The 115,343-nt window shown below is 37.2% G+C and carries 78 protein-coding genes (1 of these 78 running past the window's edge); 37 read left to right on the top strand and 41 right to left on the bottom strand.

What is annotated here, in order from left to right; translation table 11 throughout:
- A protein-coding gene (locus tag WC644_08275; protein MFA5011942.1) for a response regulator crosses the window boundary here: on the top strand, nucleotides 1-887 show its 3' portion. 613 nt of this gene lie to the left of the window's left edge; only the last 887 of its 1,500 coding nucleotides appear in the window; its start codon lies off the left edge, out of view; it ends in the stop codon at nucleotides 885-887.
- 72 nt (nucleotides 888-959) lie between these two features.
- Here the strand turns inward: WC644_08275 and WC644_08270 are convergent, their stop codons facing one another.
- From WC644_08270 to WC644_08245, 6 genes are all read right to left on the bottom strand, one after another.
- Nucleotides 960-2,279: a YCF48-related protein gene (locus WC644_08270; GenBank protein MFA5011941.1), complete on the bottom strand. Its 1,320-nt coding sequence runs from the start codon at nucleotides 2,277-2,279 to the stop codon at nucleotides 960-962.
- A 408-nt stretch (nucleotides 2,280-2,687) separates the two neighbouring features.
- Complete coding sequence (locus WC644_08265; GenBank protein ID MFA5011940.1) at nucleotides 2,688-3,893, bottom strand: HAMP domain-containing sensor histidine kinase; 1,206 nt, start codon at nucleotides 3,891-3,893, stop codon at nucleotides 2,688-2,690.
- The gene (locus WC644_08260) at nucleotides 3,890-4,933 is read right to left on the bottom strand and encodes a cobalamin-dependent protein (protein MFA5011939.1); all 1,044 of its coding nucleotides are present in this window, start codon (nucleotides 4,931-4,933) and stop codon (nucleotides 3,890-3,892) included. The genes WC644_08265 and WC644_08260 overlap by 4 nt, the downstream gene beginning before the upstream one ends.
- A gap of 214 nt (nucleotides 4,934-5,147) precedes the next feature.
- The gene (locus WC644_08255) at nucleotides 5,148-6,524 is read right to left on the bottom strand and encodes an MFS transporter (GenBank protein MFA5011938.1); all 1,377 of its coding nucleotides are present in this window, start codon (nucleotides 6,522-6,524) and stop codon (nucleotides 5,148-5,150) included.
- A gap of 3 nt (nucleotides 6,525-6,527) precedes the next feature.
- A complete protein-coding gene (locus WC644_08250) occupies nucleotides 6,528-7,217 on the bottom strand; it encodes an outer membrane beta-barrel protein (GenBank protein ID MFA5011937.1) in 690 nt (229 codons plus the stop codon).
- A 106-nt stretch (nucleotides 7,218-7,323) separates the two neighbouring features.
- Nucleotides 7,324-9,741: a TonB-dependent receptor gene (locus tag WC644_08245; GenBank protein MFA5011936.1), complete on the bottom strand. Its 2,418-nt coding sequence runs from the start codon at nucleotides 9,739-9,741 to the stop codon at nucleotides 7,324-7,326.
- A 432-nt stretch (nucleotides 9,742-10,173) separates the two neighbouring features.
- Between WC644_08245 and WC644_08240 the strand changes: the two genes are divergently transcribed.
- Entirely contained in the window at nucleotides 10,174-11,601 is a 1,428-nt protein-coding gene (locus WC644_08240; protein MFA5011935.1) for an MFS transporter, read from the top strand.
- Between the two features lie 21 nt (nucleotides 11,602-11,622).
- Here WC644_08240 and WC644_08235 read toward each other — a convergent pair whose 3' ends face one another.
- Both WC644_08235 and WC644_08230 read right to left on the bottom strand, forming a co-directional pair.
- Nucleotides 11,623-13,149: a peptide MFS transporter gene (locus WC644_08235; protein ID MFA5011934.1), complete on the bottom strand. Its 1,527-nt coding sequence runs from the start codon at nucleotides 13,147-13,149 to the stop codon at nucleotides 11,623-11,625.
- A 23-nt stretch (nucleotides 13,150-13,172) separates the two neighbouring features.
- Nucleotides 13,173-14,546, bottom strand: a complete 1,374-nt coding sequence (locus WC644_08230; protein MFA5011933.1) for an MFS transporter — start codon at nucleotides 14,544-14,546, stop codon at nucleotides 13,173-13,175.
- A gap of 189 nt (nucleotides 14,547-14,735) precedes the next feature.
- Between WC644_08230 and WC644_08225 the strand changes: the two genes are divergently transcribed.
- The 6 genes from WC644_08225 to WC644_08200 all read left to right on the top strand — a co-directional run bounded on the left by WC644_08225 (nucleotide 14,736) and on the right by WC644_08200 (nucleotide 19,413).
- A complete protein-coding gene (locus WC644_08225; GenBank protein MFA5011932.1) occupies nucleotides 14,736-15,434 on the top strand; it encodes a YggS family pyridoxal phosphate-dependent enzyme in 699 nt (232 codons plus the stop codon).
- Between the two features lie 25 nt (nucleotides 15,435-15,459).
- Nucleotides 15,460-16,077, top strand: coding sequence for a DivIVA domain-containing protein (locus tag WC644_08220; GenBank protein ID MFA5011931.1), 618 nt, complete (start codon nucleotides 15,460-15,462; stop codon nucleotides 16,075-16,077).
- A 3-nt stretch (nucleotides 16,078-16,080) separates the two neighbouring features.
- On the top strand, nucleotides 16,081-16,878 hold the full coding sequence (locus WC644_08215) for a purine-nucleoside phosphorylase (protein MFA5011930.1): 798 nt from the start codon (nucleotides 16,081-16,083) through the stop codon (nucleotides 16,876-16,878).
- A 5-nt stretch (nucleotides 16,879-16,883) separates the two neighbouring features.
- The gene (locus WC644_08210) at nucleotides 16,884-17,726 is read left to right on the top strand and encodes a purine-nucleoside phosphorylase (GenBank protein ID MFA5011929.1); all 843 of its coding nucleotides are present in this window, start codon (nucleotides 16,884-16,886) and stop codon (nucleotides 17,724-17,726) included.
- 132 nt (nucleotides 17,727-17,858) lie between these two features.
- Complete coding sequence (locus tag WC644_08205) at nucleotides 17,859-18,902, top strand: L,D-transpeptidase (protein ID MFA5011928.1); 1,044 nt, start codon at nucleotides 17,859-17,861, stop codon at nucleotides 18,900-18,902.
- Nucleotides 18,903-18,957: 55 nt separating this feature from the next.
- Nucleotides 18,958-19,413: a DUF3996 domain-containing protein gene (locus WC644_08200; protein MFA5011927.1), complete on the top strand. Its 456-nt coding sequence runs from the start codon at nucleotides 18,958-18,960 to the stop codon at nucleotides 19,411-19,413.
- A 48-nt stretch (nucleotides 19,414-19,461) separates the two neighbouring features.
- Here the strand turns inward: WC644_08200 and WC644_08195 are convergent, their stop codons facing one another.
- From WC644_08195 to WC644_08150, 10 genes are all read right to left on the bottom strand, one after another.
- A complete protein-coding gene (locus WC644_08195) occupies nucleotides 19,462-21,735 on the bottom strand; it encodes a hypothetical protein (protein ID MFA5011926.1) in 2,274 nt (757 codons plus the stop codon).
- A 47-nt stretch (nucleotides 21,736-21,782) separates the two neighbouring features.
- Nucleotides 21,783-22,286 carry a hypothetical protein gene (locus WC644_08190; GenBank protein ID MFA5011925.1) on the bottom strand — a complete coding sequence of 168 codons (504 nt, stop codon included), beginning with the start codon at nucleotides 22,284-22,286 and terminating at the stop codon, nucleotides 21,783-21,785.
- A 12-nt stretch (nucleotides 22,287-22,298) separates the two neighbouring features.
- Nucleotides 22,299-22,511, bottom strand: a complete 213-nt coding sequence (locus tag WC644_08185; protein MFA5011924.1) for a hypothetical protein — start codon at nucleotides 22,509-22,511, stop codon at nucleotides 22,299-22,301.
- A 241-nt stretch (nucleotides 22,512-22,752) separates the two neighbouring features.
- The gene (locus WC644_08180; protein ID MFA5011923.1) at nucleotides 22,753-23,331 is read right to left on the bottom strand and encodes a hypothetical protein; all 579 of its coding nucleotides are present in this window, start codon (nucleotides 23,329-23,331) and stop codon (nucleotides 22,753-22,755) included.
- Nucleotides 23,328-24,080: a class I SAM-dependent methyltransferase gene (locus WC644_08175; protein ID MFA5011922.1), complete on the bottom strand. Its 753-nt coding sequence runs from the start codon at nucleotides 24,078-24,080 to the stop codon at nucleotides 23,328-23,330. The genes WC644_08180 and WC644_08175 overlap by 4 nt, the downstream gene beginning before the upstream one ends.
- Nucleotides 24,077-24,688 carry a recombination mediator RecR gene (recR, locus tag WC644_08170; protein ID MFA5011921.1) on the bottom strand — a complete coding sequence of 204 codons (612 nt, stop codon included), beginning with the start codon at nucleotides 24,686-24,688 and terminating at the stop codon, nucleotides 24,077-24,079. Before recR ends, WC644_08175 begins: the two co-directional genes overlap by 4 nt.
- Nucleotide 24,689: 1 nt before the next feature.
- Nucleotides 24,690-25,022, bottom strand: coding sequence for a YbaB/EbfC family nucleoid-associated protein (locus WC644_08165; GenBank protein MFA5011920.1), 333 nt, complete (start codon nucleotides 25,020-25,022; stop codon nucleotides 24,690-24,692).
- 34 nt (nucleotides 25,023-25,056) lie between these two features.
- The gene (locus WC644_08160; GenBank protein MFA5011919.1) at nucleotides 25,057-25,854 is read right to left on the bottom strand and encodes a ribonuclease H-like domain-containing protein; all 798 of its coding nucleotides are present in this window, start codon (nucleotides 25,852-25,854) and stop codon (nucleotides 25,057-25,059) included.
- A 2-nt stretch (nucleotides 25,855-25,856) separates the two neighbouring features.
- Nucleotides 25,857-26,573, bottom strand: coding sequence for a bacillithiol biosynthesis deacetylase BshB1 (gene bshB1, locus WC644_08155; protein ID MFA5011918.1), 717 nt, complete (start codon nucleotides 26,571-26,573; stop codon nucleotides 25,857-25,859).
- A gap of 127 nt (nucleotides 26,574-26,700) precedes the next feature.
- A complete protein-coding gene (locus WC644_08150; protein ID MFA5011917.1) occupies nucleotides 26,701-27,369 on the bottom strand; it encodes a SagB/ThcOx family dehydrogenase in 669 nt (222 codons plus the stop codon).
- Between the two features lie 229 nt (nucleotides 27,370-27,598).
- On the opposite strand from WC644_08150, the gene WC644_08145 reads away from it, so the two are divergent.
- From WC644_08145 to WC644_08115, 7 genes are all read left to right on the top strand, one after another.
- A complete protein-coding gene (locus WC644_08145) occupies nucleotides 27,599-28,270 on the top strand; it encodes a SprT family zinc-dependent metalloprotease (GenBank protein ID MFA5011916.1) in 672 nt (223 codons plus the stop codon).
- Nucleotides 28,245-28,862 (top strand): hypothetical protein, encoded by a 618-nt coding sequence (locus tag WC644_08140; GenBank protein ID MFA5011915.1) that lies wholly within the window; start codon nucleotides 28,245-28,247, stop codon nucleotides 28,860-28,862. The genes WC644_08145 and WC644_08140 overlap by 26 nt, the downstream gene beginning before the upstream one ends.
- Nucleotides 28,863-29,369: 507 nt before the next feature.
- Nucleotides 29,370-30,413 (top strand): T9SS type A sorting domain-containing protein, encoded by a 1,044-nt coding sequence (locus WC644_08135; protein MFA5011914.1) that lies wholly within the window; start codon nucleotides 29,370-29,372, stop codon nucleotides 30,411-30,413.
- Nucleotides 30,414-30,563: 150 nt separating this feature from the next.
- On the top strand, nucleotides 30,564-31,016 hold the full coding sequence (locus WC644_08130) for an HIT family protein (protein ID MFA5011913.1): 453 nt from the start codon (nucleotides 30,564-30,566) through the stop codon (nucleotides 31,014-31,016).
- A gap of 15 nt (nucleotides 31,017-31,031) precedes the next feature.
- Nucleotides 31,032-33,701: a leucine--tRNA ligase gene (gene leuS, locus WC644_08125; protein ID MFA5011912.1), complete on the top strand. Its 2,670-nt coding sequence runs from the start codon at nucleotides 31,032-31,034 to the stop codon at nucleotides 33,699-33,701.
- A 42-nt stretch (nucleotides 33,702-33,743) separates the two neighbouring features.
- Nucleotides 33,744-34,964, top strand: a complete 1,221-nt coding sequence (locus WC644_08120; protein ID MFA5011911.1) for an MFS transporter — start codon at nucleotides 33,744-33,746, stop codon at nucleotides 34,962-34,964.
- Nucleotides 34,927-35,229 (top strand): DUF971 domain-containing protein, encoded by a 303-nt coding sequence (locus tag WC644_08115; protein ID MFA5011910.1) that lies wholly within the window; start codon nucleotides 34,927-34,929, stop codon nucleotides 35,227-35,229. The genes WC644_08120 and WC644_08115 overlap by 38 nt, the downstream gene beginning before the upstream one ends.
- A 240-nt stretch (nucleotides 35,230-35,469) precedes the next feature.
- On the opposite strand, the gene WC644_08110 is transcribed toward WC644_08115, so the two are convergent.
- Both WC644_08110 and uvrA read right to left on the bottom strand, forming a co-directional pair.
- Complete coding sequence (locus WC644_08110; protein MFA5011909.1) at nucleotides 35,470-35,688, bottom strand: hypothetical protein; 219 nt, start codon at nucleotides 35,686-35,688, stop codon at nucleotides 35,470-35,472.
- Entirely contained in the window at nucleotides 35,685-38,552 is a 2,868-nt protein-coding gene (uvrA, locus tag WC644_08105; protein ID MFA5011908.1) for an excinuclease ABC subunit UvrA, read from the bottom strand. The genes WC644_08110 and uvrA overlap by 4 nt, the downstream gene beginning before the upstream one ends.
- A gap of 446 nt (nucleotides 38,553-38,998) precedes the next feature.
- Here uvrA and WC644_08100 point away from each other — a divergent pair, with 446 nt between their 5' ends.
- From WC644_08100 to WC644_08075, 6 genes are all read left to right on the top strand, one after another.
- Complete coding sequence (locus WC644_08100) at nucleotides 38,999-41,389, top strand: M14 family zinc carboxypeptidase (GenBank protein ID MFA5011907.1); 2,391 nt, start codon at nucleotides 38,999-39,001, stop codon at nucleotides 41,387-41,389.
- Nucleotides 41,390-41,502: 113 nt separating this feature from the next.
- Entirely contained in the window at nucleotides 41,503-43,536 is a 2,034-nt protein-coding gene (locus WC644_08095) for an ATP-binding protein (protein MFA5011906.1), read from the top strand.
- Nucleotides 43,533-44,909 (top strand): sigma-54 dependent transcriptional regulator, encoded by a 1,377-nt coding sequence (locus WC644_08090; protein ID MFA5011905.1) that lies wholly within the window; start codon nucleotides 43,533-43,535, stop codon nucleotides 44,907-44,909. Before WC644_08095 ends, WC644_08090 begins: the two co-directional genes overlap by 4 nt.
- Nucleotides 44,910-44,937: 28 nt before the next feature.
- Complete coding sequence (locus WC644_08085; protein MFA5011904.1) at nucleotides 44,938-45,279, top strand: hypothetical protein; 342 nt, start codon at nucleotides 44,938-44,940, stop codon at nucleotides 45,277-45,279.
- Nucleotides 45,280-45,339: 60 nt separating this feature from the next.
- Complete coding sequence (locus WC644_08080) at nucleotides 45,340-46,059, top strand: hypothetical protein (GenBank protein ID MFA5011903.1); 720 nt, start codon at nucleotides 45,340-45,342, stop codon at nucleotides 46,057-46,059.
- A 378-nt stretch (nucleotides 46,060-46,437) separates the two neighbouring features.
- Entirely contained in the window at nucleotides 46,438-47,031 is a 594-nt protein-coding gene (locus WC644_08075) for a TetR/AcrR family transcriptional regulator (GenBank protein ID MFA5011902.1), read from the top strand.
- Between the two features lie 19 nt (nucleotides 47,032-47,050).
- Here the strand turns inward: WC644_08075 and WC644_08070 are convergent, their stop codons facing one another.
- The 3 genes from WC644_08070 to WC644_08060 form a co-directional block, all read right to left on the bottom strand.
- Nucleotides 47,051-49,396: a DUF5916 domain-containing protein gene (locus tag WC644_08070; protein MFA5011901.1), complete on the bottom strand. Its 2,346-nt coding sequence runs from the start codon at nucleotides 49,394-49,396 to the stop codon at nucleotides 47,051-47,053.
- Nucleotides 49,397-49,495: 99 nt separating this feature from the next.
- Complete coding sequence (gene prfA / locus WC644_08065; GenBank protein MFA5011900.1) at nucleotides 49,496-50,563, bottom strand: peptide chain release factor 1; 1,068 nt, start codon at nucleotides 50,561-50,563, stop codon at nucleotides 49,496-49,498.
- A 105-nt stretch (nucleotides 50,564-50,668) separates the two neighbouring features.
- On the bottom strand, nucleotides 50,669-51,316 hold the full coding sequence (locus WC644_08060; GenBank protein ID MFA5011899.1) for a hypothetical protein: 648 nt from the start codon (nucleotides 51,314-51,316) through the stop codon (nucleotides 50,669-50,671).
- A 55-nt stretch (nucleotides 51,317-51,371) separates the two neighbouring features.
- Here WC644_08060 and WC644_08055 point away from each other — a divergent pair, with 55 nt between their 5' ends.
- From WC644_08055 to WC644_08015, 9 genes are all read left to right on the top strand, one after another.
- Nucleotides 51,372-51,959, top strand: coding sequence for an RNA methyltransferase (locus WC644_08055; protein ID MFA5011898.1), 588 nt, complete (start codon nucleotides 51,372-51,374; stop codon nucleotides 51,957-51,959).
- A 7-nt stretch (nucleotides 51,960-51,966) separates the two neighbouring features.
- Entirely contained in the window at nucleotides 51,967-52,782 is an 816-nt protein-coding gene (gene kdsA, locus WC644_08050; GenBank protein MFA5011897.1) for a 3-deoxy-8-phosphooctulonate synthase, read from the top strand.
- 465 nt (nucleotides 52,783-53,247) lie between these two features.
- A complete protein-coding gene (locus WC644_08045; GenBank protein ID MFA5011896.1) occupies nucleotides 53,248-53,403 on the top strand; it encodes a hypothetical protein in 156 nt (51 codons plus the stop codon).
- Nucleotides 53,404-53,415: 12 nt separating this feature from the next.
- Entirely contained in the window at nucleotides 53,416-55,836 is a 2,421-nt protein-coding gene (locus tag WC644_08040) for a hypothetical protein (protein MFA5011895.1), read from the top strand.
- Nucleotides 55,837-55,893: 57 nt separating this feature from the next.
- Nucleotides 55,894-57,219 (top strand): diphosphate--fructose-6-phosphate 1-phosphotransferase, encoded by a 1,326-nt coding sequence (gene pfp, locus WC644_08035; protein MFA5011894.1) that lies wholly within the window; start codon nucleotides 55,894-55,896, stop codon nucleotides 57,217-57,219.
- A gap of 69 nt (nucleotides 57,220-57,288) precedes the next feature.
- Nucleotides 57,289-58,320 (top strand): ATP-dependent 6-phosphofructokinase, encoded by a 1,032-nt coding sequence (locus WC644_08030; protein ID MFA5011893.1) that lies wholly within the window; start codon nucleotides 57,289-57,291, stop codon nucleotides 58,318-58,320.
- Between the two features lie 226 nt (nucleotides 58,321-58,546).
- Entirely contained in the window at nucleotides 58,547-60,634 is a 2,088-nt protein-coding gene (locus WC644_08025) for a T9SS type A sorting domain-containing protein (protein MFA5011892.1), read from the top strand.
- A gap of 92 nt (nucleotides 60,635-60,726) precedes the next feature.
- On the top strand, nucleotides 60,727-61,995 hold the full coding sequence (locus tag WC644_08020; GenBank protein MFA5011891.1) for a YCF48-related protein: 1,269 nt from the start codon (nucleotides 60,727-60,729) through the stop codon (nucleotides 61,993-61,995).
- A gap of 147 nt (nucleotides 61,996-62,142) precedes the next feature.
- Nucleotides 62,143-63,573 (top strand): amino acid permease, encoded by a 1,431-nt coding sequence (locus WC644_08015; GenBank protein MFA5011890.1) that lies wholly within the window; start codon nucleotides 62,143-62,145, stop codon nucleotides 63,571-63,573.
- A gap of 64 nt (nucleotides 63,574-63,637) precedes the next feature.
- On the opposite strand, the gene WC644_08010 is transcribed toward WC644_08015, so the two are convergent.
- Nucleotides 63,638-64,927, bottom strand: coding sequence for a metallophosphoesterase (locus tag WC644_08010; GenBank protein ID MFA5011889.1), 1,290 nt, complete (start codon nucleotides 64,925-64,927; stop codon nucleotides 63,638-63,640).
- Nucleotides 64,928-65,026: 99 nt separating this feature from the next.
- Nucleotides 65,027-65,383 carry a hypothetical protein gene (locus WC644_08005; GenBank protein ID MFA5011888.1) on the bottom strand — a complete coding sequence of 119 codons (357 nt, stop codon included), beginning with the start codon at nucleotides 65,381-65,383 and terminating at the stop codon, nucleotides 65,027-65,029.
- A gap of 291 nt (nucleotides 65,384-65,674) precedes the next feature.
- Between WC644_08005 and WC644_08000 the strand changes: the two genes are divergently transcribed.
- Nucleotides 65,675-67,771, top strand: coding sequence for a M28 family peptidase (locus WC644_08000; GenBank protein MFA5011887.1), 2,097 nt, complete (start codon nucleotides 65,675-65,677; stop codon nucleotides 67,769-67,771).
- Nucleotides 67,772-67,863: 92 nt separating this feature from the next.
- Here the strand turns inward: WC644_08000 and WC644_07995 are convergent, their stop codons facing one another.
- From WC644_07995 to WC644_07935, 13 genes are all read right to left on the bottom strand, one after another.
- Nucleotides 67,864-68,724: a hypothetical protein gene (locus WC644_07995; GenBank protein ID MFA5011886.1), complete on the bottom strand. Its 861-nt coding sequence runs from the start codon at nucleotides 68,722-68,724 to the stop codon at nucleotides 67,864-67,866.
- A gap of 314 nt (nucleotides 68,725-69,038) precedes the next feature.
- The gene (locus tag WC644_07990) at nucleotides 69,039-72,257 is read right to left on the bottom strand and encodes an endonuclease (GenBank protein MFA5011885.1); all 3,219 of its coding nucleotides are present in this window, start codon (nucleotides 72,255-72,257) and stop codon (nucleotides 69,039-69,041) included.
- A gap of 452 nt (nucleotides 72,258-72,709) precedes the next feature.
- Nucleotides 72,710-73,198, bottom strand: coding sequence for a S24/S26 family peptidase (locus WC644_07985; GenBank protein MFA5011884.1), 489 nt, complete (start codon nucleotides 73,196-73,198; stop codon nucleotides 72,710-72,712).
- Nucleotides 73,195-74,064, bottom strand: coding sequence for a hypothetical protein (locus WC644_07980; GenBank protein MFA5011883.1), 870 nt, complete (start codon nucleotides 74,062-74,064; stop codon nucleotides 73,195-73,197). The genes WC644_07985 and WC644_07980 overlap by 4 nt, the downstream gene beginning before the upstream one ends.
- On the bottom strand, nucleotides 74,048-75,115 hold the full coding sequence (locus tag WC644_07975) for a radical SAM protein (protein ID MFA5011882.1): 1,068 nt from the start codon (nucleotides 75,113-75,115) through the stop codon (nucleotides 74,048-74,050). Before WC644_07975 ends, WC644_07980 begins: the two co-directional genes overlap by 17 nt.
- The gene (locus WC644_07970; GenBank protein ID MFA5011881.1) at nucleotides 75,112-75,378 is read right to left on the bottom strand and encodes a PqqD family protein; all 267 of its coding nucleotides are present in this window, start codon (nucleotides 75,376-75,378) and stop codon (nucleotides 75,112-75,114) included. Before WC644_07970 ends, WC644_07975 begins: the two co-directional genes overlap by 4 nt.
- Nucleotides 75,379-75,631: 253 nt before the next feature.
- Nucleotides 75,632-77,344, bottom strand: coding sequence for an ABC transporter ATP-binding protein (locus tag WC644_07965; GenBank protein MFA5011880.1), 1,713 nt, complete (start codon nucleotides 77,342-77,344; stop codon nucleotides 75,632-75,634).
- 169 nt (nucleotides 77,345-77,513) lie between these two features.
- The gene (locus WC644_07960) at nucleotides 77,514-78,587 is read right to left on the bottom strand and encodes a radical SAM protein (GenBank protein MFA5011879.1); all 1,074 of its coding nucleotides are present in this window, start codon (nucleotides 78,585-78,587) and stop codon (nucleotides 77,514-77,516) included.
- Nucleotides 78,584-78,850: a PqqD family protein gene (locus tag WC644_07955; protein ID MFA5011878.1), complete on the bottom strand. Its 267-nt coding sequence runs from the start codon at nucleotides 78,848-78,850 to the stop codon at nucleotides 78,584-78,586. The genes WC644_07960 and WC644_07955 overlap by 4 nt, the downstream gene beginning before the upstream one ends.
- A gap of 15 nt (nucleotides 78,851-78,865) precedes the next feature.
- The gene (locus WC644_07950) at nucleotides 78,866-79,036 is read right to left on the bottom strand and encodes a hypothetical protein (protein MFA5011877.1); all 171 of its coding nucleotides are present in this window, start codon (nucleotides 79,034-79,036) and stop codon (nucleotides 78,866-78,868) included.
- 34 nt (nucleotides 79,037-79,070) lie between these two features.
- On the bottom strand, nucleotides 79,071-80,240 hold the full coding sequence (locus WC644_07945; GenBank protein ID MFA5011876.1) for a T9SS type A sorting domain-containing protein: 1,170 nt from the start codon (nucleotides 80,238-80,240) through the stop codon (nucleotides 79,071-79,073).
- Nucleotides 80,241-80,379: 139 nt separating this feature from the next.
- Nucleotides 80,380-80,520 (bottom strand): hypothetical protein, encoded by a 141-nt coding sequence (locus WC644_07940; protein MFA5011875.1) that lies wholly within the window; start codon nucleotides 80,518-80,520, stop codon nucleotides 80,380-80,382.
- On the bottom strand, nucleotides 80,517-85,286 hold the full coding sequence (locus WC644_07935) for a kelch repeat-containing protein (GenBank protein ID MFA5011874.1): 4,770 nt from the start codon (nucleotides 85,284-85,286) through the stop codon (nucleotides 80,517-80,519). The genes WC644_07940 and WC644_07935 overlap by 4 nt, the downstream gene beginning before the upstream one ends.
- A gap of 714 nt (nucleotides 85,287-86,000) precedes the next feature.
- Here WC644_07935 and WC644_07930 point away from each other — a divergent pair.
- The 3 genes from WC644_07930 (at nucleotide 86,001) to WC644_07920 (ending at nucleotide 94,440) form a co-directional block, all read left to right on the top strand.
- Nucleotides 86,001-92,909: a kelch repeat-containing protein gene (locus WC644_07930; protein ID MFA5011873.1), complete on the top strand. Its 6,909-nt coding sequence runs from the start codon at nucleotides 86,001-86,003 to the stop codon at nucleotides 92,907-92,909.
- Between the two features lie 72 nt (nucleotides 92,910-92,981).
- Nucleotides 92,982-94,130, top strand: a complete 1,149-nt coding sequence (locus WC644_07925; GenBank protein ID MFA5011872.1) for a T9SS type A sorting domain-containing protein — start codon at nucleotides 92,982-92,984, stop codon at nucleotides 94,128-94,130.
- A 151-nt stretch (nucleotides 94,131-94,281) separates the two neighbouring features.
- Nucleotides 94,282-94,440: a hypothetical protein gene (locus WC644_07920; protein MFA5011871.1), complete on the top strand. Its 159-nt coding sequence runs from the start codon at nucleotides 94,282-94,284 to the stop codon at nucleotides 94,438-94,440.
- Between the two features lie 318 nt (nucleotides 94,441-94,758).
- Here the strand turns inward: WC644_07920 and WC644_07915 are convergent, their stop codons facing one another.
- The 3 genes from WC644_07915 to WC644_07905 form a co-directional block, all read right to left on the bottom strand.
- A complete protein-coding gene (locus WC644_07915) occupies nucleotides 94,759-99,189 on the bottom strand; it encodes a kelch repeat-containing protein (protein MFA5011870.1) in 4,431 nt (1,476 codons plus the stop codon).
- A gap of 720 nt (nucleotides 99,190-99,909) precedes the next feature.
- Complete coding sequence (locus tag WC644_07910) at nucleotides 99,910-103,020, bottom strand: T9SS type A sorting domain-containing protein (GenBank protein ID MFA5011869.1); 3,111 nt, start codon at nucleotides 103,018-103,020, stop codon at nucleotides 99,910-99,912.
- Nucleotides 103,021-103,410: 390 nt separating this feature from the next.
- Nucleotides 103,411-104,826, bottom strand: a complete 1,416-nt coding sequence (locus WC644_07905) for an Ig-like domain-containing protein (protein ID MFA5011868.1) — start codon at nucleotides 104,824-104,826, stop codon at nucleotides 103,411-103,413.
- 594 nt (nucleotides 104,827-105,420) lie between these two features.
- On the opposite strand from WC644_07905, the gene WC644_07900 reads away from it, so the two are divergent.
- The 3 genes from WC644_07900 to WC644_07890 all read left to right on the top strand — a co-directional run.
- Complete coding sequence (locus WC644_07900; GenBank protein ID MFA5011867.1) at nucleotides 105,421-106,119, top strand: hypothetical protein; 699 nt, start codon at nucleotides 105,421-105,423, stop codon at nucleotides 106,117-106,119.
- A gap of 45 nt (nucleotides 106,120-106,164) precedes the next feature.
- Nucleotides 106,165-114,246: an FG-GAP-like repeat-containing protein gene (locus WC644_07895; GenBank protein MFA5011866.1), complete on the top strand. Its 8,082-nt coding sequence runs from the start codon at nucleotides 106,165-106,167 to the stop codon at nucleotides 114,244-114,246.
- A 45-nt stretch (nucleotides 114,247-114,291) separates the two neighbouring features.
- Nucleotides 114,292-115,343 (top strand): hypothetical protein (locus WC644_07890; GenBank protein MFA5011865.1); only part of this gene is annotated, 1,052 nt, incomplete at its 3' end.

Raw genomic sequence — 115,343 nt, 5'->3', positions numbered from 1 at the left:
CGCCAAAGATTGAGGAACCGATAAAATCGTTACTTGATTCGGAAGTATTTGAGAACAAGACGAGAAGCGCAGAAGTAGAGCTGAAACCGGACAGAGAGCTTGTGGTGGAGATAAAATGCTCGCCAGTCCCGCATCCAGACGGATCGCTTGCCGGCGTGGTTACGGTTATCAGAAACATAACCGAGATGAAGAAAGTTGAATATATTAAGTCACAGTTTGTGTCCATGGTTGCGCATGAGCTTAAGACACCGATGGCGGCTGTGCTTGGATTTTTAAATATAATACTCGATCCATCGTTACAGACATCACCAGAACAGCAGAAGGATTACCTTGGACGTTCGAAGAACAGGCTGCAGGGCTTGCTTGAGATGGTGAACGACTTGCTTGACATATCCCGCATGGAAATGAAGACAAAGCAAAGGGAGTTAAAGCTGCTTAACATAGGCGAACTCGTAAAGAGCACGACTGACTTTCTTGAGCTTGAGACTAAAAAACGCGGCATAGAGGTGAAGACGAAGTTTCACGATAACCTTCCCGGAATACTTGCTGACAACAATGAAATCACGAGACTGTTTACGAATATCATCGGCAACTCTGTGAAGTACAACAAAGAAAACGGATCGATTGATATTGAGGTATCTAAATCGGGTAATTTCATAGTTACACGTATTTCGGACACCGGTATCGGAATGAAGCCGGAGGAGAAAGCAAAGTTATTCTCGGAATTCTACAGGATAAAGAACGAGCATACACGCAGCATAAGCGGAACAGGGCTTGGACTTTCGATAGTGAAGAGAATCACAGAATCTTATTCGGGCAAGGTAGAAGTTGAGTCGGAATACGGCAAGGGTTCGACGTTCACTGTGTATCTGCCTTATACGAAGTAATAAAGAATAATAAAATTCAAAACCCCCCGCAGGAAAACTACGGGGGGTTTTTTAGTTATAAACAGATTGAAATCACTTCAATAGTATCATCTGCTTTGATTGTATAAAATTTCCAGACTGCATTCTGTAGAAATAGACGCCGCTTGATTGTTTAGTTCCGTTCCATTCGGTCTTGTATCTGCCTGTCTGAAGTCTTTCATTTACAAGAATATCAATTTCTTTTCCGTAAATATCAAACACAGAAATCTTCACGTCAGCTGTTTGAACAACATCAAACTCAATAGAAGTTGAAGGATTAAACGGATTGGGATAATTCTGCGACAACGAATAAGATGAAGGGATTTCAGTTGATAAATTATTAACATGAACACCGCCATTAGTCGTGTGGCAAATACCTCCATAATCTGAAGTAAGGCCGCCATTATTTGCGTCAAAAAAATTAATACTAAAAATAGAATAAGTCAAAGGAATTTGCTGCCAACTCCAAGAAGTACCTCCATTGTTAGTATAAAGAACATAAGGATTTTGAGTGCCGTCTGCTTTGGTTCCAATCCAACCTGTATTTGCATTTATAAAGAACACAGCCTTATTGTTATTAGCAGGTCCCATTCCAAAAATCGGAACATTCTGCCAAGTATTTCCGCCATTTGTCGTTTGTCTAACTAAACCGTTTCTTCCTACAATCCATCCGTTATTAGCATCTGAAAAAGACATCATATTATAAGCAACCTGCACATTGCTTCCCCATTGGCGTATCCAATTCAAACCGCCGTTTGTAGTTTTGATAATAGTATCAGCAGTAGTAATTTGATCACCTGCAGGGAAAATCCAACCGGTATTAGTATTTAGAAAATAAGGCAATCCGCCGATAGGAGGTGATAAAACAAACCAGTTAGAACCACCATTTGTTGATTTGTAAACACCGCCTCCGGTGTAATTTGTGTTAAACAGAAGCATCCATCCTGTATTTGCATCAACAAACTGAATATACATACCAGCATCATGAACGGGGATTGAAAGTTTTGTCCAGCTATTCCCGCCGTTAGTTGTTTTATATGCAACTGCTCCGTTCCATTGATTAAAATTACCTTTTGTACGGACAATCCAGCCTGTTGACGGATTAATAAAAGAAATACTTTGAGCCGGATCGCTCCAAGAGAATAAAGTATCAACCGGTTCCGGATTCACGACAGTCCAGTTATTTCCGCCGTTGGTCGTATGAAGCAACTTGCCGTTTCCGGCAGATATCCAGCCCTCAGAAGCGCTCACAAACTGAATCTTACCTAAGATTTCATTTCCAAGGGGGCTCGTTTGCTGAATCCAGCTTGACTGTGCGGATAAAGTCACAGTAAATAATAGAGATATCAGAATAATGATGATTGATTTTTTCATGATAGTTTCTTTCATAATGAATTATATAAAATGTTATTATAAATATATGGGAAATAATAGTTTTCTGAATTATACTTGAGTATGATATAATTTCGAAATAACAGAAAAAACCAAATAGTTTTCCAAGGGAAAATTATGTTTAATTGATTACCGTGAAAATCACGGAAATATAAAAACCTATATAATTTGTTCTGACAATAGGTCTCATGTATATCAGAACATTAATAATAATCATTAAAAATTCCAAATTTAAACAGCTTTTATCAATGTATTTATTATTGCTCAACTTAACTTAATAAAAGTTTATGATACCAACGATTCACAATTTATTATACTTATATTGGAAAAATTTGTTTCCGACCGGATTAGAAAAAACTGTTGCAACAAAAGATTATGTCGGCTATAGTTTTAGGTTTTTTGTTTTAAGTTAATGCTAATAAGAGGCAATGACACGAAGAAAGTGGTCCCCTTCCCCTGTCGACTTTCAACCCAAACTTTACCTTTATGTGCTTCCACAATATTCTTTACAATATTTAAGCCCAGACCTGTACCTTTTTCGCCGGATGTACCGGTACTCGATATTTTCGAAAATGGTTTAAACAGGTTATCCATGTTTTGAGGTGGGATTCCGATTCCTTTGTCCGAAACAGAAAACACAGCATAATCCTTGTTAGTTTTAAGTTGAATTTCAATGCTTGAATTTGGGAATGAAAACTTAATCGCATTACCAATCAAATTATTAAGAACCTGAACTATTTTATCTTTGTCAATCGATAAATAAACATCCTCATCGGGTTTTTCGAGTATAAGTTCAATGTTTTTTTTTCCCGATATTATTCTGTTCAGGTTTAAATTTTCCGTTAACAGTTCCGAGAGATTTGATTTTGTGAGTTTTAGATTAACCTTTCCCGACTCGAAAGAGGAAAAGACAAGAAGGTCGTTTATAAGTGTAAGCATGGACTGACTGGACTTGTATATATTCTGCAGGAATAGGATATTGTCCTCAGTCAAATTACTTCTATCGCCTTCGAGCATTAAATCAGAAAATCCGAGAATTACAGCAATTGGATTTCTCAGGTCATGAGCAGCCATACCAATAAGCCTGTTCTTGTAAGCGATTAATTCATTAAGCTCTGAATTCTTCTTTGCCAGTTCTCTTTGAGTATTTATCAGGTCATTATTAAGTCTTGTTATTTCATTTAGCTGAATAACTTCCCTATCATTATTCTTCAAAGCATTAATTTCTTTAGTAAGAGAACGTATTTTGTTAACATGCTCATTATTTATAATCAGCAGTTCATTATACAAATGAAACAAATAAGAATTATTATCCGAAACAATGACAAAATAACCTTCATCCAATTTAATTCCGGAAAACAAATAGGGTAAAAAATGATTGCTGAAACCGCACTTTATTTCGTAAGAGATTACAGAATTCTCAGAATCAAGTTTATTGAAAAAATCATCGCTTTCATAAGGATTCTCAAGACTAAAAAAACCGCTGAAAGATTTACTTACTGGTTCTAACGAGTGAGTAATTAAATCATTTTTATATACGTGCTTTAATATCTTAGCCTCGTCGAATAAAGCAGTGATACCTTTGCCTTTAATCATTTCAAATTTTTAAATAATTCACGAGCTCTATTTACTGCTGATTGTGCGTCGGATGCAAAGCAATCCGCTCCTACTTTTTTCCATAACTCTTTATCCTTATTAAAAGGATACCCCCCAACCATTATTTTAACTCCGTTTTGTTCCGTACTGCCTTTTATTGAGTTAATAATAGTGATGGCAGAATCAAGATTTGTCGGTATAGTAGTTGAGACAGCAACAAGGTCAGGATTCATTTCTTTTACTGCATTTATAAGGTCTTTCACAGGTGTATTCGCTCCATAAAAATACGTATCCCAACCTTCCATCTCAAAAAAATCAGAAACCATTCTTATTCCGATTTCGTGCAGTTCGCCTGAAACAGATGTGGCAATCATCTTTTTGCCTATTCGTTCATGCTCAAATATCAGCGGATAGAGCTGCGACATAACGAGCTGAGTAACTGCTGTACAATAATGCTCCTGAGCAACTGAGATTATATTCTGCTGCCACAACCTGCCAACTTCCTTTTGAGTAACTTCAAAAACATAGAGGTAAATATCCTTCAACTTTGATTTGTCATCACCAACTTCGTTAAGTATTAATCTACTTGCTTCGCTCCTTTCGTTTCTTAACAGCCTGTTAAGATACTCAGCTGCAAGATTATCATATTTTGATTCAGGTTTTATAAAAGATGGGACCTCGTCCGGCAAGTCATCAAGACTCTTTAAAGCAGAATCTATGTATGAATTTATTTTTGATGCTGCTTCTATTTCAAAATATTCGCTGTTAACCTTTTTAATCAACTCAAGATTTTCCTCAAGCATATTATCAGGAAGTTTTATGGATTTAAAAAATACCTTTGCCCAGGCAATGTAATCAGAGAAAATCTGAGGATTTTCGAGTGTAACAGAAGTCAATAAATAATTCAGGTGGTATTTATTATCCTGAATTGTATGTTCTCTTCCTTTTGCACCGTACTTGAAGTATAGAGGATTACCGTCATATTGTATAGCGGTTAACTTTTCCGCAAGTGTATCAATACTATTCCTGAGTACTTCCATGACTAATAAATTTGGTTAACGTCAATGTATTAATTCTTAAGAAAACAAAAAATAGTATTTTATGTACACTTAATTATGAAGGTAAATCATATTTAAAGAAATATATCCCGATGAGGTATGAGTGCTATATTATTTAAACAGCATGGGCTCTCGAAGAACCGGTAAAGAAAATGAACTTCAAGTACATTAGTAATATTGAACGTATGCCGTATTCTTAACTATGCATTTTGCCTCTTGTGAGCGAGGCAAAAATTCCGAGGAAGCAAAGGAAAGCAAAGAGAGCGAAAGCTATTTTTATACTTAGAATTAGCTGGGTATGGTTTTCGGGTTTAATTTCTGCTTTTCCCATAAGCACAGACAATATGACAATAACAATAGCCATGCTCAGCATTTGACCTGTGGTACGCATAAAAGACAATATTGCTGAAGCGGTTCCATAATCTTTCTTTTCAACAGAGCTCATTATGGCGTTTGAATTCGGAGAAGAGAAAAGTGCGAAGCCGACTCCGAGTACTGCGAGGTTTAATATTATATATACTAATGATGTATCGCTTGTCACAAAACACAAAAGTCCGAGGCAAACAGAAATCAGCAGCATTCCGGCAGAAGATACGTAGCGAGGTTCTACCCTGTCCGATATTCTTCCAGATATGGGCGAAAAGAATGCCATTAGTACAGGCTGTGCAATAAGAACTGTACCAGCCTGCTGAGGAGACATAACTTTTATATTCTGCAGATACAGACTAAGTAAAAAACTAATTCCTGCGGTTGCGCTGTAGTTAATTAGTGCTGCAGTATTAGAAAAGGTAAACACTCTATTGTTCCTGAATATATTCAACTCAAGAACCGGGTGTTCAGCTTTTTCAGAATAAATTTTATAATATAATAACATCCCCAATCCGAAAGCTGCTGCAATAAAACCCGATACATTTGGTATGAATGATATTCCAAGCATAAGAGAAATTATAGCTGTTACGAATACGGCGGATCCCTTTATATCAAACTTTTCTCCTTCTGCAACTTTCCATTCCTGATTTAAAAAGAAAAGCATCATAAAATAAACAATCATTGAAACAACGAAACTGAAATAAAATATGTACCTCCATCCGAATTGTTGAGTGATGATACCGCCGATAAAAGGTCCAGTGGAAAGACCGGTATAAATCGAAGCGGTTAAAACTCCGAGAACTTTTCCTCTTTTTTTTGGCGGATAAATAGAAACAATTATTGAGAATGCATTAACGAAAATAAACGAAAGTCCGATTCCTTGAACAGCTCTTAAGATTAACAGCATTTCTGCGGATACCGAAAATCCTGAGACAAGGCAGCTTAGAGCAAATAACAATACACCGGCTTTAAAAAACTTTGTTCTTCCATAAATATCAGAAAGTTTTCCTACCGGTATCAGTGAGGCAGCATTCGCGAGTGTGTATGATGTTGCAATCCATCCGAGAAGAACAGCACTTGATGAAAACTCTAATGAAATAGAAGGCAAAGCAACATTAATTGCAGAGCCCATAAATGACGTTGTGAATGATGCAATTACCGATATTGCAAGAATTAAATATGGAGAGTTCTTAAGCTTATACAACTTTTAGAACCTGTATGTTATACCCGCTCGTGTTGTAAGATACATCCCAGTGCTTATACCTGCAACATTAACGGGTGCCAGAGTATCTTTGGTTATTGTGTAATCTTTTACAAAATCTGATTTAACAAAATTATACTTTACGACGACATCGACAGATAGTCTTGGAGATACTTCGAAAAAAGTACCAACACCAAGCGATAATCCGAATCCGGTTTGTGTTTCTTTAACAAATGAATTCGAAGTTATTTGAGAACCCGTTATAATTATGCTGCCGCCGAGTCTTTTATCAAAGTTAGTTATGTATGCACCAAGCTCTGCAGTTCCATAAGGAACAATAGTCTGTGTAATCTTATCAAATTTGTACCTGATTCCTGCCGTGATGGGAATAATTGAAGACGTCCATACATCGTTCATTGTTGTGGTCGGACTCAATTGTGCCAAATCATCGTTAAGGTTTTCATTCCTGAACGTAAATTTACTGAAGCCTGTCGTGAGTAGTAATTCTATCTCGGGAGTTAAGACATATCCTACGTTGAACTCACCCGAGAAATCAGGTTTATACACATTTGCGAGTTCTGTAACAGGGATACTGTATCCTGCATTAATTCCTAAACTTACTTTATACTTATGCTGAGAGTATCCTGATACAGCAAATACCGCAATAACTGTTATGATTAAAAATAGCTTTTTCATTTTCTATTTATAGTTTTATTTTCACAATTTTGTTTAAAGATAAAATAAACTATAATAAATTATTTTTGAAGTCCAAATAGTTCAGTAGTTCTATGGTTTAACAATCTTAAAAATCAAGTTTCAGTTTTGCATAAAAATTAATTCCCGGTTCGATTACAATCAATCCTCTGTTTGAGGATAAATGATTTCTGAATTCTTTATCGAAAATATTTTCAACTCCCGCAAAGAGCTGCAAACCATAATAGCTTATCTTTATCGGAGAGGAACTCACGCCGATATTGAAAACACCATAACCGGGCGTATTCAGCTCACCTGCGGCTGTATAATCCTGCTTATCATAAAGTATTGTGTTAATATCAAAATTAACATAATTCTTCAGAGAGAACTTAATACCAGCCTTGCAGTTCAAAGGCGGTATTAACGGCAGGTTTGTATTATTCTCAGTATCCTCTCCTCTAACGTATGAAAGGTTTCCGTAAAACACAAACGACCTATAAAAGTTGTACATGACTTCAAATTCGTATCCGTAGAGTCTTGCCTTACCAATATTAGTTTTTATAAACGCGGGTCTATTGTCATAAATACCTGGGACCTCAGCGACAAGATCTTCAAACGAATTAAAGAAAACGTTTCCGGTGAAGGTAACTTTATCCCTCCAGACTCTGAAACCAAGGTCGGCAAAATATCCTTTTTCAGGAGCAAGTTCAGGATTACCGACTCTTATCGTGCTTCCAAGGTCTATGTACTGATACCTCTCTTCAAGCGAGGGTGAGCGGAATGAACGCGAAATATTTAAAGTTACATCGTAATTTTTTGTGATTGAATATATAGCACCTACATTGGCGCTCCATGATACATCGTCGACTTCATTTGGATTCCATACGATTTTCTGTCCTGTGGGTGAATAATTTAACACTCCGTTTGTAATATCATAAGCCGGCTGTTTTGCCAAAGAATTAGTGACCTTTATTTGATCTACTCTTCCTCCTATGCTTATTTTCAGTTTGTCGTTTAAAGCTTTTATTTCGTCCTGAACATAAGCGCCTAAACTTCTGTAATCAGCGTCAGGGATTGGTTTCTCTCCGATTGTCTTCAGAATTGTACTCGTTATGTTACCCGAAGTAGTATCATAATTTTCAATCCTCTGATTTCTTTCGCGTTTAGAATCGAGAGCTCTCATCCATATATCAATGCCCGTAATTAGATAATTGTACTTCCCTATCTGCCAGTCAGCTTTGAACTGCAAACCGTTAGTATAATGTCTTGCATTAGGAGTAATGCTTAATACATAAACTTTCTGTTTGGTTTTGCCCGACGGAGTTTTTATAGTCTGCATCTGGTTTGGAATATTCTCAACATCTCTTAAAATTGACTGATAGAAATATTTCACTGATAATTCTTTCAGGGGCTGAATTAAATTCTTTATTTTATATTCACCCGAAAGCATGTCCCTATCTTCTCTGGGATAAGTAACAACTGCTGAGGTAGGGAACAATGTACCGCCGCCCGGAAGCCCAACATCTGTAGCTCTGTACCGCTGGTATGAGAATCTGAACTCATGATTTTTGAGAGGTCTAAGTCCGAGATTCAAACTTATGTTGTTATCCTTAAACTGAGAATTCGGCAGTTCGCCATTTGGAGTCATTGTATTTCCTGCATCCCTGATACTTCCGCTAAGCTTAGCAAAGAATTTTTCGTTCGAAGCAAATATTGAAAGCCAGGAATTAAGACCTTTGTTAACGGAATTATATCCGCTTAATAATGAGGCACCATAAATAAAATTATTACTGAAATCTCCGTTCTTCGTGAACACATTCACTACACCGCCGAAAGCACCCGTACCGTATAAAGAAGAGACACCGCCTTTTATAACTTCAATTCTATCAAGGTCATTAAGGTCAACGAGTGAAAGGCGGGCTGCAAGGTCGTTAGCAGTTTCAACCCTGTTGCCGTCTATATTCATAACGACATTTGCCTTACTAAGACCGCGAATGCTAACGTCAGTAGCCCATGTACCGTCTTTAGTAACTGAAATACCCGGTTTATATTCAAGAGCATCGCCGATAGTCTGATACTGTCTTTTCAGAATATCATCATCCGTTACCACTTCCATCGGAAGCGGGACATCTTTCAAAAGAGTCTGATACCTGACAGAGGAAACATTTATTTCTCCTGTTGTGATTTCGCTTACAGTAAGTTTAATATCTAAAGAAGTTGTCTGCCCTTTTTTAATTTCGAACTTAACAATACCCGATTTATAACCTTCGTGGTAATAATTCAATGAATAGCTTCCTTCGGGCAGGTTGTAAAATGCAAAATTACCTCTCGCGTCGGATTCAGCTTTTAGTTGTTCATCCTGTATCTTATTTTTTTCGATAACTTCCGAAGGTGATAATGTAAAACCCGTCCCTGAAACGTACATTCCTGATTCCGCATCTGAGACGACACCTTTAACTGAAAGAGTCTGGGAATATAAATTAAACGAAACAAAAATAACAAATACGATTGTGATAATAGGTCTCATATATTTCTTTAATTAATCAAGAAAGTAAAATAATGCTTTTAAAACTGAACTTAAAGCCAAAACGAAATCCATTTTAAAGAATATTAATAAATTTATAGATTCAGAGGTGATTTGGGAGGGAAAGCGAGGTTACTTTAGCATTCTACGGGTATTATGCTATAACGCAGGTATATCGCAGGCATATCGCAGGCATATCGCAGGCATACATAAAAAAGTGATAATTAGGAGGGGTGGATGTTAATTAGGGATTTTGTTTGCTGAGGGTGATTTACAAAACATTAAGTTGGACTTAGTGAGAAATTGTTTTTTTAATAATTACAACACAGAATTAACATCTAATGTTAAAATTAATTTTAATTAAGAGAAACATCAATATTAAATTCTATTTCTTTTCCCTTTAAATCTCGGGCATCTTAATATATTTTTACAGGAATGAGAAAACACATAGCATTAATAATAAATCTATGCCTTATACATTTTCTTTTAGGGCTTGATATTAACATAGTCAGCGTTTCGCTGCCTTCGATATCAACACACTTTAATGTTGATGCAGGGGTGGTTTCGCGGGTCGTGTGGGTATATTTTTTAGTGCTGACCTGTTTTCTACTTGCATTTGGCAGGCTTGGCGATATAAAAGGATTTAAGAAAATCTATATAGCGGGAATTATCATTTTTCTGAGCGGAAGCTTTCTGTGTTATTTAGCGAATGACTTCAACCTTCTTGTAGTATTCAGGGTTTATCAGGCATTCGGGAGCGCAGTTCTTTTTGCACTGACCCCTGCTATCATAGCCGCAGAAATTCCAGAGGATAAGCGAGGAAGAGTTTACGGAATTAACTATTCGTTCACGGCATTAGGCGGAATAATCGGCAGGGCTGCAAGCGGTTTTATAATAGAAGGTCTCGGCTGGAATTCAATATTTCTTATTAACATACCTATCGGAATAATTGCTCTTGTAATGACTTTCAGGTATCTTGATAATTTTTATAATTCAGAAACCAAATCAAAATTCGACGCGGCGGGGACTATTATTATTTTCCTCGGACTATTTTCCCTGCTGTACGGCATTAATACAGGCGACTACTTCGGCTGGACTTCGTTTACAACAATATCATTGTTTATTGCTGCGGTTATATTAATTACTTCATTCGTTTACCGGCAGAATAGGATTAGTTATCCGCTGCTAAACCTGAATATACTTAAAGACAGAAACGTATCCTTTTCAGTACTTTCTTTTGTTTTTGTTTATATAATCACAAATGGAATGATTTACATCACTCCGTTTCTGCTGCTATGGGTAAAGGAATTCCCAAAACAGGAAACGGGTTTACTGATGGCGGTACCATCGCTGCTTCAGTTTTTTTCGGGATATCTATCGGGACATTTTTCCGATAAAATTAATTCCGGAATAGTCAGGATAATCGGTATTGCTTCAATAGCAGCCTCACTTTTACTATATTTATACATATCGCCGGAAACTGAAGTAATAATAATTATTTTAATACTTTCCTTCTACGGATTTGCAATAGGTTTCTTTATACCTTCAAACACAAACAAGATAATGACATCAGCTCCCGCAGAGCAGAAAGGGATTGTATCAAGTTTTATGACAACTTCAATAAGACTAGGTTCGGCGCTTGGAGTTGTGATTTTTGGTGCAGTCTTTTCCTACTTTGTTCCTGAGAAAAATCCCATACAGAGCGGAGTAGAGCCCGCAGTTTTATTATCGGGATTCAGAGCGACTTTTGTATGGGGATTTGTAGCGGCGATGATAGGATTATACTTTGTAGTGAGGAGCAGGAATGGGGATGCAGGGAAGAGAAGATCCCCGATAAAAACATTCGGGGATGACAACCTATAGAATAAACTAAAATAATTCTATCTACCTGACGCCATGCATTATTTTCAGCATTGGTTTCACGAGGGCAAACAGAATCAAAGCACTTATACCTGCGAGCCCGACAAATATGTAAAAGAAATCAACCGTTGTGTTTATAGGAAATAATCCGAGTAAAACAGGTTTATGATTTTCTGTAGGAAAGAAAGCACTAAGCACTCCCGAAAGCTTGAACGATGTTCCGAGCGATAAAAACCACACAGCCATAAGAACAGAGCCGAACCTTATCGGTGCAAGTTTTACAATCATTGAAAGACCAATCGGCGATAATGAAAGTTCTCCTATCGTTAATACAAAATACATTATTATCAGCCAGAGCAGGCTTACTTTCACACCCGGTGCGAGAACATTAACCGATATTGCAAGGATTAAATAAGAAAGTGCCATAAGCAACAATCCAAGAGCGAGTTTAAAAGGAATGCTGGGTTCTTTATTTGACTTTGATAGAAACGTCCAAACAATTGCCATGAGCGGTGCAAACAAAACTATGAATAACGGTCCGAAAGCCTGCAGGACAGAGGGCGGCAGAGTCCAGCCGAATAATGAACGGTCAACCTGATTATCCGCGAAGTAAGTTAATGAGGAGCCAATTTGTCCGAACGAAATCCAGAATACCATTGTGAACACAATAAGAATGAACATTGCCACAATTTTCTGCTTTTCTATTTTCGTCAGACTCCTGTCCATTATTATTGAAAGAGGTGCCGTGAAGAAAGTTGAATAAATAAACGAGCCAATCGTATCATAATCCAATAAAAACTTAAACACAACAAATAAGACTACAAAAACAGTCAGATTGATTACCATTTGTTTTTTGCTTACGCCCGATTTATCTGTTTTTTCCGATTTGAGTTTTGCCGGTGGTATATCTCCTACGGGTGTACCATCGGGTTTGACAACATATTTATTTTTCAATGGAATAAAAATAACAAGACTTAAAATCATTCCGATACCTGCCGCAAAATAGCCCCACTTGAAATCGGCTATATTCCCTGTATTTCCAAGGAAACCGCAGATTATCGGTGCAAGCAATCCCCCAAGATTTATACCCATATAAAAAATCGTGAAGGCGCTGTCAATTCTTTTATCATCTTCGGGATAAAGCTGTCCTACCATTGATGAAATATTCGGCTTGAAGAATCCGTTTCCCAGACATAAAAGAACAAGCCCTGCATACAGCAGACCCGAAGCCATTGATTTATCCGCGTACAGCATACCGCTTGTAAAGAGTACGAACTGTCCTAATGCCATTAAAGCACCGCCCGTAATGATTGATTTTCGATTTCCAAAATACCTGTCAGAAACAAATCCTCCAATTAGTGCGGTTATGTAAACCATACCCGTATAGTTTCCGTATATAAGGTCAGCGAACGTCTTATCAAAACTCAATGCCTGAATCATGTAAAGATAAAACACTGCCTGCATACCGTAAAAGCTGAAACGTTCCCACATCTCAGTAAAGAACAGCAGGTACAGCCCTCCCGGGTGTTTAAGTCTCTGAGTATTATCCATAAATTATTTTATAAATTCAATTTCTAAAGTTTAGCTGCTTTTTCTTTTGCACTGAGTTCAAGCCCGTGTGCATTCGGTCCCATCTCATTCCTCCTGAGCATGAACGCAAAGAATAATCCGAAAAATCCGAGAATAGAAAAAATCCACATACCGAGTCTGTATCCGGTTGGATTATCAGCGCTCGCACCTGAAAAATCATTTGCCCAGCCAATCATAATATTAAAGAGGAACAGACCAATATTCTGTATCATGGTCATAAGTCCATAGGCCGTCCCGAGTTTTTCCTCTTTAACAACAAGAGCGACGGATGGCCACATCACTGCGGGTATTAACGAAAAAGCAAATCCCATCATAGCCATCGGAAATATCAGATAAAAAGGGATAATCGAATCTTCAATTCCAAAGAAAGGAATATTTACGTGAATACCACCCTGCAGCCCGATTGCAGATGCAAGGTCAATCTTATAAGCCATAATTAAGTAAACAGGAATAATTGCAAGAGATCCGAGCATCATCAGCAATGACCTTTTCCCAATCTTATCTGAAAGCAGTCCGAACAGCGGTGTAAATATCATTGCAGCAAGTGTAAGTATGCTTGAAAGATTTCCGCCTACTTCTCTTGTTGTTCCGTGAGCTTCCTGAAAGAACTTTATAGCAAATGTTTGGAATGGAAACATTGCAGAATAGAAAGTAACGCATAACGCTGTTATGTACCAGAATGAGACACCAAACTTAAATACTTCTTTAAATTCAATCTTATCCTGCGAGCCGTCCTTAGGCATTTCGTATTTCTTCGTTGCGTAAACATCAAGCACGTAATAAAAGATTATGCATATCACCGCAAATATCCCTGCTGCAACCGTAATGAGCAGTGGTTTCTGCCAGTTGTCAAAGAATGAACGGGCAATGGTCGGAGAATTTAGCGCAAGGAACGATCCCAGTCTCGCAACGGTCAGGTTTATTCCAAAAGCAAAAGAAAGCTCCTTCCCCTTAAACCAGCGTGCAACGATAGTTGTAATTGCTACTATCATGGATTCCGCACCGAGCCCGAATATAAGCCTTCCCGATGCCATCGTCACCAGGTCGCCTTTTACCGCTGTCACAACCGCACCTATCATAATAAGAACAGTAAAAATAAAAACGGATTTTCTTGTACCGATTCTGTCAATTATAAATCCGCCTATTAATACCATTATAATATTGGGGAAACTGTATATCGCATTCAGCAGTCCGATATTTGAGTCCGAAAAACCGAGCTGTTCTTTCAGCAGGTCGGCAAGAGGACTTATGCTGTCATAAATATAGTAGTTTCCGAACATGGCAAGGCTGATTAATATCAGTGCAAGCCATCGAATAAATGCAGAGGGTTGGTTTTTAACAGCTGTGCTTTCTGTCATAATGTATCTTAAATTTATATAAAATCATTCTGCAAATGTAAATATTTTTATCAGAATAGGAAATGTTAAATGAAAAGAAAAAAGCACGAAGCGCGTAATGTATAGAATATTTGACAAAATATCAGAAAGATATCGGGGTATATACTATAATATTGAATTTTATGTATATTAAGCATATTTTTTAAAGTTATGGATAAAAACTACCTGAAAGATAACTACGTCGATTTAATTAATGGCATTAAGAACGTATGCGAAGAATACGGAAGAAATTTTAATGATATTACGCTTGTTGCAGTAAGCAAAACATTTCCCGAACGTGATATCGAATATATCAATGGCATTGGTCATCTTGATTTCGGAGAAAACAAGGTCCAAGAATTAAAATCAAAATACGATAACTTAAAAGATAAAAATATAAAATGGCACCTAGTCGGTCATTTGCAGTCTAATAAGGTAAAGTATATTGCGGATTTTGTACACCTTATACATTCCGTTGACAGCTTTAAACTTGCTCAAGTTATAGATGAACATGCAAAAAGAAACAACAGGGTTATAGATGTACTGATTCAGGTCAACACAAGCAACGAAGACCAGAAATCAGGAATAGAGCCTTATGATACTAAAAATCTCTGCGAGGATATATGTAAACTAGAAAATGTCAGACTTAAAGGTCTGATGACAATCGGGATGTTTACTGATAACGAGAAAATAATAAGAAAAAATTTCAGCATTCTGAGAAATCTTTACATTGACTTAAGGGTAACTTTCAGTACTTTTGAATATCTTTCGATGGGCATGACTTCGGATTACCGAATAGCTATTGAAGAAGGAGCAAATATGCTGAGAATCGGAAGCGCAATTTTCGGTTCCAGAAATTATTTGAATTAAAATAAAAAACTAAACTTATATTATTATGATTATTTCTTCAAAAGACATTAAGAAAAGAGACTTCAAAAAGTCCCTTAGAGGTTACGATACGGACGAAGTGGATGCTTTTCTCGAAACGGTTAGTAATCATTATGAAAAATTAATCGTTGAGAATAGAAATCAGGCTGACAAGATAAAATCTCTTCTTCAGGATATCGATATCTACAAGGAAAATGAACTTAACTTGCAGAGGGCTATTATTAAGTCGCAGGACCTTGGTGAACAAATTGTCGAGAATGCAAAAAGAAAATCGGAACTAATTATACGCGAGGCAGAACTCAACGCAAGAAACGTAAAACAAAACCTTGAAGATGAGATTCTCGCAAAAAAACACGAGCTCGAAAGTATAAAGCTGAAAAATGAAAAAACTTTCGACGAATTAAGAAACTTTCTGACTGACAAACTTAACGAGCTGGATGAATTTTTTAAGAACAGAAAAATTATTACTATGGACCTTTCTTCTGTGTCTAACCTGAATTTTAATTCAGATGATTCAGATATTGATATTGAGACCGATATTAAACCACTCAAGAAAATTACTCTGTCTTCGCAAAAGAACGATAGACCCGATTCATTCGACGACAGTTTTGAGATAAAGAAATAAAAAATGAATAATAAACACGAAAAGGCTTACGAATTCATAAATGAAATTAACGACAATCATTACGGTATCGGAATAATTCTCGGCACCGGACTTGGAGGGCTCGTAAAGTTTATAGATATTGAGCAAACGATTGACTACAGAAATATACCGGGCTTCCCGGTGTCAACCGTTGAATCTCACTCGGGAAAACTGATACTTGGAAAATTATCAGGCAAAAATATCATTGCCATGTCGGGAAGGTTTCATTTTTATGAAGGCTACAATCACGACCTCATAACATTTCCTGTGTATGTTTTCAAGCAGGCAGGGGTCAAAACAATTATCATATCAAATGCATGCGGAGCTGTAAACAACAAACTGAATAAAGCAGATTTGATGATAATGACTTCACATATTAACATGCACTTTGCATCGCCTGTCAGGAAAAATGTATGGGAAAACGGCAAAGCAAATTACATATACGACAAGGAGCTTATTGAACTCGCCGAGCGCGTTGCTCTTAAGAATAATATTAGTATTAAGAAAGGAAGCTACGTGTCTGTTCAGGGACCTAACCTTGAAACACGGGCTGAATACAGGCTTATGCAGAAGATTGGTGCTGATACTGTCGGTATGTCAACTATTCCTGAGGCAATAGTGGCAAGAGAACTCGGAATGAGAACTCTCGGTCTTTCCATAATTACTGACCTCGGATTTCCTGACACACTGAAGGTTGCAAAACTCGAACATATTATTGAATCGGCAGCTATCGCTGAACCAAAACTCGTTAACTTAATTAAAAAACTATTAATCGAATTATAAGAAATATGACAGAACAAAGAAAAAGAATTCTCGAATCCGTAAAGTACATTAAGCAGAATATTCCCGCAAAACTTAAGCCAAAATCTGCTTTAATTATCGATGATAATTATACTCTTCCATACGGTATTAATGTTCTAAAAAAACTTGAATACAAAGCTATACCTCCGAAATTCGAAAATGTTGACAGGGAGAATAATGGAAAGCTCTTGTTTGCTAAAGCAGGGTCACGCGATATTCTCATCTTTAAGGGTAGATTCTTTTTCTACGAAGGTTATTCGATGAGGGATATCGGTCATATAATATACATTATGAGTTTCCTTGGTATCGAAAAGATTCTTTCTATCGATGAGGTCGGAAATCTTAATCCGCGATTTGAGTGCGGAGAGCTTGCTTTGATTTATGACCATATAAACCTGATGGGCGATAATCCTCTTATTGGAGAAAATGACGAAGAGCTTGGAATCCGGTTCCCTGACATGAGTAATGCTTATGACACCAAGTTGTTTGAAAGAATTTACAAGATTTTCCAGGAAAATAAAGTTAAAATTAATGAATCTGTTTATCTGAGTATTATCGGTCCCCAGACCGAAACAGAAGCTGAGACCAGATTCTACAGGGATATCGGCTCTGACATTCTTGGATATGCTCTCGCTCCTGAAAATATTACATCAGTGCATTCAGGTATTAAATTTGCTGCGATTGGTCTTATTACCAGAGACCTAATAGCAGACAGAATGCTCGAAGACAAACGTACTGTTGATGAAAAGAGAAAGGAAGAACAGAATAACAGAAGATATGCTCACACTGAACTTAACAAGATACTCGTTAAAATAATAAAGACTCTGTAAACACACAATTTCCTTAAAAAACTTTTTCGACTGTGAAAATTTTCTTCACAGTTATTGGATTTTTATGAAACAATATCGCAAAAATTTTGTTTTATATATTTAAGATTAAACATTTTATAATTTATTATTTAAATGAAAAAACTAAGCCTTTTTCTGATTTCTTTATTCTTTGTTTCAGCCTCGTTATTGAGTGCACAATCCATAGACACATTAAACATTGAAGCTGAAAGTATTGATGCTGCGGATAAATCTTTATCAGACTTTCTGACCGAGCATTTTTCTTTGATTACGGATGACATCGTAAGCAAGATAACGGATAAAAGAAGTATTGAACAGGTTGAAAAACCCGTAGAGGCAGGAGGCGGAGTTTATTTCAGAGTTAATTACTTTGTTCCTGAAAAGTATCTTCGCGATACGATGAAGATTCTCTGGGAGCTTAACATTCCCGAATACCGCTCGCATATATTTCTTATTGATGGTAACGATACTTCATACGTTGATACCTGGAATAATGTCGTCGGAACTGCATCTGACAAAACTTATACAGGCAGATTTCAGGCATACAGAATCCGGAACTACCCGACTTACAAAGACCCTGCAAAAGGAAAAGAACATCTCCCTGCAACACCACCGGGACCGGGCAATCCGCTGGGACTTTTCGTCGTTCATTACGATGAGAATTCATTAAGATACTTTCACGGCACAAACAAGAACCACCTTCTTACTGCCGAAAAGAGACATCTTTCACATGGCTGCGTCAGGAATGATAATGATAACATTGCAAAGATGAAAGAATTCATTCTTAAACGTGTCGTAAAATCAAAAGACCTAACTTCATGGATTGACAGTAAGAAAAGCATGATTTATAATTTTGAAGAAATTGATAAATTCCCCGTCAGGATTATATACAAGACATACACAATAGACAGGGATGAGAAAGGGCTCTTCGTTGAGCTGTACAATGATTTCTACAACTACTCCAATCCGGGAAATATAAACACAAAATGGAATGAAGAAGACCTTATCACATTAACAACAAAGGAAAACCTTACAAACGAATTTAAGTCAAAATCCAAAGGCGAGCTTACTGACGAGAAAATTTCAGACCTCGTGGATTATGTGATTAAAAAACTGAATAAGTACGAGCGCTATTACATCTCGGATTTGAGTTATTAAGAATTACAGATAATTTTTACTATAAAGTTTAATTATAATAAATAAAAAATTAATTATGAAGTTAATATCAATATTGGTGTTTACAGTGCTCTTAACCGCTTCAGCATCATACGCACAGGGGAAATTCGGACTGGGAATCATGGTGGGTGAACCCACCGGGCTTTCGATGAAATATAAAATCTCAGGAGATAATGCGATTGATGGTGCGCTTGGATGGTCGTTCGCAAAATACGGCTCCTTACATATTCATGCAGACTATCTTCAAAATGTTGCACGACTAAGCCGGGAAGTTCCGTTTTACTTAGGTGTCGGGGGCAGAATTAAAACTAACAATACCAACAAAGGTGAGAACGATTCACGTTTTGGAATCAGAGTACCTTTTGGAATTGTTTATGAACCATCAACCGTTCCGATTGATGTTTTTGTGGAAGTTGTTCCTTTGCTCGATTTGACTCCGTCTTCGGATTTCAGCATGAACGCTGCCGTCGGCATCAGATATTATTTCAATTAGTAAGTTGTACAAAGCCCTTCTTGTTAAATGGAAGGGCTTTTTACAACACTAAAAATTATAGATAAAAACTCCCTGACCGCCGGTTGATATCCAGAGTTCATTTTCCTTGTTCTCCCTTAAATCAAGCTTCCTTACAGTTGGTATAACCCCATAACCGCTGAGGTACACTTGCTCAAACGTATTGCCGCCGTCTTGAGATAAATATATTTTATTGTACGAATCTTCAAGCTTTCTTCCAAAAAGCACAACCTGATTTCCTTTGCTGTCAACCGTAGTCACTGATTCAAAACCATTCAGCTTTGTAAAGTTCTCTCCTCTGTCGGTCGATTTAAACAATCCGTAGTTTTCGATCGCCGCCCATAGAGTTCCAGTGCCCATAGGGTCAATATCTATAGCACCTTTGTTTCTGTAATCAAAATCAGGCTCTTCAACTATGTAGTTTTTAAATGAAAATGTCTTTCCGTAATCACTACTGATGAATAACCCTCCGGCTTTAACGCCGTTTTCATTCCCGCCTTCAAGATAAAGGTAAACCCTCGATTTATCGACAGGGTCAACTTCTAAATAATCCACAGGGCTGAACAATCCGCCCATAACTGAGTTCTTGTAAATCGTGTATGAATTATCTACAAATTCTGACTTCTCAAAACTAACTCCTCCGTTCGAACTGTAGTAAACACCATACCAGTAAACCTCGGGAGAGTTTTCATCGTAAATTCTTTTCTTATTCTGACCGCCGCCAATGATTAATATAAGGTGGTCGTTCGTTCCATCAGTAGTTATTTCACCGTCTGAAATTATTGCATCAAAACCCGGACCAAAATTCGGATATGCAAGCAAACCCTCGGGAGTCATTATCTGGTAAGTATTCGGCTCGCCTCTGTTTTCAGATTTTGCAATCACAGGATAATAAGTAAAAACACTCCCGCCGATTAAATAAATTCTGTCAGAGTTTAAAGGTGATACTAATACACGGCATACATTCGGCAAATAAGAATCACCGTTATTCTCAGGCGGAGGAGGACTTAACGTGTACTTTCGAGAATAGTCTTTTATATCAGGAAGTTCCGCATCGCTTGTTTTACCCATACCCCAGTCCGAAATAGGAATGTAAATATCACCGTTCGGCGAGAATGAAACATCATATACAACTGTCATACTAATACCCGTTCCGTTAAATCGCCATGTCCTGCCGTTATTAGTAGTAATAAACGGACCTGAACCTCCGCTAACATACCAGACATTATTATTAACGGGATTCTGAAATGAAATTATGTTTGAGGAATAAATTTTATCCTGAGTTGAAAGTGTGTGTTTCGGATTATAATCTTTTTCAAGAATATATTCATTCCGTAATTTCCATGTGTTGCCGTCATCTGTCGTTACCCTTGATGGATTTCCCATCTGGCTCGCTTCGATTATATTTTCATCAAAATTCACAAAGTTTAATCCTATAAACTCACTTTCATAACCTGAGTATTCTCCAAAATTAGCTCCGATATCCGTAATGTTGTTCAGGTCATTTTCTATTCTGAACATCTTCCCAGTTGTGACAATAACCATAAGTTTGCCGTTCCTGTCTTTCTTCATCAGCATCTGATAAACATTGTTAATATGGTCTGAAAAAAGCTGGTAAGACCACGTAATCCCGTTGTCAAGCGTTCTCCATAATCCTTTGTCAGTGCCGACCCAAACCTCATCAGGAAATTCCGGATGAACTTGTATGCAAGTAACATTTCCGATTATTCCGCTATTATTGTTTATCAGGTTCCATGAATATGCATCGCCGTTCGAATTGCTCATGTAAATATACGGCTTACCGGTGTTAGGGTCTGCAAGCGTTCCCGCAAACATTCTGCCTCGAATTGTCGGATGATATCTCAAACACGGTCCTCCAATCTTTACATTAAACACATTGCCGCCGAAATTCACGTTCAAATCACCTGTCGCAGGACCTAAAACCTGTTTCCATGTTTCACCCTCATCCTTGCTTATCCAGACACCACGGCTTCTGTCGTCAGGAAGATAGTCCATCCCGCATGCAGCCGCTATTTCACTTTGGTTATAGGGATTAATATCTATGCTTTGCACCATTAATCCCGCAGGCGTTACTGCAAATTCACTTATAAACTTCCATTCTTCGTTTCCCTTTTTCTTGTACATACCTCCAATATCTGTTCTTGCATACACAGTCAACCCGTCTTTAGTCGGAATTTGGGCGAGTACAAACCCCCCTGCCTCAAAATCAATTCTTCTTACTTTCTGTGTATAACCTAAACCGGATATAAGCAAAAATATTATTGCAAGTTTTACTATCTTCATTTGAAATTTGTATTTAGTAATATTGGTCTTTTAATTTCTTAGCTGTTTTAAAAACTTTCATCCCGCCACTTCTTTATCTTCCATGGCGAACTCGCATCGGGCCTAGTAAAATTCATGTCCGCAAATCCGAAAAGTCTGACTACATTGCTTGGATTGAAAGTTACTGTAAGATTAAAACCCCTTTTAACATTAACGTTAAGACTATCCCCTATAAAAGTTGTTATGTTGTTCCAGATGATATCAGTCTTTTGTGAATTCTGGAACAACCTGCTTGTAGTCCTCATCTCTGTTGGCTTATCCCAGGATACGTCAAAACCTGTTTCATAATCTCTGTATGTAAAAATAAAATCGTCTGTCAGTAATCCTGAATAAACTGATGTATCCTTGAATGTATAAGCATATTTGAAGTTCGTGTATACTCCGTCAATAGTCATCTGGTCGGATATAATACTTGACGAACCCGAATCATCAAGCTTCGGAGCAAATATGTTGTCACACGATGCAATCACCGTAAACATGACAATCAAAGGTATTATAAGATATTTGCGCATTGAAGAAAATTATTAAAAAACATTTAGTTCATTTGTTTTTCCAGCTTTATAATCTTTTATTGCCATATCTGCCAATACTGAAAGATTATCCTGAGAATTTTTAAACTGCAAATTCAACTTCCTTTTGTCCTCAATATCATCTAAAATAACTTGTGTTATATTATCCTGTTCGACATCAAGCAATACAATCGTTTTCTTAATCGCTTTTTTAAATAAATATGTCATTTTGCTTTTTCTAAAATTTACAATTAAATACAAATATATTCAATCAAAATGTCGGTATTTTAAAACTCCAGTCATCCTGATTTTAAAATCAGTGAAAATCATATTCTTTCTAAAAAATCTGTGTGCATATCTTTTGCTCATAATCTGGAATAATATATGTCCATGTCTTCAGCACTATCAGTGTCATCCGTTAAATCAGTGTAAATTTGTATTCTATTTAAAAATCATCCTATTGTTCTAATCAATTACTGAAGTTTGCCCTTAACACACTCCATGTAGTATCAGCATTATCGCTTTTTATATCAATCCATCTGTGTATCGACCATAGATTTCTCGAATCGGCAGAAAGAATCAGCCTTATCTTACCTTTTAAATTCTTTGCTACGTTTGTTTTCTGATGGTCAACCCTCAACAGATAGTCTGCATCAAAAAACGCTGTGTCTGCAAAAGAATTGAGTGTTGTGTTTGAAAAGAATAGGTTGGATGTAGAATTTACGTCTGTAAGACTCATTAAACTTGTGTAATATGTTTTCTCATTAGCAATCTTCCAGAACTGAAATATCGGATACTGTATCTGAGAACCTACATCGGGCGAGTAAGTGTAACGCCTCGGACTGTAATTTGTATCAACAAAACACTGCATGTAATTGTTTATATCCTTCTCTATTACCGAGTACTGAAGATTTACCATTACAAGGTCGGGAGATGTTGGTGGTATGAAAGTAGTCCTTGATGTTACGGGAGTTTCCGCATCACGCAATCCGCATGAATAAATTGAAGCTGCAGCATACAATAATATTATTATTGAAAATATCTTCATTTAACCTTACTAATAAATATTATTCTCTTAGATTCTTCATTTTCAAAACCGTTTCCATAATAATCTCCAAATATTCTTAAAGGTTCAAAACCTGCATTCATTAAAGCTTTTTTAAGTTTCTCTTTTGTGTAAAGTTTCAATCTTTCTGTATATTTTTCGCTTCCTATGTAGATATCCTTATAGACAAAATTGTTCTCAATGTATCTTTTCTGTAAAACTTTCTCACCGTCGAACTCATCCTCCGAACTTGCAACAAGAGTTTTTCGGAGATTATCAGCATTTATAAAATCAAATACAAAGTGACCGCCGCTCTTCAACGACTTTCCCACATTGTCGAAAACTTTAAAGTTGTCTTCATCGGTCTCAAAGTATCCAAAGCTTGTAAATATGTTTATTGCCGCATCAAATTCTTTATCAAAAGAAAAGTCTTTCATATCTCTGATAAGAAACTCAACCTTTAGACCTTTCTCGTCAGCTGCAGTTAAACCTTCTCTCGCCTGAGATATAAGGTATTCCGATAGGTCAAACCCTGTTACGTCATACCCTCTTCTTGCGAGCTCTATCGAGTGTCTTCCTGCTCCGCAACAGACATCCAGTACCTTTGCCTCGGAAGGCAGATGAACACTTCTTTGAAAAAGATTTATTATATCCCTAGCTTCTTTTTCATCTCTGTGTTTGTATATTTCAAGATAATACTTATTTGAAAACCACTTTTCATACCAGCTCTTTTCCTTTGATGCGGTGTTCAAGATATCGTAACCCTTCCTTCTATTGCTTTTGCAAGCGTTACCTGGTCCGTCAACTCTATGTCCGAACCTATTGGAATCCCCCTTGCTATACGGCTTATCTTCATACCAAGAGGTCTTATTATCTTGCTGAGATAAAGTATCGTCGTCTCCCCTTCTACGGTGGGATTCAACGCGAGTATGATTTCGGAAATTTTGTTTGATGAATCGTCTTCCAGTCTGTAAAGCAGTTCTTTTATTCTGATATCATTCGGACCTATTCCGTCTAACGGCGATATTCTTCCATGTAGAACATGATAGAGACCTTTGTACTCATTCGTCTTTTCAATCGCATAGACATCTTGAGGTTCTTCCACTACGCATATAGCGGTCTTTAACCTTTTCTCTGATGTGCATATCTTGCATACTACATCCTCTGTAATATTACAGCAGACAGAACAGAATTTCAACTTATTCTTGATTTCGATTAAAGACTCTGCAAGTTTTGTAACTTCTTCACGCGGCTGTTTTACCAGAAACATCGCAAGCCTCTGTGCAGTTTTGCGTCCTATTGATGGTAGTTTAGTCAGCTCGGTTACTAGAGTTTCAAGAGTGTCGGATATATTCAGCATTTTAAAATCCGAGGTTAAGTCCGGGTATGTTTGGAATCATCCCTGCCGTTGCTTTTGACATTTCTTCATTCGAAAGCTTCTGCGATGACTCGAATGCCTTGTTGCATGCGGCTATCAGAAGGTCTTCAAGCATATCTTTATCTTCTGATTCAAGCACTTCCTTTTCAATTTCGATTTTTTGTATGACGCTCTTGCCGTTTATTGTTACTTTTACCATACCGCCGCCTGATTCTTCTGTGATTATCTTGTTTTCAAGTTCAGCTTGTATCTGTTCCATTCTATCCTGCATTTTCTTTACCTGTTTAAGCATTCCCTGCATTTGATTCGGTTTCATTTACTTTATCTCCTGTGTTTAATTTACTTTAATTTTAAAAATCTAAATATTTGTTCCATAGATTAAACAGATTTCCTGTAGCAACTACATCGCCGAAACAGTAATCTGCTATCGTCTGATATTCTTCTTTTTCATACAAGCCTTTCACCATGTCGCCCTTCACTCCATCTGCTTTCGGGCTCGGAATCCCGAGCTGCTTGCAGTAAAAATCAAGCGTGAATTTCCTTCTCGCACCCGTTGGAGAGTGTTTGTTGAACGTAAGCTCTTTCATAAGGTCAATGTGATAACCCTTTATATTGAAATCTGTTCCGCTCATTAAATTATATGAAGGTTTTGATTTCATCATAAATGTTCTTAGCATAATAAACGGACAATCAAACTCTCTGCCGTTGAACGTTACAAAAAGATTATACCCTTCGGTTCTTATTTTTCTCCAGAAAAGGTCAATTATTTCTTTCTCGTTCCCGCAAAGATAAGTAAGCTTTTCAAGTTTGCTTTCAGAGTAAGGATTTTCATCCGTACCTTCTACATAACCTGAATTGAAACTCAGCATTCTCTCTGCTTCAAGCTTTGAAGTTGAGTCAAGAGTTTTTTCCTTTGGGGCATTTACCAGTACTGCACCCTCTTTCTTGTTGTAATCAAGCATGCCTATTGCTACTATCCGCGAAGTAAAAGGTGTAAACACTAATCCTTCAATCGCTTTTGCCTTTTCCTCATCATTTGTCGCAAATTTAGTTAAGTATTCTTTTGTCTCCTCATCGTAATGTGTTTCGAAATCATACGGTGCGACTTCAAGGTCAAAAACTAATACTTTCTTCTTCGTAATATCCATGATTATACTTCTAATAAATTATTTGCCGATACTCTTATAGTATCATAACAATAAAACGGTTCCCCGAATTCAGCACCTATTTTAAACCCGAAGAATCTTGCTCGTGCCTCAAGGTCCTTCCAGAAAAGACTTGTACTTATGTATGTTTCCGGTTCATCCGCAGAGGTACTCATTGATTTGTAGAACTGCGTCGAATAGCACTCAATCGCTTTCATCTTCTGTTTAAAAGTACCGCTTATATCCACTATAAATGTAATAGGAAAATCATAAGCATGCCTGTAATAAAAAACTCTTTGCGGTCTGTACGCATTCAGCTTCCCTGTTTTAATTTTTGTTAGCCCTGAAAGGAATGCGCTCTCTCTGATAAAATTACTCGCATTTATGTGGTCAGTATGCCTGTCTGACGGATAAGGAGCAAACATAATTGAAGGCTTTGTCTCACGTATTACTTGTATCAGTTTTTCCCTGTTGGCTTTCGTGTTTGCAATGTTACCGTCTTCCATTTTCAGGTTTGTCCTGTAGTGTATACCCATCACCTTCGACGCTGCTTCAGTCTCTTTCTTCCTTGTCATTAAGTTGCCGCGCGTGCTAAGCTCGCCGCGCGTCAGGTCAACTATCCCTACCTTCTTACCCTCATTTATCAACTTTATAGCCGTACCCCCCGCTGTTATTTCAATATCATCGGGATGACTCGCTACAAACAATGCATCTAATTTCAATTCTTTCTCTTAATTTAATAAAGCATTAAATATACTTATTCTTATCCTATCTTAAAATTTAAAAAGACTATAGCCAGAAGGTTATCATTTGTCAACATAAACCTCGCCTCTTTCCGTGTACCGTTTCCTATTCCCCATACCCAACTGTCTGCGCTAGAATTATTTTCTGGTTTTCATTCAGTTTAAGTTCTTTTTCAAGCGGTTCTCTGTCAACCCACGCTCTTATAACTGTATTCATCCCAGCCGAGGCACAAAATAAATAAACATTTTCACCAATAAAGCCTGCATGAGCACCCGAATACATTTCTTTATTTGAATCATTTTTCAGCTTTGAATAATCAGCTACATATACAAGGTTCACGGGAGCAGTATATACGAAGTCCTGTTTACCTGCTAAAGTTCGTAGGTCTTTCCCTGCAACAAGCTCCAGTGAATGATCTTCCGCAATGTATTTATAAGCACCCGATTCAAATATTACATATACATCCATCGCTTGTGTATTGTTTGCAGTAGGAGCAGTCCGCTTTCCGCTCTCCTCCCTGCTTATTCCGTATGAAGCCCACATCAGATTTGAAAGCGTCTGGTCATCAAGTTTTCTGGAAGAAAATGTTCTTTCTGAATGACGCTTCTTAAGTGCTTCCATAAGCGGCATTCCGCCTGTCGTTTCAGCAGGCAGCAGTTTTATCTTTTCTGCAGGTATCATAGGTTTGTCATTTATTTGGGTCTTCTTCATACTAAAAGAAATTACCATCACGCCAATAAAAATTGCGGCAAGAAAAATTATTGTTACTTTCATAATAAGTAGATTTTATTTACTGTAAAAATACTTCCTTTAAACTTTTTCTGAAATGTAAAAATGACACCAGACCCTGCCGGGCAGCAGGGCTGGTGAAGGGTCTAGGGTTTTGATTAGATACTTAAATTTCTTTAAGTATAATCGATTAGCCTTTCGCATCTGTATTATATTACGATTGGGTAAGAATTTGGAAAATTATTTAACTATTTTTAAAAAATTTTTATAATTACTGGAAAATCTATTAAAATACAGCATTATTCGCAGGAATGTAAAGAATGCACGTATAAGGGTTAGCAATGACCTTAATATAACTGCAATTATTCCTCTTAATTATCCCATTAATAAAATTGATAATTTAATACAGGATAAAAAAATCTGGATTCTGAAAACTGTAAACCGCTTAAAGCACAATTCTAAATCCATACAACTTTCTTCCGATGAAATCCTTCTCTTTGGCGAAGCTTATGTTTTTGAAAACGACCCGGCATTGAAGAATAGGGTCATGACATACGGAAATATCAAGAAAATTAAATCAGGTCATGATTTGGTAAATAACCATGAACTATTGACTATATGGTATAAACACATCGCGAATAAATACATAAAACAAAGGGTTGCAGAAATAGCAAGCAAAAACAAATTTGAATTTAACAGACTTTTTATTCGCGACCAGAAAACTAAATGGGGTACTTGTTCCTCCGGAAAAAATCTTTCATTTAACTGGCGGCTAATTCTTTGCCCGATTCATGTTCAGGATTATCTTATTATTCATGAACTCTCGCACTTATACGAGATGAATCACTCAGCAAAATTCTGGCAGAAAGTCGCAGAGCTCTGCCCCGAATACAGTAATGCAAAAAAATGGCTTAAAGAGCATGAAGCGTTTCTTTTTAAATATTAGTGTTTTTATACTTTCTTTGATACTTCTTTCGTCTTGTAATGATGAACAAGACGAACAGATGCAGTCCGCACTCGATTCACTGAAATCAGCCTTAGATACGGTTTCACATGAAGATACTCTTACATCAGATTCTTCTTTTAATGAAGTCCTGATCGATTATTCAAAAAAGTACAATGCAATCACTGATTTTTCTACAATCAAAAAATCAAGCCCTTCCCATTCAGCAGGGAATCTGAAATCTAAATACTTTCTTTTCCCTGTATTCTCATACCAGATTGACTATATATCTCAGGATTCTTCTACTGATACAGTATTAACCTACTTTACAGATAATTCTGTCTCGTTTGTTTTTGATGTTGATCGTGGAATCGGAAAAATCAAAAACCTTGATAAACAAAAAAACGGACTCATTCTCGTTAAGTCCTCAAAAGTTGAAGTTTCACAGAAGTTGTACCTTATGAAAAGGTCACGCGACTTCCAGCACAAAGAAAGAAAAGTAACAGAGTTCTTTGTCTCATGCGAAGTAATTGACGCTTTTAATGTAAACTCATCAGAAAAAATTCTTCAGAAAAAATTCAAATTGATAAAATAAAAATATTTTTGTAAAGTTGAGACGAAACTGAGAAATTACCTCCTTTTTCTTCTTGAATGCTGAATAATAGTAGAATCATAGTTAATAATATGCCAACTGCTATATTTTTCAAATTGTTAAGAAATACAGACGTTATTAACTGCTATTAATAGCGCTCATCCTGCAAATACATCCCATTTTATTTTCTGCAAATATTTCCTGACAAATCCGTCACAACCTCTCAATTCCTGATTTGTCTTAAATTGGTCTATAATTAGTCTCTAATTGGTCTTTAAATTTCAGCATTTTAAAATGACAAATTTGTCAAACAGCAGCTTTTTTATAGAATCGTGTGCTGCATAACTGTAAGAAACTTGTATTTATATAATTATCCGCCTATTTAATAATGAATAATTCTGGTATTTAATTTCTTTATAATTCACACTCAATTTATCTTCCTTTTTCAGAACATAATTAAGATATTTTTGTTATATTGTCAAAATTTATTAATTTAAAGGGGATAAAAAAATGAGAACAATTACAATTTTATTTTTTCTTTTAGCATTTTCCGGAATAAATACAGTAGCCCAAATAACTGTATCTTCTTCTTACAGCCCTGTTGTTGGTGACCGGTTTGCTTACAGCAATGTTGATACTAACAATGTAACACCCGGTTCCTCGGGTGCTAATCAAAATTGGAGTTTCACTTTCATTAATGTTGCAAGTGATTCAACAGTTCTTGATTATGTTTCTCCGTTGAGCACTCCATACGCAGCCTCTTTTCCATCGGCTACCATGGCTCAGTACCAGCAGTCTGCCTCTTCTTATACTTATTTTTCTTCATCATCAGCGCAATTGATAAATCACGGAGTCGGAAATTCATCATCAGTAGTCGTTAATTCAAACCCGGAAGTTGTTATGCAATTTCCTTTCACCTATAACTCAACTTTTTCTGATGATTTTCAGTCACAATTCACAACTTCTGGTATTACTACTTACAGAAGAGGAAATATAAGTGTTAATGGAGATGCATACGGCACAATTTCACTTCCTACAGGAACTTTTAGCAATGCACTTCGAGTAAAAACAGTTCAAACAATAGTTGACTCAACAGTAATCGGAATCTTTAGTAATATTACAACATCAGTTATTACAACTTATGGTTGGTATAGTGGTGCTAATAAATTCCCGTTGTTTCAGATAACAACCAGTTCCATTACCACCATTGGAGGTACTATACACAGTAAATTAGTCACATTAACCAAAAGCCAGACTGTGGATATTACAAAAATATCTACCGAAGTCCCGAATGGTTTCACCCTTAAGCAAAATTTTCCGAATCCGTTTAATCCCTCCACAAAGATTTCTTTTTCAATACCAAAAGAATCCTTTACAAGTCTTATTATTTATGATAACCTGGGACGAGAAGTCAGCAGACTTGTGAACGAAAGATTAAACACCGGCGTATATGAAGTAAACTTTAATGCCGCAAATCTAAATTCCGGTACATATTTCTATAAAATTTCCGCTGGAAATTTTAGCAGCGTCAAAAAAATGACGCTCGTTAAATAGTTGTTTCATCAACATTTAAAAAGTATAATTTATTTCTAATAACCGGTAATCTTAATAAGATTACCGGTTTTTATTTTAATTGGACCTGCCTGCATTAATTCATAGAAATTAGGTGCTAAAAATCGTAAATTTAAGATTATTCAAAATTATATGAAAAAAGACGATTGCATTTTCTGCAAAATTTCATCGGGAGAAATCCCCTCTTATAAAATATGGGAAAACGAAGAGTTTTTTGCTATTTTTGATATTTTTCCTAACACTAAGGGAATGACTCTCGTAATACCTAAAGAGCATTTCGATTCTTATACTTTCGATATGCCAAACAAAATATATTCTCGTTTTCTGCTCGCTGCAAAAGAACTTGGTAAAATTCTTGATGAAAAACTCGGTGTACAGCGGACGGCACTCGTTATGGAAGGTATGGGCGTAAACCATGCTCATATAAAACTTTATCCCCTGCATGGTCTAGGTAAAGATTTCAAAGTCATTAACCCCGAAGGAAATGTTTTCTTCGAAAAGTATCAGGGATATCTTTCCACCATGCTCGGTCCGAAAGCCGATGATAACACGCTTAAAGAACTTCAGTCTCTATTTAATAAATAACGCTTAACAATTATAATGAAATACGAACATCTTTTTATTGAGAAAAAATGGCAGGACTTATGGGTTCGAAATAAAGTTTTTAGAACTCCTGAATTAGATGAAATTGACAAGTCAAAACCTAAGTACTATGTCCTCGATATGCTCCCTTATCCAAGCGGTGACGGTCTGCACGTTGGGCATCCGGAAGGTTATACTGCAACGGATATCATTGCACGTTACAAACGCATGAAAGGTTTTAACGTACTTCACCCGATGGGATGGGATGCTTTCGGATTACCTGCGGAACAATTTGCTCTTAAAAAACAAGTTCATCCTCGTGTAGGTGTTGAAGAATGCGTTATTAGATTTCGGTCTCAACTTCAATCACTCGGCTTTTCATACGACTGGGACAGAGAAATAAATACTACCGATGAATCTTACTACAAATGGACTCAATGGATGTTCCTGAAACTATTCAACTCTTATTTTGATACTCAGGAAAATAAAGCAAGACCTATTTCTGAACTTACTATTCCTGTTGCTCTTGAAGGCAAAGATAGAGACATTTATATAGATTCTCAAAGACTTGCTTACATTTCCGAATCTCCTGTTAACTGGTGTCCTGAACTCGGTACAGTTCTTGCAAATGAAGAAGTACCGGAGCAACTCGAGAAAGGTTACACAGTCGTTCGCAAAGCAATGAAACAATGGAAGCTCCGTATTACTAAATATGCTCAAAGACTTCTTGATGATCTCAATAACCTCAACTGGCCTGAGAATATTAAAAAACTCCAGACTAACTGGATTGGTAAAAGCGAAGGGGCAGTTATTAAGTTTAAAGTTAAAAGTGAAAGTTTGAATGGCTATAGAGAAATTGAAGTTTTCACTACACGACCGGATACTCTCTTCGGCGCTACTTATATGGTGTTTGCACCGGAGCATCCGCTTATCAATGATATTACTACTCCGGATAAAAGGGACGAGGTCGATGACTACATTCAGACTGCCGCAAGAAAATCCGACCTTGAACGTTCTGAACTATCAAAGGAAAAAACTGGAGTCTTTACGGGTGCTTTTGCTGTTAATCCTGCAAACAACATTGAAATACCGATTTATATTTCAGACTATGTTCTCATGAGTTACGGTACAGGAGCTATAATGAGCGTTCCCGGACACGATGAAAGGGATAGTGAGTTTGCTGTTAAATTTGGTCTTGAGATAATACCTGTTGTTGCTAACGAAAAGTTTAAGAATGTTGCTTTCAAAAAGATTTCTTCTGAAAGCGGTGATATTATTATTTCCGGAAAGGGACTCGAAAAGCTCATCAGCAGCCCATCAACAGAGTACTCCCAATATCTTGAGGATGTTAAAAACGGTAAGCTGTGTTATACTGAAGATGGTTATTCAATTAATTCTGGTTTCCTTACCGGACTTAAAACTTCAAAAGCCAAAGAAAAGATGATTAAGTGGCTCGAAGATAAAAATATCGGCAGAAGAAATGTTAATTATAGACTCAGAGACTGGCTCTTCTCAAGACAAAGATTCTGGGGCGAACCTTTCCCGCTTATTTATTTAGACGATCATACTATAAAAGCTCTTGATGAAGAAGACCTGCCTGTCACTCTTCCCAATGTTAATTCTTATACTACCACCAAAACTGGAGAATCTCCCTTGTCTTTGATTGAAGATTGGGTTCATATTACAGATAAACAGTCCGGTAAAAAAGTTAAAAGAGAAACTAACACTATGCCGCAATGGGCTGGTTCCTGCTGGTATTACCTGAGATACATAGACCCGAATAATAAAGAAATTTTCTGCGATAAGGAAAAGGAGCAATACTGGATGCCTGTTGACCTTTATATAGGCGGATCAGAGCATGCTGTCCTTCACCTCCTGTATGCAAGATTTTGGCATAAAGTCCTTTTTGACCTTGGTTACGTATCGACCTCCGAACCCTTTGGTTCTCTCTACAATCAGGGTATGATTCTCGGCGAAGATGGTGTTAAGATGAGTAAATCTCGTGGTAATGTAATTAATCCCGATGATATGATTAATCAATATGGAGCTGATTCCGTTAGACTTTTCGAAATGTTTATGGGTCCGCTGGATGCGACAAAACCTTGGAGTAATGAAGGCATAGCAGGTATTCACAGATTTTTAAGCAGAGTTTGGAGACTTATTATTGATGAAAAGACAGGAGAGTTAAACACTAAAATTATTGATGAGAGTCCCGCTGTTGAAATGAATAAACTCCTGCACTTCACTATAAAGAAAGTTACAAACGATATTGAGGACGGCGATATGAAGTTCAATACTTCTATTGCACAAATGATGATTTTTATAAACGAACTGTATAAAGCCGATAAGATAAGTAAAAATATTATCAAAACATTCGTTTTATTGCTGTCTCCTTATGCGCCACATCTTGCTGAAGAATTATGGCAAAGACTTGGTGGTCAGAATTCTATTGCCTTCGAAAAGTGGCCTGAATACGATGAGTTACTCACAAAAGCTTCTCTTATTACCGTCGCTTTCTCGGTTAATGGAAAAGTTAGAGTAAAAAAGGAAGTAGAAAACGATCTTCTCGAAAAAGACCTTGAGCAGATTGCACTCGACGATGAATCGATTAAGAAACATATTTTCGGTAAAGATATTATCAAGATTATTATTGTTAGAAATAAGATGGTAAACATTGTCGTTAAATAAAACTTCACTTAATGTAAAATACCTGTCTTTTTCTTTTTAGCATTGGACTCGTCAAAAAATAACTTATATGTAATTTGGGCTGCTCTTTTCTTCACGATGGTAGGTATGAGTATGGTAGTACCCTTCCTCCCTTTTTACATAAGAGATCTCGGAATCACAGAGCAATCTGAAGTTGAACTATGGAGCGGGCTTGCTTTCGCTGGTCCTTTTATCATTTCGTTTTTTCTTACACCTGTCTGGGGAATGCTTGGTGATAAATACGGAAAGAAGTCTATGGTAGTACGTGCTATCATTGGTCTTTCTATTTCACAGTTCCTTGTCGGTATGTCGCAAGATGTTTATCAATTGGTTATGTTCAGAATGTTTCAGGGTGCAACAAGCGGTTTTATTCCTGCATCTCTCGCCCTCGTATCTTCTAACTCGCCAAAAGAAAAATCAGGATATAATATAGGTGTTTTGCAGATGGCTATTTCTTCTGGCACAATTATCGGTCCTTTAATCGGAGGTATCATCGCAGATATTACGTCTCATAGACTTGTTTTTCATATTACTGGTTCTCTCTGTCTTATCAGCGGCATTTTTGTCATACTAATGGTTAAAGATACAAAAGTAATTACTGTAAAAAAGCTAAGCGTTTTCGATAATTTCAAGTATTCTTTCAATAGTAAAACTCTGTCAACAGTTCTCGTTTCTATTGCATTAACTCAAATGGCTGTATCAATTACACAACCTGGATTTGCTTTGTTTATTGAATCCTTAATAGACAATCAGGATTTTCTTTCAACTATATCCGGTGTTGTGTTTGGTGTTACCGGAATTGCAACTGCCGTCTCTTCTCCTCTTTGGGGTAAAATGAACGACAAGAAAGGTGTCAACCGAAATCTCTTTATCGCTATGTCAATAGGCTTCGTGGCATTAACTCTGCATTCATTTGTGTTCTCTTACATTTTGCTCATTCCCTTGAGAATCATTCTTGGCTTTTGTATTGGTGGAATGATTCCCGTCTTCTACAGTGTTATAAGTAATATTACTCCCGACGAAAGAAAAGGTGGTATTATGGGAGTTGCTTCAAGCTTTACCATTCTTGGAAATATATTAGGTCCCTTGATGTATTCATTAATTACTCCTATAATTGGACTAAGAAATATATTCATGTGTGCCGGTATATTACTTTTCGCAAACATTATTTATATTAACTTTAATAGAATTTCAAATTTAAACATATATGGCAGAATTATCTCCTACACAAATAAAGAAAACTGATAATAATTCATTACTCGTTAAATGGAATGACGGCAAAGTAAATGAAATTCCATTAACAAAACTCCGCGATGAATGCCCTTGCGTAAACTGTAAAGGTGAGTCGGTTATCTTCGAAAGTTATATTCCTATTAAGGCTCCGTTTAAAGCTGCTGGTTACTATGAAATAGCAAGCATTGAGGCTGTTGGTAATTACGCCGTTTCAATCAAATGGAAAGATGGACACGATACAGGTATTTATTCTTGGGATATTCTTAGAAAACTCTGATCAGCAAATATAATCGTTCTATCTTCTTTCTGTTTAATGTATAGATACTTTGAAGGGAAGATTTCTGCTATTAGCAATAATTTAAATCTTTTCTTTGCGAACTCTGTAGTTAAATCATTTTTTGCTCATCTCGCTCTTAGCAATAAACAAATCTTTTCCTTGCGTCCTCTACGAACTTTGCGGTTAAATATTTTTATGATCATCCTTGCTCTTAGCAAATAATAAAATCTATTTCTGTTACTACGTCTTTTCCTGCTTCTTGCCGAATCCCTGGAATACGTTCCCAAGCAGTCCGCCTACCAATCCCCCGTAAACCGTCATCATTGAGGCGTTTGAACGGATCGGACAGCCGTCAGTACATCCCCAGAAATTCCAGTAAACATAACCGCCTATTAATCCTGCTATCGCCATTATAATTGTTAGCTTATAATTCTTTATTATATTTTTTATCTTAGTCATATTATTTCTTTTAAATATTTACCTGTGTATGAATCCTTTAATTCCGAAATCTCTTTTGGAGTTCCCTCACCTATCACGTATCCGCCGCTGTTTCCGGAATCGGGACCAAGGTCAATCAGGTAATCAGCATTTTTTATTACTTCGAGATTATGCTCTATCACAAGAATCGTGTTTCCTTTTTTCAGAAGTGCGTCAAAGCATTTCATCAGCTTTGAAATATCATGATAGTGAAGTCCTGTTGTCGGCTCATCGAAAATATATAGAGTGTTCTTTGAACCCGACTGATGCACAAGATGGTATGCAAGCTTTACCCTCTGCGATTCACCCCCCGATAGCGTTGAACCCGATTGACCCAGTTTTATGTATCCAAGACCTACATCATCCAGAACTTTCAACTTCTTAACAATCTTTGGAAACGGCTTAAAAAATTTAATTGCTTCAGTAACTGTCAGATCCAATATTTCATGGATGTTTTTGTGCATTCCATTATTACCCTGTAGTCTTACCTCAAGAGTATCTGTTTTGTACCTCTTCCCTCCGCAAGCTTCACATTCAAGAAAAATATCTGCCATAAACTGCATCTCAACCCTAATCACACCAGCCCCCTCACACATTTCACACCTGCCTCCGGGAACATTGAATGAAAACGTTCCGCTGTCAAATCCCCTCCTCCGTGCTAAAGGACTCGCGGCAAATGTCTCTCTAATAATATCGAATGCTTTTATGTACGTTACAGGATTACTCCTCACTGTCTTGCCGATTTGCGACTGGTCTATCATTTCAACATTCTCAAACAATTCATAACCCATAATCTCGTCGAATTCGCCTATCGTTTCTTCATAAAATCCCTCAAGCTTTTTCTTTAGAGCCCCGTATATAATATTGTTGACCAGTGTGGATTTTCCTGAACCGCTTACTCCGGTAATACATGTGAAAAAACCGACCGGAATCCTGACTGTTATATCCTTCAAATTGTTTGCTCTTGCTCCTTTTACTGTCAGATAATTGCAACACTCATTTACATCTTTACTTCTTTTATTTGATTCAACTTTAAGTTGTCCGTTCAGATATTTTGATGTCAAAGAAGTAGTGTTGTTTTTCAGTCCGATATAATCTCCTTGAAAAATTACCTCGCCTCCATTCTCTCCCGCGTTAAGTCCTATATCAATAATCTCATCCGCTTCTCTTATCATGTCTTTATCATGCTCTACAACCAGCACAGTGTTACCAATATCCCTTAGAGACTTCATTATGTTAATCAGCTTTTCATTGTCTCTTGGATGTAAACCTACAGACGGTTCATCAAGTACATAAATTGAACCCACAAGCGATGAACCCAATGAAGTTGCAAGATTTATCCTCTGTGCCTCGCCGCCTGAAAGAGTAGAAGAAAGACGGTCAAGAGTTAAATAAACAAGTCCTACATCTATCAGGTACTTTAACCTGTTTAGAATTTCTTCAAGTATTCTATCGGAAATTTCTTTCTTTGTCTTGTCAAGTTTCAGGTTTGCAAAGAAGTCATAAGATTCCTTTATTGTCATCTTCACAACATCGAATATACTCTTTCCTCCAACTTTCACATAAAGTGCTTCCTTTCTTAACCTTCCGCCTCCGCATTCACTGCATGTTGTATATGCCCTGTACCTGTTCAACAAAACCCTGTAATGAAGTTTATACAACGCCTCCCTCTCTACGTTCTTGAAAAACTTATATATGCCTATATATTTCTTACCGCCTTTAAATATATATTCTATTTCTTTCTCGCTCAGTGCCTTAACTGGCTTATTCAGTGATATCCCGTATTGATCTGATTCAAGAATCAGGTTTGTTAAATGTACAGAATGCTTTGGAGTTGCAAAAGGGGCAATCGCATTGTTCATAATTGACCTGTTCTTATCAGGTATCACAAGGTCATAATCAATATCCATCGTTCTTCCGAATCCTTGGCATTTCTTGCACGCACCAAACGGATTGTTAAAAGAAAACATCCTTGGTTCAGGCTCTTCGAATATCATTCCGTCTGACTCAAAAAACTTATTATACTTTGTATCAGTATATTTTGTGTCATTAAAAACTCTTACCGTCAGATATCCACCGCCCTCTATAAATGCCGTCTCAAGCGATTCTGTTAGTCTTGACAAGGATTCAGCTTCTTGACTCTCAAAACTCATCCTGTCAATAATAACAAACAAACTCCCCTCTTTTGCACCATCAACCACTTTATTCAATGCTGTCTCATCAATATCATTCAAATCCACAATCTCATCTGCAAGAACTAACTTGTAAAATCCCTTCTCCCTTAAATTATTTAAATAGGTGGATTTGTTAATTTTACTCGGATTGAAGTTTATCATTACATAAATCTTTGCACTATCCAATTTCGACAGTTCTTTAGTTATCGAAGCTGGTGTATCCTTCCTTACTACATTTCCGCTTATCGGCGAATACGTATCTCCTATACGAGCATACAATAATCTAAGGTAATCATATATTTCTGTCGTCGTACCTACTGTAGAACGTGAATTTCTTGATGTGGATTTCTGTTCAATCGCCATAGAAGGTGCAAGACCCGAAATCGAATCCACATCAGGTTTATTCATCTTCTCAAGAAATTGTCGGGCATACGAAGAAAGACTTTCAACGTACCTTCTCTGACCCTCTGCATAAATTGTATCAAATACAAGCGATGATTTCCCCGAACCGCTTACTCCTGTAAATACTATAAGCTTATATTTTGGAATATTTAAATCAATATTTTTTAAATTATGCGACTTTGCCCCTTTTATTATTATAAACTTGTTCGCATCAATTGGAATCTCTTCCTTTTTCTTTCTCTTCGTATTTTTAGTTTTTGTCGTTTTCAAAATTATACAATCAGGGAATTTACTTTTTGCACACCGACAATAAAAGTCAAAAGGAAAGCCTCACACATGATATTCTTTATTACACTATATCTGCCTGGAGTTTGCGACCTAACTCAATGTAAATCCTAAAAAAGAAGCAAAATCACTCAAATCTCTTGCCGAATGGTTACCGATTCCTTCGATTTCACAATATTTTCACATAATCTAAGTTATTTTTATGTATGCCTGCGATATGCCTGCGATATGCCTGCGATATGTCTGCGATATGCCTGCGATACTACATGGTTACGATAAGTTTAAATTATCACATCCAAATGGCCAATCATGAATTGAGAAATCAGATACTCTATTTTTCTTAAAATCATTTAATACTTAATTTTATTAGAATAATTTGTTATTTTATATGTTAACTAATTAACTTTTTATTAATTTTTAAATAAATTGCTTTGAAAAAGAACTTACTACTCTCCGCATTTATTCTTGCGCTTGCAGTTTTATTTATCTCAAACTCATTCGCTCAAAATAATGCAATCACTGGACAGGAAAAATATTCTAAAGTTAGAATATTTGCTCGTTCTGATTATGATTTTAAAAAATTAACAAATAATGACCTGCATCTTGATGGCGGTATCCGCAAACCTGGTGAATATTTTGAAACATGGTTGTCAGAATCTGAAATTGAGTTACTTAACAAATCCGGTGTTTCTTATTCTGTAGAAATTGCTGACTGGATAGAATACTATAACAGTATAAACAAAATGAGCCCCGCTGAAATCCAGCAGGCACTCTTAAAGTCGCAGCTTGACTACTCCGTCAGCCACTCTATTTATGGTACTATGGGTGGACATTTAAAATGGGCAGAAGCAATTCAAAAACTCGATTCCCTGTCAATTGAATATCCTTCACTTGTATCACCCTCATTTACTATTGGGAATTCTTATGAAAACAGACCTATGTGGACTGTTAGGATTACAAAAGATCCTGCTACTTCATCAGGAAGACCTGAAGTGTGGCTGAACGGTGTTACTCATGCACGCGAACCTCTCGGTATGTCAAACATTCTATATTTTGTTTACTGGCTCGTTGAAAACTATAATATCGACCCGATTGCTACTTACATTCTCAATAATAGAGAAATTTATTTTACACCATTTATAAATCCAGACGGTTATGTTTACAACCAAACAACAAATCCGAACGGAGGTGGTATGTGGAGAAAAAACCGCAAACCTCAATCGGGAGCTACAGGTGTTGATCTTAATAGAAACTTTGGTACGTACAATTTCTGGAACTCAACTAATGGAGGCTCTTCTACATCGCCGTCATCTGATACTTACAGAGGTCCTACTCCATTCTCTGAACCTGAAACACAGAATTTCAAGAATTTCTTGAACTCAAGAAACTTCAGAGTTCAGTTGGATTACCATACTTACGGAAATTATTTAATCAAACCTTGGGGATGGTGCGACCCTATCCCAACACCAGATGATGCAATATTCAATGAGTATGGAAACGATATCGTTGCGGAAAACGGTTTCTTGTTTGGAACACCTTATGGAACTGTTAATTATTATGTACGAGGCGGAGATATTGACTGGTGCTACAGTAATGACTCAACAGGGCATACTGAGCACAGATTTGCTATGACTCCTGAAGTTGGAACAACAGGATTCTGGCCCACAATGTCACAAATTCTTCCGCTTGCACAATCCTGCTTTGAAATGAATAAATACATCTGTCTCGTTGCAGGGGATTATGTCGGATTAAGGTCTGCAGCTCTTAACAAAGCAATCTATACTCAGGGTGAATCCGGATACCTCAAAGTAGTTTTTAGAAACAAAGGACAAATTACTGCTTCTAACATTAAAGTTGAATTTACACCATTATCGGGATACCTATCAGTACCAACTCAAATTTATACAAGACCTTCTCTCGGAACTTTTGTCTCCGATAGTACAACATTTAATTTCACGATTGGAGCAACTTGTCCTAACAATTCTGTTATATATGCAAGACTGCGTATAAGACAAAATGACACTTTAACTATGTATGACAATAATGTAAGTATTTTTGTTGGAAATGGTTTTACAGTATTAAGAGACAGTGCAGAAAACGGAACATCAAACTTCCCTACTATGACAAATTGGTCAATCGTAACAAATAAATATTATTCTCCGACACATTCATTTAAAGGTACGCCTACAAACAGTGGTAATAATCCAATGATATCTATTCCCTTAAATGTATCCTCTTATCCTGCTCTTTATTTGAGCTGGTACCAGAAATATGCACTTGAAACCGGTTATGATTATGGATTTGTTGAAATCTCCAGCAACAACGGAACTTCATGGCAGAAGATAGCAACCTTTAACGGAAAGGATTCCACAACATGGAAATTTCAAAGCTTCGATATTACATCTTTTGCCAACGGTTCATCAAACATGAAAGTACGTTTCAGGGATTCCTGCGACGTTTCATTAAACTGGGACGGATGGTATATTGACAATATTGAAATTACTGGCTATCAGATTGCACCAACAGGAATTGGAAATCAGAACAACGAAAATATTCCTGTCAAATATGACTTAAGTCAGAATTACCCGAATCCGTTTAATCCATCAACAAAGATTAACTTTGCACTTCCAAAAGAAGGATTCGTAAAGATTACAATCTTCGACCTTCTGGGAAGAGAAATTAGAGTACTGGTAAATGAGAATAAGACTGCTGGTTATTACTCGGTAGATTTCAGTGGTGAAGGTTTCTCAAGCGGTTTCTATTTCTACAAAATGGAATCTGGTTCATTCATTACAACAAAGAAGATGATGCTCATCAAATAATTATTGAGAACGGATTTTTTTAGGCGGGGAACTATGTTCTCCGCCTTTTTTATTGTATATCCTTTTTTATCTTATTACATTTATTATGAAATCTTTTTGTAATAATTTTAACCATGATAAAAAACTCTGAAATAAATATCAGAAAAATCTCATTACTCAAGCCCAAAAACATCATATTTGTTTCAGCCGCTCTTGTTATCATTATAATTGCATCTACTATTTACGAATACAGTGCTAACAAGAATGAGATTTATCATCTACTAAATGAATATTCAAACTCCATTCTGAACGTTGTTACTAAAAGCAGTGAGAATTCAATATTTTCAGACAGTGAAATGGAGAACCTTCTTGCTCAACATTTACTCGGAGTTGCAAGAAATGTTGCAAGGCTTGACAGTTTAAATCTTTTGAATAATGATTTACTGGTTCAGATCGGAGATGAAAATGAAGTATTTCGCATCAATGTGTTTAATAAGAATAAGGAAAGAGTTTTCAGCAATGCAGGGAGTGATTCAATCCACCAATCAATGAAAGGAAAGTATTCCCCTGATACATACCTCACCCCGTTATACGATGGCTCGGAAACGGAAATCATAATTGGACTTAAAGAAGCAAGAATTGAAAAAGGAAACCGCTTTGCTGTTGGAGTAACGCGCGCTTTCGGCAAAGGTGTTATTGTGGTAAATCTTGATGCGGAATCATACCTTAAATTTAAAAACAAAATAGGATTCGGTAAGCTCATTCTTGATATGGGTTCGGGAGCAGGTATAGAATATATTTTACTTCAGAACACAAATGAGATTCTTGCTGCGAACAAGAATGTTGACGAACTATCAAGCTTTTCAAACGATGAAGAACTCAAATATGTATTTGATACTGAAAATAGTATAGCGAGAATTGTACAATTTGAAGGAAGGTCTGTTTACGAGGCAGTTAATCTTTTCAAAATGGATAACAACAAGATTGGTATATTTCGGGTCGGGCTTTCAATGGACGAAATATACTCATCTGAATCAAGAATGCTGACAAGAGCTGTAGTTGTCTCTTTGATCGTAATAGTCATGACAATAATTATATTATCTGTTATAATTTCTAATCAGAATTACAATCTGATTTCTGAAGAATATAAACGCATTCAGACTCTTACTGGTAACATTATTGAAAACCTTTCCCCTGCATTGATTACTACTGACAGCACCGGCAATATTATTATTTTCAACAATTCGGCGTACAAATTGCTTTCAATAACAGATGATGTCTGCCCGAGCCTGGATACAATAAACGAGATATCACATGATTTAAGCGTAATACTTAACAAAAGAGAAAAACTTGAGAATTTCGAAATCGAAACTTCCGTTAACGGTATCAGAAGAACCTTCATGCTAAACTCTGCTTCAACCTTAGAAACCAAAACATCCAATAGTACATATTCTCTTTTAATTGAAGATATAACAGACACAAGAAAAATAGAAAAACAACTTTCGCAAAATGAGAAGTTCACAGCAATGGGTGAACTCGCTTCAGGAGTTGCACATGAAATTAGAAATCCACTTAATACTATTATAATGATATCTCAGCGACTCGAAAGAGAATATAAATACAAAATAAACTCAGAAGACTTTTCATCCCTTCTTGAAATACTCCGTTCTGAATCGTACAGAGTTAATTCAATTGTCGAGCAGTTTCTCAGGTTTACAAAACCGGCAAAACTAATGATTGCTGAGTATGATGTTAATGAGTTCCTGACCGAAATAATTAAAATAGCGGAAGTCCAAACTATAAACAAAACCATTAAAATACAAGCGAAAATAAACGAATACAAAAAGATTTCTTTTGATTACCAGCAAATGAAACAAGTTTTTATTAATTTGATTCGTAATGCAATCGACGCATCACAAAATAACGGAGAAATAAACATTGAATTCACATCGAGTAATAAGGGTAATGTGTTTACAATATGCGATAATGGCTCAGGTATTACTAAAGAAAATATTAAAAAGATTTTTGATATATATTTTACGACAAAGAAAAATGGAACCGGGATGGGGCTTAGTATTGTAAGACAGATTGTTCTTCAGCATAACGGCACGATTGAGGTTGAGAGCGAAATAAACAGGGGTTCAAAATTTATTATTACTATACCATGATGGATACAATAATATTAATTGTTGACGACGAAAGAACGCAGCGACAGGTTCTTTCAGGGGACCTTAAAAGCAGGGGTTTCAAAGTTTTAGAAGCTGATTCAGCCGAAACCGCTCTGGATACTGTTCGTAAGAATATAATTGATGTCATTCTTACTGACTTAAAAATGCCAGGTGCATCCGGAATAGACCTTCTTACAAATCTTAAAGAAATCAATCCCGATATATCAGTTGTTATTATGACCGCTTATGCATCGGTTGAAACAGCTGTGCAGGCTTTAAAGAACGGCGCATATGATTTTATAACTAAACCATATAATCTTGATGAAATAGAACTTGTAATAAAACGAATTATTGAGAAAAATAACCTCAAATCAGAGTTGAAATTTCTAAAAGAACAACTTGAATCAAGTAATAAACTTGAAGGGGTTATTACTAATTCGCTTAAAATGAAAAGGGTTATAGATGTTGCTGCGAGGGTTGCAGCGTCAAAAGCATCGGTATTAATTCTTGGTGAAAGCGGTACCGGCAAAGAAGTTCTCGCAAGAGCTGTTCACTACGCGAGTAAAAGAAAGGATAAACTTTTTGTACCAGTTAACTGTGCCGCACTGAATGAAAATCTTCTTGAAAGCGAATTATTCGGACATGAAAAAGGAGCGTTTACAGGAGCTGAAAAGATGCACAAAGGTAGATTCGAGATTGCCGATGAAGGTACAATCTTTTTGGATGAGATAGGAGACCTGCCTATGCATCTACAGGTTAAACTTTTAAGAGTGCTTCAGGAAGAACAATTCGAGAGAGTGGGAGGTACAACTACCATAAAAGTTGATGTTCGAGTTATATCAGCGACAAACAAAAGCATTGAAGATTTAATAAAGGACGGCAAATTCAGGGAAGACCTTTTCTACAGATTAAATGTTGTTAATATACAACTTCCGCCATTAAGAGAAAGAAAAGAGGATATTTCAATACTAATTTCAGAATTTCTGAAGAAATATCTGAAAGAGACTGATAAAACAAAACTTGAGTTTTCAAAAGAAGCCCTTGACTTACTTATGAAATACAACTATCCCGGAAATATTCGAGAACTTGAAAACATCGTCCATCATTCAATTGTTTTGTCAAGAAATGAAATTATAACAACAGAAGATTTACCAATAGGAATAAAAACACCCGGCAGCGAGTTGGATCTGGATTCTTGTTTTGAAGAAGGAACTTCCCTTACTGAAAAAGTTGAATTACTTGAAAGAACTCTTGTTACAAACGCTTTAAAAAAGACAAACGGGAATCAAACCGCTGCCGCAAAACTTCTTGGGATATCAGAAAGAAACCTTAGATATCGTCTCGAGAAATGGGGTGTTAAGGGTAAACCTTAGGCACGAATTTTGCTGATTTAGATTTGTCTTGGAATATATTATAAGAAATATTATCATTATCTTTGTAACATCTACCTTAATATTCTCGTGTAAAACAGAAGATAAAGAGTTAAATAGTAATAAATATATCGAAGTTACAACAGATACTATTGACAAAATAGTGATTGATTCTGTTAAAAAAGAGGATGTTAAACCTATTAAAAAACAGACTATTAAAAAACCTGACTACATTCCACCCGAAAATGGAGGTGTTAATGAGAAATGGTCAAATAATCGGCATAAGGTTCTTATGAGAGATAGTAATTGTTATTTTGGAAAAGGACTTCAAAAAAGACACAGATACAGAGGGGGCAGGCAAAATTCGGAATAGAGCGTCAATAATGTCGAAATCTTACAAATATTATAATTTAAACGGAGGTTAATTAACTTTATGAAAAATTTTTTAATTTTATTATTTGCTGTTTTGTCGTTTATAACGATTAATGCTAAGGCACAGAACACAATTGATTCAACGGAAATCACGTCAAGTGTTCCTGAGTTATACGAATTCCATGATATTATATACGTAATATGGCATGAAGCATATCCATCAAAGGATATAGCAGCTTTAAAAGGAATGGTCGAGAAGATTAAGCCATACATGGATAAAATCAACAGCGCAAAACTGCCCGGAATAATGCAGGATAAAAATGACAAATGGCAAGAAGGATTGAAAGTACTTAATGCATCTGTAGAGAATTATTATAAAATCGCCGAGGGTGAGGATAATCAGGCAATACTCGATGCAGCAGAGAAACTTCATGCGGACTATGAAATGATGGTTAGAATACTTAGACCTGTAAACAAGGAGATTGATTCCTATCATAAAGACCTATATGTTATTTTTCATAAATTCTATCCATCGAAAGATTACAAATCAATTGAAGGAATGATTGATGGTATGATAACAAAAGCAGAGGCATGCATCAATTCTAAGCTCCCAAAGAGACTCGAAGCGAATACCGAAGAGTATCAGAAGCTTACAAAGGAATTGGTCAATAAGACCATTGCATTAAAAGATGCACTGAAGACAAATGACGGAACATTAATCGACAAGGCGATTGATGAAATGCATTCAAAATATCAGGATGTAGAAAAACTGTTTGATTAAATAAAATAAGTTGTAATAGGGATTTCACATTACTCTGTACACGACAAAATTTTGAGAAGATAAAACAAAACTGGCTCATCGAATGTTATTAAAATTAAACCACTAATTTAAATAACAATAAGAAACGAAGGAGTATAAAAAGTATGTCTGGAGCTTTTAAAGCCATAGAAGGATATCAATAAGTATTTTCAAGAAAGGTTTTGATTTTCTATCATTCATAGTAAACAACATTTTAACATACTTAAATGAATTTAATATACTTAGCAAATTATAGTCGTGTACATAGTTAACATTAAGGAGAAACCTTTTTAAATTGTAAAAAACATCTAAATTTATTAATTTGCTATGAATCATTATTCAATTTAACTACCACATCCCATGAGAAAAAAAGAAGGTAACAAGGAAATTGACATAATAAACGCTGCAATTCAAGTATTTGCATCAAAAGGATTTTTTAATGCAAAAATATCAGAGATAGCTAAAAAAGCAAAAGTATCTGTAGGCAGTGTATATGTATATTATAAAAGCAAAGACTACGTCCTATACAAGATTTTTGATGATGTTTGGGGTTGTCTTTATTACAAATTGAAAGAAACTGTTGCACGTAAAGACTTATCGATTGAGAAAAAACACGATGCGTTAATCGATATGATATTCGATACATTTACTGAGAATACATCAATAGCGATAGTCATTGCACATGAACAGCAAAGATTACTTATGCGCAATCCAATAGAATTCACTCCGTATTATGAAATGTTTAACCGTTTAGGTAACAGGATCATTAAGGAAGGAATAAAACAAAAAGTTTTTAATAAAGAAATAAATCCAAAGATATCCAGCTTGTTTTTACACGGTGCATTCAGGGAGTTAATTAACAATTGGGCAAACAATCAAAAAATGTTTTCTCTGAATTTGATACGAAAGAACATTAAATCATTGTCGAAATCAGGTTTGCTCAAGCACAAATAAAATCTCAGCTTAAGAAGGCCTACATTCTCCATAAATACTGTAGTTTAAGGAAATACTGTCTATCTGTAAGGACTTGCTTTGATATATTTCCTTGACTCATTAGTTCATTGTAATCATAAGTTGATCCGACATAAAAAATAGTAAATGGATTAATCTTATAGCTTATTAATGGAGAAAAGTTAAAGTTACCAGAGAACGTATCATACTGAAATACAAGTCTTGCGGAAAGGTTTTTTGTAACTTGTATGTTTGTTTTGTTACGGAATATATACCCTGCAAATATTTTTTCCCCTGCGAATGATTTCAGTAGTTCGTAATAGATATATGAATTCTCAAGAGTTAACCTGTCAATTGGTTTAATAGTACCCCAAAGTTCAAGATTGTTTACATATCCAATGTATGAATCGGGCTCTCTGACAATTGATCTTCCTGTTGACAAATAAAAACCCCCTTGCAGCCAGTTGAATGTCTGAAAATCCAAATCCATGTTTACTCTCCGAACGCCTTCATGAAATTTACCTCCGAACCATTCATTGTTAACTATATAGAAACCGATGTTTGTACTAATCTGAAAAGGAAGCCTAAACCAAATACTTGCATTTGCAAACTGCTCTTTTATTCTACCGTCATAATCATACCTGAGATAACCAAAAACAGAAGGCTGGATTCTTTTCAGAAATTTTCCGTCAGTATAGAACATATATGCTTGTGTGGTCTGAATTCTTCTGTAATCATTATTAGAGTTGAATCCGTCATCCTGTCTTGAGACGGGGCTTGCATCGTCATACCCTACATTAAAATTCCAGTGCCTTGCACTTCTATCAAATGATAAGTAATTAGAAAAGCCAGCAAAGTATTCACCATCAAGAGCAGCAGTGTATCTATCATTATCAAACTTATTAGGGTTGTAATAGTCACTATAGTTTATTTCTCTCGTAAATAATCTAAGAGACTGAAATGTTATTGAGTAATTGTCAAGAAACCTGAAGTTTCCGTCAAATCCAAAGACACGGTTATAGCCATCGACATCAAACGCCTGTTTTGTATCTTTATTAACTTCTCTGTCTGTGAATATTAAACCAATGTAAGAATCATTAGTACCCAAAGACTGCTTAAGTCTTAATATATTTGAGGTTGATGTTCTATTTGAAGCAATAAAATCGCTGTACTCCTGAAAAGGAAGTATAAAAGGGGAATTCTGGTCGTACGCAACGGTATAACCAATATCAGTTCTCCCTACTTTGCCTGTTAATTTTAAAGCGAATAAAGGATTATTGATTGAGCGTGTATAAACAATATCCATTGGTGACTTAAAAATATCATTACCTTCTATGAAGAATGGTCTTTTCTCAGGATAAAATAAAGCGAACGTATTATTCACATCGACTTGAGCAGCATCAGATTCAACCTGAGAGAAATCGGGATTAATTGCAAGGTCAGAGGTCAGGTTTGAGGTAATTCCATATTTTACATTAAGGCCGAACTGCCCTTTAACTTTTTCGTTATCAAAATCCGAATTAGCATTTCCGTAATCTGAAATGAATCCTTTTTGAGAACCGAGTGCATAAGGAAGAATTTCCAGATTATTACCACCTTTAATATTATTAATTCCAAACATTTTAGCCGCTCTTGTGTAAAGAGTCGGGTCATCTCTTGAAAGAGAAGACCACGAAATCTGTTCGCGGTTTTCTCTCGGATGGTTACGGAATAAGAGGAAGTTCCACATTTGTTCGGGTTTATTAGGAAATCTGATACTTTTAAAGGGTATCACGATTTCTACAGTCCACATATCGGAATATATTTTAGCATCAGAATACCAAATAGCATCAAATGTCTCATCCTCAGAGCCGGGTGCATTCCACATCAGATCTGCTTGTATACCGTAAGGATTTACTATTAATTCATAAGCCTGTTTCTTTTCGTCGTAAGTGTCAAAGAAAAATCCCACCCAGTCATCGCTAAAAATCATATCGCGAGAAGTAAATGTTTTCCTTAAACTTTTGATATCGGGTTCATAATTTTTGAAACTTATATATATGTTTTTATCGTCATAAAACACAAAAGCTTCGGTATTAACAGAAGGTTTTGTATTGTCGCCAGGTTCGACCTCGCTGAAGTTTTGAAACTTTTTCGCTTTCAGCCAAGCAGATTCGTTAAGAATCCCGTCTATATCGATATCTGCAGAATTAATTCTCGGAACACTGACATCAATGTTAGTATTAGGTAAAAAGGAAGAAGTATCACTTGCCTTTGTGGTATCGCTTGCCATTAGAGAATCACTTGCCTTAATAGTATCGGTAGAAATCTGAGGATATACGATACTAACCGAAAGAAAACATAAAATAATAAGGATAACAGACTTCAATAATTAAAATAATAATTTGAAAAAATACATACTATAAGTAACGAAGAAGAGGCACAAAGGTTTCAAAAGAAGTAATCTAACTATGAAATTATAAAAAGATTAATGTTCGCTCAATTTCTCTGCTCTGTCAGCCATTTTTAATTTTTCAATTATCTCTTCAAGGTCACCCTCCATAACATCTGTAAGATTGTATAAGGTCAGACCAATTCTATGGTCAGTCAGCCTGTTCTGAGGAAAATTATAAGTTCTTATTTTCTCGCTTCGGTCGCCTGTTTTTACCATTTCTTTTCTCTGAGAACTCGTTTCTTTTGCACGCTTTTCAAGCTCCAATTCAAAAAGCCTTGAACGCAGGACTTTCATGGCTTTCATTTTATTTTTCAGCTGCGAGCGTTCGTCCTGACAGATGACCACAAGACCTGTCGGATTATGAGTAATACGAATTGCTGTTTCGACTTTATTCACATTCTGCCCTCCTGCACCACCCGAACGGAAAACATCTATCTTTAAGTCATTCTCGTTTATCTCGACATCGAAATCTTCTGCTTCAGGAAGTACGGCAACTGATGCTGCAGACGTGTGCACTCTTCCGTTAGCTTCTGTTTTTGGAACCCGCTGAACTCTGTGTACACCACTTTCATACTTCAGTTCTCCGTAAGCACCCTTTGTAATAACATTAACGACCGCTTCTTTAAGACCTCCCGGTATGGACGATTCGCTGTAATCAATTGTTTCAACTTTCCAGTGTTTAACTTCGAAATAGCGTAAGTACATTCTATAAAGTTCGGCTGCAAAGAGTGATGCCTCATCGCCCCCTGTGCCTGCTCTGATTTCAAGAATAGCATTCTTTTCATCGTTCGGATCTTTCGGGATAAGCATTTCTTTAATATAATTTTCTGATTCAAGAAGAACAGGTTCGAGTCTTTCGACTTCCTCTTTAGCGAGTTCTTTAAGTTCATAATCTCCCGAGTTATACATAAGGTCTTTATTATCGTCATACTCTTTTTTAAGATTGAGGTAACTATCATAAGCATTAACAACATCTGTTAGGTCGGAATACTCTTTAGAGAGTTTTCTGAATTCGTTCTGATCATTGATAGTTTCGAGCTTTGAAAGAAGATCGGATATTTCGTTGTACCTGTCTTTTACTTTTTGAAGTTTATCTAACATATAAATTAATAATTAAAAAACTTAGCCCGCAAAAGAACAGACTAAGCTTATTATACAAAATACAAAATTCCGTACTTTTAAATAAGACAAATAATAATCTTAAAATTATAAGAACATAAAAGTGAAACCTATCTGAACACCTCCAACGTTGTTTATTTTCTTATCTTTCAGGCTGTAAACATCGGCGCCTAAAACAGGTATGTAATAATATTCAAACGTAATACCGAAGCCAATACTTTTTGACTCATAATATTCAATGCCGATTCCCCCGTATACACCTAAACCGTAACTTGTCTGAGTATATTTAAATGATTCAAAGAAAGGACGTGAATAAGGTGTGTAAAAAATAAGAGCCGGAGCAATCCCTCCTTTAATCAATGGTTTGAAGTTACCTTCAATATCATCGAAGAAAATATTGTGTTTTACACCTATACTAAGAGTACTCATGAAAACTCTGTTTTCCTTACCTCTTATAATTGAGTTGCCGTAATAATCATAATACTCGACTTCGCTGTTGTCAGATACACCAGATATGGAAAGTTTAAAGTTCAGGTCGGTAGTTCTTGAAAGTCTTGAAGAATAAGTTCCGCTTAGTCCAAAACCATTATCTGAATAGAACATCCCCACAGCCCAGTTGTTGCTTGAAAGAGATGGAACATTATTAGTCTTGTTAACCTGTGCTAATGCAGAAGTTATCAAAAATAAACCAAGCATAAATGATACCGGGAATACCCTTATAATTTTAAATTGCATATAGTAACATATTTGATTAATTTTTAAAAATAAAGTCTTAATTAATCTAATAGTATTGACAGAAAAAAGGCTAAATAAGTTCAGAGAGGTAGTATCTAAACGGCAGAAATATCTAACACTGGTGCTTGAGAATCTGCATGATCCTCACAACGTAAGTGCAATATTCAGGACAGCAGAATCAGTTGGAATAGATAAAGTTTATCTTATTTATAACGGAGAGGAGAAGTTTCCGAGGATAAGCAAAGTATCTTCTGCGAGTGCTAAGAAGTGGGTTGAGGTTGTGAAGTTTGATTCTGTAAAGAAATGCTTTGCAGAACTTAAGAAACAGAAGTTCAAGATTTATTCAACTCACATGGAAGAGAATAAGAAGAATCTATCCTTGTTTGATATTGATTTAACAAAGAGAGTTGCGCTTGTGTTCGGGAATGAGCACAGAGGGGTATCGGATGAGGCTAGGAAACATTCTGACAAGAACTTTCTGATTCCGATGGTCGGAATGGTGCAGTCGCTAAATGTATCGGTCTCGGTTGCAGTTTGTATATATGAAGCGATGAGGCAGAGAATAGGAGCGGGAATGTATGATAAATCGGCTTATACTGCGAAAGAACTTAAACAAAAATTAACAGACTACTTAAACAGATAAATAAATTATGTTACCGAATTACTTTAAGAAAGAATTAGGGCTGAAGAATCTAAACAACTTCTTGCTGATATCGGGTCCGTGTGTTGTTGAGAGCAAGAGTGTAGTTTTTAAGACATGCGAGAAACTAAAGACCATAACTGATAAGCTTAAGATACCCTTTATATTCAAGGCTTCATACAAGAAGGCAAACAGAACATCGGGGAAATCGTTCAAGGGAATTGATTTTGATAAAGCGGTATCAATACTTGAGAGAGTGCGATATGAGTTTAATGTACCTGTACTTACTGATGTTCATTCGGCTTTGGAAGCAGAACTACTTGGGGATATAGTTGACGTAATTCAGATTCCAGCATTTCTTTGCAGGCAAACTGATATACTTGAAGCAGCGGGAAACACGAATAAAATAGTTAACATTAAGAAGGGACAGTTTTTAGCTCCGCAGGATATAGTATATCAAGCGAAGAAAGTTGAGGCAACGGGCAATAAGAAAATTATGCTTACAGAAAGAGGAAGTACATTTGGTTACCAAAACCTTGTAGTTGATTTCAGAAGCTTTCCGATAATGAAGAAGTTTGGTTATCCTGTTATATTTGACGCGACACATTCTGTTCAGATGCCTTCAAAGGAGAACGGAGTGAGCGGTGGAAATCCTGAATTTATTGAACCGCTTGCAAAGGCAGCATGCGCAATCGGGGTTGACGGATTTTTCTTTGAAGCACATCCGAATCCTGCTAAAGCATTAAGCGACGGGTCGAACATGATGAAGCTTGACAAGATGGAAGAACTCTTAAAGAAATTACTTGCAATCTACAGAAAATTATAGCGATTGGAAAACAAAAATTGATTTAACTTTTTGATATAAGTATTGTATATTTGTACAGCAATTAATTGAGGGAATATCATAGTTTACAAACTATATTTCCTTAAATATACCGAAAATTTACCTTTCTAAAAAAAGAATCACTAAAATGGCGCAGGTGTAGCGTACAGATGGCGCATATATGGCGCACTTATTTCGAATTTAAGACTGCTTTAGGTTTATGTTAAGTAGATTAAATGAGGACTTTAAAGCTATATTTTGAGTTTTGTTAGTATTTGATGTTTGGAACTCGTATTTGAACTTTTTAGTAAATTTACGAAGAAAAAGATAGTGAGTATACTAATGAAGAAGAATTTTTGCCTAAGACACGCGATATTTCAGAATGATTTTGATAAAGGAAACAAGAATTGACAGAATTAGAGTTTAATAATTTGTTTGCCCGTTTCCTGATTTTGCAGGAGGACAAAAATGAGAAAATGCGATTACGGTTTCTTCGAAAGAAAGCGAACAAAGGATATAAAAAGTCTGGAGACGAGAAAAAGATATGCGGAAAAGCAGGAAATGAACGGGATAAGCATTGAGATAAAGGGTCAAATAGTATATTTTTGTTTGAATTATTTATAAAAACAAAGAATTATGAAGAAAAAGTTTACGGGAGTATTGGTAAAAGAAAGTCTATCGGGAGGACATTTGGTTGGAATATTTATGATAGCACTTGCCTCACTATTACATGAATTTACGCTGACGAGGATTTTATCAGTTTCGCTCTGGTATCATTTTGCTTTTATGGTAATAAGTGTTGCTCTGCTCGGGATAGGAATAAGCGGTGTTGCGATATCACTATTCCCAAAACTTATAAACAAACCAGTAGATAAACTATTGACAGTATTGGCAATGATTTACGGTGCATCGGTAATATTAACATTTGCTGTTTCATATTATATTCCGATAGACCCGTTCAGTCTTTTTACTCAGAAGGTTCAATTTATAATAATACCAATTTATTATCTGTTAATTACAATACCATTCTTTTTTGCAGGATTAATAATATCAACATTGCTGACAAAGTTTTCCGCAGAAGTTTCAAGACTGTACTTTTCAGACCTTGTGGGAGCGGGTCTTTCTGTATTTGCGTTTACTTTGCTGATGCCGCTTGTAGGGGGTAACGGAATGATAGTTATAGTTTCAGCGTTTGGATTTCTTGCCGCGGTATTTTTCAGTATAGAGAGACACAAGAACCTAGCGCTTTTGTCGGGAGTATTAATGATACTTGTGTTTGCATTTTTAATAAAGAAGGAAGAATTATTAAAAATCCGTATAACGCCGAATAAGATATATGCGAATTACATTGCCGAAAGGCCAGACCTGAACATGTACACAGCCTGGAACACAATCTCAAAAGTTGATGTGATGAAGGAGGAGGAAGACTCTCCGGACGGTTACAACATAATGCTTGCGATACTTGACGAGGGAAATGCAACGACAAACATACCAAATGTAAGAAAGATGCCACCGCTCACAAAGCCGTCGGATGCTTCAAATCTTGCGTTTGTGACAAAGGATTCCGCCGACAAAGTATTTATAGTTGGTTCGGGCGGGGGCGGAGAAGTACTTGTAAGTTCTTATTATTCGGCGAAGAAGATTATTGGTGTAGAGATAAATGGAATATTGAATGACCTTATAAGCAACAAGATGGCGGGCTGGACGGGACCACTGATAAAGAACAATCCGAAGGTAGAAATTATTACTGATGATGCAAGGTCGGTTATAAAGCGAAGGCAGGAAATATTTGATGTAATAATTTCAGCACACACGATATCTGCTTCAGCAGTATCGAGCGGAGCGATGTCAATGGTAGAAAATTTTATAATGACAAAAGAAGCCGTAAAGGATTATCTAAAACATCTTGACAAAGAGGGAGTGTTATACATATCAAGGCCTGAGGCGCAGATACCAAAACTAATCACGACACTAAAGCAGGCGGGTAAAGAACTCGGGATACAAAACGATGAGTATAACTATGTAGTATTCAAGAGACCTGCGTCAGATTATGAAGTATCGAACAGCTACCTTGCCGGTGTGGTTTACAAGAAGAACGGTTTTGACGTACTTGACATGATAAAGATGAGAAATGAGGCGTCGTCGCTGGGACTTGATATTGAATATGATCCATTAACTATTCAGGAAAATGTTTACAAGACGTTAGTCACCTCAAATAATATAGAGCTTGATATAGCTAAGAATCCCTCGCTTTACTCGCCAGCTACAGACGACAAGCCATTCTTTGACGACAACTATTCATTTTCGGATGTAAACTGGCAGACGATTAAGGATGTATTTTCACAGGATGACAAGGCGATACTCGCACTGAAATCAAAACCTGTTGCACAGGTAACGCTTATTACGATGCTGATTCAGATACTTCTTGTATCATTTGTACTTATAATAATACCTTCAATTTTCATTAAAGGGGACGGCAAGCATAAAGTTGACAAGAAATTTCTTATGTACTTTGCGTTTATAGGATTAGGTTACATTTCAATACAGATAGCATTAATACAGAAATTCACGTTGTTCCTCGGACAGCCTGTATATACGATGCTTACGGTAATTTCATCGATGCTTATATTTTCGGGAGCGGGAGCGAAATACTCAGCAAAACTCGCAAACAGCAAGAGGAATATCCAGTATATATTTTTAGCAATTGTCATTTATACATTTTTAGTCGGATTAGTATCGCCGTATTTATTTGATGCTTTTGTATCAATGAGTTTAATACTGAGAATCGTAATAACAGTGATAATGATAGCGCCGCTTGCATTCCTGATGGGAATACCATTTCCGACGGGTATATCGGCAATATCGAATGATGACTCAAGAATGATCGGGGTATCCTGGGCGGTAAACGGGTTCTTTTCGGTAATAGGAACCGTGATGACGATGATACTTGCGATGATTTTCGGTTTTAAGATAATGTTTTTTATAGCGGGTATATTTTACGTTATTGCGTTAATATTTATGACTATAAGAAATAATATAAAATTAGTAGATTTATAAGATATATTTACAAACAACAAGTTTTATTTTCACAAATCACACAAATATTAACATAATATGTCACAAGAGCATTACAGGAAAAAAACATTAGCAATATTAGTAGGAGGCGGTCCTGCGCCGGGAATAAACGGTGTTATCCGTTCGGTAACGATAGAAGCTATAAATTCAGGATTAAACGTAATAGGCATATACGACGGTTTTGAATACTTATCAAGAGGCGATTCGAGTCATGTGACTGAATTAAGAATAGAGGACGTATCAAGAATACATTTTGACGGCGGAAGCATACTACACACATCGAGAATAAATCCAGCAAAGAACAAAGAGATGCTTGATGCGACAATAAAAGCATTAACACAACTGTCAGTAGATTATCTCGTAACGATAGGCGGTGACGATACTGCAACGAGTGCCTTAAGGATAAACGCATTAACGAAAGGACAGATACAGGTAGCACACGTACCAAAAACAATAGACAATGACCTACCTCTTCCGGGAAACATGCCTACATTCGGTTATCAGACTGCAAGAGATTTTGGGTTTCACATAGTACAATCGCTGATGGTTGATGCAGCAACGACAAACAGATGGTATTACGTTGTAACGATGGGAAGAAAAGCCGGACATCTGGCACTCGGAATCGGCAAGTCAGCAGGAGCAACGCTTACAATTATTGGAGAAGAATTCAGAGATAAGACAGTAAGTTTTGAAACAATCTGCGATATACTTGAAGCATCGATAATAAAAAGAATGTCACAGGGTAATACGTACGGAGTTGCGATACTTGCAGAAGGAATCATAACCCGTATCGACCCCGAAGAACTTGCGAACCATCCATACGTGAATCTGGAAAAGGATTTACACGGAAACATAAGACTATCAGAAATCGACCTTGGAAGAATAACAAAAGACGAAGTAAGAAGAAGACTGAGAGAGAGAGGAATTAATGCAACGATAGTAAATAAGGATATCGGATATGAATTAAGATGCGCCTCTCCGATACCTTATGACTGCGAATACACACAGGATCTGGGGTATGCGGCAGTCAGGTATTTACTTGACGGGTATACGGGAGCAATAGTTACGGTTGATAAGGGTCAGTTGCTGCCTGTGAAGTTTGATGACATAATAGGGAAAGACGGAAAGATAGCGACGAGAGAGGTTGATGTAGATTCAGACGGATATCATGTTGCGAGGAAGTACATGATAAGACTTGAGAAGAATGATTTTGATGAGATAAAGAACGTGGCAAGACTTGCTTTAATAGGGAATATGACAACGGAAGATTTTGAGAAGAAATTCAAATATCTTATAAACGACCCGCCAGTAAAAGAAGGAAAGATAAAAGAGAGTACAAAGACAAAAACAGAAAAGAAAAGTTAATTGAAATTATTCAAGCCCGCATGTATATTCGCGGGCTTTTTTTATTGAAGAAATAAAACAAGGAGCAAAATGAAAATCGGAGTACTAACATCAGGAGGAGACTGTCCGGGACTGAACGCCGTAATCCGCGCTATCACCCGAAAAGGAGCAGACCTTGATTATGAAGTAGTTGGAATATTAAACGGGTGGAAAGGATTATTTCTTCAATCATACATGCCTTTAAATTCAAAAAACGTTGCAGGTATTGTAAACAGGGGCGGTACGATACTCGGTACTTCGAGATTCAGTCCATTTGAAGAAGAAAAGGGCGAACTGACATTACAGAACAGGATTAACAACGCAGGATTTGATGCACTTATAACGATAGGCGGAGAGGGCTCGATGCACATAGCCCAATTAGCACACAATCTTGGAATTAATGTAATAGGAGTTCCAAAGACGATTGATAACGACATAAACGGAACGGATTTCACTTTCGGATTTGATACAGCGGTGCAGATTGCAACAGACGCTATAGACAGACTTCATACGACAGCAGAATCACATCACAGGATAATGGTGCTTGAGGTAATGGGCAGGCATGCGGGCTGGATAGCAATGTATTCGGGGATGGCAGGAGGTGCTGATGTGATAGTTATCCCAGAATATAAAGTAACAATAAAAGAAATAATTGAAGTACTAAAGAACAGATACATAAAAGGGAAATTATTTTCGATAATAGTTGTGGCTGAGGGTGCTGAGTTTTTGATGGAAGAATTAAATGTTAATGAGGAAGATAAGAAATTCGATGAATTTGGAAGAGCAAGGCTCGGGGGAATAAGTCATTATTTAGCAAATGAAATAGAAAAGAGGTCGGGGTTTGAGACACGGACAACGATCTTAGGTCATGTGCAGCGAGGAGGAGTACCTACGGCGTTTGACAGGATGTTAGGCACGAGGTTTGGAATATATGCGGTAGAAATGGTTGAACAGAAAAAGTTCGGAAGAATGTGTGCAATACAGGGTACAAAGATTATCGATATACCGATTTCGGAAGCGATAGGAAAACTAAAGACGGTTGACCCTGAAATATACAAGGCGGCACAGGTATTCTTTAAATAGGGAGGACAAACTCTATCTTGCCATTCCAGTTTTCGCCGGAATGACAGGAAAAAAGATTGGAGGATTTAATTATAGTTTGAATATTTAGTAAAGTTGAATTATTTTTACTTAAGTTAAAAGATTTCCCCAAACAATATTAAGTAATATATAGTATATGAAGCAACGCAAGAAGAAACAGTCTTTTCAGGACAATTCCAAACTACACTCAAATTTAAATTTAATTAAAATGAAAAATTTAATTTCCGTACTAATCGTAATCGTATTTGCATTACCTTTAAAAGCTCAATGGCTTCCTTCAAACGGACCGTACGGAGGTAATGTGAAATGCTTCTTTTCTCCGAGTTCTACAGTTTATGCGGGAACAGAAGGAAATAATGTAATGATGTCGGAAAACAACGGGTTAACGTGGACAAGTGCAAGCAGTGTGGGACTGACAAACAGTATAATAAATTGTTTCATTAAAAAAGGAGCATATTATTTTCTTGGTACAAACGGCGGAGTATTTTTAAGCACGAATACGGGAGCGACCTGGTTTGCGGTAAACAGCGGGCTTTTCAGTACAATAGTAAATACTTTTGCAATTATAGAAGAAAACCTGTATGCAGCAACTACGGGGGGATTGTATGTAACGAGCGATAACGGCGCATCATGGCAGGGCACGGGATACAACATTACCAACCCAAACATAACATCACTTCTATTATATAACGGAACAATGTACGCGGGAACATTAGGGGGCGGTGTATTTAAATCAACTGATAACGGAGCAAGTTTTTCATCTGCAAATTTCGGACTTATAAATCAGAATGTGAATGCATTGTTACTTGCCGGCTCGACTATTTATGCGGGTGCATCAGCACTTAACAACGCAGACGGAATATACAAAACAACGAATAACGGAGCGAGCTGGATTTCTGCGGGTTTAACGAACATTGGTGTTTATTCACTTATGATTAACTCAACTTATTTATATGCAGGAACGAACGCCGGAGTTCACCGAACACCGATATCGGGTGGGACATGGACAGCGATGCCCGACATTAGAAATCAGATAGTAAAAGCTCTTGCAAATTCGGGAAACAATATACTCGCAGGTTCTGAAGAAGGAATATTTTTGTCATCAAACGGCGGAACTATATGGGATGCAGTAGGATATCTTACAAAAGAAGCGAGTATGTTTACAAAGGCAGGATCAAATTTATATGTATCGGGAAGAGGTGTTTACAGGTCAACGAATAACGGAAACAGCTGGTACACAGTAAATAATGGTTTACCATATTTAATAATAAGAGATTTAACAAGTGTTGGAACGAACATATATGCAGCTTATCAGAATAATAATCTGACACAAAACGGGATTTATTATTCAACGAATAACGGAGATGAATGGATATACAGATGGAACACTATGAGCAGGTCGATAAATGTAATAAAAGCCAGAGATTCAATTTTTTATATAGGATTGTATTATAAAAGCGGTGAACAAGGATTATACCGTTCCAATGACTCCGGAAAAACATTCATGACTGATTATTCTTCACTATTTTATAATGTCGGGGTCTGGGATGTGGAATTTGTGAATGCAAATGATGTATATATAACAACATCAGGAAATAATGGAAGTATTATACGTTCCACTAATTACGGGAGTAACTGGATGCTAGTATATTCAGACAATGGTGTATATAAGCTTGAAATTTCCGGAAACTATATTTATGGAGGAGGTTCGTGGGGAACAGGAGTAATAATGTCATCAAACAACGGACAAAACTGGGCGTCGATAGGTTTGAACGATAAAAATATAAACGACATGGCTGCGTACGGAAGTTACTTATTTGTAAGTACATATGATTCGGGGATTTACATGACTAATAATAATGGTGTAAACTGGTATAACAGAAATCAGGGAATACCGCCGCTATATTTAAATCAATTTAGTGATTTATTTATTTCAGATAATTATATATTTGCGGGTGCAGGGTCTTATGGTGCCTGGAGACGGCAGATGACTGATATCATAGGCGTAGAGAATATATCGACAGAGGTACCTTCGGAGTATTTGCTTGAACAGAACTATCCGAATCCGTTTAATCCTTCGACGAAGATAAGGTTTCAGGTTAGAGGCAATCATAATGTTATGATAAAAGTATATGATATTGGAGGACGAGAGGTACAGACGCTTGTGAATGAGAGATTGCAGCCGGGGATATATGAGACGACTTTTGACGGAGAAGGACTTTCGAGCGGGGTGTATTTTTACAGAATGAATGTTGGAGGATTTACACTGACGAAGAGGATGGTATTACTAAAATAATCAATAATAATTAACAAGCATAACGAATAAAATTAATCTCGTTTCTCTAATTTCGTGAGATTATTTTTTCAAACAATTAAACATTAAACATTATGAAAAAATTTATTTACACAATGGTGGTTTTAGCATTTGCAGTTACTTTGAATGCACAATGGATTACTATCAGTCCAAGCGGGACGAGTGATATACATGACATTTCATTTGTTGATGCTAATACAGGCTTCGCAGCCGGAGAGGGAGGCGGGAAAGGTATAATACTGAAAACTACTACCGGAGGAACATCCTGGACAACTGTTTATACAACATCTTTAAATTCCGATTGGGTTAAAAGTATTCATTTTGTGAATGTAAATACGGGTTTTGCCTGCAGCAGCGGAGGATTTGTATATTCAACAACTAATGGCGGTATAAGTTGGTCATCTCAATCCCTTACAGATGATGGATTAGAATGTATTCGTTTTATAAATCAAAGTACAGGTTTAACCTGCGGCGACAATACAAGTAATACTGACAGAGGTCCTACTTTTAAAACCACAAATGGCGGTGCAAATTGGATAAAGGTAAATAATTCCATTTACCATATGGACTTTATACAGTACATTGACGCAAGCACTGTTTACGCAAGTGGTGATTATGTTATTTATAAATCGACAAACGGAGGTACTTCATGGACTGACATTTATCCATACAACCACGATTGTAATGCAGTTTGTTTTATAAATGAAAACACAGGATTTGTTTGCGGAAATTTTACTATGATAAAAACAACGAATGCAGGAGAAAACTGGTCTGATTTTTTATTATCGTCATCTGATACTAATTATTATTCTTCCGTATATTTTACGGATGCAAACACAGGATACATTTCGATGATTAGAATATCTGATTATGCAGGAAGAATTTACAAAACAACCAATACAGGAGGTAACTGGAATTTACAAACCAATTTAAACGGATATGCAAACACAATCAAATTTATAAACTCAAATACGGGTTTTGCTTGTGGTGGCGGTGATAAAATTTGGAAAACTACAAACGGCGGAGTTTCAGTTCAGAATATCAGCACGGAAATACCCTCTTCATATTCGCTGGGGCAGAATTATCCGAATCCGTTTAATCCTTCGACGAAGATAAGGTTTGAAGTGATGAGATCTCCGACAGGAACATTCGGGACTGATATGGTTACATTGGTTGTGTATGACGTAATGGGGCGTGAGGTACAGACGCTTGTGAACGAGAGATTACAGCCGGGGATATATGAGACGACTTTTAATGGAGAAGGACTTTCGAGCGGAATATATTTTTACAGAATGAGAGCAGGCGGATATACAGAGACGAAGAGAATGATGCTGATAAGATAAGTATAAATTAGAATTATAGAATAAATCCTCGCTCCATAAGAGCGGGGATTTTTTATAATATTAGCAGAGATAAAACATAATTAGTTTGCATTTGTTATGTTCATGAATTATTTTTACTGAACTAATTTATGAATTAAAAGCGGATTATTGAAGATTATCGAGACTCATCACAGCGGATTACTTACGCGGTTAGGGCTTTTTACATCGCTGATGATTGTAATAAGCTCGATGATAGGTTCGGGAATCTTCAAGAAAATCGCACCCATGTCAGTAGAGCTCGGCTCGCCGGGCCTTATACTTCTCTGCTGGCTTATTCCCGGAATAATAACGATGATAGGCGCTGCGACGAATGCAGAGATTGCAGGGCTTATCGCAGAACCCGGAGGCCAGTATGTTTACTTCAAAAGGATGTACGGGAATGCTTTTGCATTTTTATACGGCTGGAGCTGCTTTTCTGTGATACAATCCGCATCAATTGCGTCGATTGCATACGTGTTTGCCGAATCGGTAAATGCTGTTATACTGTTACCGAGGCTTCCAGAGGTGTATGAACAGTTTACGTTATTTGGAATATTCAATCCACTGCAGAGCATTGGCGTAAAAGGACTAACGATATTAACAATAATTTTTTTAACGAGTGCAAATTATTTCGGAGTAGTAATAGGCGGAACGATAACGAACATCTTTACGGCTTTAAAAGTATTAGGAATTATTCTCATTATTATACTTGGATTTACAATAAGCGGAGGTTCAGCAGAAAATCTTACGCCTGTATTTGAAGCAGACGGATTTAAGTACAGTTCCCCGCTCGGGTTATTCGGAGCTATGTTTGCGGCAATGCTTGCCGCATTCTGGGCTTATGACGGATGGAACAACATAGGATATCTTGGCGGAGAGGTAAAGAATCCGAAGCGGAACATTCCGATTTCATTATTCGGCGGGGTGGCGCTTGTTATACTTGTTTATCTTGCAATCAATGCTGCATTTCTTTACGTACTGCCTGTTGACGAAATAATCAAGATAACGAACAATGAGCACAGCATAATAGCAATTGAGATGATGAGAAAATTTCTTGGTTACGGAGGAGCTGTGTTTATTTCAGTGCTGATTATGGTCTCAACATTCGGCACTACTAACGGGACGATACTCGCATCATCGAGAATTTATTTTGCGATGGCAAAGGACAATTTGTTTTTCAAGTCAGCAGGGTCGCATCACAGCAAGTACCGCACTCCGCATTTGTCTCTGATAATACAGGGATTTTGGGCAAGTCTTTTAGTACTTTCAGGAACATTCGACCAGCTTACAGATATGCTGATATTTGCGAGCTTTATATTTTACGGTGCAGGAGCATTCGGCGTGTTTGTTTTACGGAAAAAGATGAAAGATGAAGAAAGAGTATATAAAGTACCCGGATATCCGATTCTGCCGTTTATATTTGTGCTTTTTTGCGTGGCACTCGTTGCGGTAACAATCATAGAAAATCCGAGAGACTCGGGAATAGGTTTATCGCTTGTATTAATAGGGATACCGTTTTATTTGTTCTGGAGGAGGAAGAACAAGAACGGGATACTTTGATTAGTATTATAGTATTAGATCCCCGATAGAAGCATTCGGGGATGACACTTTACCAACTTTCATTTTAAACAAAAGTGAATTTTGTTATTTCGGGAGGACAATTAAACCTGATCGGCAGACCTACAGTACCTATACCACGCGAGACATAAAGATACTTACCGTTATTTTCATACAAACCGCTTATATATTTGTGCGCTGCTGATGCAAACGAAAGGCTCAAATCACCGAATTTAAAGAACACAACCTGTCCGCCGTGAGTATGACCGCTCAGCATAAGGTCAAAGTTCAGGTCGGACACATCATCAAAGAGATAAGGTTTATGAGTTAACAATATTTTCGGAACGGTTTTCGAATCAATGTTATTTTGTTTAAACTGTTCATTTGCAAGGTTAACCGTCTGAGTAATATACTTTGCGACTAAAGGATTCGACCTGCCGCCGCTGTCGCGTGTATCCTCAGTACCCATAATGCTGAAAGGCTTGCCGTTTATATTTAGAAGTAGTGCTTCGTTCCTCAGCATTCTGATTCCTGTTTCATTCTTAACAACATCGTTGATGTAATTATCATCACTAAAGTAATCATGATTTCCTAATGTAGCATATACGCCGTATTTTGCTTTCAGGTTTCTGAATGCTTTTGCGAAAGGCGAGGCTTCGTTTTTCTGAGAGTTAGTTAAGTCACCGGGAATAAGAATCATATCAGGATTTAAATCATTCACAACATCAACGTATTCTTTCATCTGCTCATAATCCATGTACGGACCGCTGTGTATATCACTAATCAAAACAGCAGTCGTGCCTTTTTGTTCAACGGGAAGACCCTTAATTGCGATTGTCTTGTGCTCAATCTCATAAATATGATTTTGTATCGTTCCGACACCCGCACCGATAAACGCATATCCGCTAACGATAGCTGTTGAAGCTGTAATAAACTTCCTTCTTGATTCGTCAAACTTAACTATCTTCTTTTTATTCCTAAAATTAAGATATTTATCTTTTATAAAATTAATTCTTTTAAGCAGTAAGTCACCTATTACAAACGGAAGTTTTATAATCTTTCCAGCAATCAGAAAAAGTCCTATGAAAAAAGTAGCAGACTGAAACACAAAGAATGGCTTTATTATGACTACATCCATCCATTCAGGAGGCAGGAACAAATCGAACGACTTCAGAATCTGAATTACATAAGGAAAATTAAATAACAAAAACGGTGTTCTTGACACATAGTTAACGGTCTTTAAGTCCAGATTTTTCCTTAACAGATATTTCCGGAATGTTTTATAAACAACAATCTGAAGTAAAAATAAAACGGAAAAGACAACAGTAAAAAATATTATTCTTTGAGATAATCCCATATAAGAATATAACGTTTTATACCTCTAAATGTTTCCCTTCTGGAATAAAAAAAGGCTTAATCCTGATGAATAAGCCCTTTAAAAAACACACGGAAAGATTTATTCTGACCTTCTGTAGAGTGTCCATTCTTTCCCTGTATCAAGGTTCATTACTTTTATGTAATCCTGCGTGCGGTAATAATCGATGAGAAACTTTACTCCCTTTCCATCCTGGCAAGTGTATGCAAATCCACCGCCGGAAACACCTTCAAGATCGGTGTAATCCAAAATAGAAAAGTCTATCCATTTACCGTCTGAAGAAAACTGCACTGCAGTAACGTAGGTGTTTTCATTATCGCAGGTTAAAAGTACGGAAAATTCACTGCCGTCATAAGTGAAATACGACTGAGCTTTAACGCTTGTGTTTAAAGCAAAGAAAGCAGAAAGAAGTAAGAACAGAAACGTGATTTTTTTCATAGTTATTGTTTTAATTTAATAAAATAAATTCAGATTTAATCTAAGAACACCTGATAATTGCAAAAAGTTACAGTTATTGCGGTTATTGGGATATAAACTTTAATATTTGTGATTTGTTCCCATGAAATATCATTATTAAGCGTTTAGCGGCTTTTTATTTGGCATTTCTGACTGAAACAGTCAAGCTTTCGGAAACAAACGCAAAGAAACCGGTTGATTTTTGGATTAGTATTTTACTTTTAAAATTGGAATTTTAGAGCTATTTTACTAGATATAAAATAATTAAAAAATATGAAATCATTACGTTTTCCCCTATTATCAGTGTTATTAATTACACTTATAACTCTAACAGCAAATGCACAAATTGGATACAGTCCAAAAATTGATTCTTTAATAAATCTCATCACCACGCAAAGTGTTGGATTGATTGACCGTCAGCTATGCGGCGATACAACATGTTTTATCGGCGGGTCGGTTTATACGATTGCATCCAGACACTATAACAGTGTCCACAATCCAAAAGCTGCACAATACATTTTCGAACTGCTGCAGTCTTACGGATACACACCAAGGTATCAGTACAACAGCGCCACTAATATAAACGTGCTGGCAACAAAGCTCGGTACAAAATATCCAAACCAGTATTATATAATTGGCGGTCATTACGATGATATGCCCTCCGGAAGTTTAGCTCCGGGAGCGGATGACAACGCATCGGGTACGGTTGGAGTGCTTGAAGCAGCACGTATATTAGCAGGTTTCCCGACAGAATACACAGTCGTATTTGCACTCTGGGATGAGGAAGAGCGCGGTCTTTACGGAAGTGAGGCATACGTTGATTCAGCTTACTTTAAAGGTGATTCAATATTGTGCAACATAAACCTTGACATGATAGCATACGATGGCAACAACGACGGCAAGAATGAAGTTGTATCAAACTCAGCATCAGAGAATTTTGCGAACGATTACATCTCAGCGATGAGGACTTATCTTCCTACACTTGTTCCAATTAAGAAGATAAACACTACTGCAAACAGCGATCACGCTTCTTTTTGGACGCGAGGATATAAAGGGTTTATGAACATTGAAGACAACAGCGATTTTACACCGTATTACCATACGGTAAACGATAAATACAGTTCGCTTAACTTACCGTTTTTCAGGAACCTTGTCAGGACTGCAATTGCAGCACTCGTTTCATTTTCAAACAATGTGAAAATGGATTTCTACCATACACAGCTTGCGAGCGGCAATTATATGACAGAAAGAACAGCGACTCTCGTTATAAAATCAAAGAGCAAGGTTGCGATGAACACAAACAACGCCCCGAGACTTTATTACAAAGTGAATAATGGTTCTTATTCATCAGTTAATTACAATTATTACAATCTTGATACATTCAAGTTTACTCTCCCTGCACAAACAACACTCGGTACGGTAGTTAATTATTACTTTGCCGCACAGGATTCAGCAGGCAGTTTCATTTGCACGTATCCTGCGGGAGGCAGAGGACTAAATCCTCCGGGAAGCACGGCACCAACGACTACGTTTTCATACATGATAGAAAGCTTAAACTATTCATGCATTGGAACAGGCTCTTCTTCAACGAGCTATCCATTCTACACACTGTATGAAGATTCAAGAACTCAAATGCTATTTAATGCTTCAGAAATAGTCGCAAACGGCGGCTCGGCAGGTTTCATAAATAAACTTGGATTTACGTATTTAACAATCGGCTCGCCTGCGATGAGTAACTTTTCAATAAAGATGCAAACAATATCAGCATCAACAATCTCGACATGGACAAGTACAGGATGGACGGAGGTTTATACATCATCTTCATTCACACCTCCGGGAACGGGACTGCAGTACAATTATCTGACAACTCCTTATTACTGGAACGGAACAGGAAACCTATTAATAGAAATCTGCTTTGATAATTCAACATGGTCGGCAAACACGACAGTAGCAGGTACCCCTCAGACCGGAACAGTGGTTCACCACCATCTCGACGGAACCTCAGGATGCACAATGACGGGAACATCAACGGCATCAAACCGTCCTAATGTATGTTTGGGCATAAATACATCAACGAACCTTGGAAACAACCAGACAGGTTTACCAAATGTTTTTTCATTGTCACAGAATTATCCAAATCCATTTAATCCTGTAACAAAAATAAATTTTGCAATACCGAGAAATTCATTTGTAACCTTGAAAGTATATGACATGCTTGGTAAGGAAATAGCAAATCTTGTCAACGGTAACAAAGAAGCAGGTTATTATACGATTGACTTTAGCGGTACGAATTTATCGACGGGTGTTTATTACTACAGGCTTGAAGCAGAAGGATTTGTTGACGTAAAGAAAATGATACTTATAAAATAGTTGTTAGTTGTAGAAGAGACAGAGCATTTAAAAATAATAAAAAAGGGTGCAGGAAAACCGGCACCCTTTTTATTTATTTACATATTTTTAAATTAAAACGTAAACCCGACGCCAAACTTAAACGTACTGTAATTCAAGGAAGCTTCACCTCCAAACGGCCAGTCCATGTTCTTTGATTTTAATTCGCTGAAACCGTAATAATATGCACTCTTAAGAATAAAATTTACTATTGAGCCCGCAATCGGTTTGTTCCTTAATACCCTGTGTACAAAATAATCAATCATCCCCGAGCCGATTTCCTGCAGAACCATACTTCCAGACTGCGCCCAGAACATAGTACGCGGATACACATTAAGTCTTTCGTAATTAATATCCAGAGTAAGAAGCGGTATTACCTGAACGCTTATTCCGCTTTCATAATTACCGCCGAACCTGAACCTGTCTCCGAATACGAGCAGCTTATCGTCTTCAATTGGAGACACGGTAGAATTAATTCCCGTCCAGTTTGAATTTGTCCACATAAGCGCCCTCGATGAATAAGGTAAAATCCCAACCTTACCCGCTCTTATAATATACCCCGTCTTACTTCCAAACCCGAAACGCCAGTTGTTTGATTTTATCTTATCCGCGGAATGACTTTCAGGACTTAGAGACGTAGAATAATTTCCGACATCCAGGTACACAAAATCATACTTCTTCAGTTTATTCTCATAAAATCTTTTAGATTTCCTTGTTGAAAATCCGATTTTAAAATCTATAAAACCTGCTTTATCAAATCCCTGCTGATAACCGTCAAGCATAATATTTGTCATACCGTATGAAAGCTCAAACGTTGGTTTTTCTATATTAAAAAATTTGTAACTGTAATCGTCGTAATATCTGCCGCGTTTATGCTGGCAAAAGACAGAGCTGCTTATTGCAAGCACCACCAGTAGAAGTATTATTCTTTTCATAAAATATTATATTAAGTGTAGTAATATTAATAATACTTAAAAATTACACTATTTGTTTCAAAAATACAGATATTTGTTTAGATTATGAAGACAGTGGTCATATGCGGGGTATCTTAGGAATATACGAGAGCTATATGCTTTCTATATGAAATCCATATGAATTCTATATGAACTCTATATGAAATCCATATGAACTCTATATGAAATCCATATGAACTCTATATGAAATTTTATGAGATTATTAGAAAATTACTTAACGCAAGTTTGCGTTTTCAAAACTCTTCTATTTGTTTTTTGATTTTTCCCTACGCCGGCTATTTCAAAATCACCATTTTCTTCGCCGCCCTGAAATTCTCAGTATTCAAAACATAGAAATAAACTCCGCTTGAAAGCATAGCGGCACTAAAATCGGCAGTATAATATCCGGCTTTTTTAAACTCATTATTCAGTATTCTTTTGACTTCTCGTCCTGCAACATCATAAATAACAATCGAAATCCTGCTGTCAACCGGCAAATCAAAGTTAATCTTCGTAACTGGATTGAACGGGTTAGGATAGTTCTGACTCAGGTCAAACTTCTTTGGTACTCCAATTTCAACCTCACCGTTAAGTTCAAAGTATTCATAATTCCCGTTCACATCTAACTGTTTCAGTCGGTACTTATACTTACCCGAATTCAGGTTTTTATCTTCAAAGCTGTAGTTCGTAGGCGTATTCTTCGTGCCGTTTCCGTTTACGAATCCAATCGCTCTATATTCCATATTCTGACTTCTGACTTCTGCTCTTTCCACTTCAAATCCCGCATTGTTTATCTCACTCTCCGTCACCCAGTTCAGCTTTATGTTTCTGTTGAAAACAAAAGAATTTAAGGAGGAAAGTGTTACGGGTAATGCACTTTCAGGATCAGTTATAAAGACATCATCAAAATTTGAGAACTCAGAACCACCTGTACTGTGATTCCATAACATTCCCATATAAGGCAATGAGATTCCCGTATGTGTACTATTAACAGTTGCGACACCTATTTGTGTTGAAGTAAGAGTTGGGTTTGGCCGGGGGAATGCGGATGAATTACTTTCGGTATATAAAGTCCACTCATTGGAAGAAGACACATATTTCACCCTTACACTTAAATAATCGTTACCGTAGTCACCTCCGGATATAATGTTTGTAATATTAGAATTCAAATCCAGTCCGTTTGAAAAATGAACAAGTCTGATTGGATCCGTAGAACCGGACTGACCGATTACTACCGCATATCCGCTTGAAGTTTTATAATCAAATGAACTTGATGCTAAAATGAAAGCAATTCCGTAATTATTTGCATCAAATCCCGAAGGGTCTGTTCTGGTCTGCCTCATATTAAATGCCCACTGCATTTCTATAGTTGATGTATTTAATATTTCAGGATACCCGTTAATTGCTGATAAGTCAACTAAAGCCACATCTCTCCCGGCAGTAGAACTTCCCATTTTTAATTGATTATCAGTTATACTTATAGAACCCGTTGCAGTTCCCGTTTGCCCCCATGTCAATAACGGAGATGAAGACGGATTACCCAGCGTATTGCTGTTAGCCCTGTTAAAATTATCGATCAGAACAATACCGCCCGCTCCGCTGCTAAGTGTTAAAACATCCAGAGAAGGAACGCTTCCGTCAGTCTTATAATTAATCGAGGAACCGGAACCGTTGTAAGAATAAACTCTAAAATAATAGTGTGAATATGATGTTAATGACGTGAATGAATACTGAGTTGTGCCGTAAGTTAAATTTAGCACAGCACTGCCTTCCGATAAAGCGGGGTCATCAGAATATGTCGTTCCGTCAACGGGTGGATTAAAAATATTTGTATTGTTAGCAAGTAAAAGATATCCTGCGGGCTGTACCGCTCCGGGAACGGCATCAGTCCATGAAATCGTCAAAGAGTTTGAGGTTACATTTGATGAAGCAAGATTTGTAATATAATTAGAAGGTTCACTTGCATACGACGGTGTTGATGTTGCTTGATTTATATTCGGTACAATTCCGTCAGTTTTATAGTTAATTGCACTTCCCGAACCGTTGTAGGAATAAATTCTGAAATAATACGTTGTCGAGGAGTTCAAAGATGAAAAGGCATATTGCTGTGTTCCGGGAAGAATGTTTAATACCGCACTACCGTCCAAAAGATTAGCATCGTCAGTGTAAGCAGTCCCATCATTCGGTGTTGAAAAAGAATTATTGTTATTCGCAATAATTAAATATCCTGACGGTGCCTGAGTTCCTGCCAGTGCATCAGTCCATGTTAATGTTATTGTATTTGTTGTAACATTTGTCGTACCAATATTTGTAACATGATTTGTCGGTTCATCTGCTAATGTTACGGTACCAGTTGTCGCATTTACGCTTGGAACGGTTCCGGTAATTTTATAATTTCTAAGTGAACTATCGCCGTTGTAAGAATACACCCTGAAATAATACGTAGTGCTTGTAACCAATCCCGTGAAAGTATAAGTGTCATCATCGCTATAAGGAACGTTAACATAAGCAATGCTATCAAGAGTATTATCTCCGGTAAATTCAACGCCGTCAATCGGGATGAAATAATCATTTTTATTAAATGCCTCAATAAGATATCCTGAGGGTGCCTGACTCCCTGATGCTGCATCAGACCATGTAAGCGTGATTGAATTATTAGTAACTGATGTTGCCAGATTTGTAAGATAGTTTTCCGGCTCTGCCGCATAGGTTGGGCTTACTTTTGATAAATCATTAAAATTAATATAATTTACATATTCGGGGTGGTCGATTAATGGGTTTCTGTTTCTCTGTATGCTTTCTATGTAATTGTTTCTTTCGACTTCCCATTTATCCGGAGGGTCCTGCTGATGCCACAGGAGCAATGTTGCCAGACTTTGAGGTGCCTCCGAAAGTGACGGCAGCCTTGTATTATTCAGCCAGTTAAAATTCCATGTGTGTCCGTTTAACCCATCATATCTTATACACATATAAAGCAACGCTCTTGCGGCATCTCCTTTATGTGAATTACGCGGTTCATAGACGGTTTCACCAGAGGCATTCGTACCGAGTTTTCCGTCAAGATATGTGTAAGTTGAGGATGTTACAATTCCGAAAGGATGATTGCTTCTTCTTCCGTTTGCATTATTCTGATGTGTCGGGAAAAGGTGATGCTGGTCTGCATATTCGTTAGTACTTTCGCTGCTGTATGAAGGCATCCAGCTATGGCACCATGTATGCTCACGGCTAAAAATATCCCATGAAAAAGTACCTGTGTATGTATAAAGATGACCGCTGTAAACGCATATTACACCTCTTGTGCTGCCGCTCACGAGGAATGATGCATAGTGTGCAATATTTGTCTCATCAAAATTATCATAAGAAATCTTAGTATAAGGACTTCTGACGCGTGTTTTTAAGTCAGTTACAAAACCGGAACTCCCGGTATTAATCGTGGAATAATACAAATCATTTTGTGCATTTGATACAATCGACCATAATATGAAAAATGCAGCGAGAGAATATTTTATTTTCAAACCTTTTTACCCTGAATATATTAAAGGATGCAATATACCGATTTTCAATGTGAATTTTAATTCATAAGCGAATATCCCCCTTGAGAACTAAACACAGCAAGGTCTGCAAGCAGAATAATGATAAACATTAAAAAAGAATTTATACACAGAATACGCGGAGAACAAACATCAAACACGAAAGAGGAAAAGAATTTTAACGCAGCGTTCGCATAGGATGCAATAGCTGCAAAGAAATTAAAAGAAATATTTTATTTGTAAAAGTTAGTTTTTAGTGCAACATTTTTACGGATAGCAGCGCTAAGAAGAGCAATTATACACAAGAAGTTAGAGACGGGTTATTATCACAGAAGGCGCGTAACGAAATGGATAGGACCGGATAAGAAAAATTTAAATTAAGTAATTATAAATCAAAATAGTAAACAATTTTATTGTTAATTTATTTCGGGGTAGTGTTACGAAATACCATTCTCCCGCAATATTCCAAGCTTTCTCAGCATAATCCCTGCTAATCTCCTCAAAGATTTGTACACCAAATACTCAAAAAGCGTTATCGGAAAGAATCTTACCCATACTTTTCCTGCAAAACTCCAGTACCCTTTTGTGTGGTCTCTCCTTCTTCCTTTCCTGTATGAAATCCCTGCAATGCCTATTGCTTTCTGCTTTTTAAATGGTCCTTCTGCTTTACTCTGTGCATCACCCCTGAGAAATGCTTTTTCCCCATCTATTTTTACTATTCTATGCAGCACATATTTATTAGTATCTTTTTCAAGAAGAATAATATCGCATCTCTTTAATTTCTCATTTATAGGCAAGAGTTCTATCTCATCACCATTGTATATGAAAGGCGCCATGCTGCTTCCCGTTGAAGTGAACCTAACCGGTTTGCCTTCTGAAAGCGATTTCCGTATTACGGGAATAAGATGTTCAAGTGATACAATCATAAAACAGACCTTACTAATTCCACAACTTCGGGAGTCGGCTTACATGATAATTTATAGACAGGAACTTTTGCTGCTATTGATGTTATGTTCGATATGGCAAGATTTGAAAGGTTCTCATCCCAGTAAGGGAAAAAAGACCTTGCAATGAGTTTTGGCACTGCTTCGGATACCGGCATTCGCTCAATACGGTTTTCCTCCGATTTTTCAATCATTAAAATAACCGAAAGAGGTACTTTATGGTTTTTAGCAATATTAGCAGTACCACCCCAGGGCGTTCCGTAACAAAATACATCATCATCTATTATTCTGACGGCATTCCTGTCTTCATTAAATATCATCGTGCCTTCAAAGCTCATCCAGAGTCTGCTTTGAGTGCTTTTCCCCTCGCCCGCATGCCCGACAAAAAGTATTCCCTTTCCGTTATCATCCAATCCTGAAGAATGAAATATTGAACCCCTATTGAACTGAATTGCTGCACGTATTATAAGCTCAAAACCTGCCGTATTCAGCAAGCCGCTTTGTTTATTATTGCTGCGGTTTAAATATACTGTAATATTTTTCCAGTCACCCGCCGTCGAAACTATTCCCATCGGTTCTTTACTGTCATAGCTTACAACAGCATTAAAAATATTCCCATTCCTGTACATTTTCCAGATATCTCCCGGGTCGTAGATTAAATCTCCGAGCGTAGAGGGTAATTCAAATTGATCTTTTATATAAAGCGTCACATCTGCTTCCTGATTCTTATCGGAAACGCAGAAAGACAATATCCTTTCAGACAAATTAATTTTTTCTAACGGGATTTCGGTAACTAATTTAATCGTCAGACCGGTGATTTCAAAATACAACTTATTGCTTTGACTCATAAATTTCTTTTCGTTTGAATGAGATATTGCAGAGATAAGGTACGGGTTCGTCTAAGTTTTTTGTTTCAAGATATGACCTTGCGGGACAGGTGTTACAGTATTCCTTTGCGCTGCAAGTTGAACATGAAGATGTTTTATTCGTTGCGGCAGCAACATAATTTTTAACTTCCTCCCATGCTGCATTGAAACCTATGCTCAATACTTTTGCAGCAGGAAGCGGAAGGTCCCCACACACATTCATTTTGCCTGATGAGTTTATCATGAATGATGATTTTCCGGCCAGGCAATAAAATATTTCACTACGTGACTCTGAGGATTTTTCTTGTGCAATTTTTCTCCATTTTTCATTTGCTTCCTTGTCTGCAGATTCCAGAATAAAAATATCTTCGGGTAAAAGCTGCGATTCCTCTAATCGCGAATATTTACCATCAACTCTTCTGGTTAAAAGCCATGCCGAAACAAATGGCAGTCCCCATTTTTTTGCCATCTTCTTAATATCTTCGTATTCATGCAAATTCTGACGCGTAATAGTAGTCTTTATTACAGGCTTTATTCCTGCAGAAAGCAGATTCTCGATACCATTGCAGCAAAGTTCAAATCCCTTTGCTGATCCCGTAACAGATTCATAAGTCTTTGCCGTAGCACCGTAGAGAGTAATCTCAACTTTGTTTGGAGGAAGCTTAGCAAGTTTCTTTGCGACTAAATTAGTAATAAGAGTCCCATTTGTAAACAATGTAAGAACCAGCCCCATTTTTCTTATCGGTTCATAAATATCAAAGAAATCATTCCTAAGGAAAATTTCCCCGCCGGTAAGAAGCAGAAACACCATACCGCTTTTTGATGCCTGACCTGTGATTTCCACCCATTCCTTCGCAGACAGCTCATTATCTTTAACGGATTTATTGCAAGCAGACTCGGCTATATAGCACATTATACACGAAAGATTGCAACGGCTTGTAAGTTCAAAAGTACCTGAAACGGGCTGGCGTTTTTCCGCAGCTTTTGAAAGGAGTTGGTTCAGGGTTGTATTATCAGAGGGTAAAAAGCTCAATCAATTAACATTCCTTTACCTTTTAAATCGCAAATGAAATTATTCAAATCTTTTGAAGCTTTTTCTTCATCAACATCAAATTTTTCTATTAATGCTTCGATTAGCTGTTCTGAGGATTTCTCTGTAGAAAGCTCTTCCCACAAAAATTTCGCAGTATTGTTCAGTACAAGTATTCCATTCAAGTTAACAACCTCCATAGCAGTTGGAACGAGGATGTGCTCATCTCCAATATTTTGTATTACAAAGTTTTCTTTACGTTTCATTTATAATGTTGTTTTTCAGGAATAATAAATCTATTCAACTTGTTTGAGTATGGCCCGGACAATCTAAGTCAATTATACCGCATGCCATAAGCCGTTCTTCCACCTTAACAGGAATAAATTTCATTTCCGGTGATAAATATTTCCCCTTTTCAGGAAGTTTATTGTCTGCGTTTATCTCTTCCTGAGAGTCGATTATATTAGTATCTTTTACCAGATTAACTTATTTACTTTTTATAAATTATTTACTGGATTTTTAATTTTCAATTGAATACGAAATAATGTTTCCCGCTGTTATATTACCTGAGTGGCTTATCACAAAAATAATTTTATCCTTCTTCAAGGACGAAAGATTCTCATAAAATTTCTTCTCTGCATCGGCATCAACAAAACTTGTCGGCTCATCAAGAATAAGAATTGGGGCATCAGAGTATAAAGCTCTTGCTATTGCTATTCTTTGCCACTGACCCATGCTAAGCTCTTCACCGTTTTCAAACTGCCTTCCGAGCAATGTGTCATACCCTGATTTCAGGGAATTCACGACTCTATCCGCAGTGCTAATTCTTACAGCTTCAAAAAGTTTATCCTCTTCCCCGTTAATCGTCAGTCCTCCCAAAATAATATTTTCCCTCACCGTGAATTCATAAGTAGAAAAGTCCTGAAATATAATGCCTATATTTTTCCGCAGTTCTGTTATATCAAAATTCTTTATATCTATCCCGTCAAACAAAATTCTCCCCGCCGTACAATCATAAAGCCTGCAAATCAGCTTCAGACACGTAGTTTTTCCTGAGCCGTTTTCTCCTTTTATCGTATAAATACCGCCGGGTTTCGCCTGAAGAGTCAGTTCTTTTATAACAGTTTTATCTGTTCCCGGATACGTAAAAGATACGTTTTCGAAAGTGATACCGTTTTCGAGTTTATCCGGAAAAGGAACCGGATTACTTGGCGATTTTATGCCCGGTTCGAGTTTAAGAAACTCAAAAAGGTTACTTAAAAACAGTTTATTCTCATACAATCCCGATACGCCTGTAACAACCGACTGCACAAATCCCTGCCCCCTCCTGAATGCTTCAAAAAACATCACAAAACTACCGATTGTCAGTGCACCTACCGCTGCATCTAAGCTCAAGAAATAAATAACCCCCGCAAGGGAAATCGTTTCAACCACTGCTGAAATAACATAAAGTCTGCTTCTTTTAACCGATATCTTTTGTATGTTCTCCGCAATGTCTTTTCTCACCGAGTTATGTTTCTCACCAAAATACTTTTTAAGATTAAAAACCCTGAGCTCCTTTGAATATTCCCGTTTTGTCAATACATCAAAAAAATATGCTGCTTTTCTGTAAAGAGGAGTGTTCTGTTTTCTCCATTCGAATAAATTTCTTTTATTCGCAAACCTCAGGAGAATCGAAGGAATCCCCGCTGCAACCAATACTACAACAACAAGTTTTGAAAATAGCATAAGTATCGCAACAACACCAACAAGAGAAATCACTCCTGAAACAATTCCAGTAATATTATTAAGCACCATCACTGGTCTGAAATTCACCTCTTCACGTGCTCTGTGAAAAATATCATAGTATTCAGGATTATCAAAATACTCTAAATCAAGACTTGCCGATTTCTCCTGAACATGATTGCTCAAATAATCCCTTAGTTTTTGAGAAGAGACCTCATCATTAAGTTCTTTTAATACATCCGTAATCTTTATAAGCAAAAAAACACCGCAGAATACCGCTGTATAAAACCAAACATCACTTGCATCATTTAAGGAAGACGTAAAAAGAAGTGATATGGAATCGACAAGAAGTTTCAGCATATACAGCAAAAACACGGGAAGAATACTTTGTAGAATTATAAGTATAATTCTGACCGCAAAGTCCTTTCGCCCGCTTTTATAAACGTAACCTATCGCCTCTTTCAGGTTAGCGATATCCTGTTTTATTTCACTTACGCTGTATTTCAAAATTTTAGGTAAGATAACTTCATGCCAAAGCACTTAAGCCCTGAACATTAATTCTACAAAATAGCACATTTATTAAATAAAAAGTATTTTAAAGTGATAAGTTTTAATTGTGCCAGATAAACACGGTTACCTGTCCGCTGAACGCTGCTTGCAGCTTACAGTTCACTGCTTACTGTCCTTTTATCCCGAACACTTCATTACGTTGTTTTGTAACCTCGCAAAGATAAGGAACAGGTTCATTTAAGGTTTTTGATTCTAAGAAAGATGCTGCCGGACATGTATTGCAGATACTGTTTAAACTGCATGTGCTGCATGTTGAGGTTTTCTTCGTTGATTCTTCAATGTATTCGCAGACTTTCTCCCAAGCTTTCTTAAAACCAAGTTCTTGAACAGGAGCCGCAGGCTGAGGAAGGTCAAGGCAGGCATTCATTTTACCATCAGCACTTATCATAAATGACGATTTCCCCGCTGAACAGTAAAATATTTCTTCACGTGTTTTGGATGTTTCTGATTTGTTGTACTGTAATGATATTTCGTAAAGCTCTCTTGAACTAATCCTGTCTTCTTTTTCCAGTTGTATTATTTCTTCCGGCATTAATCTCGATTCTTTTATCCCCGATACGGCACCATCAGTCCGCTCTGTTAAAAGCCAGCTCGATAAGAACGGCAGTCCCCAATCGTGCGCCATTTTTCGCATTGCGTCCAGTTCGTGTTTGTTCTGCTTTATAATGGTTGTCTTTAATACAGGATTAATTCCTACCGATAGCAGGTTCTCTATACCATCGCAGCACAACTTGTATCCCTTTGGATTTTTTGTTACAGTTTCATATGTACCTTGTGTGGCACCATACAGTGTTATTTCTATCTTATTAGGCGGAGCTGCCGAAAGTCTCTCCGCTGCCGATTTGGTAATTAAATTGCCGTTCGTGTATAAGTTCAGCACCGTCCCCATTTTCCTGATTGGTTCATATATTTTAAAAAAATCAGGTCTAAGAAATATCTCACCGCCAGTCAATGTTATAAATACAAGTCCGTTTTGAACACCGTCTTCCGCAATACGTATCCAATCTTCTGCCGTCATTTCTTTATCTTTTGCTGACTTACTGCATGCATGCTCCGCTACATAACACATCATGCAGGCAAGATTGCATCTTGTGGTAAGTTCAAACATTCCCGATGCCGGCTGGCGCTGCTCCGAAGCTTTTTTCAATAATATGTCTAAAAAATCAGGGTCTGATTTCATGTGATAAGCATTTTCTTTGATGAGAGCTCTTCAAGAAAATCTTTCACGTCTTTCGCAGCCCGGTCCTCATCAACATTATACTCTTTCGCAACTGCAACAACTAAATCCTTTTCACCTATTTCGTTCTCAAGCATCTTCCATATGAATAGTGCCGTTTCATTCAGTACCAGTATTCCGTTTAGATTCGTAACCTCGCCCCCTGTCGGTACTAATATGTATTCATTCCCTAAATTTTGTAATACAAATTCCTTCTTTCGAATCATAAATATAATCGTATATTAACTGTTTCTTATATTAGCCTCACATTGTAGTTCTTCACCGGTTTTCAAACAAGCCATCAGTCTTTCCTCCACTTTTAAAGGAACGAATTTTATATCCGGCTTTACGTATTCTTTTCTTGTTTCTTCTCCGCGGAGTTCACCGAGAAAATCTGAATTTTTATTTCCCATTTATAAGTATTTAATTTTCTTATTTAAATTATGTTTATTTCACGATTAACATTTTCTTCGTCATTATATTATTCCCGCCTTCTGTCTCAAACCTGTAGAAATATGTGCCGCTTGAAAAGTTCGATGCATTGAGTGTTACCGTGTGGTATCCCGCCTTGCGGAATTCGTTTATTACTGATTTCATTTCCCTGCCGAGTATGTCAAAGACTGTTATCTTTACTCTTGAGTCCAATGGCAGGTCGAAGTCTATCTTTGTCGAAGGATTGAACGGGTTCGGATAATTCTGACTTAGATTGTATTTCTTCGGGATCCCAACTTCTATTTCACTACTAAGATTGAAATAAGTAAAGTTTCCGTTATTGTCTATCTGTTTCAGTCTGTATTTGTACTTCCCCGAGTTCAGCTTTATATCCTCATAAGTGTATGTCGTTGGTGTCGTCGTCGTCCCTTTCCCTGCTAAATATCCTGTCTTTTCCCATGCTTCCGGCTGGACACTGACCGCTGAACGCTGTACTTCAAATCCTGCATTATTCGTCTCCGTTGCAGTTATCCATGTTAATTTTACGTTCCTTGTGTTTACGTTTGCTGCCGTAAAGCTCTGAAGCTCTACAGGAAGAGGCTGGTCTTCGGATATTTCAAACGAGCTCTGGTCTGTGCTGTTTACTGCTGCCCATTTTACAGGCTCATAAGTCAGTATTATAGTTTCATTCTGAAGCCAGTGCATTCCAAGCGTGCCTGAACTGTTTACGATTCCCGACAGTGAGAACCTTCCTATTCTGTGTGTTAAAGGAGTTCCGTCTATTCGCGCCACCATGCTGTTAAAATCTGCCTGTGTTACTATTTCCATTTCAGGAATGTTTATTATCAGAATGTTTCCGGAAATGTACTGCGATATCATTGTGTTGTATATTGCCGCAGGAGTTCCCAAAGAGTTCTTCAGGTTGCATGTGTTGTTTATGTACGTAAACACGGGATTCTCGAAGTTGGCAAGGTTGAAATCGAATGCCAAATCAGATACCGACAGGTATATCGGTTCTGTGCCTGTTGCCTGCACATACACGTCAAACTCGACAGCATTTCCGTTCGTCACAAAGTTTGTTGCCGTCAGTTTATGAGGCGCCTGTGCATTCAGGTTTGCAATTCCCGACAGCAGTATTACCGCTGTAATTATTGCTGCTGTTATTCCTCTTTTAAATTTTTCCATATTGTTATAATTATAATTTATACTCTTATTTATACTTTTTATTTATCTCTTTTTTATTCTTTCTCTCTCACTGTTTATAAATCCGTGTAATCTGTGTGAGTCTGTTTTTGTTCTTAATTCGTTCCTGCACTTAATTCGTTCATTCATTACTTTTCATTTTCATTTGCTTCCCAATCTTCATCGTTGAAACCACTGCCCCCTCCGGCTTCTTCACCGTCAGGTTTTTATTCTTTGCAAGTATTGCTCTGTCGAGCTCGTTCACTATTCCGTCTCTATTCAAATCCGAATACTCATCATTCGTTCCCCTGTCGTTCCAGCAGATACCCCTGTCATTGCGTTTATTTTTCCATCCTGATCAATATCTCCGCTTATTATGCACCACTTATCTCCGATTTTTACCATATTATTTCCGTATGCTTGTGTTTGTGCAGTCGTAAAGTCGTAGTTCATCTGTCCGTTTACAAAATACTGCGGCTCTGCACTCCATGTCTCCAGTCCGTTCTCATACCTTACTACTAAATAATACGGTTTGCTTGCATCGACATTGTTAAATACTGCTGTTCCAAGACCCGCCTCGTTTTGCAGTATTGTCTTTGTATCTACTATAGAATAAGGAGTTGTTGACTGCCTTATCTCAACAGTTACGCTCATTTGAGGAGGATTATCAGTATCCTTGCTTCCTTCGAGACCTGAAATTAGATTCAAATTCATAGGTCTCGGCGGTTCGCCGCTTAAGGGAACTAAGAATTTCTGAGTTTTATTAGTCGTGCCGTTTATCGTATATCCTGAAGCAAGCAGCATATACCAGTTTGTATCGTCATAAACAGTACCCATTCCTGAGCCATAAATTGGTGTTGGTAAATTTTGTTTAGGCGACCAAGTGGTTAAATCAAATGCGTAACATAAGCTTGGTTCTACAGGATTTCCGTCAACGCCGTCCGTTCCGCCCGCTACTATTATACTGTTATCACCCCAGGGTGCTGCATCCAGACAATAAAGCGAACCCGCAGGATACACAGACATAAGTTCGTCACCTTCTTTTTCTGATTTAATATTCTTCTTCGGAAATTCCAGACTCGCCAGGTTAATACCTGAGGGTATTATCACTTCCTCTCCGTTGCCCGGATAAGGCATGCTTGAAACCGACCATGAAATTGTCGTTGCTCCTGTAATCTGACCTATTAGAACTTCATTGGTTAATGTGCTGCTGCTCGATGCTCCAGCAACGTAAACAAGTTTATCTCCAACTATTGAAAGCGCTCCGCCGAACCTCTTCTTGCTGTCGTTCAATGATGTACCCGCAGACCATGTATCATCAGATGTATTATAAACATAAACATCTCCGAGCGCCTGTGCACCTCCTTCATTCGTAAATCCGCCAACCACATATATGTATTGTCCGTATGATACTGCTTTGCACCACCCTATTGATTTTGGCAGCGGTTCCATAGTTTCCCAGTTGCCTCCTTCATTTGTTAAATTAAACCTGTAAACCGTTGTTTGATACTCCCCGTTGTCAGCACCTCCGATTACGTATAAGTAATCTCCAACAATTGCTGAAGCATGAACTGTTTTCCCGGCAGTAATATCAGGGAGATTAGTCGTCCATTCGTCCGTACTTTCATTATATTTGTAAAACTTGTTCTCTGTTCCTACTCCGCCAGTAACATAAAGGTATTTATTCAATCCGCTCGTGTATCCAACCGCACTTCCAAGATAGTTTGCCGACGGAAAATTCGTTTCATCAGACCATGTTCCTGATGAAATCCCAACACTCGTTGTTAATGTATTATTCGCAGTATTCTGGTCGCTCGTAAGTTCGGTTGTCACTGAAACTGTGTATGAACCCGCAGTTGGTGTCCAGTCGTCAAACGTAACTTGAGCAGTTCCGTCTGCAGCAAGGCTTGTTACTGTTTTTGTAGAAGAGTATCCGCCCGTTATCGTCATCGTTACATTAAAAGTTGAAAGTGTCGATGTACCGTAGTTCTTAACAGTCACCTGAGGAGCGTGCGTACCCGTATTATAGTTTTGATTCATATCAATCGTTAACATTCCCGGGTCAACTGTATAAGAATACCTCTCAACGTACACCTCCACGTTATCAATACCTATATCGTCACGCCCGAAGTCAGAGGTTGCCTTAAACCTGATTATACAGTTTTGCTCGGTCGAGGTACCGAGTGTTACTGTCTTTTTATCCCAGGAACCGGTTGTAAACGTTTCGAGAACAGACCCGAATGACACCCCGTTATTTGTTGAAAGTGACACCTCAAGTATATCCGAACCCTTCGCATTTGTGTAATAGAAGGATAATTTTTTTGTTCCTTCAGGACTGAAATCTAATTTCAAGTCAAACGTTCCGTATTCAGCGTTTGCAGTTCCGTATGTGTGGAATTGTGCAGAGTAACCCGTTTTTCCATACGACTTTATCTTTCCTGCAACAGGATATGACCAGCTCGCAGAATTATTGGTTGAAGACTGATTGTTTAATCTCCACGAAGTATTTCCTGTTGTCGGTGTGTTTGTCCAGTTTGCGTCGGGCTGGCTGTTATTCGTACCGCTCCAGTTATCCGTATCAAAATCCTGTGAATAAAGAGTAAGTGTAGAAGGCACTGCAACAGAATATTTAGTGGCAGTGCTGCTTAAATCAATCGTTTCCTGATATGCCCTTGAACCCGCAGAAATCACTTTACCATTTCCACTCGCAGACCAGTCGCTTACATAATTATACAACTGAGCAGATTTTTCCGTTGAAAAGTTGTTTCCGTTATCTCTTACTGAATGCCAGCTTAGAGTAACATTTCGGCTGCCCGATACAGTCGAAGAGAACTGCCAGCTTTCTGCTATACTGTTATAATTGTTTATTGTTGAAGCGCCGCTTGAACCCGTCTTACGTATGAGAGTTAAAATACCTATATTATCACCTGCACTCATATTGCATCCGAAGAAATGAAATGCACTTGTTCCTACAGTCTTTACTATAATTATCGTACCGTTTATATTCGATGTTTCACTCTCAGTCGGGTTTGCGACATTTTCACCCAAAGTTAAAGTATAATCATCTTTAGTATTAAGTATTCCGCTGGTTAATGTCAGTGTACCATCAATTGTTAAATTATCCGATAAGTCTGTGTTTCCATCTAATACAACTTCTTCAGCCGTCCCAGAAATTGTCGGGTAAACCGATGTAGTATTCGCAACTAATTGTATATCATCTAATGCAAACTCATCTCTGTTATCGGCTCCATCAACATCATCTCCGCTCCACCTTAAATAATAGTATCCGTCATTTGCTATGCTTAATCCTGATATATAAACCGTCCTTACGTACATTTTCCAGGATGGAGAAACATCAGCTGTATCATTTGATGTTAAATCTAAACTTGTCACATCTGTATAACTGGAATTATCAGATGAATGGGAAAAATTGAAAGAATTTCCTCTATTTTCGTTATTTAAGATATATACCTTATAAGAAATTGTTAAGTCAGTAAGTACACCACCTGTCTTGTTCTGAAATCTCAAAATTGCTGTTCCCGGGGTCCAGTCTGAACCTCCAGGTTGAATTCCAAAAGCTCTGTTACCTGTACCAACTAAAAATGCATAAACTCCGCCGGTAGAAACGCCACCGCTACTTTCTCCTCGGGCATAATCATCCGATGTTTTACTACCCCCAAATGTTAATTCTCCATTAGACATTCCGGTTATTGCCCATGCATTTGAATTCAATTGCCCGGAAGAAGGACTGGTTTGAAAACCTGACCCAGCAAACTGACCGTTATTTACACCGTCAACTGTATTATCAAAATCAATTTTAAATATTGAATTCGTACTTGTAATTTGCCAACCTATTTCTACAGGAGCAGGAATATTAAATGTATTCGAAGTCACACCCGTTAATCCGGAACTTGTGAAAGAAATTGTTGCTCCTGTTACAGAAGCTAAACTTGTAGCGGTTAAATCCGAATAAGTTACAACACCGCTTACAGCTGTTTTTGATGTTGTTCCGCCTAATGTCCACGTACCTGCTCCAACAGAAGCCATGACTAAGTTAGATGCAGTTGTAACAGTATTACTATACTGGTCTTGAATGGCAATTACCGGCTGCTGAGCCAGAGACTCTCCGTTGTTATTAGGTGCTGTAGGCTGAGATGTAATTCCAAGTTTTGTTGCTGCTCCCGGGTCTATTTGCTGCGTTACTGAAGCATCAGTATATCCCGTTGCCTCAACTGTTACATTTTTAGAGCCCGAAGTTGTTAATAATGAATTTCCACCCGATGGTTTTAATTGTATGTTTCCTGATGTAATTACATAATCAGTAGTAACGGTTAATGCCGTCCCTCCAATTTTTACTGCCGTTACTGCCACTCTCCATGTCGCATCATCTGTAAATGTAATATTTATATTATTGTCAACATTATTACTGGTTATATCTGCGGTTAGTGTTGGCGGGGTGGAACCAGATGAAGTACCAGTTAAAACAACATCATCTATTCTTACTGCAACAGTTCCCGATTTCAACCATCTTAATTTTAGTCCGCTAATTTGAGCACCAACAGGTAACGATATCGTTGGAGATAAATACCAACCCGTACCAGCATTTGTAGATTCATTAAATGTAAAAGAAACATTAATCCATGACGATCCATTCCAATATTCCAATGCTAAAGTTGGTAATGCTGATGAACTTTCCTTCCTATATCCAAATTTTAATTTTAAACTTGTGTAAGATGATGCATTAATTCCTTCAATTGCAAATCCATATTGCGCGTTAGTACTTGTGAACCAAACATTTGCTGATCCAGATGCACCTGTATAGCCACTTGAGACACTTGTTGCCCGAATATCAGCTGGATTTGTTGCATCACCTTTAGTCATTGTGAATGCATCATTATCAAATCCGTTATTTGCCTCATGAGTAGCTAAAGTAGTAGTAGAGGAAACCGTTCCCATACTCTCAGTAAAAATCGTTGTCTGTCCCCAGCCTTGATGTGCAAAAATGAATATGAAAATGAGTGAGAATAAAGCCTGTAGTGATTTTTTCATGATGATATATGTAAAATTTAAATTATATAATTTATTTTATTATTCCGTTTTATATAGGGAAATCTTTTAGGAATCTATCATTAATTATATTCTTCGTGTGTAACAGATTTTGTGGAAAAAGTACTAAAATCCGTTTTTTTAAATCCTAAGCCCCTTAAATTTTAACAATAACTTACGCAAAATTGTAAATTATAATTTCAAGTTCAAGGGGATTGAGTGCTTTTGTATGTTAATTAATTGTCATGATTTTATAAATAGGTTGTTAAGAGCAGCTGTTCTTTTAAATATACGGTATATTCAATGACTCCCACCTATTCCGCTCTTTTGTATGCCATTTTTTCAATAGCCTCAGCTCCCGCGTTTCTCGTATTGCTTTCTGCTCAAAAGCCCCCCTCCCTTGATTATTTTTTATTTATTGAGTTGCTATTCACATAATTATGTATTAGTTTTTCATCAGGGAGAAATACATAATAAGTGATTATAATTATTGTTTTATCTTTAAGATTAGACGATAATTAAATTTGAAAAGTTGATTTACGATAATTATGTGTTTACAGAATTTTGTTATATTTATAACGAGATTAATTGTATATCCCGAATGTACTACTTCGATTACATTTAACCTCATCACTGTTCTTATAACCACACAGAAGTATCCATCCAAGAATAAAATGATTAAAGTATTTATTAAAAATAATTTAAACAACAATTTATATGGCGAATTTTTCCTTTTTCCCAGCGAAAAGAATTCTTTTCATATTAGCAGTTCTATTAATATTATTTGCTAATAGCAATATTGAAGCACAAACGATATTCAGTTACGATTACGGTACGAGTGAGGGTTCGGCTTCGAGCGAAACTGCAGCAAATCCCGGGTTTTTTTCAACCGCACAGGGTACGACGTTTTATGGGTTTTCTTCTACCGGTTCAACTCTAACAACGACAAATCCCGGATTATTAAACTTAGGAGCATTATCGGAAGTTCAATGCCAGGCAGGTGCGAGCGGGCAATTTTCGAAATTCGGAATTTATTCCTTCGCTACTGCAAATATTTCAGCCGGTTACTTTAAATTTGATTTAATATTAGGCGGCAGTTCCGGAACCAATACTTCGGATAACGGTATCTGGTATTTTTGTGCAGGAGATGGCGGCGGTTCAGGAAAATTTATGTATAACAACAAACTTACAAGGAATGTACTGGAAACATCTACTACCTTACGATGGACATTTAACACAGGCGGAACTGTAACACTCGATTATTATTCATTCCTAACGAGCACAACGGGTGAATGGATAAATATAGGAACATATTTACAGGGGACGAAATATACAGTTGAATCTATTTCTAATGTTTCAAAATCACAGAATACTTCATACAGTAAATACGGGACAACTTTCTCACTAAACGCCCAAAGACAGGATCTCTGGATAAACGATGTAAGAGTATTAACGGGAGGTAAAATTTCATCAATTAATAATGCCTGCGTAAAAATCGATTCATACTGTTTCTACGGAGAAGGTTCAAACTCAGCATATTTATTCTCAGATGACGCAGTTTATTCGCATAATATAAATTCTTCTTCATCGGCTTCTTATTCATATTATTCAAAATCAACAGGAGACCTTAATTCTTTAGGTACCTGGGGAACTAATGCAGACGGCTCAGGAACGCAGCCGGCAAATTTTACAAATCCAAACTGCACCTATTTCATAAGAAACAATTCTACTCCGACAATAGGAGCAAACTGGACTGTTTCCGGAATTAATTCGAGAATAGAAGTCGGCGATACAGTGAATGCCTGTAATTTCACTATTCCATCAGCATATACCGTTACGGGTGAAATTGATGTGTTAAAGAATGCAACGCTAACACTGCAAAATTTAACCCTGCCTACATTCGGACGTCTTGCGGCAGGAAGCACTGTAGATTATGCATATACAGGTGACCAAAACATATCGTACCCTTCATTTTATAACTTAAAAATAAGCAGTACGGGAATAAAGACTTTAGCGACAAATGTTAAAGCATCAGGAACTATTACGGTGGGAGACGGAACAAATATCGCAACATTATCAATACCACCTTCATATTCACTGACAGGGACAACAAACGTTAATACAAATTCGATATTAGACATACAAAATTCAACAAACCCAACACTTGGTACTTTAAGTTCCGGAAGTACGGTATACTATAATCTTGCTTCAAATGGACAAAATGTCTTAGCAGCAAATTATTATAATCTTAAATTTAGTGATTATAATAAAGTATTACCATCAAGCGGTACAGTAGGAATTTCATCTTTGTTTACAAAAGGTTCCGCTACAGGACATACAATCACAGGCAGTACAGTATTATTTAACGGAACTGCGGTTCAGACAATTCCTGTATTTACTTTTAATAATTTGTCTATAAATAACTCAGCAGGTGCAACAGCGGGCGGAAATATATCAGTTGACGGAATACTAAATCTTCAAAGTGCTAATCCTTCTGCAACTCTCGGCTGTTTTGATATGAGCGGTTATACACTAACAATGGGTGCCACTGCAACAACCACAGGAATCGGTGATGTAACCGGGAAAGTAAAGCGAACAACAATAAATCCAAGTACAGAATATACTTTTGGACATCAGGTTACAACTATATCACTTACTCCCGGGACTATGCCTGAATATATAGAGGTGACTATTACACTTGGTGAGGATCCGTATATTGATCCTGCTAACTGTACTAATTGCGGTGCTAATTGGAGCTATACACCTATAAAGAGAAGATATGAAATTGTTATTCCTACAACTGCCGATGGTTCATACATTGATGCTAATTTTCACTATCTTGATGGTGAACTAGGTGTCAACACAGAATCAAAACTTGTGACAGGAGATTATGATTATTTTGAAGGTACTACTCCGCCTATACATTATCCTCAAGATGAACACGGCAAGTCAGTTTATGATATTACAACTTCTAATTATAAATATATTGGTATGTCAAACGTTCCTATCGGTTATTTTATTTATGTAGAAGGGTCTCACGAATGGAGAACATTTTTTTCAATGGCTGATTACACAGCAACAAATTATAAAACATGGACAGCAGATAATGGAACAACTGATTGGTATGATAATGCTAATTGGTTTGATGATTCAGGACCGGATGAAAATAGCCACGTAGTAATTCCAAATACTGCCATAAAACCAGTTCTTTCAAGTGCTGCGGAAATTCAGTCAATAGATATTCAAAACGGTGCGACATTGACTTTAAATGCAAATTTAACATTAAATGGCGGAGGAATAGAAGGAGCTGGAACATTCAATGACGTTAACTATGGTTTGATTCCAAATAGTAATAAAATAATCTTTACGGGCAATGGTGCTACTTTTTCAGGAAATTCAAATTTTTATGAAATAGAAATTGGTAACAATGCTACTTTGACAAACCAGCTTGGCTCTTTAATGAAGATATCTAATCAGGTATTGAGAACGGGTACAACAGCAGGAAAGTGGTTTACTGATGTTCATGATAACACAGTAGAATATAATAATGACGGTGATCAAACAGTTTATATACCCGACGGTACTTCGGCAACCTACCACAACTTAATACTAAGCGGTTCCGGAACCAAGACAATGCCCGGATCTGCAATGACTTTAACGGGAAGTTTTACTGTGTCTGGATCTGTATCTGCTGATATTGGTGCTTATAGTCATGTTATTAAAGGTGATTTTACAAATAGTAGCAGCGGTACATTTACGTCAACAGGAAGTACTATAACGATGAGCGGTACATCTGAACAAACAATCGGAGGAACGGTATCAAGTTCTTTCTATAATTTAGTATTAAACAATTCAACAGGAATTACATTATCAAATAGTAATACAATCACGAATTCACTGACATTAACTAATGGAACGCTGACTACAGGAGCAAACACGCTTACAATCTCAGGAAATACGGTTTCAAGAACAAACGGAAATATAGATGCAAGTAATTCAGGATCAACTCTTGCATTTACTAATTCATCGGCATTATCTTTACCAGAATCAGTATTCAGCGGAGATATTAATAATTTAACGTTAAACGGTGCAGGAGGAGTTACTCTTAATTCATCAGCAACTATAAACGGAGATTTAACTCTTACATCGGGGACATTAAGCATCGGTTCAAATTCATTAACCATTTTAAGCAGCGATATAACAAGATCAAGCGGTAATATAGATGCGGGTAGTTCTACGATATTATTTACAAATCCAACATCAGATGTTGTTTCCCTGCCGGCAAGTATTTTTAAAGATGGAATTGTAAATAATCTGACAATAAACAGCGGCGGCAGTGTGGCGCTTGGGTCAGACCTGACAATCAGCGGAGCATTATCGCTTACGGCAGGGACAATAACAGCAGGTTCTAATACACTTGCAATATCAGGAAATACAGTATCACGAACAACCGGATTAATTAATGCAAGCAGTGCTACTGTTGAATTTAAGAATACATCTGCTTTAGTATTACCACTGACACAAATATTCAGCGGTAATATAAGTAATTTAATAATGAACGGTTCAGGCGGAGTTTCACTGGGATCTGTTATAACAGTAAACGAAACAACAACATTAACGAATGGGAACCTGACATTGGGCGGATACGATTTAATCACTCCAACAATAACAGGAGGCAGTGCAACATCATACGTATTAACTGATTATACAGGAAGATTAACGCTTAAATCTATCGGCATCGAAGAAGTGACATTTCCGGTTGGAACGAGTACATCATATAACCCATCGTTGATAAAGAATACAGGTACAACGTCAGATTTTTCAATACGAGTTGCTTCTTCATTTACTGTTTCTCCTTCAGACCCTACAAAAGCTGTTCCAAGAATATGGGATATTTCTCCATCAGTTACAGGAACAGAATGCACGATAAAATTTACTATTAATACAAGCGATTACACAAGTTTTGACCCTGCTTCAACGGTTGTTGCAGGTCATTACATGCAAAGCGTTTGGATGCCATTATCTGCAAGCATTTCCGGTTCCGGTCCATATACAATTACAACATCAGGAGTGAAAGATTTTTCGCCTTTTGCTGTTGGAAATTTGGGAGCGTTTACGTTGTATTCACAAAATTTTGACGGTGACTGGATTAATGGAACAAGTACGAGAGATTTACCCGATGCAAACTGGGTAAATACTCCTGCAACGGGATTTAATTCCTGGAGACAAGAAGATGATGGAAAAGATGCAGCGGGATGGACAACATTAGCGGGAACTGTAAAACCGTACGGCAACACAGGACATTCAGCAAATTTCCACACTTACGAATCGGAAGCTAATGCGACAGGAACTTTAGACTTAAAAATTGATTTGAGTGCAGTAGGAACAAAAATTCTTACATTTGATTATATCAATGCATCAGGAAATGATAAATTAGAGATATTCCTTTCTACGGATAATGGAGCAAATTTTGGTTCTGCACTTTCAACTTTTACAACAGGAACGTGGGCGCAGAAAAGCGTTGATTTAGGTGCAACTACTTCGAGTACCTGTATTGTAAGGTTTCAAGCGACATCAGATTTTGGCAATACGGACATCGGCATTGACAACGTTAACATTAGATTAGGAAATACTTCTCTTTCTGATGCCGGAGCATTGTCAGTTGATATAAGTTCCGTCGTAAGTCCGGGAACAATCAGTCCGAAGGCAACAATTAAAAACTTCGGGACAACTGATATTTCAACTGCGTTTAATGTTACATTATACATCAGCGGTGCATCTTATGCATCAACAAAATCTATTTCAAGTTTAAGTGCAGGAGCTACTACTCAAGTAACATTTGATGACTGGACAGCAACTATCGGCTCATATACATCCACAATATGTACAGAATTAACAGACGATCAGGATCCATCGAATGACTGTCTTGATAAGGATATCAGTGTTTCGAGTTCAGGAAGCTGGTCAAATGATGCAGTGTCTTATTCTCTGCTATTAGGAAGCGGTGTTGGATATTCAAATGGTTCGACAAATTATATATTTAGTGTTGGTGGTTTCACTTCTACAGGGAATAAATGTTACAGATATGACGTGAATTCAAAAACATGGGATCCAATAACAGACCTTCCCGAATTAAGAGTCCATCTCGCAACAGCAATTGTAGGGGATTCCCTATATGCAATTGGAGGTATGAACTCAGCTCATGAATACACGACTACAGTATATAGATATGATATCTCAAAAGGACTTACCGGAACATGGAAATCACGAGAACCAGTACCTTATACTGTAGGATGGGGCAGGGCAATTTCATATGGAAACAAAATATATCTTGCAGGAGGCTGCAGCGGTACAAGTTCAGCCCCATCTTTTTTAAAAAATGTTTATGTATATGATGTAGATGCAAATACTTGGGCAGAGTCAACACCTCTTCCGGAAGCGAGGTTTGGAGGAGGGTTTGCTATTTATGGTACAACCTTAGTTTACGTTGGAGGAGCCGTTAGCAATAGTGCATTAAGCAATACAGTTTACACATCTTCAATAAGCGGGGGTTTGATGAATTCTCTTTCTGAATGGAAAGTCTCTGCAAATACTTTTCCCGGCAACGGTAAACCAGTTACACTATCTTCATCTTCAAAGCTATCAGAACCTAGTATATTTTCTAAATCCAATAAAGAAGAAGGAGATGACCCAAAATCCACGTATCCCGCAGGTTCAATGTACGGTTTAGACGCCGCAACGTGGAACGGCGGAATAATTGTCGGAGGCGGAGCATCATCAGACGCATTTTTACCCAACGACCCAAGTCCATATTATTTTTATGATCCTGCTGAGGATGAATGGACATCGCAGCCAAATATTATAACACCTGTTACGGGTTCTTCATCGGGTTCGGTATTAAATGGGACTACTTGGAAATTCGTATTAGCTTCAGGATTAACGCCAAGCGGATACTCAACAGCAACTCAGGTCTGGACAGAAACATTTAGCGGTGATAAGATGCTCAATATAACTTCATTATTAGAAGGATATTATACCGGAATGAAAAATAGTAAATCACCCGGGATTAACGTTACAGTGGAACTTAGAGAATCAAATTCACCATTCTCACTCATTGAATCGCATACTGTGCTTCTGAACGAATCAGGATTTGCATCAATCCCATTCAATAATATACATAATAACAATCCATTTTACGTGGTTGTAAAATATTTGAACGGTCTTGAAACCTGGAGTTCAGCGCCGCAGAGATTCACAGACAATATTCTGAATTATGATTTCACTACTGCATTGACACAGGCATACGGCAATAATTTGGTGAAAATTGGAGACAAGTTTTGTGTTTACAGCGGTGATATAAATCAAGACGGCTCGATCAATGCAATTGACTGGGGTTTCTGCTGGAATGACAGGGGACTTACAGGTTTACAGGAATCGGATTTAAACGGAGACGGTAATGTGAATGAACTTGACCGTACGATACTTTCGAATAATAAAAGTGTAAGTGCAAAATTCCCGTCAGGGTTTGTTCCTTCTGCCGGAAAGGTGAGGAAGAGCAGTAATAGCAGTGACAAAGTGAAGAAGAACAGCGACGGAGTGATGAACAGTAACAAAGTGAAGAAGTGATGAAGAGCTGTTATGAAGTTAAATATTTTAATTAACTAAACGAAAATTAAAACTAATTTTAAATATAATATTATGAAAACACAAAATTTAAAGCTATTCTTCGCTGTCATTTTGTTGTTCGTATTTGCAAGTGCAAGGGCGCAGGTACCTTTTAAATTAACGGCTGCGAATCAGCAGACATCAGGTACATCGGTTGAATTTGACATATTTCTTCAGGCGACTACACCGGAACCATTATATCTTTCGCCTTCAGATTTTGTTCTGAATTTCAATCATGCTAATTTTACTGACCCGGTTTTAACGTATATCAATAATTCAAGCGTGCTCTTAAATGCTAACGGCAATCCTACAACTGCTTATAACGAAGTCATTGCACTGAAGATTGTTGATAATCAACTTGTAATTATTGTGAACGAAATCAGTTTCACGAATCAGACTGAATTCAACACGCGGGCAGCTAAGATTGACAATACACCTCTGACGCATAAGCTGGGAAGATTTTCTGTTTCGAATGTAACGAATGCTGCGGGAACTTTTGGGTTGCAATGGGTACAACCAAAAACAATTATCCAGTCTTATGAATCGACAAAGTGGGCAGTTTTAAATTGTTCATCAATTGGAACCTATGAGGTTATTGACGATGCTCCGCTTCCTGTTACATTAGCTTCATTTACGGCTTCAAACGTAAATAAACGCGACATTAAACTTTCATGGACAACGAGCACTGAAATAAATAACTCGGGTTTTGAAATCGAGAGAAAACTATCTGATGGAAACTGGCAAAAAGTAGGATTTCAAAACGGATCGGGCACAACGAACACGCCCGTAAGCTACAACTTTACGGATTCAAAACTGAATACCGGGAAGTACAATTACCGCCTGAAACAAATCGATAATAACGGAAATTTCCATTACTATGATTTATCCTCGGCTGTTGAAGTCGGAATCCCGACAAAATACGACTTAAGCCAGAACTATCCGAATCCTTTTAATCCTGTAACAAAGATAGACTTCGATTTGCCGAAGGATTCAAGGGTTAATATTGTGGTCTATGACATTCTCGGAAGGGAAATGAAATCTATAGTGAATGAATTCAGGAAAGCCGGATACTATACCGTGACATTTGACGCATCTGCTTTATCAAGCGGAACATATTTCTACAGACTATTAACTGACGGCGACAATAATATTATTACAAAGAAACTAACACTCGTAAAATAAGATATGAAAAAGAACGGCTCGCATATATTTGTAACAAATTTAATTAACCGTGAGGGTTCAAAATTAAAGAATACATTAAACGTTATTGTTTTCGAAATTTATAAATCTTTTATTAAATCAGCTAAATCAAATAAAATAAATAATCATGAATATGTCACTTCCGGAAAACAAAAAGCCTGAAATCGAAAAGAGCAAGAAGGAATCTTATTCTCCCCCTAAGATTTTATTTATTCCGTTGAAGGTGGAGGAACAGCTTATGTTGTGCGGTAAAGAAGAAGGCGAACATTGTGCACCGTTAAAATTCAGTTAAATCGTTACAGTAACATGTAGGGTTTTATATTACTAAATACAAGGGGGTCAGGTTTTTAATTACTTTCAAAAAAGTGTTATAACAAATAGGTAAATTAGTTTTCAATATAATCAGTTGAATTATCTTAGTACTGATTAAAGAGAAAATACGAGCTGTTTTCTGCTTAGTAATAATTTTCGTATGTACGTTACATTAATTCGTTATTACTATAAAATAAAGTGCCAGTAGAGATAAATTTATTAATCAATGTAAGCATTATAAATCCAGATCGGTTTGATTTGAAAGTTCCGTAATTATTCTGACTTTTCCTCACGCTCTTCACATTTTCTTTCCAATCTTCAATTGAGAGCTAACTGCACCTTCAGGACACATCACTTTTCTGAATGTATTCTTTGCAAGAATCGCCCTGTCCAGTTCGTTTACCAATCCGTCATGGTTAACGTCAGAAAACACGTCATTCGTTCCCCTGTCGTTCCAGCAAATTCCCCTGTCAATAGCGTTTATTTTTCCATCCTGATTTATGTCTCCGCTTATTATGCACCACTTTTCTCCGTCCTTTACCATGTTGCTTCCGTATGCCTGTGTTTGTGCCGTCGTGAAGTCGTAGTTCATATGTCCGTTTACAAAATACTGTGGCTGTGCACTCCATGTCTCCAGTCCGTTTGTATACCTTACGACTATGTAGTATGATTTGGTGCTTTCAACGTTTGTAAATTCCATCATTACGGGTTCTGAGCCGTTCTGTAATGTTGTCTTTGTTTCTGATACAAGATACGGGAATGTTGACTCCCTTAATTCAATCGTTACTTCTTTCGGGCTGCCGCTTTTCATCATTAACCCATTTCCTTCAATCAGTATTGCGAAAGTTCCCCCGTAGCCTGTTGTTATGTTATCTGTTGTCCAGACCTGTGTTGCAGATGTGTATGTTCCGTCCAAAGTCTTTCCCGATGCTGAAACGAATTTCCATGTATTTTCTGATGTGTTTGCAGTTCCCATTGAAAATCCTGCAACTGGTGTTGGTATTTCGGGCATTGCCGTCCATGAGTCGTTTGTTGGATTGTAAACATAGAAAGGTGCCGGGTCTTCGGGCATAAAGCTCGAATTTGAGGTTCCGCCTCCTACTATTACCGCATCGCTGCCCCATGTTCCTGCGTCAAGTCCGTATAGATAGCCCGCCGGGAATGTGGATTTTGGCCCGTCGCCTTCTGTTTCTTTCTTTCCGTTGAGTATGTTACTGTAATTTACTTCTAAGAAGTTTTCATTTGAGCTGATTGTAACATTCTTTCCGTTTCCCGGATATTTACTTGCTGTCTGAACCCATGTTATGTCTGTCGGACTGTTTATCGTTCCAACAAATACAGTGTTTGAAAGTGTACTGTTTCCTGATGCTCCCGCTACATATACAAGCTTAGTGCCTGCGATTGAAAACGCTCCGCCGAATCTTGGTACGGGTAATGTGGTTCCAAGCTCAACCCATGCAGGTGTGCCCGCTTCTACGTCCAGCATATAGACTTTATCAAGAACACTCGTGCCGTTATGTCCACCCGCAAGGTATATGTACCTATTATTATATGTTACTGCTTTGCACCAGCCGATTGCTTGAGGCAGAGTTGCTGCGGTGCTCCATGTGCCGAGGGTTAAATCATACTTGTAAACTGTATTATAGTATGTCGCTCCGAACTTACCTCCTATAGCGTAAAGGTAGTCTCCTGCTATTGCCGTTGCGAGTACTGTTCTTTGTGCTCCACTGGGAAGGCTATCTAATTCTGTCCAGGAATTTCCTGATATATTGTATTTATAACTTTTCTTTCCCCAGTCAGATTCGTTTGTTGTATATCCGCCTACGCTGTAAATGTCAGTTGTGTTTGCCGTCCCGCTTCCGAGGAATATTGTTGAAAAGCTTATCTCTGTTCCGTTTGCCCAGTTTCCTGACGAACCTGCTTCTATGCTCTTTGTGAAACAGTCGTTTGATGTGTTCTGGTCGTCTGTTAATCCTGTGCATACTTCTAATGAATACGTTGCTGCCGATGGTGCCCAACTGCTGAATGATACCTGCGTGGTTTGCCCGGGAGCAAGGTCGGTTACCTGTACCGCACTTCCGTGCTGACTGCTGTTTACTTCCATCGTCACATCAAACGAGACAGTTGAGGTGCCGAAGTTCTTAACTGTCGCTTTAGGTATTACTGTTCCGCTTACCGTCTGACTGACGTCTATCGAGACTGTTCCAGCGTCTGTTGTATACATGCTTCCGCTGTATATGTTTACGTTATCTATTCCTATATCGCTCGAGCCGTAGTCTGAGGTTGCTTCAAACTTTATAAAGCATGTGCCGTCCTGCGGATTTCCCAAATCTATTGTTTTCTGTGACCATGCTCCTGTTGTGTATGTTCCTTTATTCGTATAATTCGTTCCGTCTGTTGAAAATAATACATTCAGTACATCTGTGCCTGACGCGTTTGTATAGTCAAATGTAAGAAGTTTATTCCCATCACTGCTTAAATCAACGCTAAGTATAAGCTCTCCTGTAGATGATGCAGGCGCTCCGTATGAATGGAAGTTTGCAGAATGACCCGTATTGCCGTATGGTTTAACTACTCCCGCCGAAGGTGAGGTCCAGACTGCATCACTTCCGTTGTTTTCTCTTCTCCATGATGTATTTCCTGTGGCCGGTGAGTTTGTCCAGTTATCATCCGGTGCACTCCCCCATTCTCCGTCAAAGTTTTGTGAGTATATATTGAACGCTCCCTGATTGCCTATACCAAATTCAGAGAAGTCTTTTATGTTTTCGACTTTTGCAACGTACGGTTCCGAACCTGTTATCGATGCTGTAATAGGATAGCGCCAGCCGTTCTGATGGTAATTTCCTACGTAAACCGTGCTGCCGGGATTAAATGTATTTTCTCCCGTGCCGAATTCTCCCGTGTTGAACTGAAGCTCGAGCGTCGCTTTCACAATCGATGATGCAGGATATATTTCCCAAACTCTCTGTACTGCTTTATTCGGGTCGTTTGGATTTACAGAAAATGTATTCTTAACTCTAACTGAAAAGTTCGTTAAAGCTCCAAAATTCTTTATTAATGCCGGATTGTATGAACTTGATGTACCTATAGGATATGTCTTGGATGTGTTCCCCCCTGCTTTCATGTTAAACACACCCGTTCCCGTTGTTGCTACGTAGCTTGATGAGCTTCCTCCAGAAATTGTTCCCGCTGTCAGGATTTTATTTCCAAGGGTAAGATTGCCGGCAGTTAATGTCAGTGTGCCGTCAACTGTTGTCGCGGAGCCGAGCGTTACACCGCCTGCTCCGTTCATCTTAAGATTGCCTACATTTCCGTTAAAGAAACTCTCAGGAAGAGTTAATCCCGATGCGTTCGTGAATTCAACAAGAGAACTTGAATTGCTCGCGTCAACACTTCCGCCGGTTCCTGTTACTTCTCCTCCTAACGTGAGTGTGTTTGCACCGATCGATAGTGAGCCGCTATATAGGTTAAGTGCACCATTAACAACAACATTTCCAGACAATTCTGCGTCTCCTGCAACGACAATTTCCTGTATTGTTCCCGAAATATTTGGTTTTGTGTCCGTTGAGTTTGCAACAATCTGAATATCATCCAATGCGAATTCGTCTCTTTCGCCTGTACCGCTCGCATCATTACCTTTCCATCTGATAAAATAAGTTTTGTCGTTTAGAACACTTATACCTTCAATTATAACCGTTCTTACATTCGCCTTCCAGGATGGAAATTCATCGGCTGTTTCAGGTGTAGTGAAATTAATTGAGGCAACTTCTGTATAAGTGATATCATCTGCTGAATGTTCAAGATTGAATTCACTTGAACTGCTCTTGTCGTTTCGTGAATAAACAATATAACACACAAGAAAAGAAGTAATTGTTGTTCCTGTTTTATTCCTGATTTTTAAAGTCGCTTTTCCGGGTGTCCAATCGTCCTCTCCCGGCTGAAATCCAAACGCTCTGTTTCCTGTGCTTACTTCAAAGGCATATATACCCTCTGTGGTTACATCTCCTGTGCTTACACCCCTTGTATAGTCAGTATTAGCTGTTGTTCTATTTTCCCCAAATGCAAGGTCGCCGTCGCTCCATCCCGAGACAGACCATGCATTAGAATTCAATTTACCCGATAATCCAATAGATGAAAAACCACTTCCATTAAATTGATCTTTGTTCACGAATTCAACGGTATTATCGAAATCTATCTTGTATAATGTGTTTACAGAATTAATATGTAAACCTAAACCATATGTATCCCATTGTATATCGTCTATTTTTACCTGAGCAGCACCTGTACTTCTTATTTCGATAATAACCTCTCCGGAAATGTTGATATTTGCTGAATAAGTTACTACCTCATCACTTGTAGGACTAACCGTTATTGTACTGCCGATTTGATTAAGATTAACATATACCTCCAGAGATCTTGCACTCGTATTTGAGAGTGCTCTTACATATTTAAACGTCAATGTTTTTATACCGTTTGAATACGTCGGAGATATTACATTTCGAGTTCCACTGCTTCCCCAGCAAATTGCTTTACCGTTAATCGTCTGATCTGTACGTGCTCCCTCAGCCGTCCAGGTTACGCCGTCATCACCTGTCCAGCTTCTACTCATATAAGATGACGAACTTGAAGTGGGAATATTCGTAAAACTTTCGCTTCCCTGCCCGAATGAAGAAGAAGATAAAATGAAAACAAAAAGCAGACTTGATAGTACCTTTATATATGCTTTCATAACGGTAAATCGTATAGTTTAAGTATAATGTTTGTTAAATATGGGAAACTGATAGCGAAGAATGAGTTTGATAAGGTTCTCTTCAAAGGGAAATTCCTGTTGTATTCAAACTCGAAAAGATTTAACTGCCCATATTCAATAAAAAATTAATGAATATAAAATAAAAAATCTACAGATTATTTTTTACTTAAATTTTCAATAAATGATTTGAGCACCTGCAAAATGAAAAATAAAAACATTTATACTAATAAGGAAAAGAAATTTCCTTTTGGGGTTTGATGTTAAGTTTATCTCATAACCTGCACACTGAAGGAATTATTTGATATGATACACACAGATAAAGACAGATAATTTTCCAAATAGTGCTTTTTTGCTCCGGTGTTTTATTAGCGATAAAATTTCTTTACTTTGGTTTTTAAGCAATAAAACATAACTTTCCCTGTGAGCTCTGTGAATAAATAAGCTTATAGCTTGTAGCTGATAGCCGGCCACTGCAAACTTTTAATCGGCTTTTGGGGCTTTAGTGGCTTTGTGTGATAGTAATTATATAAGCTGCACAGTATTATGATTTCTTTAAAACAAATTATTAAAAAATCCGTGCAGCTTTTCTGCACGGATTTCTGTTGTAACTTGTTTATTCTTAAATTACTCTTTCACTTCATCATCATTCATAACTGTTCTTCCCGCTCTTAACCGTTATACTGCTATTGTCTGCTTTTACTATTTAATAACTGCCATCTTTTTAATGCCGTTGAATTTCCCTGCCGACATCTTGTAGAAATAAATTCCGCTTGAAAGCTTTGAGGCATCAAACTGAACGGTATGATACCCTGCATTGCGGACTTCATTCACTATCACTGCTACTTCCCTTCCGAGCATGTCATACAGCCGTATGTTTACAAGTCCGTTTTCGGGTAAATCGAAATTAATCTTTGTTACGGGATTGAACGGGTTCGGGTAGTTCTGGCTTATGTCATATTTCTTCGGCACCCCTACTTCCACTTCACCGCTTAATTCAAAGTATTCGAAGTTTCCGTTATTGTCAACCTGTTTCAATCTGTACTTGTATTTCCCCGTATTCAGATTCTTATCCTCAAACGAATAGTTCGTCGGAGTGCTCTTAGTACCGTTGCCATTTACAAATCCAACACTCTGCCATTCTGTACTCTGACCGCTGAACGCTGAACGCTGTATCTGAAATCCTGCATTATTCTGTTCATTATCCGTCACCCAATTCAGTTTAATATTTCTGTTTGAAACAACAGAACTAAAAGATGAGAGAGCAACAGGCATTGGAGAATCCTCAGTACTTACTACCCAATATGAAAAATGGTTTACAGTGTTTGTAATTTCTCTTGGATCACCTGAAACTTCAAGCGGTAAACCTGATGCAGTCCATGTCAATCCGTCATCGCTCACCCATACCTGACCTAAGTTTGTTGAGTTAAAAACCTTTCCGTTATCAAAATCAGAAAGCCAGCTGTATGTAACGTCCCTTCCGCTTGTCGGTTGATTATCAGCTGTAATTGTCCAGTTGCATGCTATACTTGTATTTGAACCTACTGTAATTACTCCTAAGTATCCGGTTTTTCTTGTAATTGTTACATTGCCAAGATTATCTGGTCCGGTAGCAATGTTAGTACTAAGGAAATTAATAGAACCATTTCCGACAGTTCTTGGATTCATTACCGATGTTCCTATTATCGTTTTTCCCGTTGCTTCGCTTGGATTTACTGCACTTGTACCAAAATACAAAGTGTTTGCACCTGTTGCAAGACTTCCATTCGTAAGTGTTAAAGTTCCATTAACAGTTAAATTAGATCCTAAAGCAAAGTTGCTTGTTCCTGTTTCGTCAATAGTTAAATTATTTACAGTATTTGTGCCTGAAAAATAAATTGTCCCGGGCGTGTTACTTGTCGTGTTCAAAACTAAATTGGAAGTTTCGTCACAAACTAAAGTTCCCGTACTTAGAAATGATCCTCGTCCACCAGATAAAAATGTAAGTGTATTTGAATTTAACGTAAGACTTGTTCCATTACCCAGAGTAAGCCCGCCGCCGGATACGTTTGCAAGCAGTGCATTAGTTGTACCGCCAGTAGTCGAAAGGACAACATTTGTAGATGTACCAGTTGTCTGTATTCTAAAAAATCTTGCAGTATTTCCATTTCCTGTAATCGTCTGAGTTCCGTTTTTTGTACAAAGTAAAGTTATTGAATTTGGATCTGCAGGATTTGTTACGGAACCCATATATGTTAAATTGCCACCTAAAGATATTGTTGCAAAAGGCGATGCGGCTGGTGCGTCTATTGTCGTTCCGTCAAAAGTTAAATTTTCGGATATTGTCGTAGTATTTCCCGAAAACGTTTTAGTACCTCCTGTAATTTTCAGATTTTTGTATGTAATAGAATTTGGTATTGAAAATGCCCCGATTTGTGCAAAATCTATTGTGCTTCCTTCACTTAAAGTTCCCCATGTAGGTAAAGTACTGTTTTGAATAGTTACCGTTGAGTTAGCAGACATATCCAATGTTCCTCCGAATATGTTTGCTGCAGGAATAGTAAAATTAATAGGATTAATTCCGTCACCTACAACAACTTTAGAACTTGTTCCTGAGACTGTCCAGTCTGCTGCAATAGTGGATGTACTGCCATTTTGAATTATGAATGTCTGGTTATCTGATACAAAGTCCGATGGATTTGTACCTGTCCCTTCCGGATCTGTGCCCCAGCTAGAAAGCAAATTAACGCTACTTTCTGCAACATTGTAATAAATTGCATTTGCTGCACCAGTAACAGCCACATTTTGTGTCGACGCACCTGTACTGGCATTTTCAATATTACCGGAATATGTCCCAACCCCCCCAGGGTTAAATCTTACTTCTATAGTTTTGGATGACACTGTTCCTGAAACAGGAGTAAAGGTTAATGAACTTCCGAATGAACCGACTCCATTTTCCCTTACCTGATATCCAGTAGGCGGAGTTATAACTAAATCAGCGGTTAAATTCGTTGCTGAAACTGTGTATGTTTGGGAAGCTGAAGGCGTTCCGACTGTTGTTGAAAATGGGGTTAATGTGCCTGAAGTATTTATAAATGGTGAGGATAATACAGGTACAACATCATTCCAAGCTGTTCCGACCCTGATACCGTCGATAATAGCAGTAGGTGTATTTGTTCCTTGCCTTAAACCTACTTTATCTATGGTTGTAGCGTCAGTTGAGGCATCTGTGCTTGTCAATGTTGAAATAGGTTCAGTTCCATCAATAACAGGATTAATAAATACATTTGCAATATCATTTGTTGTTCCGCCGGCAACAAAAGAGTATTTAATAACAATTAGATATGTTGTATTCATGGAGTATGTGTAATCCGTGTAAGTATCAGATGTTGTAGAACTTCCCCTTCTAATACCAAAAGCAAGATTATTTGATGCATCTTTTTTAACAAGTAACCTTCCATAAAATGATGAAGTACCAGTCATAAAATGTATGAAATAATCACCTGTAGTCTTTGCAGATGATATATTAACCATAAATGCCATATACACACTTCCGGTAGTTTGCGCAGTGAATGATTTATTGTCGTCTTCACCGCTGCCTGAAATAGTAACCGCATTACCGATTCCTGAACCTACATAACCCGAATATGTCAATCCCGGGGTAGTAACCGTTATAGGTAAAGTTGTTCCACTATGTGCTGTCCATCCTTGAGTTGTAATCAAGGTTCCTGCTAAGTAATCGAAATCTTCAGTTAATATTGCCTGTCCCCATCCCATATTTGCGATAGTAAAGACAAATATTACGCTTAATAAAATTTGTTTAAATTTTTTCATGAGAATATATTATTTTAATTTGTAAAATGATTTTTGATTATAATGTTCGCCACATCTATTAATTACTGATATGATGAACTTATTACTTATGCAATATATGAAATTTATTCGTGACGTAATGTTAAATAATTATTATGAAATTCTTGCTGTTTTGCAGTTTAGAAAGGCTATAGAACCTATGTAACGGAAAAAACTGCATATAACAATAATTTAAACTTTCCTAAAAGTCTCTGAAACATTCAGATGCATTTTTATCTTATGCCGGAATCTAAACGGGAAAATATAATTAAAAAATTGACCGGCAAATCATTATTACAAATATATCATACTGATTGTAAGTTAACAATGAAGAAGAGCAAGAAAGGTCGGGAAGGGCAGGAGACAAATTCATTATTCACTGAGCACTACCGAAACTTTTTCTATCTTCCAACTACCTTTCAGGTTCAAAACCTGTCCGTAAAGGAAAATCCTCTCGGCCGGCCTGAACGGGAATACCTGTCCTGTCTCGTACTTACCGTTGTTGTCTTTATCAACGTATGCAATAAGATAGTAACCGCCCTCAAGAACATCAGTGAATGAGAACAGGGAATCAGATGTAAGAAACCTGGTAAAGCTTATTTCAGGTTTATCTTTTTTGATTAGTTTAAGAACAACGGGATATTCAATCATATATCTGTCCTGAATAACGCCTGTTATCTCACCGAATTTTTTCTCTTCGGCGATTGTAAATTTTACCGAGAACTCATGGGGCTGTTTATTCTTAACGTATTCTAATGATAAATTGACTGCGGCACCGTAATAAATACCGGTTGTCGGACTAACTTCCAACAGCGAATCGTTCTGCCAGTTAAACACGTATTTAATCTCTTTGCCAAGCGTATCTTTTAAACTTAATTTCTGTGTAATGTATTCTTTTGGTGTTTCCCTGTTCTTGAAGTAAAGATACAGTTTTGATTTCAGTCCTGCATTCATTTCTCCTCTCAAGACGCTCGAGAAGACGGCTCCGGCCGAATCTGTCTGCAATCCGTTCAGAAATCCTTTGCTTGAAAAATAATCTTCCTGTACAAGAACATCTTTAAGTATGAAGTTAATTCCTGTCTGTGCGCTTATATCGCTCACCTCCGCGTCTTTTTCTGCTATGGAAATTCTTTCAAAAACTTTATCGTACAAACCGTTGAGGTCGCCGTCAAACACTGTGAACAGCCTGTACTTTCCTGCCGATAAATTCTCAAAACTATAACTTCCGTCCGTGCTCACGGGCATTATGTAATCTGGAGGGTTTTTTTCGGGGTCAATGTTGTTTTCTTCGCCCGGTTTTTGTTTGTAAGCAAACACAAATGTCCTGTCAAAATTTTCTCCAAAAACCTTACCCGATATCTTTCCCTTGTCGATTGCCGGTCCTGTAGATATTGCAAACTGAATTGGCGAACCGATTGGATTATTCCTAACGTCCTTGAATACTTTCCCGATTACGAAGAGGTACGTTTTGTTCTTCTCCAGTCCTTTTTCAAATTCGACAGTCACTTCCTTTCCGCTCCAGTCGTACGAAAGCGTGCCTTTTGGTTTTGGAGTTACAAAGAATGCGTCAATGAAGCTTCTTCTGTCAACGTATTCATCGAATTCAAGCGTTATTTCATTTCCACTGAAGTTTACTGTATTAGGTCTCGGGTACAAATACTTTATTCTTGGCGGAACCTTGTCGTCTTCACCTCCGGAAGGCGGCTGCTGATTAGCACAACCTGAAAACCCAGAAATTGCGCATATCAGTAAAACCGCAGACAATATTTTATGAATATGTTTAATCAAACTCATGTAATTTATGATTTATGAGATTAATAAATAATACATAAACGATTCTACTCTAAAAAACAATTTATCTTGCTTATTCTTATGATGATAAAGACACTAAATTATTAATCAGTAAAATCATATGATTTTTTGATATAATAACATTTTATCATGAGAGAGTGACTTTTGGTAGCTCTAATTAGTGTTAAATACAACAACTCAGAAATCATATAAAACGCTTAAAATAAAAGAATAAATAAAAGTAACTGCATATTTGGCAAAAGTGAATGGTGTTTTTCAAATTACATTTCTGATTTATTAAAATAGTAATCAAAATTCCAAATTAAACTTAGTTATTTATTAAATAATTTAAGTTATATTATGGATACATGTATTCTAGATACACAAACTCATTTCAGACTTAAATATCTGTTTTCACCGTATAATATTAACACTTGACTTTAATTAAATGATAATATATTTTCGCAGTGACAAGCCATCTAAACAGAGGTATTGTAAATATCATGTCATTTTAGAAGGGGTTGTTAGTTCCCCTCTCTTTTCTTAGACTTGCCGTTTATTCTTTTATAATATAATGTTATGGGGTATTAAGTGGCAAAATCAAATAAATCTTATAAAGATAAACTTGAAAGAGGTTATGAACTTTATAACTCAATAAAGAATATGCTCTCATTCTTGCCTGCAGAAGAAGATTTAGAACCGGGCAAATATTTAACTTTTCTGAATTCAATTACCAATATAAACCATTCTGCTGATTCAATAAAAGAGAAGCATGGTTTAAGTATTAAGGCAAGACAGGAATTATTTCTAAAAGATAAGGGCGTGAAAAGACGCGCCTCTTATATTTTTGCTTACTGTAAGTCAAGAAGCGACTTAAAACTTCAAACCGAAATGATCGGAAGACTAAGCAAGAGTATTCTTAACTACAAAAAATCTGACACCCCTGTTAAGGGAAAATCAGTAAAACACATCAATAGAAAAGAACAAAGTTTTGGGGATTATGTGAGTCTATTTGAAGACTTAATCGATGAGGTGAGATTAATCCCCTCTTACACTCCTCCAAACGAATTGATTCAAATCTCAACATTGGTATCATTCAGAAAAGAAATGCTGGAATCAAACAAAACCGTAGATGACAAATTAAACAGCTATAACACAATAAATAAAAAGCGTCTGGAATCATATAATATGCTTCACGATAGAATGGTTCGTATAAAATCTTCAGTAAAATCTCAATACGGCATAAATAGCAGCGAATATCAATCAATAAAAGGAATTAGAGTTAATTAATAAATATAATTATTAAATAATTTTACAATCTTACTTAAAATTATTATGAAAAAGCAAATTTGCATCTTATTTGTTTTAGCATTTGCTCAAATAGTAAGTGCACAGTGGATGCCTGAGGTGCGTCTGACTGATAATTCAGCTATTTGTAATACTTCCTATACAAATAGTTCACGTTGTATTGCTTCCAGCGGTGATATCATTCATATAGTATGGGCTGATTACCGCGAAGGGCAGGAAGAGATTTATTATAAACAATCAATAAATAAAGGTTTAAATTGGGGAGCGGATACCAGGTTGACTAATGCAGTAAATCAATCGTATAATCCTTCTATTGCCGTATCCGGGTCTTCCGTACATGTTGTATGGCTTGACAAACGTAATAGTGATTATCAGGAAATATTCTATAAAATGTCAACAAACGGAGGGGTCAGTTGGGGGGCAGATATACAACTAACTAATAACAGTTCTATATCTTCGTATTCTCCTTCAATATCAGTATCCGGTTCAGTTGTGCATGTAGTATGGGAAGACTATCGCGACGTCAACAGTGAAATCTACTATAAACGTTCCGCAGACGGCGGAACAACTTGGGGAGCAGATATCCGTTTAACAAATAACACTAATAATTCACAAGTTCCCGCAATCGCTGTCTCTGGTTCCGTTGTACATGTTGTCTGGTTTAAAAGTATTTTTAATAATGAAATATTCTACAAACGCTCAACAGATGATGGTGTTACCTGGGGAGAAGATACTCGGCTGTCTAACGCAGGGGTATCAGGAGGGGCAACCTATCCTTCTATTAGTGTATCCGGATCTTACGTGCATGTTGTTTGGTCTGATACTCGTTTTAATTACAGAGGAGATATTTATTATAAACTCTCGGCAGATGGAGGCTTAAACTGGGGTGTTGATACCCGTCTAACGGCTACAGGAAGAATGTCAAGCCAACCATCTATTGTAGCCGCAGGTTCAAATGTACATGTTGTATGGGAGGAGTACGATATCGGATTATCAGAGATATACCACAAACGTTCCATCACGCAAGGCATAAGCTGGGATCCAAATACCCGTCTCACTAATTTTCCTGGTGATTCTAAATATCCGTCAATATCAATGATAAGTAACTCCGTGCATGTTATATGGACTGATAAGCGGGTTGGCAGTGGAATATATTACAAACAAAACCCAACAGGAGAACCCAATCCTATTGACAGCGTTGTACCGAATCAGAATAAGCTGAATGTTTCGTTGAACTCAAATATAAATTCATATTTCCATCAGAATATGAATGCAGCGACACTGGACAGCAATAACATTACATTTTTCGGATCAATGACAGGAAGAAAACGCGGAGCAATTACTTACAATTCAGGTACCAAATCAATGCAGATTGTTCCATCTGCGCCCTTTAAATACGGTGAATTAATAAGCACAACACTTGATTCAGGAATAAAATTAAGCTCCGGAAGTTCTTTAGCACCGTTTGTATGGAGTTTTACAACATTGACAAAACCTTCGAATAATGTATATAATCAAACAAGTACAGTAGAGGGAATCGATTATGCACGGACAATTGCAACAGCAGATTTTGACGGTGACGGTGATTTAGACCTTGCTGTAAATGGTGGTGGTGCTAGTGTATTTATATTAAAGAATAATGAACACGGAATTTTTGAAATATTCTCATATATTAATGCAGGATCGTGTTATGGTTTTACAACCGGGGATTTCAACAATGACGGATATACAGATATTGCAATGAATGGAGAAGGCATAAAAATATTTCAAAATAACGGATTGGGAGTATTCACACAAATATCTTCCATTCCTGATGCCGGATACAGTATTGGAATAACCCCCGGTGATTTTGATGGAGATGGCGATTTAGACCTTGCATTTACTAATGATCAATCAAATTTAGTCTCAATATTAAAAAATAATGGAACAGGAATATTTACTTTATCAAATACCGATTCTCTAAACGGATTTGCTCAGGTGATTATAACGGGAGATTTTGATAATGACGGCGATTTAGACCTTTGCGTAAATACTGAAAATCCATATACAGTTTCAATAATAAAAAATAATGGGGCGGGAAAATTCACTTTGTCGGATACTGTTTCAATTAACGGATATGGGTGGAGTTTAGCAACAGGTGATTTCAATATGGACGGATATTTAGACATTGCTTTTGCCGGTAATAGCTCTTCTTCATTATTAATACTAAAAAATAACGGAACCGGAACATTCACAAAATCGTCTGATATTACGGTCGAAGTAAGATCAGCCGGAATTACATCCGGAGATTTTAATGGAGACGGACATTTAGATTTGTCAGTTACTAATTGGGATCTGAACAAAATATCAATATTAAAAAATAACGGAAGCGGAGGATTTACTTTATCTTATTCGGGTAGTGTGGGAACCAGACCCTGGGGCATTGTTTCAGGAGATTTTGACGGAGACGGTGTATTGGACATAGCTGCAGCTAATAATGAATCTAATAATATAAGCATTTTAATGGATTTGAAACCACCGCAATTATTAAGCCCTGAAAACAATTCAATAGGCAATTTAAACTTTGCGTGGAAAAAATCTGCAGGGGCTACCAATTACAGAATACAGATTGCATCTGATTCATTGTTCGGTAACCTTATTATTAATGATTCTACTTTACTTGGAACGGATTCGGTGAAATACATCTCTGGATTAACTCCCTTCACATGGTATTATTGGCGTATGAAATCAAAGGCAAACAACGGAACTAGTTATTGGTCTGATACCTGGAAATTCAAGACCCTTGGTACTCCTGCACCTGTGATACTGTACTCTCCGGAGAATAATGTAATAAATATGCCTCTTAATATCACATTTCAATGGTCTAAATCGGTCGAACAAACCGGCTTCGGTAAACTGAAAATTGAAAGCATAAAATTAAAAGAAGAACTCCTTATCTCGCCTGATGCAGTATACGGATATTGGTTTGAATACAGTATTGATTCTACTTTTTTATCCAGTGTCGTCATAGATTCATTGTTGTTCGATACGACCAAAACTGTTTCAGAGCTAAATGATTATACAAAATACTACTGGAGAGTGAAAGCAAGAAATGAATCAGGATGGGGTGGATTCAGCGAAATCCGGAAATTCACGACAGTTGCATTGCCTCATTTAACACTTTTTTCACCTGCTAATAATGCCGTTGACCAGCCTTTGAATATCACTTTTCAATGGTATAAATCAATTGAACAAACTTTATTAAAGAAATCAACATTATATGAAATCAATTCAGATAATAAACTTTTCAAATCAGGTTTTTCAGCACTTACGATTTCAAATTACTTTTTTGAATACGGTACGGATTCTACATTTGCAACGGTAATAGAAAGAGATTCATCATTAACTGATACAACGAAAACAATAACCGGTCTTAGTAAGAATACCAGGTATTATTGGCATGTTAAAGCGAAGAATGAATTCGGTTGGGGTGGCTTCAGTTCAAACTGGAACTTTACAACCTCATGGAATATTGACAGTGTCTCGCCAAGCCAGAATAAAATTAATATTCCGATAACTTCTGATATAAGAACTTATTACCATCCGGTTATGAATGGTTCATCAATGGACAGCAACAGTGTAATATTTTTCGGTTCCATGACAGGAAGAAAAGGGGGAACTATATCTTATAATTCAGGAAATAATTCAATGCAAATAATTCCTGATAATCCTTTCAAATATGGAGAATTAGTAAGTACAACTCTTGATACAGGAATAAAAACTGGTTCGGGTGTTCCTATTATACCATTTATCTGGAGCTTTACAACAATGGCGAAACCGTCAAATTTAATTTTTAACTGGACTTCTAATATTGCACTATCCGGTAATCCTTTTGGAATTACAGCGGGAGATTTTGATTCTGACGGTGATTTGGATATTAGTGTTACTTCCAGAAATACAAATACTGTATCCATATTAAAAAATAACGGATACGGCTCTTATTCAGTTTCATTCTCAGTCGGAGTAGAAACTTCTCCTTTTGGAATTGCCACGGCTGACCTTGATAATGACGGCGATTTAGACCTTGCCGTTGCTAATAACGGTTCAAATACTGTATCAATATTAAAGAATGACGGGACAAGTATTTTTTCAGTATCATCTTTAGTCAGTGTAGAAACATATCCTTGGGGAATAACCACAGGTGATTTTGATGGCGATGGCGATTTAGACCTTGCAGTAACTAATTCTGTTTCGAATTCTGTTTCAATATTAATGAATGACGGAAATTGTTCTTTTTCAGTTTCTTCCACAATTTCTGTTGGAAGTATTCCTTACGGACTGAATGTTGGGGATTTTGATAATGACGGAGATTTAGATATTGCCGTTTGTAATCATAATTCAAATACAGTATCAATATTAATGAATGGAGGGACAGGTGCTTTTGCTTTACAGCATACCATTGGTGTTGATGGTGGTCCTTATGCTGTATCTATTGGCGATATTGACGGAGACGCGGATGTGGACTTTGCAGTATCTAATTTCACTTCTAATCCTCCTTCAGTCTCGATATTAAAGAATAACGGAGCAGGTGAATTTACATTATCTTCGACAGTAAGTATGGGTAATGGTCCGACAGGGATTATTATGGCTGACCTGGACGGGGACAATGATTTAGATCTTGCAGTACAGAATTACTGGGTGAATTCAGTATTTATAGTGAAGAATAACGGAACTGGTACATTTACAAATGATAGGTCTTTTTCATCAGGCTATAGACCTCAGACAATGGCAACTGGTGATTTCGATAATAACGGTGTATTGGATTTGGCGGTTGCAAATAATGGAGGAAATAATGTCAGTATATTAATGAATCTAACACCTCCCGTACTGATAAGCCCTGCAAACAATTCAACGGGCAATTTAAACTTTGCGTGGAAAAAATCTGTAGGGGCTACCAATTACAGAATTCAGATTGCAACTGATTCATTATTTAGTAATCCGGTTATTAATGACTCGGCTTTGGCTGGAACTGATTCAGTAATATTCATTTCAGAATTGACACCCTTTACCTCGTATTACTGGCGTATGAATTCAAAATCCGGAAGCAGTTATAGTTTGTGGTCGGATACATGGAAATTTAAGACAATTGGTTCCCCGACACAGGTTACGCTTTCTTCACCCGCGAATAATGCTTTGGAACAGCCACGTCATATTATATTTCAATGGTATAAATCTGTTGAACAAACTTTTGCTAAGGACTTGGGATTCAAAGATCAGAAATTAGGAGCGAAAGAAAAAACAAAAAACAAAAACGATTCTCCTGATGTTATTTCCAAATACTGGTTTGAATATGGAACGGATTCTACATTTTTAACAGTGATAGCAAGAGATTCATCATTAACGGATACAACAAAAACGATTTCAGGTTTAAGCATAATAACAAGATATTTCTGGAGGGTTAAAGCTAAAAATGAATCGGGTTGGGGTGAGTTTAGTTCAATCTGGAACTTTACAACATTAGATGAGGAAGATATTAAATGGACGAAAATGTCCTCAGGAATAGGCGAAAACTTATCGATAATTGCTCTTGCTTCTGGCAACAGCAATTATTTGTTTTCAGCAATAAAAAATGGAAGTATATTCAGAACTTCAAATTACGGAATTAATTGGAGTAATACTAATTTGAATGCTCCCGATGTAAGAAATATTGCAATACATGGATTATACACATTTGCATGTTCATACGGGTCTTCGGGGAATGTATTGTATCGTTCAGCAAATGATGGAGGAATTTGGAGTGTTTTGAATCCGGCTTCTATTTACTATCCATTAACACTGGTATCAAACAACACTTATCTATATTTAGGCAGAAATAAATATTGGGGTAGTGGCGGTGGAGTTTACAGATCTGCAGATAACGGTTCGACATTTTCTTATATGAATAGTGATTGGAATAATATTCCGGTTTATGTTCTTGCAGCGAAAGGATCTGAAGTATATGCAGGAACCCGTGGAAGTGGTATTTATTATTCGGGAAATAACTGCGACAACTGGACATCAGCTTCATTTGGATTATCAAATAGGAATATTTATGCTCTTGAACTAAGCGGGTCAAATGTTTTTGCAGGAACAGACGGGGGTGTTTTTCTATCAACAAACAGAGGAACTAATTGGAGTGCAGTAAACAGCGGCCTTACAAATCTTTCAGTACGTTCTCTAACTGCAAGTGGTAATAATATATTTGCTGGTACTAAAGGAGGTATTTTTTTCTCTTCAAATAACGGTTTGAATTGGGAAGAAAAAAATCTAGGTTTAAATCCAGTAGATTCTGTTACATCTTTAATTCTTGCAAATAATTTCATTTTTGCGGGAACAGGAGGTAATTCAGTGTGGAGGAGCAAGTTTACTGTTCCATTACCCGAAGCACCTGTGCTTTTAAGCCCATCAAACGATTCAATAGGTAATAAGCTAAATATTATATTAATATGGTCAAAACCTTTAACCGCCAAAAAATATCATATTGTTGTTTCAACAGATTCATTATTTACGAATAAAATAGTAAATGATTCATTACTGACCGATTCGCTTAAGATGTTATCCCTATCACCTTTAACAATTTATTACTGGAAAGTCAGGACTCAAAATACAACAGGCTGGAGTGAATTTAGTATGCGATATATATTTAAGACAATGGGCGCTCCATCTCAGGTTAATTTGTTGTTCCCTGCGAATAACTCCGTAAATCATTCTGTAAGTCTAATCTTTAAATGGAATAAATTCGGTGATCAGACTTTATCAAAAGTTAAGAAAGAAAAATCTGATAAAAGAGATAAAAATTCGGATAACACTGAAGCAATAGCAAATTACTGGTTTGAACTTGCATCTGATTCTCTGTTTAATAATTTGATTTTAAGAGACAGCGTTTTAACCGATACATTGAAAAGTGTAACGGGACTTTCAAATTTAAACAAGTATTACTGGAGAGTGAAAGCAAAGAATGAAATAGGATGGAATGATTTTACAAGTCCGTTTAATTTCACAACAATAAATTCTCCGGATATAACAGGCTACGGTGTTCCTCCAAATGGAACAGATACAACTAATTTTGGTGCCACAAACATATTTTTCATAGCAAATGTATCGCTTTCAAGATTTGTTGGAATAATTTATTTTACAGTATCACCTATTGAAGGCGGATTACCCGATGGTATAAATTCAATAAGCAGCTATTTCTGGAGTGTTTCAGATTCCGGAATAATTTTTACTGATGGATATTTCAGGATTCCTCTTTCATTTCTTGGGGGCATTACAGATCCTTCAAAATTGAGATGGCTTAAAAGAAGTTTTTCAGGCGATAACTGGATAGATATCGGAGGAATAATTCAGGATGGCTATTTAGTAAGCACTGTTCCGTTTAATTCATTCAGCGAATTTGCCATCGGTTCTCAGGATGTTCAGCCACTTACAAGCACTAATATTAAGATTACAGTTATTCCGGAGGGCTTTTATGACCCGCCGAATAATCGATTAAACTGCAAAGATTCAGTAAAAGTTTTTCTTCGGGAAACATATGTTCCTTTTGCAGTTATCGATTCATCTGTTTCAATTATTGATTCATTGAACTTTACTGCATTCTTAGAATTTAAAAATGCACCAACCGGTTCGTACTATCTGGTTGTGAGGCACCGTAATTCAATCGAAACATGGAGCAAATCAGGCGGAATAATATTTACAAAATATTCTTCAATGACCTATGACTTCACGAGTTCAGGTACGCAGGCATATGGAGATAACCTTGTTCAGAAGAACGGGCTGTGGTGTCTGTACAGCGGGGATATAAATAAAGATGGAATAGTGGATGCCCTTGACAGGTCATCGGCATGGAATGACAGAAATCAAACAGGATACTATTCATCAGATTTGAACGGCGATGGAGTAGTGGATGCCCTTGACAGGTCGATTTGCTGGAATAACAGGAATAAAACAGCGCAGATACCTTTACTCCTTGATAATTTCGGTAAAGGGAAAGGAAATGAGAAACAAAATACAAAAAACGGAAAAGAGGTCATCAAAGGATATGACGTAAAACTTGACGGAACAAGTATAAAGAAAAAGAAGAATAATTACTAAGTTACAATAGCAAACATAAAATAAATTAATAAATATAATAATAATATGAAAAAACCAATATTTGTTCAGCTTGCACTTGTAATAGCAGTATTACTAAGTACAAATTTGTATTCTCAGGTACAGTTTAAGGCAACAATTACAAACCAACAGGCAGTTCTTTCAGATCCGACATACGGGAACTGTGTGTATTTTGACCTGTACTTACAGCAGGATGGGGGAACGGGCCCATTATATCTTGCAAATTCTGATTTCAAGTTTACCTTTAATGTAGCAAACTTTTCCGGGTCAACTATAGAGTACGTAGACGGGTCGAATGAATTGTGGAATTCAAACGGAACAGCAACCACATCATATAACGAAAACATTGCACCGACATTTCTTGCGGCGAATCAGCTCATAATTAATTTGCAGCCGCCAACGTTTACAACCCAGACACAATTCAATTCAAGAATTGCAAAGATTGATGGAACACCGAGCAAGCATAAACTCGGACACTTTGTGGTATATACAATTTCTAATACCAGCGGAAACTTCGGGCTGACATGGCTTACGGGTGTAGGAGGCACTGTAGTAACATCATTTGACCCGGCAACTCCATGGAATTCAAGTCAAGCAACGGGAACACTTGAGGTAATAACCGATACCCCGCTTCCGGTACAGCTTGCATCATTTACAGGGAACATAGAAAACAAGCGTGATGTATCCTTAAGCTGGAAGACAGAAAGAGAAACAAACAACAGAGGGTTTGAAATAGAAAGAAAGGTATTAGACGGAACATGGTCAAAAGTGGGGTACATTGACGGAAAGGGGACAACAACCACACCCGCAGATTACAGGTTTGAGGATAAGAAACTCAGCACTGGCAAATACAATTACAGACTGAAACAAATCGACAACAACGGAAACTATGAATACTACGACCTCAAGGCAGAAATGGAAGTCGGAATACCGACAAAGTATGATATAAGCCAGAACTACCCGAATCCGTTCAATCCGACGACAAAGATAGACTTCGACCTGCCTCTTGACAGCAGGGTAAACATAAAACTGTATGACATATCAGGAAGGGAAGTGAAGACGATTATGAACGAACAAAG

The organism is Ignavibacteria bacterium (assembly GCA_041649015.1).
Taxonomy (GTDB): domain Bacteria; phylum Bacteroidota; class Ignavibacteria; order Tepidaquicellales; family Tepidaquicellaceae; genus CAIKZJ01.
The sequence above is the reverse complement of the archived record's forward strand: the minus strand, read 5'-3'. Positions and strand labels throughout refer to the sequence as shown.

Bases quoted from the DNA above. Each gene is read 5' to 3' on its own strand.
- WC644_08220 (MFA5011931.1), top strand. From the start codon at position 15,460: ATGATTATTTCTTCAAAAGACATTAAGAAAAGAGACTTCAAAAAGTCC.
- WC644_08210 (MFA5011929.1), top strand. From the start codon at position 16,884: ATGACAGAACAAAGAAAAAGAATTCTCGAATCCGTAAAGTACATTAAG.
- WC644_08165 (MFA5011920.1), bottom strand. From the start codon at position 25,022: ATGAAACCGAATCAAATGCAGGGAATGCTTAAACAGGTAAAGAAAATG.
- WC644_08180 (MFA5011923.1), bottom strand. From the start codon at position 23,331: ATGAAGATATTTTCAATAATAATATTATTGTATGCTGCAGCTTCAATT.
- WC644_07930 (MFA5011873.1), top strand. From the start codon at position 86,001: ATGGCGAATTTTTCCTTTTTCCCAGCGAAAAGAATTCTTTTCATATTA.
- WC644_08110 (MFA5011909.1), bottom strand. From the start codon at position 35,688: ATGACTAAGATAAAAAATATAATAAAGAATTATAAGCTAACAATTATA.
- WC644_08040 (MFA5011895.1), top strand. From the start codon at position 53,416: ATGAAGAAAAAGTTTACGGGAGTATTGGTAAAAGAAAGTCTATCGGGA.
- WC644_07955 (MFA5011878.1), bottom strand. From the start codon at position 78,850: ATGATTCGAAAGAAGGAATTTGTATTACAAAATTTAGGGAATGAATAC.
- WC644_07960 (MFA5011879.1), bottom strand. From the start codon at position 78,587: ATGAAATCAGACCCTGATTTTTTAGACATATTATTGAAAAAAGCTTCG.
- WC644_08230 (MFA5011933.1), bottom strand. From the start codon at position 14,546: ATGACAGAAAGCACAGCTGTTAAAAACCAACCCTCTGCATTTATTCGA.
- WC644_07935 (MFA5011874.1), bottom strand. From the start codon at position 85,286: ATGAAAAAATCACTACAGGCTTTATTCTCACTCATTTTCATATTCATT.
- WC644_07970 (MFA5011881.1), bottom strand. From the start codon at position 75,378: ATGAAACGTAAAGAAAACTTTGTAATACAAAATATTGGAGATGAGCAC.
- WC644_08005 (MFA5011888.1), bottom strand. From the start codon at position 65,383: ATGAAAAAAATCACGTTTCTGTTCTTACTTCTTTCTGCTTTCTTTGCT.
- WC644_08195 (MFA5011926.1), bottom strand. From the start codon at position 21,735: ATGAAGATAGTAAAACTTGCAATAATATTTTTGCTTATATCCGGTTTA.
- WC644_07920 (MFA5011871.1), top strand. From the start codon at position 94,282: ATGTCACTTCCGGAAAACAAAAAGCCTGAAATCGAAAAGAGCAAGAAG.
- WC644_08185 (MFA5011924.1), bottom strand. From the start codon at position 22,511: ATGACATATTTATTTAAAAAAGCGATTAAGAAAACGATTGTATTGCTT.
- pfp (MFA5011894.1), top strand. From the start codon at position 55,894: ATGTCACAAGAGCATTACAGGAAAAAAACATTAGCAATATTAGTAGGA.
- recR (MFA5011921.1), bottom strand. From the start codon at position 24,688: ATGCTGAATATATCCGACACTCTTGAAACTCTAGTAACCGAGCTGACT.
- leuS (MFA5011912.1), top strand. From the start codon at position 31,032: ATGAAATACGAACATCTTTTTATTGAGAAAAAATGGCAGGACTTATGG.
- WC644_07945 (MFA5011876.1), bottom strand. From the start codon at position 80,240: ATGGAAAAATTTAAAAGAGGAATAACAGCAGCAATAATTACAGCGGTA.
- WC644_08270 (MFA5011941.1), bottom strand. From the start codon at position 2,279: ATGAAAAAATCAATCATCATTATTCTGATATCTCTATTATTTACTGTG.
- WC644_08060 (MFA5011899.1), bottom strand. From the start codon at position 51,316: ATGCAATTTAAAATTATAAGGGTATTCCCGGTATCATTTATGCTTGGT.
- WC644_08095 (MFA5011906.1), top strand. From the start codon at position 41,503: ATGATAAAAAACTCTGAAATAAATATCAGAAAAATCTCATTACTCAAG.
- WC644_08240 (MFA5011935.1), top strand. From the start codon at position 10,174: ATGAGAAAACACATAGCATTAATAATAAATCTATGCCTTATACATTTT.
- WC644_07895 (MFA5011866.1), top strand. From the start codon at position 106,165: ATGAAAAAGCAAATTTGCATCTTATTTGTTTTAGCATTTGCTCAAATA.
- WC644_08130 (MFA5011913.1), top strand. From the start codon at position 30,564: ATGAAAAAAGACGATTGCATTTTCTGCAAAATTTCATCGGGAGAAATC.
- WC644_08080 (MFA5011903.1), top strand. From the start codon at position 45,340: ATGAAAAATTTTTTAATTTTATTATTTGCTGTTTTGTCGTTTATAACG.
- WC644_08245 (MFA5011936.1), bottom strand. From the start codon at position 9,741: ATGAGACCTATTATCACAATCGTATTTGTTATTTTTGTTTCGTTTAAT.
- WC644_08260 (MFA5011939.1), bottom strand. From the start codon at position 4,933: ATGGAAGTACTCAGGAATAGTATTGATACACTTGCGGAAAAGTTAACC.
- WC644_08000 (MFA5011887.1), top strand. From the start codon at position 65,675: ATGAAATCATTACGTTTTCCCCTATTATCAGTGTTATTAATTACACTT.
- WC644_08190 (MFA5011925.1), bottom strand. From the start codon at position 22,286: ATGCGCAAATATCTTATAATACCTTTGATTGTCATGTTTACGGTGATT.
- WC644_07915 (MFA5011870.1), bottom strand. From the start codon at position 99,189: ATGAAAGCATATATAAAGGTACTATCAAGTCTGCTTTTTGTTTTCATT.
- WC644_08235 (MFA5011934.1), bottom strand. From the start codon at position 13,149: ATGGATAATACTCAGAGACTTAAACACCCGGGAGGGCTGTACCTGCTG.
- WC644_08265 (MFA5011940.1), bottom strand. From the start codon at position 3,893: ATGATTAAAGGCAAAGGTATCACTGCTTTATTCGACGAGGCTAAGATA.
- WC644_08045 (MFA5011896.1), top strand. From the start codon at position 53,248: ATGAGAAAATGCGATTACGGTTTCTTCGAAAGAAAGCGAACAAAGGAT.
- WC644_07980 (MFA5011883.1), bottom strand. From the start codon at position 74,064: ATGAGTCAAAGCAATAAGTTGTATTTTGAAATCACCGGTCTGACGATT.
- WC644_08205 (MFA5011928.1), top strand. From the start codon at position 17,859: ATGAAAAAACTAAGCCTTTTTCTGATTTCTTTATTCTTTGTTTCAGCC.
- WC644_08250 (MFA5011937.1), bottom strand. From the start codon at position 7,217: ATGAAAAAGCTATTTTTAATCATAACAGTTATTGCGGTATTTGCTGTA.
- WC644_08160 (MFA5011919.1), bottom strand. From the start codon at position 25,854: ATGGATATTACGAAGAAGAAAGTATTAGTTTTTGACCTTGAAGTCGCA.
- WC644_08225 (MFA5011932.1), top strand. From the start codon at position 14,736: ATGGATAAAAACTACCTGAAAGATAACTACGTCGATTTAATTAATGGC.
- WC644_08150 (MFA5011917.1), bottom strand. From the start codon at position 27,369: ATGAAAGTAACAATAATTTTTCTTGCCGCAATTTTTATTGGCGTGATG.
- WC644_07985 (MFA5011884.1), bottom strand. From the start codon at position 73,198: ATGATTGTATCACTTGAACATCTTATTCCCGTAATACGGAAATCGCTT.
- kdsA (MFA5011897.1), top strand. From the start codon at position 51,967: ATGTTACCGAATTACTTTAAGAAAGAATTAGGGCTGAAGAATCTAAAC.
- prfA (MFA5011900.1), bottom strand. From the start codon at position 50,563: ATGTTAGATAAACTTCAAAAAGTAAAAGACAGGTACAACGAAATATCC.
- WC644_08135 (MFA5011914.1), top strand. From the start codon at position 29,370: ATGAGAACAATTACAATTTTATTTTTTCTTTTAGCATTTTCCGGAATA.
- WC644_08115 (MFA5011910.1), top strand. From the start codon at position 34,927: ATGGCAGAATTATCTCCTACACAAATAAAGAAAACTGATAATAATTCA.
- WC644_07910 (MFA5011869.1), bottom strand. From the start codon at position 103,020: ATGAAAAAATTTAAACAAATTTTATTAAGCGTAATATTTGTCTTTACT.
- WC644_07925 (MFA5011872.1), top strand. From the start codon at position 92,982: ATGAAAACACAAAATTTAAAGCTATTCTTCGCTGTCATTTTGTTGTTC.
- WC644_08140 (MFA5011915.1), top strand. From the start codon at position 28,245: ATGAAGCGTTTCTTTTTAAATATTAGTGTTTTTATACTTTCTTTGATA.
- WC644_08215 (MFA5011930.1), top strand. From the start codon at position 16,081: ATGAATAATAAACACGAAAAGGCTTACGAATTCATAAATGAAATTAAC.
- WC644_08010 (MFA5011889.1), bottom strand. From the start codon at position 64,927: ATGGGATTATCTCAAAGAATAATATTTTTTACTGTTGTCTTTTCCGTT.
- WC644_07995 (MFA5011886.1), bottom strand. From the start codon at position 68,724: ATGAAAAGAATAATACTTCTACTGGTGGTGCTTGCAATAAGCAGCTCT.
- WC644_07950 (MFA5011877.1), bottom strand. From the start codon at position 79,036: ATGGGAAATAAAAATTCAGATTTTCTCGGTGAACTCCGCGGAGAAGAA.
- WC644_08075 (MFA5011902.1), top strand. From the start codon at position 46,438: ATGAGAAAAAAAGAAGGTAACAAGGAAATTGACATAATAAACGCTGCA.
- WC644_08020 (MFA5011891.1), top strand. From the start codon at position 60,727: ATGAAAAAATTTATTTACACAATGGTGGTTTTAGCATTTGCAGTTACT.
- WC644_08090 (MFA5011905.1), top strand. From the start codon at position 43,533: ATGATGGATACAATAATATTAATTGTTGACGACGAAAGAACGCAGCGA.
- WC644_08030 (MFA5011893.1), top strand. From the start codon at position 57,289: ATGAAAATCGGAGTACTAACATCAGGAGGAGACTGTCCGGGACTGAAC.
- WC644_08025 (MFA5011892.1), top strand. From the start codon at position 58,547: ATGAAAAATTTAATTTCCGTACTAATCGTAATCGTATTTGCATTACCT.
- WC644_08200 (MFA5011927.1), top strand. From the start codon at position 18,958: ATGAAGTTAATATCAATATTGGTGTTTACAGTGCTCTTAACCGCTTCA.